Origin of the sequence: Anabaenopsis sp. FSS-46, assembly GCF_029891665.1 — a bacterium.
In the GTDB taxonomy this organism is placed as follows: Bacteria; Cyanobacteriota; Cyanobacteriia; order Cyanobacteriales; family Nostocaceae; genus Anabaenopsis; species Anabaenopsis arnoldii.
The window spans coordinates 1-81889 of the sequence record NZ_JANQDG010000119.1 but is presented as its reverse complement, the minus strand read 5'-3'; the positions used below and the strand labels follow the sequence as shown (position 1 = coordinate 81889).

Genomic DNA, 81889 nt, shown 5'->3' with positions numbered 1-81889 from the left:
AGACGCGATATTTCTCTTAAGATTTACAAGAAAGACTACCGCTATCATTGCTTGGTTTTCGCGTTGGCAATAGTCTTAATTCAATACTTGATATCGTAGGATTATATATCAAGTGGGCGATTTTCTTAACTCACTTATGTCAACGCTTGTCAATATAAGTATAGTTTTGTCAATAAAATAGTCAGCTTAGGACTAGCTCATGTCCGAACCGATTATTTCAGTCACTAATCAGGCTCAAAAGTTAATCCTGCAGAAACTCAACTAGCTGTTCTAATTTTTGCCAAGCAGCACCACTCTCAAGAATTGCCCTAGACACATTCACCCCTTGGGCATGGTCTAATAAAGGAATTACACCCGCCACTTGCAGGGCTAGGGAAGCATTTAAGGCCACAGCGTCCTGTTGTGCCACAGTTCCCTTACCTTGTAATACTGCTTTCAAAATCACTGCATTTTCTTGGACATCCCCACCCCGCAGCGCACTAATGGCAGCCGGAGTTACACCTACTTCCAGGGGATTTACAGTAGTTAATTCTACCTTACCTTCAGATAAAACCGCCAAGTCGGTTATATCTCCTAAGCCAGCCTCATCCAGTTTTTCCCTCCCATGTAGGACAATTGCTTTTTGTTTACCTAAGTTATGCAATGCTTGGGCAACAGTGGTTAAAAGCTTGGGAGTAAATAGCCCCACTACTTGACCCGTGGGATATAAGGGATTGACTAAGGGCCCTAGTAAATTAAATACGGTTCTGACTTTGAGAGTCCGTCGTAAACCAGCAACGGCTTTGAGTGCCGGATGCCACCCAGGGGCAAACAAGAAAGTGATTCCCACCTCTTTTACTGCCGCCTGCACCTTTTCACTAGCAGCTGTTAGATTTACCCCCAATGCTTCCAACACATCCGCACTACCAGTCAGACTGGAGGCGGAGCGATTGCCATGTTTAGCAACGGGTACACCATAGGCAGCAGCTACAAAAGCCACTGCTGTAGAAATATTAAAGGTTGATGAACCGTCCCCCCCAGTACCACAGGTATCTATGAGGTTCATCATCCCTTGGGTAGATTCTCCGTTAGTACCCTGTTTTGATTGAGACTGTAACACTTGAGCCATGCCTGTCAACTCTTCGGCGGAAATGCCTTTAAAGTTCAGCGCCGTTAAAATTGCCCCTGATAATTCAGGCGGGACGGTTTCAGTTAACCACCCTTGCATCAACTCAGCAGCTTGAATGCGGGTCAATGATTCACTGTCCATTAATTGTTGTAGCAGGAGATGCCAGTTAACAGAGGATTCTTGAGTCGGGATTGGGGAAGTTGCCATAGGATTACTTTGTTGTGACGTGTCCCTCACTAGTTGAGGATATGGGAGCTATCCTACCGAAAAATGGCAAAGCAGCCAATCATCAGGTATGGAAGTCAAAAAACCCATTCTGACTATATTGATGGCGGTTTTTTTCGGGGTGCTGGCAAGAGATAATGCATTATTTATGCCCATTTTGATTAAGATAAGGTTATAAAATGTGCAAGTTTTAGTTAAAATTAAATATTTTTGGGGTTTTACTTATATAATTTCATCCTGAAGTGTAGAATTTATAGGGGGAATCTTGTATACCTCACACAGTGTTAAAGTCGGGGATCAGGTTTTAATACTACTTCCAGCTTACGTAATGGGCAAAGTAGGCGTGGTTTGTGGAATGGAGTCAAGTTATGACAGTCAAGCCAACACCCGTTGGATTATCCAAATCGCATCAGAAAATATGGTGGTGTCACTCACCCGGGATGAGTTTGAGACACTTAGCCCGGGTTTTAAATAATTTAAGGTATGCTTGGGGGTTCCACCTTGTTACCAATGCTTAGTTCTTTTTTGCTGCGTTTTAACTGTTTCCAAAGAGTTTTAATTTGTTTATAAGCTTGTTGGGGTGTAAGTTTCCCTGATGTCTCTAAATTGGAGATATAGCCGACTTTTTGAGCAAATTCTTGAAGATTGGCGTTAAATATTAAGTTTTTTGGCTCAAATTGACCATAGTATCGGCTACGAGGGTAAATAAAATTCTTTTTATCGTCCTGATCAGGCTCTGCCATCAGTTGACCCCCTATAAATTAAAGATGAATAATTAACTAATGTAACAACTGGCATGATGAATTTTCTGCCACTTTGTCAAAAGTCTATCCCTAATGTGCATCGATGAACTGAAAAAGAGTAGAGACAAGAATACTCATATCTCTAACAGCCAAGGAGGGTAATATTTCTACCAGAGGTTTTCTGCATCATCAGAAGCTAATGCTACTATAACTTGCTGTGGTGTTAATTCACTTACCGGAGCTGGTTTCATATCCCGGTAGTCTAGCAATTGCACTAAAACAAGGTAGGCGATCGCTAAAATCACAGAAATAGCACCTGTAATAATTGCAACTATTTTCGACCATTCCATAAGTATTCACTCCAAAAATTTTTCTTATGCTCAAACTTTAGTTTTAGTATAGAAAATTAGTATGACACCAAATATCTCAAAATTGATATACACCACCAATTGGAAATTGGCTAACCTCAACCTATAAATATGGATAAACAATCAATACAAGTAATTGGAGGTGGACTAGCTGGGACAGAAGCAGCTTGGCAAATAGCCCAAGCAGGCGTACCGGTAATACTCCACGAAATGCGCCCAAAACGCTTTAGTCCAGCCCATCATACAGAAGATGTCGCCGAGTTAGTATGTAGTAATTCCTTTGGGGCTATGGCTAGCGATCGCGCCACAGGACTCTTACACGCCGAACTACGTCAACTCAATTCCATAGTCATCTCCAAAGCCGATGAACACGCCGTCCCTGCTGGGGGAGCCCTTGCGGTAGATAGGGGGAAATTTAGCCAAGACCTAACCGCCACCCTATGTCAACATCCCTTAATTGAATTTCGCCGGGGTGAGGTAACAGCCATTCCCGAAGGAATCGTAGTTTTAGCTACAGGTCCGTTAACCAGTCCCGACTTAGCCGCCGATTTACACCGGTTCACGGGGATGGAATACCTCAGCTTTTTCGATGCTGCTAGCCCCATTATTGTGGGAGAGTCCATAAATCATGATATCGCTTTTATGGCATCCCGCTATGACAAAGGGGAAGCAGCCTACCTCAACTGTCCCATGAATAAACAGCAGTATCTGCACTTTTGGTCAGAACTGCGCCAAGCAGAACAAACGGAATTAAAAGACTTTGAACGGGAAACAGCCAAATTTTTTGAAGCTTGTTTACCCATTGAAGAACAAGCCCTCCGGGGAGAAGACACCATGCGCTACGGTCCACTCAAACCCGTGGGACTCTCGGATAGTCGCACTGGGGAACGTCCCTACGCCGTGGTACAGCTACGCCAGGAAGATAAAGCCGGTCAACTGTGGAACATGGTAGGCTTTCAAACTAACTTGCGCTGGGGTGAACAAAAACGAGTTTTCCGCTTGATTCCTGGGTTAGAAAATGCCGAATTTGTGCGGTTGGGGGTCATGCACCGGAATACTTTTATTAATGCCCCCCAGTTAATCCACTCCACCTTACAATTTAAGCAGCGTCCTACTTTATTCGCGGCGGGACAGTTGATTGGTACTGAAGGTTATACCGCTGCTGCTGCTGATGGTTGGTTAGCGGGAACTAATGCGGCGCGGTTGGCTTTGGGTCAGGAACTCTTAACAGCACCACCCACTACTATGATGGGGGCGTTATTAGAATTTATCAGTTCAGCATCACCGAAGCACTTTCAACCCATCCCACCTAATTTTGGGATTTTGCCGGATTTGGGTGTCAAAATTAAAAGTAAGCCGGAGCGTTATGGGCGTTATCGCGATCGCTCTTTGGCTGATTTAGCCAGCTGGAAAAATCAGTTTTAAATTTTTCTCCCTCACTAAGGGAGGGTTGCTGATTTTTTCAGTACATGGGTAGGTTACCGGGTATTCTTTAATTCTGTTCACCACCCTACCAATTATTTTTTAACTTGTGCTATAATAGGAGAAAATTAGGGCGCGTGGCTCAGTGGATAGAGCAACAGATTCCGGTTCTGTGGGTCGGGGGTTCAAATCCCTCCGCGCTCGTTGTGTTAATTGCCAAATAATTTGACTGGGTTAACTTAACGTCGTTTATAAACCACTGTACCCAGTAGTTAGAAACAGTGGTGTAACTGGCTTTCTTTATATTACCCGTTCCCCATTCCCCAATTATTTACCTGTGGTAGTAAATGATAGTGAGGAAAGGGAACACACCGAACAGAAATTGTTCAGAAATCAAATAGGAGTCCTATATATCCTATTTGTGTTTAGCCCATTCTCCATTACTTAAATCTCTCAAAATAGGTAAATCTTTACTCGCTTTTTTAAATGTAGTCGTTTCTCCAAAAACATCCTCAAGGTTTAATAAATGAATCTTTGGTTGTATATTCAGTAGCTTACTTTGAGAAGCTTGCTCTAAACGAGAACGAAATCCATCTGTATAACCAATACCAGCCAACATTATTCCAATATCAGCTTCATGAACTATAAGATTTCCAACAAAATCCGCTGTAAAGGAAGCATCCAAGATATTCTGAGATAACTTAGATTGAAAATAAATCATTTCATTATTTACTGTTGCATAACCATCTATTCCACCATCACTACCAGATTTTCCTGGCGTCAAACCAAGATAAACAGCAAAACGCCTACCTAACTCTTGTTTAACTGCGTCATTGGAATAAATAATTCCATTTACTAATGCATCAATCTCTAAGTAATCCATTCTTAGTTTTCTGATTTTGCTGGTTTTATATCAATTAGTTGTTCATAAAGTAAATTAATTCCAGTAAATAAGCATTCATTTATCTTCCCTTTCATGTTTAACTCATCTAATTTTTGAGATGTTTCAGGTGATAACTTTATTTTTCCTTTAAGTCGATCACGTTCCTTTGGTGGTATATTATGTTCAATATCAATTTTTTTTAACTCATGCTGATACTGTGCTGTTTGATGATGTATAGTCTTTTGTGTATTTTCTTTATCGCTAGTAAAACGAAAATGTAAATAGCTAATTGCTGATTCCATAAACGCTTCTTTCGATAATGCAAGAATATCCGTTAATTTCTGAATTTTGTCTAATTCTGAATTTGTATATTTGATGACAGATTCTTCCTGTTCAGTTTCTTTTAATTTAATTCCATGATTAATAGCGTGTTCAGCTAAATAGTCGTCCTTTTTTTTATTGTCTGTGGACATCTTTAATCTCCTTTAACTTTCCAATAAATCGGCAAAGTAATCATATAAAAAATCTAAACCTTCATAATCCCAGATATATTTTCTATCTTGATAAATCGCAGTTTGCATCTCCTCTTGATAATCGGGCATTTCTGGCGCGATTCTATATTTTTGGGGCTTATCTTCTTTTTTAAGTTTAGTAACAACTTCAGATACAGAGTCTTTTGATATTCCTAGAGGCACAATAATTACTTGGGTCTGGTGACCAGTTTTACTTTCAAGTTGAGAAATAACTTTCAGTGTTCTGGGAAGATTACGCAATGCTTTAATTTTTTGAGATTTATTAACTGGGACTACAATTAAATCAGGATCATTACCTATAATTGTCTGAACTGTATTTTGAAGAGGACTATCAATATCTAAAATAATATGATCATATTGCCCTTTTTGCACTTGTTTCGTTAAAGAAGCCCGATCTTTATTCCAAATAACTGCACTATTTCCAAGCTTTTTTAAATCATTTAATTTGTTTGGAATACTACCAAGATGAAATTGCCAAAAATCTGCTTGGTCATCACAATCCACCAGGAGTGTCCTATCTTCTCTATTCAGCACAATGCCTGAAATATGAACAGCAAGTGTAGTTTTTCCTACACCCCCATCATTGTGGGTACAAAGAATTATCATTATGCACGGTTATTGCAATAAATTTTGTATAAATTATACTATTAAAATAATTCAATGTCAAATGGGTTCTATAAAGTCCGTAGTGGCGCGGCAAGGCTAAAATATTGCAATAGATTTTTGAGAAAATTGAGATAAATCAATGTTTTCTGCTTTTTCCTAACGGATGCCTTGATTAGTATACGTAACTACATAACAGTAGACTCAAACACTCTCCCCAATGGGTTTTTACCAATACATAAAAGTTAAGCCCCTGTAACAGAGGCTTAATTGTTCTACTAAAAATGATAGCCAACATAAATTCAGATTATAACCATCAACCGCGCTCGTTGAGCCAAGTCTTAACGGTCATTGAGCCAAGTCTTAACGGTCGTTGAGCGGAGTCGAAACGTCAATAGTATTAATTCGATTAATGTCCCCAGCGAGTGGGGACACTCTTTTAACAACATTTAGGGTTTAACAACAAAGATGTTTCCATTCAAATAATGTCCCCAGCGAGTGGGGACGTATGATTTAAGAAACGCGATCGCATGGATTAGCGGAAAGTTTCCATTCAAATAATGTCCCCAGCGAGTGGGGACGGGACTATACATAAGGTTAAGTAATCAACGAAATAAAATGATGTTTCCATTCAAATAATGTCCCCAGCGAGTGGGGACAGGCAATGTATGGTGGTAGGTACCATACCCCTCTTTACTGTTTCCATTCAAATAATGTCCCCAGCGAGTGGGGACTGGAATACATAGCCTACTACGTAAGCAACGCCAGCAATGGCTGTTTCCATTCAAATAATGTCCCCAGCGAGTGGGGACGATAATTATAGACTGGCCAACAGACGAAAGAGGAAAGTTTCCATTCAAATAATGTCCCCAGCGAGTGGGGACTGTGATGAGTACTTTCTAATAAACTTTTCCCTCTTATGGTTTCCATTCAAATAATGTCCCCAGCGAGTGGGGACATATAAAGCCCCTGATGACCATGGCTTGGTGGTTAGTTTCCATTCAAATAATGTCCCCAGCGAGTGGGGACAACTTTCAAAAGTGTTGTTGGGGCTTGGGTTAGACGGTTTCCATTCAAATAATGTCCCCAGCGAGTGGGGACTTTGAAATCCTCATAGTTGGTTACTCCGACCGCTACGGTTTCCATTCAAATAATGTCCCCAGCGAGTGGGGACTATGCTGAATCCTGATACACAACGCGCACACAAAATGTTTCCATTCAAATAATGTCCCCAGCGAGTGGGGACCCGCGTTGATGTTGAATATTGCAGAAGTGCCCAGTGTGAAGGAGGTTTCCATTCAAATAATGTCCCCAGCGAGTGGGGACTGAAGAGTTACCCGTCACCAGTCAAGAGTTACCAGTTAGTTTCCATTCAAATAATGTCCCCAGCGAGTGGGGACAGCACATATACCTCAATACTCCAAAACAGAGTATCTACGTTTCCATTCAAATAATGTCCCCAGCGAGTGGGGACCTGCAGCAAAATTAATAGGACTTCATTTTAAAGAGGGTTTCCATTCAAATAATGTCCCCAGCGAGTGGGGACGATAAGGCCATTGTTCGCCCCCCTTACTCAAAAGAAGGTTTCCATTCAAATAATGTCCCCAGCGAGTGGGGACAATCCAGGACGTACTGATAACACTTGGATGGGTTTGTTTCCATTCAAATAATGTCCCCAGCGAGTGGGGACCATAAAAGAAGGTGTATTTAGGGTACTCCTAGACGATGTTTCCATTCAAATAATGTCCCCAGCGAGTGGGGACCCTACTGTCCCTACTGTCCCTACTGTCCCTCCTGGTTTCCATTCAAATAATGTCCCCAGCGAGTGGGGACAAACTGGCACGAAGGTCAGTACGTCTTTTCATTTGGTGAGTTTCCATTCAAATAATGTCCCCAGCGAGTGGGGACGCAAAAGGCGCTGGTTGTCCGCAGCATGTTGTTAAAAGTTTCCATTCAAATAATGTCCCCAGCGAGTGGGGACACGTTTAGCCTGGCGGGGCAAAGCTGTAGACTAGAGTAAGTTTCCATTCAAATAATGTCCCCAGCGAGTGGGGACATAGGTTTGTAGACCGTGTTTACATTTATGAGAAACTGTTTCCATTCAAATAATGTCCCCAGCGAGTGGGGACGGACGTTAAAGACGACGGTGAAGCCTCATTCACAGTGAACGTTTCCATTCAAATAATGTCCCCAGCGAGTGGGGACCCCTGCATTTTAACCCCTTACCCTGTAAGAAGTCTAGAGGCACTTTCCGAGGTTCAGAAAACTTAACGGCTGAAATGGCATTTAGCATACTAACAAAACTCCTGAAACCCTTACCCAGCAAGCGACCGAGGTTCAATACATTAGAATCACTATTTCAGGTATTTTGATTGAACCTCCGTAATAGTTAACTGGTGCATTACAACAGTATTTAGGCAATCGCTCTGCTGTAAGCCATATACCCCATCCTTTTGTAAGGTGAGGGGTCAATACTACTCTAAAATTTTTATATCCTCAAAAATCTATCTAAAGATAGATGACAAGATTACCTAAATAGTATGACTGAGATTGAATAAAATAAATGTGTCATTTATTTTATTATGTCCAGAGCGTGGTATTATAAATTTCATCTATTTAAACTTTTGCTGTTTCTTCTTATAAGTACGCATACCGTTAAATATTTAACTAACCATCAAAGGTAAAACCCATGGAATTAATAGGACTAACTAGCGCTGTAGCCTTAACAACACTGACATTCACCCTCAGAGGATGTTTTAAAAGTCTCTCATGATGTATCGAATATTTTCAGATACCCCTAAATCACCCTTTTGTTAAAAATTTAGCCCCCCTTTTTAAGGGGGGTTGGGGGGATCAATCAGTGTCATTGATGACAATAAAAAACTTATCAAACATCCTCTTAGAGAAGTCCGGGATATTGTACTGACTCAAACCCTTACCCTGCAAGTAACAGCCATCACTTTTTCACTAAAAAGTATGTTGTGGCAAACTCAGGTAATTGTCTAATATGCTGGGTGAACTCTTGGCGATTCTTAAAGGTTCCCGCTAAAAAGTCTAGTTGATAAAGATTAGGTAAAAATGCTCCCCCGGTATCGGCAATCACGCCCATTTGTAAATGTTGCCGACCGCCTCTAGTATCTTCAATCACCACTATTCTACCTAAGCCCATATTCAAAACATCCCCAGCAAAAGTTACTCCTGGCTTGATAGATATTTTCGCATTTATATTATGTCCGTAACCTTTAATACCATCCACCTCTCTAAAATACCAGTAACGCTGTTGTGCTGTGGCTTTTAATCCCCGGACATAGGAAATACCATTATTTCTATCCACATTGAAAAATGCTTGAGTACCATCGGTAAAATTAATCAGGATTGTTCCTTGCATTAAAGCTTCTTCTAACCCATTGCGCGTCAAATAAGCCAGGGGTTGAACTCTGCCATATTCTTTACCACCCGGCTCATAAATCCCTGATAAAACATCCTGTTTTGTATATCTAGTATAGAATTTATCAGCAATTTGGTCATCTTTTAAACTATAAATTGGGATATTATAAGTAGAAGTTTTAGTACGGGACCCAGTATGCTCAAAAACAGCATATTTGGTAATTCTTACCTGCTTCTGTCCCCGGTCACTAGGATTATGGGGAGTCCATTTAATCACCCGAAAATTATCATTAATAAAATCAGGATTTTTTAACCTGGTAATGCGATTGTTGGCGATATCTTCCCTTAATATAGTAATCATAAAATCTAAAGTTCTGACAATATCCTGTACACTCACTCCCTGAGTACCCAGCAGACCCCGGCGAAAAATAGTTGGGTCTTTATCCGCATGGTTTTGAAAATAATTTCTGGTGTTAACTAGAACGGTTAATAAATCTCTTTGTTGAAAATTGATATTAGATGTGGGTAGTTTAGCAGGACTGAAAACCTGGCTACCTTGAATACTAAACTTGAACCTTTGCCACTCGTCAACCACAGGATAACTTACAGGTATTCCCCCTTGAGATATTGTAGATGTAGAGATATTTGGGGAGATAATATTTAAATCAGATATTTGGGGAATAATAACAGGATTTTGCCAAATTTGAGCTTGGGAAATCTGTGATTTAGTTAAAAAATAATTTTTATTCTCATGTTCTGAAATCCCTGGTTCACTGTTTGAGTGACTGAATAAAGTACTAGTGGCTGTACTGATGACCACAAAAGCACCAAAACCTAATGTAAAGCCGAGTTTTCGGGTTGAAAAGATACGCATAAGCTCAAACATGAATTACCGGTAATCAATAATAATGGCAATTTATCGATTACCCTAGGGTAGCCACTAGCCATTAATCTGTAAAGCACCATTGACACTCTGAGGTCTAAAGCCGCTGAGTTTCCCGCTTACCGCGATATTTTTATCAAAAAGCCTGATTATTGGTAGCCTCAACCGGTATAAGTTGAGCAACACACCATGATTAGACCAGGAGAAATTACTTAGTATAATGCTTATACATTCAGAAGGCGATCGCCATCCTCTAAGTGTAAATTGTATATTTTATATTTGCGTAACTCAACAACTGTAAGGATGTGTTGCTTGTAGCTGCAACAACCAGAGAATCAGGGATGAGAGGCAAAAAGAGCCTCCCAACCTCCTATCAACCAAGATTAACTATCGGTACTCCTAACCATCCTGCGCCATTCTCTGTTTGTAAGCTATCGGGATTAGCTACTGGCAAAATCTCAAATTTACCAGGGCGTGGTGTACCCAGGGTAACAGAATGGGTACGTAATTCATCTTGGTGAAAAACTGTTACTTCAATACTATCCTGTGGTTGGTAGTCTTGGAGGCGCTCATTAAGTTGACTAGCAGTTAAGCGTACACCCCCAATCGCCAACAACTCATCACCCGGATCAATTCCCGCTAGTTGTGCTGGTGAACCCACTTCTACGGATTTAATTACTTCCCGGCCATGTTCGGTTTTCACCTTGATACCTAAATAAGGTGCTTCTTCCCGTTCCGCTACCAGATGTAAACCGAAGGGTTGGAAGTAATGATTAAAAGGTAATTCATCAGTGCTGTTAATGTAGGATTCAAAGAAATTGGACAAATCCACACCCGCTACTGATTCAACTACCTCCTGTAACTGTTCCGGGGTGTAGCCAAGTTCCGGTTCTCCAAATTTCCGCCACATTTGCAGCATCACATCATCAAGCGATCGCTTATTGCCATGTCGCGCTCTAATCAACAAGTCTAGCAACAAAGAAACCATTTCCCCCTTAAGATAATAGGACATTTGGGAATTGCTGCTGTTGGCATCTGGACGATAAAGTTTAATCCAAGCATCAAAACTCGACTCCGCGAGTGTTTGCACCTTGCGCCCTGGCGTTGTCAGAAATCTAGTAATTTCCTTACTCAAATGATTTAAATAAGACTTAGCATCATAAATGCCAGCTCGCAAAGGAATCAGTAAGTCATAGTAACTTGTAGTTCCTTCACAGAACCACAAAGAAGGTGTATAATTTTCCTGCTCATAATCAAAGACTTCTAACCCTTTGGGGCGAATCCGCTTGACATTCCACAGGTGAAAAAATTCATGTGCCACTAATTGCACAAACCGCTCGTAATTCTCCTGATTGCGAAACCCAAAACGCTGGTAAATTAATGAACAACAGTTTTTATGCTCCAATCCTCCATAAGCTTGGGCGAATAAATGCAGGAGAAAAATATATCTGTCATAGGGTAAACCCCCAAACATCTCAGCTTCTACCTGAATAATTTTTTTGATATCAGTAATTACCCGTTCTGATGGTAAATTCCCTTCTCCCCAGATAGCCAGTTCATGGGGCTTGTCCAAAACCTCAAAGTAATATGATTGGTGGTTACCAATTTCAAAGGGGCTATCCACAAGGGTATCAAAATCCCCAGCACAGAAAGTATGGCTTTGCCCACCAACTGTGGGTAAAGAAGTAGTTACCCGCCAGTCTGGCTGTGGTGGTACGACAGTAATCTGAATTGGTAGACTTTCCCAAGTAGGGAGTCTAAAAAACAGTGCAGCACCATTGAAATAGGCGTGAGTCTTATCTAAATGATTCGTCCGTACCGATAGCTCATTGGCAAAGATTCGGTAACGCACACTTAACTGTGAAACACCACTTGTATTTACCTGCCAGTGGTTTTTACTAATTTTTCGCCAGTTTAAAGGCTTATCGCCGGCAAAAGCGGCAAAATCTTGGAGATTTTTGGCGTATTCTCGCACCAAGTATGACCCTGGTGTCCATACTGGCATTTTCAAGTCAAGAATTTGCGATGAATGGTTAGTTAGCTCCAATGTAACCTCAAACAGGTGAGTTTCTGGTTGAGGCATTGCCACAAGGTAATGAATTGCCGGTACTGTTTCCTGGATGCCAATCTCGATATGAGGTGCTGTTGCTTTAATCATGTGTAAAAAGAGTTATAAATCCTCACTTAATAGTTAATAGTCAAGAGTTAATGGTCAATAGTCAATAGTTAATAGTTAACAACTGTAGACTTAAGACTGATTGACACTCGCCATGCTCTGGTTCTCACGGTTGTTACTCGGATTTTGTGCGTAGTAGTTTATACTCTTGCAGCATATTTTCCGTATACCTTACCGCAGCACTAGATGCGGAATGAAAACGAATTGTCTATGTGGCACATTTCTATCTGTTCTATTGCCGCAATCTCAGCACATATAATTACAGTCAACTTTTGAACATATTTCACCAGTCTCAGATTGATTATATATAGGTAGTTTCCCACATTTAACCGGATCTGCGACATTCCCCATCTTTGGCCTAGATCCTGGGACAGTTCGTATTCCGAGTTCTTAAAGATTGGGCTGCGAGATAAACTTTTCTCCATTCGGCTAAGACTTGATGCTGGCTGAGGTTTAACTGTTTAGACGTTGCTTCTATAGAGTTACCTGCTTTACGCAAGTCTAGGATCTGTCGCTTCATAGGAGTTAAGATTTCGTACAGTCGCTGCCATTGGTTTTCAGTTAGCCCCAAATTATTTTCCGGGAGGGATATTGCCAACCAGTTATCAACCAGTTCTGGATTAACTTTGAGGGCAAAGATGCGCACAGCATGGTAGCTAATTTTTTCTCGCAGTCGGTAAATTTCCTTGGTAGACTTATGTAGTTTTTTCGCGATGTCATCTTGAGACTGCCCTTGCAGATACAAACTCAGCCACTCTACTGCCTCTTTTCCTAGGGTTTGTCGTAAATATTCGGCAAATTCTTTTTTTACCAGATGCCGCAGTATCTGCTGTTCTTCTAGTTCTTGTGTCTTTTGATATTGGGCGATCGCTCGATGATCAGCCCGGGTCAAGCCATTCTCACTGTTATCTGAGAGGGTGTGTACCGAAACCATCTTGACCAATTCAGTATTTGGCACTTGGGTTAAGCCACCACGCTGAATTCGCCGCAGGTAGTTGACAAATCTGTATAGCAGTAAGGGTTGATTACGTATTGGGCGCATAGAATACTCTTCTATACTGGCAAATAAAAGGGTATCCCGCAGACGTTGATCGATGGTAAATTCAGCTATACAAGCCATTTGCTGGTGCATATATCGATCATTTTGTAGTAAGTCTTGTAAGACCTCTTGTAACACATCGATGACAGTACGCTGGCGATCGCAACTCAAAGAAACCCAAGTCTGAATCTTATTGCGTAATGTCACCAAACCTGCTAAACGAATTAGTAGGTGACGATAGGCCACTTCTCTTCCGTAGCCCAGGTAGTGCTGATGTAAAATCCTCCAGCGATACTGAATACATTGTTGAGCAATGTTGAGTTGTTGGTGATTCAACTGATCCGAGCATTTTAAATCACTTCCCAAAAGCCAGAGAATAATACTTTCTCGGTTGGCTATACTTTGTTCTGGACAGTCCGCGGCTAGACGCTTACCCCAGTAATCAGCTAAATTTTCCCTATCCTTTGCCTTGCGTCCCTCAAGAACCTGTATTAAACTCGGCATCACAACCCCCATTTATCACCAGAACCTCCGTAACCTATCCCCGACCATGAATATAAATGCAAGGTACGGGCGCATAAATTCGCCACCCTAAAAGGCGTGCTTTTCAGTCAAGGAATAGTGCTAATCAATTTCCCTATTTACCAGGAACGCCGCCCTACTCTAGTCAAATTAGTTTTGACATCAGAACATCTGAGATGTTTTATTGTTATTACGTCTGGATTGACTAACTTTATGCACAATTGAGGAAAATTCTAGTTTTTTGTGTTGATGTATGCCAACGGAGGCTAAAAATAGACACACCTTAACTTTTAGTTGAGGTGTGTAAATTAAAGGTTTAGCTGAATTTTGGTCCCATACAAAACATGGGAAGGGGTCAAAACCTGTTAGATGAACGCACGATGGGGTTTTCTACAGAATCCCGATACTGTTGAACCTGATCTGTATAGGCGATTGGTAGAACAGCTTCCACGTTTTCATGGGGACGGGGAATAATCACCCAAGATTCCAAAGTACCACCATAAACATTTTCCGCAGCTTCAACACCAGCGGCCATAGCAGTTTTGACCTCGGAAACATCCCCGCGAATATTTACTGTAAAACGAGCGCTACCGACTCTGATATAACCAACAAGGGTGACGCGACCAGCTTTCACCATCGCATCTGCTGCTGCTAGTACAGCAGGAAAACCTTTTGTTTCAAGTGCGCCAACGGCCTGTAGTGACATTAGTAATCTCCTGTATGAATTAACGTATTTGGGGCGACAAATTTATTGTCCTGAGGAATTTACCTATTACATACGGAACGGATCAGATGTTTCGGTGAAGTGGATCGGTAAAATGGTCTCGACGTTTTCCGGGGGGTTAGGAACAATATAGTGGGTAATTACTTGACCACCATAAGCTTGTTCTCCGGCTAATATTCCTGCTTCGACAGCCCTTTGAACTTCAGCAACGTGTCCCCGAACAGCGACTAACAAGCGAGCGCTTTCGGCTTGACCATAATACACAATTGTGACTGCGGCAGATTTAACCATGGCATCTGCTGCTGCTAGTACAGCAGGAAAGCCCAAGGTTTCAATGACGCCAACCGCCATGGGCATGGCATTAGCTCCTGAGTCTAAAAAATCAAGTGATATTAATTGTACGAGGGTTTCGTACCAACTTTGACATTTAGCAAAATTTTCTCTTCGCCCCGGTGTAAACTAAAGAATTATGTTTCCTAATTTCTTACCTCCCACAGTTGGACAACTAACTGAACCTACCTCCATCGCCTTGGCTCAAATTATTCAGGCTCAAGCGATCGCCACTCCTTTAACTAATCAACCAATTACCACTACCTATGTGCAAAAGGGTAGTGGCGGTACACCTATTTTATTAATTCACGGATTCGACAGTTCTGTGTTTGAATTCCGTCGCCTTTTACCACTGCTACCAAGAGATAATGAAACTTGGGCTGTGGATTTATTAGGCTTTGGGTTCACAGACAGAATTACCGATGTGCAATTTAGTCCCCTGGCTATCAAAACTCATCTGTATTATTTCTGGAAAACTTTAATTAACCAACCTGTGATTTTAGTGGGTGCGTCTATGGGGGGTGCAGCTGCCATTGATTTTACCCTAACTTACCCAGAATTGGTGCAGAAACTCGTGTTAATCGATAGCGCTGGTTTGAAGGGGGGTTCACCCTCAAGCTTGATGTTTCCCCCATTGGATTCTTTAGCAGCTAATTTTTTGCGTAATCCTCATATACGCGATCGCATTTCCCGCGCTGCTTACAAAAATCAGTTACTCGCCTCGACTGATGCTCGAATATGTGCCTCATTACACCTAGAAATGCCTAACTGGACTCAAGCCTTAATAGCTTTTACTAAAAGTGGTGGGTATCGCGCTTTTAAACCACAGCAGCTTACCAGCATTGTCCAACCAACTCTCATCTTATGGGGAGATACGGATAAAATTTTAGGTACATCGGACGCTAAAAAGTTTACCCAAGCGATTCCTAGTAGTAACCTTGTTTGGATCAAAGATGCTGGTCATGTTCCCCACTTAGAACAGCCAGAAGTTACCGCCAAACAAATTTTAGCAATGATCAATTAGTCATACAACCAAGTTTTATCCGTAAAATCATCATTTTGTTTTTGACGTTCTGGCAGATTTTCAGGAGACCGATGTGATTTTTTATAGCCAACTGGATTATATTTCTCTTTGACTTGGATTGCACTTTCTTTCTTGGGAATTGCTGACTTATCCTGTTTTAGTGGGATGTGGGATTTACTTTGTTGTATTAATTGAGAGTTAGACTCTGCAAGCTGTAGGGCGGTTTGTTTAGCTTCGTGCAGTTCTTTAGTCAGCCTTTCTGTTAATACTTGCTTTTCATACAAATTTGATTGTAAATCAACAATTTGTTTTTGCAGAGTTTTTTCTTTATTTTGATATTCTTCCAGAGTTTGTTTTAATTTTTCCACAGTAGTTTCTAAATGTTTTGAACTAGACATAGCAGCATCATGGGGGTTAAGTAATTGCTCTGTTGCTAAAACATTCTGTTCGGTAACTTCCTGTGCTGTAACTTCAACCGCAGCTTCATTTTCAAGTAGTATCAATTTTTGTGCCTCTTGCTGTAGTGATTCGGATAGATTTTGCTTAACCATTATTTTCTCCAATAACGCTGTAATTCTTTTGCAGACCTGGTTTATCACTCCCCCTAGGGTGTATTTTTCTCTCGCCATTCAGCAATAGCGAGCGACTCTAGTTGTGATTTTGCTTTCCCTATGAACTGGCAAAAGCTTCAATATCTGCATCAATAATAAACTTATTATTTTACGTGAATTGTGCAGCTAAATTAACTACTGTAGTCGTTTGATCGACTTCTCCCTAACTCTTGAGGATATTTTTAACAATGCTGATTTCCCAGGCTGCCTTACATAAATATAGCCCTTTGTGTGGCATCCTATCACAAAAAAATAACGCCTGCTGGGAGACAATCATCCTCATACTATTATTGTTCGTGAAAATTTTGCAGCTTGCCGACAACAAAATTGACCATAAAAATTATTCCAGCTTATTCCAGCAAATCCAGGATTCACACACCACCTAAATTTAATCATAATCAGCGATCGACTGTCAGATTGAACCTATTATTGGTGGTGGTTTATTTACAGCTGCTGCACCACCTTTAATTGCTAGGTTTGGCCCCATACCAATTCTGCTACTAACCTCATCCCTGCTAGTATTCTGGCTGTTCTTTGGTTTTTATAACTGTGGGCAAATACGCAAGGAAAATGTATAAAATTCTCTAATATCTCAAATGTGGGAATAATTGACCACCTAGGGTAGTATCCCCGGAGGGACAATTGTTAAAGTTTAGGCTTTGTACACCCACGCAGTTGCCCTTACCACCGGCAGACTGCTAAGTATTTTCTAAATATATCCCCCAAGTATAGCCCCAATTATTGGTATGAATAAATACAGTAACTTTTACACTTTATCAACGTGAGTGTTACCGTAATCACCATTTTCCTCGACAAACTTTTTGGCGGACTCCAGTAAATACTCGTAATAAGTACGGGCGACAATAGATAATTGTTTACCAGATGGATAACCTATGAACCAAGTTCGCTTGATGGGGAAATGTTCTACATCCAAAATAGCGAACTCAGAAGAGTCTGGCATTAAGGTATGGCGAGATAAAACAGAAATTCCCAACCCCCCGGCGATCGCCTGTTTAATAGCCTCATTGCTGCCCAATTCCAGTTTAACTTTTACCTTCACACCATATTGATCAAAGAGTTTCTGCACGGCGCGGCGAGTCCCTGAACCAGGTTCGCGCATAATAAAAGGTTCATTTGTCAACCTTTTTATGGGGATATTTTTCTGTTTTGCCAAGGGATGATTAACGGGTGCAAATACTACTAAAGGGTTGTCTAAAAATGGCTCATAGTTGACATCGATATTTTCTGGAACTTGACTTAAAATGTACAGATCATCCATGTTATTCAGCATCCGTTCCAAAATGCGTTCATGGTTGGTTACTTGTAAGGAAATCTCAATTCCGGGATAAAGTTGACAAAACGGCCCTAATAAACGAGGAATAAAATACTTAGCCGTTGTAATCACTGCCAACCGTAATTGCCCCTGTTTAAGACCTTTTAAATCCGCCACAGTCATTTCAAACTTGGCCATGGTTTCAAAAATCTGCCGACAAGTGGTAAATAATTCCCTCCCTGCCTCTGTTAAGAATAGACGTTTTCCCACCTGCTCAAATAATGGCAACCCCACCGATTTCGTGAGTTGTTTAATTTGCATCGACACGGTAGGTTGAGTAAGAAATAATTCCTCAGCCGCACGAGTAAAGCTACTGTGCCGTGCCGCTGCCTCAAACACCTTCAACTGGTGTAGCGTTGCCTGCTTCAAGGGTGATTCTCCTCTAATAGAAATTTCATCTATAAATCTAGTATCACTGAACACTTGCCAATGCAACAGAACCACTCATACGAAGTTCTGAATTATCCTATAGATAAAAATCTATTAATCTTATTCAAAGAAAGTTGTTTTATTTATGGTATTCACAAGTTATTATCAAGACAACAAGCAAAGCGTAAGATGCCTTCCAGGGCAAGATGAATAGTTAAAATTATGTAATAATTTCAACCTTCATCTTGCCATATTTCTTCGGCAACCTCCTGGGGAATTTTGGACGGGATTTGGGATAAATCAGGCAACTGTAGGACTTCTATTTCCGCCACCTGCTCTTGGACATTGACAGGCATATGCAATGGTTCCCGGTGTTCAATCCAGCAGCTGGCTAAGGGTAAGGTTTTCTCCATCTCATCTAGTGGTCGAGGAATAACCATGACTGCGTTCAATTCGCCAATGCGTTCTGCCTCAAACATTCCAGCTTCTACCGCCACTGCCACATTAGCAACAGTGCCACGAATAATGGCAGTGCACAAACCGGCACCAATTTTCTCATAGGCTGCCAAATGAACATCAGCCGACTTAAGCATGGCATCACAAGCACCCACCATGGCCGGAAATCCCCTAGTCTCCACTAAACCAATGGCTAAGTTACTTAAACTGCTTTGATTCCCTTCCTCCATCAATTTACTCAGCCGGCTGGTGATGGGCAGCACTATATCCAAGTTAGGATAAGGCCGAGGAATCACCAAGCTAGAAACCAATTGACCAAACTGTTCAGCAGTTTGAACACCAGCTTCTACAGCCAGACGCACATCGGCAATTCCGCCTCTGACAATAGCGGTACACTGCCCACTACCAATTTTTTCATAACCGACTAGGTGAACACCGGCGGATTTGAGCATCATATCTGCCGTTCCCACTATGGCGGGAAAGCTGCTGGTAGAGACTAAACCCAAAGCAGTATTTTTCAGAGGATCTCGTCGGCGGGATTTCTGAATTGTGCTAATAGAGTGTTGGTTAGATGTTTCCATGTGAACTTTCCAGATTACTCATGAAACTGACAACTTACAATTAACACTTACTCAGACTGATCGTCAGAGATGGGGTCATTTAAGCTTTGCCGATGGGGAAATAATGTCACTAGTAACCTATTTATACTTCCTTGTCCATAAATTTGGTTCCCGAAATTATGATCTGATTTAGTGGGAGGCTGACTTGATTTTGGTTCCTGGGGTATGGATTTATTGGTGTCAGCGTTTTTTTCTCCAGCAGGGGGCTGGCTTTCCGATGTAGGCGAAGACACAGAAGAGGAAGTAGACTGGTATTTGAATTTCCAGTAAGCAGATGCACAAATGTTAGTCGAGGAAATGACTGTCTCCTCATCCGGCTCTAAACTATTTTCCGCTTCTGGCTGTTGTTCACTACTGGTATGAGCACCATTGTTAGGAGCTGCTGCCGGTTGTTGTGTATCCTCAATTTCCCGACTGGTGTCCCCTAAAATTGAGCCTGGCGGAATGACTGTTCCTGGCTCGATAGAACAGTTAAAAACTGTGGTTGCTGAACCAATACAAGCATTTGCGCCAATTTTGCCTTGACCCACCATCAAAAAACCGGCTCCCAAGTTTGCTCCTGCTTCTACCTCTAGAGTGCCTTCGCTAACTTGGAGAATTGACCCCATACCAATACACACCCCTGGTCCGATGATCATCTTGCTGTTTACAGCAGCTTGAAGTATGACTCCAGGTGCCAAGACCGCGCTGGGATGAATAGTCACCTCGCCACTTATATAGGACTCGAACTTGTTGCTCAGGTGCAGTGGCGGCACAGACATGGAAATTTTTACCTCGGAAGCCGGAGAGAGCATAGTGCTAAGTGCTGAATCCATTCTATAAGGTTGGCAATAGCTTGATGCCTGGAGTAATGACTAAAAATTTTACTCAGCAATGGCTACGCCCACGGATGCTAACAGCACTCTTAACTCAGCACTTTTAGGGACGTTGGATGATAGTTTCCAGGACTCGGCGTTTAGCTTTAGTGTCAATACCAACTAACCGCACGTATTCCCCTGGATATTCAGCGAGGTATCCCTCTAAAGCCTCAATCACCCCTCTGTCAGATTTGGCTTCAATTTGACCGCAGCTCGCCCAGGAACCTGTACGGAAGCGTCTTTGGTCTACGTGTTCAGCAGTAACTTTATATCCACCCGCCAAAATTTGTCGGATTTGGTCTACCACTTCAGAACTCAACCGGGTACTGGTGGCGGTGGCGGTAGCAGTGCCGGAACTATTGCTGCTAAAGGATTTCTTGCTAGCAGAAGGGGCAACTGGTCCGCCTGGTCTTTGGATAATGCTTTCTAAAACCCGCCGTTTAGCTTTGGTATCAATACCAATCACCCGTACATATTCCCCTTGGTGGGATTCTAAACATGCTTCTAATGCGGCTAGCACTTCATTGGTAGAAGTTGATTCAATGGGCTGGCAGCTGTTCCATGAACCAGTGCGGAAACGTCGCTCATCTACGTGTTCAGACCCAATTTTGTAACCACTTGATAGCAAATTACGAATTTGCTCTATGGTTTCGCTACTCAGTACACCACTGCTGGCAACGTGACCATTGCCATTACTACTATAGCGACCGTTACCATTATTAGCAGATGCCGGAAAACCACTAGAGGCGATGGTAGTGACTATGCCATCCGGGCGTTGAATAATCGTTTCTAGGACCCGCCGTTTACCATTGTCAATGCCAAACAGACGGACATATTCGCCGCTATGATCTTTCAGACAGCTTTCTAACGCTGCGATCGCTTCACCTATAGATCCAGGTTGAATGGGTTGGCAACTTTGCCAACAACCAGTGCGGAACCGTCTTTGATCTACGTGTTCCGTACCAATTTTATATCCTTGATCTAAAAGATAGCGCACCTGTTCTATGATTTCTGCACCCAAGCTGTTGCTCGACACTTCACTACTCCTTTCTAGCTCTAAAACAGTAATACCAGTATTTGTATAAGATTTAGCAATCTCATCCCGAATGGGTGCAATACACTTGCTATCCGCAGCACAGCGATAACCAGTTCTTAATGACTGATTTATCCCCACCACATGATGGGCGAACTGCTGATCCTGAACCTCAGCATCTGGCAACCGGTCAGCTTGCTGCTGAGTAGTAATTATCGCTCCCGAAGGTACATACTTACCAGGGGGAATTTCTACATCTTGAATTAAAGCGTGCATCATGACGATGCAACCCGCGCCTACTCTGGCGTTAAATACTGTGGAACGAAAACCAATGAAGGAATTATCTCCTACATAAGCCGGACCATGAACCAATGCCATGTGGGTAATAGAAACATTTTCTCCTACCCATACTGAGTATTGATTTTGGTCATCGCCAATGACTCGGCCTTGTTCGAGTCCATGAATTACTACACCATCTTGAATATTAGTATTTTCGCCAATAAAAAAAGGTGTACCTTCATCCGCTCTAATCGAGGTTCCTGGAGCAATGATGACATTAGCACCTATTCGCACATCTCCAATAATATTGGCTGCCGGATGTACAAAAGTGCTTTCATGGATTTTGGGCTCGGCTAAATTCCTCGACCACGGGGTTGGGGGTGCCGCCGTGCTGCGGACAACCATTACAAGATTCCTCCTCAATTAAGCTTTTTTTTCTTAAGTCTTTGCTGATTCAAAGACTATCGATACTGCTCTTTTTTGCTGTACATGAGACGACCTTCCAAGTGAATGGTATCAATGATCGCCACCACTGCTGCATCCAAGGGACGCTGTTCATTACCTAAAATCTGACGAGCGGCACTGCCACGAGTGACAAGCACCCACTCATCTACTCCCGCGCCTACGGTATCTGCTGCTACTTCGTATTTAGACAGGAGGTTTCCTTCTTCATCTACTAATTGCAACAACAGTAGTTTGACACCGCGAAGACTTGGATCTTTTTGCGTGCTGACTACTGTGCCACGAACTTTGGCAACTTGCATTACAGATTACGGTCTTCTACCGAAAAGGACGAATGGCGTTGACATTTTCCCGGAATTGTTCTACGTCTTCGGTATACCGAATTGGTAACACGTATTCCAAGTTTTCATGAGGACGAGCAATGATGTGGGTAGATAACACTTCTCCCCCATGGACTCGTTTAACTGATTCTACCCCAGCACCCACTGAAGCTTGAACTTCGGAAACATCACCCCGAACGATGACTGTGACTCGACCGCTGCCGATTTTTTCATAGCCTACCAAAGTAACACGCGCGGCTTTTACCATGGCATCAGCAGCTTCTACTACTGCGGGAAAGCCCAGCGTTTCTACCATTCCTACTGCGATTGACATTAGTTCTTATCCTGAATTAAAGTTTTTACCCTTGGGAAAAAGTGACGCTCAAGACAGCGACCCCGTTAATTACTTTACTTGCTTAAAATCAGTTTTTAAGTCCGGAACTGTTCTACAGCTTCGGTGTAACGTATGGGCAAAACGTACTCTAGGTTTTCGTGGGGACGGGCAATAATGTGAGTGGATAATACTTCGCCACCATTAACTCTTCTGGCTGCATCTACGCCCGCAGCAACAGAGGCTTGTACTTCCGACACGTCACCCCGGACAATCACGGTTACCCTAGCACTCCCAATTTTTTCATAGCCTACCAAAGTCACACGTGCGGCTTTCACCATCGCATCAGCAGCTTCTACTACCGCCGGAAACCCCTTAGTCTCAATCATTCCAACTGCAATTGGCATCGCAGAACTCCTAAAAATTTAATCCAATTAGTACTGTGTTTTGAAATGTTTAAGCGGAGGGCTGCATCTTGAGCCATAAAAACACTTCTAAATTAAGCATAGGAAAGCTTGGCCTCCCTGGCAATATAAATTAGTATAATAGTTTATGATAAAATAGTTTTAAAAAACTTAACAAAAGTTTATCCCTCATTCGGCTCAATGAAAGTTAATCAATTCCTAGAGTACCCACTTATGCTTTATAATTTCTTTATTACATTTACAAAAGGACATTCATAGCTACGGCGACTCCGCTCCGCAGTGGGGATATTAATCGCTGTATGTTTTGCTGTCTATAAGTTTTCCAACCTTGAGAGAAAAAGTAATCATTTTGTAAAAAACACATAATTTTTTTTAATGTATTTGGATAAATTTATTTACTGCAAGTACAAATATAAATCCATCATCACCGATGATTTAATAGACGTGAATGCTTGTAAATATGTAAAACTATATTCAAATATACCAAAATAAGATAACCTAAACAAAAAATACTCATTGAATAATTTAGGGAACAAATAGTTAAAAAAACCATAGATATAATCCAATAATTATATTTTTTAGTCAAAGATTGTTTTAAGGATATTTGAGAAAAAGTCACAGCGGAGTCGTCAAGGAAAATGTCAATGAATCAGTTTCTCTTTTCAACAAGTTGGTGGGTGCCATTCTACAGCCTACTTGGCGCACTGGTAACCTTACCGTGGGGAATGGGAATCATTCGGCGTACCGGTCCTAGACCCGCGGCATATTTCAACATATTCACAACCATTGTGGGTTTTCTTCATAGTCTGTTCGTATTTAAGCATATTTGGGATAAACAACCAGAAATTTTAGTGATCAACTGGTTGCAAGCTGCAGATTTTAACTTATCTTTTGCTTTGGAACTCTCCCCAACCAGCATTGGGGCGATGGTATTAATTAGCGGATTAAGTCTGTTAACACAAATTTATGCCCTAGGATACATGGAAAAGGACTGGTCCTTAGCACGGTTCTTTGCATTAATCGGATTCTTTGAAATGGCGCTGACTGGTTTAGCGATCAGTGATTCCTTGTTTCTCAGCTACGCTGTTTTAGAAGTACTCACCCTTTCTACCTATCTATTGGTGGGATTTTGGTATGCTCAACCACTAGTCGTGACAGCAGCGCGAGATGCCTTTTTGACCAAGCGGGTGGGAGACTTACTTTTATTAATGGGGGTGGTAACGCTTTCGACTTTATGTGGTAGTTTGAACTTTTCTGATTTGTATGAGTGGGCACAAACAGCTGATTTAAGTCCAGTTACTTCGACTTTGCTGTGTTTGGGATTAATTGCCGGACCTGCGGGTAAATGCGCTCAATTTCCCTTACACCTATGGTTAGATGAAGCCATGGAAGGCCCTAACCCCGCTTCGGTAATGCGGAATTCATTAGTTGTAGGTGGCGGTGCTTATGTATTATATAAAATTCAGCCAATATTAACCTTGTCTCCCATTGCTTTAAATACCCTAGTTGTGATAGGGGCATTGACCGCAGTGGGTGCAACATTAGTGTCACTAGCCCAAACAGATATTAAGCGAGCCTTATCTCATTCCACTAGTGCATACATGGGCTTAGTCTTTTTGGCAGTGGGGTTAGAGCAAGGTGGTGTGGCCCTAATGTTAATGTTAACCCATGCGATCGCTAAAGCTCTATTATTCATGAGTTCTGGTTCAGTAATCTATACCACTAGCACCCAAGACTTAACCGAAATGGGTGGATTATGGTCAAGGATGCCAGCCACTACCACAGCTTTTATCGTAGGTTCTGCTGGTATGGTAACACTGTTACCACTGGGAAGTTTCTGGGCAATGCTGGCATGGGCAGATGGCTTAGTTCATGCTAGTCCTTGGGTAATTGCCATCTTAGTATTAGTCAACGGCTTGACAGCCTTGAACCTGACACGAGTATTCAGATTAATATTTTGGGGTAAACCACAACAAAAAACCCGCCGCACCCCGGAAGTTGGCTGGCAAATGGCATTACCAATGGTGGCACTAACTGTAGTGAATTTACTCTTACCACTGATGCTACAGCAATGGTATTTGCTGCCTAATTGGGAAAACGTGGATTGGTACATACTATTAATCTTGGTTTCTTCTACGGTGATCGGGGTAGCTATAGGCTCTACAATGTCCCTCCATAAAGCATGGTCAAGATCCAGAATCCTGGTCTGGAGATTTGTACAAGACCTATTGGGTTATGATTTTTACATTGATAAAATTTATAAACTAACAATAGTTAATTTAGTCGCCCTGCTATCAAAATTTTCTGATTGGAGCGATCGCTATCTAGTTGATGGTTTTGTTAACTTGGTAGGATTTGCGACAATTCTAGGTGGACAAGGCTTAAAATATACCATTTCTGGTCAATCCCAGGGATATATGTTAACTATCCTGGTAGTGATCAGCGTCCTGGGTTTTTTCATTAGCTGGTCATTAGGTCTACTAGATAAATTACCGTTTTAACAGGGCAACAGACTTTTTACATCCCCTCTAACCATCCATATTTATACTTATGCTGAGTGTACTAATTGTACTGCCATTATTAGCCGCGGCTTTAATCGGTTTCTGGCCCGGTCACATCAGTGGCAAACTTTCCCGTCAAGTGGCTTTCCTCTTCGCCATTATCATCTTCTTGTGGACAGTTGTACTGGCAGTAAAATTCAATCCCGCCCAAGCCAATCAACAGTTTACTGAGTTTATCCCCTGGATAGAATCTTTAGGCTTGAATTATAATTTAGGAATAGATGGTTTATCTTTACCATTACTGGTTTTAAATGGACTGTTAACTTGTATTGCCATTTACAGCAGTAATGAATCCCTTCAGCGTCCTAGATTTTATTACTCCTTAATCTTACTGTTAAATGCTGGGGTGATTGGAGCATTTTTGGCACAAGATTTACTACTATTTTTCCTGTTTTATGAGCTGGAACTAATACCGCTATATCTGTTAATTGCCATTTGGGGAGGCGCTAGACGGGGTTACGCTGCCACAAAATTTTTGATTTACACCGCCATTTCCGGGATATTAATTTTGGCAAGTTTCCTGGGTATGGTTTGGCTGAGTGGTTCTGGTAGCTTTGCGCTCTTGGGTTTGAAAACCACAACTTTACCTTTGGTAACACAGCTGATACTACTAGGAGGCCTTCTAGTGGGTTTTGGGATTAAAATTCCCCTATTTCCCTTTCACACATGGTTACCAGATGCCCACGTTGAAGCTTCTACACCCATTTCTGTCCTGCTGGCGGGAGTGTTATTGAAGTTAGGAACCTATGGCCTACTACGTTTTGGTATGAACTTGTTACCAGAAGCTTGGACTTATTTAGCCCCATGGTTGGCAACTTGGGCTGTAGTCAGTGTACTATTTGGCTCTTCTTGTGCGATCGCCCAAACCGACATGAAAAAAATGGTAGCCTACAGCTCCATTGGACACATGGGCTACATCCTATTAGCAGCGGCGGCGGCTACACCGGTGAGTACCTTGGGGGCTGTGATGCAAATGATCAGCCACGGTTTGATTTCCCCACTGCTATTTTTACTCGTGGGGGTTGTTTATCAAAAAGCTGGAAGCCGCGATTTAAATGTAATTAAAGGATTACTTAACCCAGAACGAGGGTTACCCCTGATTGGTAGCTTAATGGTTTTGGGTGTGATGGCCAGCGCCGGTGTACCGGGAATGGTGGGTTTTATTTCCGAATTTATCGTTTTTCGGGGCAGTTTTGCCGTTTTTCCAGCGCAGACGCTCTTATCTATGATTGGTACAGGCTTAACTGCCGTTTACTTCTTAATTCTGATGAATCGCGCCTTTTTTGGGCGGTTGTCCCCACAAGTCAGCAACTTGCCCCGTGTATTGTGGAGCGATCGCATACCTTCAGTAATTCTAGCTATATTGATTGTAATTTTTGGTATACAACCAGCTTGGTTAGTGCGCTGGAGTGAACCCACAATCACAGCTATGGTTAATAGCGAAAATGTAGTACCTGCGGTGTCTTTAGATCAGGGTACTGGTAACTAAGGGCTGGGTAAGAGTATTTTCGATACCCGATACCCCATCTCTAAATCTCTGTAACTTTTGCAGAAATGGCAATGTTAAGCATGGAAAAAAAACCTTTCTCACATCCTTTATCTGAGTATATTCAAAGACTACTCACCGGAGGTACATTACTTCCTGATAGTCCAGATAATGTCATGGAAGTTGTGGGCATACTGAAAAGCTACGGCGTGGTTTTAGATGCCTATTCAAAAAACCTCATTTATATTGCTGAACATCAATTTCTAGTATTTTTTCCCTTTTTTAAATACTTTAACGGGGAAATTTCTTTCCCCAAGCTAATTCGCCATTGGTGGCATGACAGAATTAACTTTGAATATGCCGAATATTGCATGAAAGCCATGATGTGGCACGGTGGAGGTGGTCTAGATGCATATTTAGATACACCAGAGTTTGAAGAAAGAGCACAAGCAGTTATTCAAGCCAAATTCCCCAACAATCCCATCATCGGCGTTAACCAACTATTTCCGGATTTTTTAACGGAAATGTTGCGTGTGTCGGCTTACTATAGTGGCTTAGGCCAATTTTGGCGGGTAATGGCGGATATTTTCCTGAATTTATCAGACCGCTACGACCACAAAGAAATTAAAACCATTCCCCAAGTTGTAGACCACATTAAAGCGGGTTTGGTTGCAGATGCGTTAAAGCCTATTACTTACGCCGTCAAAATCCGAGGGGAAGTTTATGACATCATTCCTAAATCTGTGGGTTTAACCTTCCTAGCAGATACAGCCATCCCTTATGTAGAGGCAGTATTCTTTCGGGGAACTCCCTTTCATGGCACAGTGTCATATAATGCCCAAGCATATCAAATTCCCCTAGACCAAGCTCGATTTCAGTATGGCGCACTATATGCGGACCCTTTACCTATAGGTGGTTCTGGTATTCCTCCCACTTTGCTGATGCAGGATATGCGTCATTATCTCCCGGATTATTTACACACAATTTATCGTCACAGTCTTCGAGGGGAGGATGATTTGCGAGTCAAAATTTGTATCAGCTTCCAAAAGTCAATGTTTTGTGTAACCACAGCAGCGATTTTGGGACTAATGCCTTATTCTATGGATACTGAAGATACATCTGAACAAACTGCTAATCGCGTCTATTTAGAAAAATGGATGAACCGCTTAGAAACTTCTCAATTACAGGCAGTAAATAACAAATAATACAACTTAATTAATTTATTTTGCCCAAAAAATCAATCTCTAATCTAGTGCGATCGCTCACGATATTTGCTACGGTGGCACGATAAGATTCTAAAACAATAGTCTGACTATAAGGTCTAAATGGCAGAAACACTATTTTTTAACGCTCTGCGGGAAGCCATTGATGAAGAAATGGCCCGTGATTCCAGTGTATTCGTTCTTGGGGAAGATGTAGGACATTACGGCGGTTCCTACAAAGTCACTAAAGACCTATACAAAAAGTATGGCGAACTACGGATTCTCGATACTCCCATCGCCGAAAACAGTTTTACTGGTATGGCGGTCGGCGCAGCTATGACTGGGTTAAGACCGATAATTGAAGGTATGAATATGGGCTTTTTGCTCCTAGCCTTTAACCAGATATCCAACAACGCTGGAATGCTACGCTACACCTCCGGCGGTAACTTTAAAATCCCTATGGTAATTCGCGGTCCTGGCGGTGTAGGTAGACAGCTAGGGGCTGAACATTCCCAACGCCTAGAGGCTTACTTCCAAGCGGTTCCGGGCTTAAAAATTGTTACTTGCTCCACACCCTATAACGCTAAAGGACTACTAAAATCGGCTATTCGTGACGATAACCCGGTGTTGTTCTTTGAACACGTTCTACTTTACAACTTAAAAGAAGATTTACCAGAAGAAGAATATCTACTACCCCTGGATAAAGCAGAAGTTGTGCGTCGTGGCAAAGATGTCACAATACTGACTTACTCACGGATGCGCCATCATGTATTGCAAGCCGTGAAAACTTTAGAAAAACAAGGTTATGATCCAGAAGTAATAGACCTAATATCACTCAAGCCTTTGGATTTTGATACTATTGGGGCATCCATACGCAAAACCCATCGAGTTATTATCGTGGAAGAGTGTATGAGAACCGGGGGTATTGGTGCAGAATTAACCGCCTCCATCAATGACCGCTTGTTTGATGAATTGGATGCGCCGGTACTGCGGCTTTCTTCCCAAGATATACCCACACCCTATAACGGTAGTTTGGAACGGTTAACAATTGTGCAGCCAGAACAAATCGTCGAAGCTGTAGAAAAAATGGTCGCTATGCGAGTTTAAAAGCCCAAGACTGGGGAATGAGGAAAAATCTACCTCATCTCCCCACCACCCCCATCTACCCATTCAAAACTCGTTCAAAGAACGCTATTATAGCCTTTGTCAGTTGCGAGTTATTGTATGCAAAGACAGCGATCGCTATTAGCTTTGATTTTCGTGCTGCTCATGGCCGCTATTGCGGTGATAGTAAAAATTCCAGTACCTTTGGGGTTAGACTTACGGGGCGGTTCACAGTTAACCATTCAGGTGCAATCAGCACTCCTGATGAGAGAAATTACTGAACGAGATTTGGCTGGGGTTCAGAAAGTTGTGGAAGGTCGAGTTAATGGTCTTGGGGTTTCTGAGCCAGTAATTCAAACTGTAGGCACAGACAAAATCCTGGTACAATTACCAGGAGTCAATGACCCGCAGCAAGCAGAACGAGTGCTAGGTGGTACAGCACAGTTAGAATTTCGACAACAAAAGCCTGGTACAGAAACTCAACTTTTTGCTTTTCAAGCATCCAGAACTGAACTCAGAGCCAAGCAAGAAGAGTTAAGAAACCGCGGCGATGAGGCCGCAATTATTAATAATCAAGAAGAATTAGCCAAAAATAATCAAGCCATCAGAGAATTGTTTGACAGCACTGAACCACCACTAGACGGTAAATATCTCCAAGATGCCTATGGTGAACCAACTCAAGGTAGTAATTGGAATGTTGCCATTCGCTTTGATACTAAAGGTGGTGAACTGTTTGCCAATCTCACTAAAAACCTTGCCGGTACCGGGCGGAGCATTGGGATTTTTTTAGATAATGAATTAATCAGCGCTCCTGTAGTGGGGGTAGAATTTGCTGGTACAGGAATTACCGGCGGTGCTGCAGTGATTACAGGTACATTTACCCCCCAAGAAGCCAATGACTTGGGCGTGCAGTTGCGTGGCGGTGCTTTACCTGTACCCGTGGAAATCGCCGAAAGACGGACCGTAGGCGCTACCTTGGGTAAAGACAGTATTCAAAGCAGCATTTATGCTGGTATTGGCGGTCTAATCTTAGTATTAATATTTATGGTATTTTACTACCGCCTACCAGGATTGATTGCCGATATCTCATTAGTCATCTACTCTCTACTAACATGGGCGAGTTTTGCTCTGTTGGGGGTTACCCTGACTTTACCGGGAATTGCTGGTTTTATCCTCAGTATTGGCATGGCAGTTGATGCCAATGTGCTAATCTTTGAGCGTACACGGGAAGAATTGCGAGCGGGTAAATCTTTGTATCGTTCTGTAGAATCTGGTTTTTACCGAGCATTTTCCAGTATTTTAGACAGCAACGTCACTACATGGATTGCTTGTGCTGCTTTGTTTTGGTTTGGTTCCGGATTAGTCAGAGGCTTTGCTCTCACCTTAGCCTTGGGTGTAGCCATGAGTATGTTTACCGCAATCACTTGTAGCCGCACACTCATGTTTTTAGCAGTTACTAGTCCGGCTGTGAAAAATAAGCGAGAGCTTTTCTGTCCTAACCTACCAGCATTAAATAAGCCAGAGGTGGCTAAATGAAATTGAATATTAACAAATCGCGATCGCTATGGTGGAGCATTTCTAGTGCCTTTATTCTGATTAGTTTGATCTCAATGGCGATTTCGTGGCAAAACCCCCAAATTCGCGCGCCCCTACGCCCCGGCTTAGATTTCATCGGTGGTACGCGCTTACAGTTAGAACGTGACTGTACACAACTGGGTAACTGCGATCAACCAATAAATATAACCACAGTCCGAGAAGTAGCACAAGCCCAGGGTTTGGGCGATAGCAGCATCCAAATAGTGGGAGACAATGGCATATCAATTCGCACCAAGGACTTAGATGTTGATCAGCGCACCAATTTACAAACTGCTTTAAGTGATAAAATTGGTATCTTTGACCCGCAACAAAACCAAATTGACACTGTTGGCCCTACCTTGGGAGCAGAATTATTTCGCTCTGGTATCATCGCCCTCATAGTTTCTTTTATGGGCATTATTATTTACTTGACCTTCCGCTTCCAGTTGGACTACGCCTTATTTGCAATTGTGGCGCTTTTGCACGATGTCTTGATTACTGCAGGGCTTTTTTCAATTTTCGGCTTACTGCTCAACCTAGAAGTGGATAGTCTGTTTATTGTGGCACTGCTGACAATTATCGGTTTCTCTGTCAACGATACAGTAGTGATTTATGATCGCATTCGGGAAACTATTAAGGTCAATCCCCAGCAGCCAATTGTCGAGGTTGTGGATGATGCTGTCAACCAAACATTAGGAAGATCAATCAATACTACCTTAACAACCTTGCTGTCAGTCATCGCCATCTTTGTCTTTGGCGGAGAAACACTCAGATACTTCGCCCTAGCATTAATTATTGGCTTTGCTATAGGGTCTTATTCCAGTATTTTTGTCGCCAGTACTCTGTTGACTTGGTGGCGAGAACGCACACAGAAATATCCTATTTTAGTCAGTGCTGAGTCCATTGATACATCTACTCACTCCCAGGATGGTTAGAATGAGCTTAAGGGAATACCAGGCGGTGGGAAATATTGCTTATACAAACCAGAGCTTAATCAGGTTAAATTGAGTGTATATTAGCTTAAAATAACCAACATCAACACATTAAAATCAGTGGTTTATCGGTGGTTAATTATTCTTATTTGAACCATAGTAAATCCCAATCCGCCTGTGCATAATTCCTCATTACCCGAACAACAAGCCTTTGATTAATTTGGAACCGGTTGTTTATTCTCCCATGGATCAACTCGAAGAACCATCAATAAATAATAAAAATGCCAATGGTATTAACTCATCCTTTAACCAACAAGTAGAAAGGCTACATCAGGTGAATGTATACGGGAGATGGTTTTTTGTCGCCTGTTTATGGCTGACCATTGCACCTTTCACTCTGTGGAATTTACGGTCAGAAATAGTCATATTACAACAATACTTTACCTGGGTTTCTCTAAGATACGGGCTGTTTTATCATCCACTATCTAGCCTCGGTTTAGCCGTTTGTATCGGTACTACCGTTTCTACTATAGTTTGGCAAAGCCGAAGTATTCTCCTGGGATTACCAGAACGCGAAAAACAACGCCTAGAAAAACAAGTTTTGAAAATCAGACAGCAAGGACCCACTCATCCTCTGTGGAAGTGGATTTGTCATTAAATAATGATAATTAAACTTGAACATAGTTGCATATAGATGTACGTATCGGAAACTTTCTAGGACAATATGAGTTCATCCAAATAATGATACTGCCTTGGGGTGCAAAACATGAACTATCCTCAAATTCAATTTAGGGAATATCGCCAGTCAGAAATCAACCTTTACCAACTTCAAGAATTATTTAATCTTGCCGCTTTTTGGGCAAAAGGACGTACTATTGAGGATTTAAGTATAGCGATCGCTAATAGCGACCCGGTGATCAGTATTTGCGATGGAGAGCAGCTGATTGGCTTTGCCAGGGCGACTTCTGACGGTATCTATCGTGCTACTATCTGGGATGTGGTGATTCACCCAGATTATCGCGGTACTGGTCTGGGGCGTAAATTGGTAGAAACCGTTTTAAGTCATCCCCGGGTCAGAAGGGTTGAGCGAGTATACTTAATGACTACTCATCAACAGGAGTTTTACGAAAAAATTGGTTTTCAGTCCAATGTCAGCACCACAATGGTACTATATCACCAACCAAATATTGAAACTCTCCCGATCACTGAAGTTCAGCTTCAGGAATCACTGGGGGGATAGAAATTTGTAACCTAGTTAATTCTTGATTTGTTTCTGGAGTGCTTGGACAAGAAACAATTTCTAATTTTCCTCCCATCATCTCCAAGAGACTCTGGTTTAATAACATCTTCATTCCTGGGGAAAGAATTGTATGAGCTTGATTATTCTCAGCACTATCGACTCCTAATTTCATCAGTTCTATGGACTCACTGGTAGTGACAGCATGGCTCGGGATATCCAGGAAAATCTCCAGCCTATTATTAGTAGGCGAGAAACTACTAGAAAGACGGATACTACCAAATTCCATTTGATTAATCGCAGTGTCTACTAAATTGACCAATATTTGGCGGAGCCAGCGGTAATCTGCCAAAACATAAATTTCTGGGTCTGGAAGCACAACACGCAAGGATAAATTGCGATTTGCTGCCACCATATAAGTTAAATTATTAACTTCCTGTAAAATCCTAGCCAAGCAGTGGGGTTGAATATCTAATTTATTAGTCCCATGTTCTGTTCTGGCTATGTTCAGAATTTCATCAATTAGGTGTAGTAGTTTCAGCGCTCTTTCGTGGGCTTGAGCAATAAATTCTCGCTCCTCTTCTGGATTTTCACACAAATCGGACAAAATTAACTGATGTAAGCCAATTAAACCATTTAGGGGCGATCGCAATTCATGGGTAGTCCGGGCTAAAAATCCCCCTTTAAACAGGCTCATTTCCCGCGCCATTTGGTAAGCTAATTCTGTTTGCTTGATCTGTGCTGCTGTAATTTGCGCCTGCTGTGGAGAGATGACTGGCGATAACCGACTAAATACTTCCCGAATACCCAACCCCAGTAATACTCCTACACCTAAATATATCCAATTGACCATTATTTAACAATTATTCTCAAAACTTAATTTAACCGTACCTTGGCGTAAGATTTGCCAATTATTACCAGTCCACTTACACACAGTGGAAGGTACACCAATTCCAGAAACTTCAGCACGACCTTGAGTTGATTCCAGAGTCAGAACTTCAGGGAACTGATCAGCAATTTCTGCTAAGTCTTGTAAGGGTGGTTGACCTGAAAAATTAGCGCTGGTGGTGGCAAGGGGGCCTGTTTGCGCCAAAATGGTTTGAGCGATCGCACTATCAGGGACTCGAATACCAATTGTATTAGGGTCATGAGGATTCATCTGTTTTGGGACGCGATCGCTAGCTGGTAATACTAATGTTAATCCTCCCGGCCAATATCTACTTGCCACCTCTTGCCAAATTTTCCACTCATTTTCATTACCTTGGACATAAGGCCATAAATCCTTCGCACTAGCTCCCATCAAAATCAAAGGTTTATCTTGACTGCGCCGTTTCGCATCAAAAATCAATGGTGCTTGCTCTGGTAAAGTCGCCAGTGCGGGTACTGTATCTGTGGGAAAACTGACCAATAAGCCAGCACGTGCGCCGGTTATTAAGTCAACTAAAGAAACTTGAGTCATTTGTCAGATTGAACACAGTTGAATTAACAATTATTTCACGACTAGCCACTTATAGAAGCTACCGCAAATCTTTCAATACCTGCTAAGTCCTGGTAAATTTGAATATTGGAGTAGCTACCTTGTTGCTGTAAAAGTCTCTGTACAGTATCCGCTTGTCCCGCCATCATCTCAATTAGCCATACACCACCAGGGCGCAAATAGTCCGGAGAAATTTCTATTAACTGGCGAATACAATCTAAGCCATCAGTACCACCATCTAAAGCTAGATGTGGTTCATGGTTGACTACTTCTGGTTGCAAGGTAGCCACAGTAGTAGTGGGAATATAAGGTGGGTTGGATACCATACCGCTAAACTGTCCTTTGAGGGCTGTTAGCGGCTCCCACCAACAACCCTGATAAAATTTAATCCGGTAGTCAAAACCTAAATTACAAGCATTTGACTGGGCAATTTTTAATGCTTCCGGGCTGTAATCCACTGCATGAATTGTTGCTTTTGGTAAAGCATCTGCTAAACCTAAGGCGATCGCACCGCTACCAGTACCTAAGTCTGCCCAATGTCCGGAACTGAGCAATGGGGCGGCGCTACCGTTATTCCCAGCCGCCACAGCTAGATCAATTAAATATTCAGTTTCCGGTCTGGGAATTAAAACTGCATTTGACACGGCGATTTTAAAATTTCGCCAAGGGGTTACTCCGGCAATATACTGTACTGGCAGGTGTTCATTTAATCGCCTTTCCCATAACTGCTCTAAGTTTTCTAAAGGTAAGGACATGGGAATGTCAGCCCTCTGTTTAAAAGATTCTAAACGCAGCCCCAAGCGGTCTAAATCCCCTACTTCCAGAAGTAACCAATCTACTTCGGCGGGGGAAATGTCATGAGCGACGGCTTGGGCGATCGCTCTGTTACGCCACTCCCAAAGCCGTAAACCGGAAACTACCCCATCACATTTGTCTGTCATTCCTTAACGTTGCTGAGGTCTAGCTGTCCCTGAATTATTACTACCCTGTCTAGGCAAAGTGTTGATATATTCTCGAGATTCTTGAGATGGTACGAGAACAACTTGGTTAAGCCAAGGATCATCTTTATCCTGTAAAGTTTTAATTACCCCGTCTATATCTATGACCTGAATATCCGCTTGGGGAAACTTCGGCTTCACTTGATTTAATAAGCCTTGGGCATCTTGCTTGCTTAAAAACAAAGGAATCAATTCTTGATTATTATCAGATTTGAACTGAATGGGCACATAACCCTGATTTGGTGAAAATCTCACCGCAAAAATCGGCACGCTAGGAAACTGGGTTACTTTTTGACCACTTTGACGCAGTAATTCCATTGCTCCCTTAATTTCCCCCTCTACCGGTTTAAAGGCAAATATAAGGCGTTCTGACTGATTTTTACTTTGTTGCAATTCTTGATAAATCACACCTAGAGGCACTGCTGTTACTTGTAGGCTGTTCACCATTTTTTCCATTTTCGGATCTTTACCCGGTACGCCCTGTAGTTCCTTAATAAAAGTTTGAGCTTCCTGCCGACTCATATAAACACCAGTCACCGACGCACCAGTTGTTTCACTGTCCGATAACGGGCGACTCAGTGGAGCACCCTGATCATTAGTAATTAGATATACAGGTACAGCATCTAATTTCTCTTTTATTTGCTGTTCTGACAAAGCCAGTACGGGCAAATTACCCACAAAAACCGATCCCAGTAAAGTACTTCCCAGCAAGCCCAATGTTGCGCCCCAGCGAACTAATGCTTTCATAATATCTCCTCACATCAATAGTTAAATAAGACACAGAAATGCTGGTATGAGGACTAGAATAACTAGTTTTAGTTATATTCTCATCCGGCGGAAAATCTGAAAAATTTGTTTTTGCGGTTCAATCCTAACAATTAATTCTCAACAACCGCCATTTCCTCACCCAGAATAAGTTCTCTGGTAATAGGCGATCGCATGGTGTTTTTCTCCAGGTTGCCTGGGTATTTAATGCACAATTGTTGTTAATCTTGTTTAGTTTGCTCTTAAGACGGGGAAACCTCCCCCCCACAGTTGAAATGCTCAATGCCTTGTAATTGGCTTGCTTAAATCTACTTGACGACATGAGATGATTAATCGTTCCAGCCTAAGGCGCTTTTATCTCAACTTTTCACGCAAGACTTAGATAATCTGGATCCATGTCTATTAAATTCATACCCTGCCAATTATAAATTAAAATCGGGATGACAGGATTTGAACCTGCGACATCCTGCTCCCAAAGCAGGCGCGCTACCAAGCTGCGCTACATCCCGGATCGATTAGTGTCAATGCCTTCTATAATTTGTAAAACCAACATACACGCTGGTTTAATTATAGTTAAACAGGTTAAGTCTTTGGAACTGCGTCCCAAATGATAGTTTATCACCTCGACATTAACATTATATCATAATAGCACGTTTAACTGATTTTGGCTAACCAATTTCATCTTGATTTTAGCACCCGTAAAACTCCATCCCCTTTGACACTCCCCACGGCTAGAAGCCAGGGGATTCTTGCTTCACGGGGACTCCAATGAATTTACTCGCGCTAACGCGCCGCTCCGCTAACAGCAAGCATCTTGACCGTGTGCCCCACGGCTGCAAGTTATGCATATAGCTACCACAATTTATTATACATTAAAGCTAATATTTGTCAAATTTATTTTTAGGACTGCGACTGAAGTTCCTAGCGCACTACACCCCCATAGTTAGAAACTAGGGGCAATGTGCGCGTTTTTTGGGAGAAACTGCCTAACCTTGGCTGACAATCACTGCGGATACCAGAACATACCTTTAATGCCTTCTGGGTCTGACATAAAACCCATACCGCGATAAAAATCTAGAACATGAGGATCGGCAAATAGAGTAACATTGCTAATTTCTTCACTTCTGAGTTTTTTGAGTACGTATTTCATCAGGGCTTTACCCAGTCCTTTCCCTTGAAAGTCGGGGTGAACTACCACATCCCAAATAGTCGCATTAAAAGCATGGTCAGAGGTAGCACGAGCGAAACCAATGAGCCGTTTCTGGTTTCCTCGCACTTGCCACATAGACGCTACGAGAAAACTATGCTCAATGGCTTTTTTGACTTTTCTTAAAGGACGACGCGACCAACCAACTGCATCACAAAGTTCCTCTAGTTCATAGAGGTCAATATTTCGCTCCGTACTAAAAACAATACGAGTCTCCTTCTGATAAGCAACGCTCTCGCCATTGGGGCTAGATTCGCTCGCCACAGACAGTGTACGTTCCTCGAAAGAGTTAGTTTTACTTGTCGCTATAGACTCAGGACTATTAAACCAAGTTTTCCAAAAACCCATGCCAACGTGGTTCGGGTAGTGTAACTTAATTGGCTTCCACTTTCACAGGAGTGTTGATTCACGTTCTAGAAAGCTGAAACCCTAAATATCCCTCTCACTTAAATTTCTTTAGATGTTTCCGGGATTTTTGATGGCAACGGCTTTTTATAGCGTGTTTCACACCAATCATTTACCAGTTTAGCATTTTGTTTTGCAGTCCAGGAGTAATTTCCCAAAAACTGGGTAATCTCAGTTGAATTCTCTAAGATGGCTTAGGGATGGGAGATTGGTACATGATTACTACTGGTGGAACGCCGCGCTGATTGATGCGCGTAATATCCCCAACCGGCGGCATTTCTTGGGCTATTCAATGCTATAATAGACAAGTTTGTTACCAAAATGTACTAATCCCAAAGAAACATATACCGCGTTAGGTGTTATCCGGTGGTTGAGACCAGATCAGACAGGCTGTACCTGTTATTATTGCTGTTTAACCCCATAATACCCCGTTGTTAATACGGGCAAGTACGTCAATCGCACCCGTTGCTGGCGGTACGATATTAGGTATGGCAACCATTGAAATCTTGGGCGTTCCACACGCATACGAGCTCACGGCTCCTACTTCCTGTCCCCATGCTTTAGTCTTTATCCACGGTTGGCTCAATAGCCGTGGGTATTGGCAACCTGTCATTTCTCGCCTATCAGTTGGCTTGCAGTGCCTTTCTTATGATTTGCGAGGTTTTGGTGAATCTAAATCCCAGCCGGAACCAGATTTGACTCAAACACCAACTTCTGTAAACTTGACTTCTAACTCAATTGATGAGTCGAGTTTGTCCCTTGATTCTGTTTATACCCCTGCTGTTTATGCTCAGGATTTAGCTGCTCTTCTAGAACAGATGAATATTACTAGTGCTTGGCTAATTGGGCATTCCTTGGGAGGCACAATTGCCCTGTGGGCTGCTGCTCAAATGCCTGAATGTGTTAAAGGAGTTATATGTGTCAACGCCGGTGGTGGTATTTATCTCAAAGAGTCCTTTGAGCAGTTTCGTTCAGCAGGTCAAAGATTCTTGCAAGTCCGTCCGCGCTGGCTTTCTCATATCCCTTTAATTGATTTGTTATTTACTAGAGCAAGTGTCGCTCGTCCTTTAGACCGTTATTGGGCGCGTCAGCGTGTGGTAGATTTTGTCATGGCTGACCCAGAAGCTGCGCTAGGAGCATTACTAGACTTTACAACCGAGGAAGAAATTAACCGTTTACCTCAACTAGTGTCTCAGTTGCAGCAGCCAGTTTATTTCCTGGCTGGTACTGATGACAAAGTAATGGAACCCAAGTACGTTCGCCATTTAGCTAGTTTTCATCGGCTTTTTAAATATACTGGTGACAATGTGATTGAAATTCCCGATTGTGGTCACTTGGCAATGTTAGAACAGCCGGATGCAGTTGCTGATCATATCTGGTCAATAGTCAAACAATTTTCCATGGGACAATCCCACGGCTAGCAGTCCGTGGGATTTTTTCCATTGCTGCGCTACCCTATCTATCAACCAGACAAGTTATTGAGAGGATTTGCTCCCCCTAAGCACAGGTCTTTGTCGCAGATGATTTGATGAAGTTGTATAGCTGAATTATCAACTATACAACTTCATGACCTGGGTGAGTGGTAACCTGGACTGAACACCTAAAGTCAAGGGTGATGTATGACCAAGGGATAGGTGATGAGACCCAGCGCTGGCAATCATCGCAGCGTTATCGGTGCAGTATTTCAGGGGTGGGAACAGGACACGCAGGTTATGCTCGCCGGCAGCTACCTGTAAGGTTTTTCTCAGGCTGCTGTTAGCTGCTACCCCTCCACCAACGGCAATGGTATTGAGATTATAGTCGAGGGCGCAGGCGATCGCTCTTTTGGTCAGCGATCGCGCCACTGTCTCCTGAAAGCTAGCCGCTAAATCACTGACTGGTAATTGTTTTTCATCTTTCTCTAATTGCTGAACCAATCGCAGTACCGCCGTCTTTAACCCACTAAAACTGCTGTCATAGCGATGATATCCCCCACCTGGTAAAGAAACTTTACCTTCTGGCAAAGTAAAGGCGCGGGGATTTCCCGTTTGTGCTAATTTATCAATGAGAGGTCCACCAGGATAACCCAGTTGTAATAACCGTGCTACTTTATCAAAAGCTTCACCTGCGGCATCATCGCGAGTTTCACCCAGGGTTTCGTAAACACCACAATCCTTAACGTAAATCAAGCTTGTATGTCCACCAGAAACTAGTAAGCTAAGAAATGGGGGATCTAAACTAGGCTCACTCAAATAAGTTGCGTAAATGTGGCCTTCGAGGTGATGCACTCCCAAGAATGGCTTGTTATGTAACATTGCTAAAGTTTTAGCAGCAGTCAACCCTACCAAGAGTGCTCCTACAAGTCCAGGAGCACAGGTGGCGGCAATGCCATCTATTTGATCCCAGTCTAGTTGGGCTTGCTCTAAAGCCTGTGCGATCGCCTGATTGATTGTTTCTAGATGTTGACGGGATGCCACCTCTGGTACTACCCCACCATATTCACTGTGAACTAGAATTTGGGAAGCTACCACACTGCTATAAACTTGACGATTGTTTACAATTGCCACGGCAGTTTCATCGCAGCTGGTTTCTATTGCTAAAACAGTTGCCATTGTCAGGTTATGTTAAGTAACGATTTGTTGGAGAAGCTTTAACTTTTATTTACTTAAACTTTACTCTGTTCCCGCCCAAGAGTATGATGACTTGCTAGTTATGCAAATAAACAACTGTACAAGCCGCTTCGTTTTGTACAAGAACTTTTTGTTTTGTAATAAAAGGAAACAACTCATGAGACGATTGTTTGCTTTGATTTTAGCGATTTGTCTTTGGTCCAATTTTGCCCCTCCCGCCCAAGCGCTGGGGGCTAACCTGGTACCTTGTAAAGACTCTCCCGCATTTCAAGAGCTAGCAAAAAATGCCCGGAACACCACCGCAGATCCCGAATCAGGCAGAAAGCGCTTTGAGCGTTATTCTCAGGCACTCTGTGGACCTGAAGGTTACCCTCACTTGATTGTTGACGGTCGCCTCGATCGGGCTGGTGACTTCCTCATCCCCAGCATTCTCTTTTTGTATATTGCCGGTTGGATCGGCTGGGTAGGCCGTGCTTACCTCCAAGCCATCAAAAAGTTATCAGACACCGAAGCCAAAGAAATCCAAATTGATATGGGTTTAGCACTACCCATTATCACCACAGGCTTTGCTTGGCCCGCAGCAGCGATTAAAGAATTCCTATCGGGTGAGTTAACCGCTAAAGATTCAGAAATTACTGTTTCTCCCCGTTAATTATCCCTCACTCAATTCATCTCTTTTGGAGACTAAATTCATGGCAGACAAAGGCGAGCAATCCTCCTACTTCATCACTTTTCTTTCTACCGCTCCAGTAGCAGCTACCATCTGGCTAACCATTACCGCCGGAATTTTAATTGAATTTAACCGCTTTTTTCCTGACCTACTTTTCCACCCACTACCATAAGTAAAAAGTAGAGTTTTAGTCGTAATATTGTGTGGTGCAATTGCTCCACACAATATTAGGCTCAGGCATCACCCGAATTAACAGGAATATTGGCTCAGATCATCTGGCGATTATCTGATCTGAAGAACAGCAGATAAATTAATTTTTTTAAACTAAAGACCCAAAAAACATATTTACCCACAATTATTATTAATAATATAACAATGCCATCATTCTAATTTAAAGGCGAATACACAATATGGCGCAAGCAGTAAATTCATCGAAAAATCGCCCCAGCGATCCCAGAAATAGCGAGGTAGTGTCTCCCGCAGGACGTGATCCTCAGCAAGGAAACCTCGAAACACCGATTAATTCTTCTCCCTTGGTGAAGTGGTTCATTAATAATTTACCCGCCTATCGTCAAGGTCTCAATCCTTCAAGACGTGGTCTAGAAGTGGGCATGGCTCATGGTTACTTGCTATTTGGACCTTTCGCTAAATTGGGTCCTCTACGTGATGCATCTAATGCTAACTTAGCTGGATTACTGGGAGCTATTGGCTTGGTTGTGATTCTCACAGCCTGCCTATCTCTATATGCCAATACCAATCCTGCTAAGGCAATGGCCAGTGTCACTGTCCCCAACCCACCCGTAGATGCTTTCAACTCCAAAGAAAGCTGGAATAATTTTGCTAGTTCTTTCTTAATCGGTGGAATTGGCGGTGCAGTAGTCGCTTATTTCTTAACTAGCAATTTGGCACTTATTCAAGGTCTATTGGGTTAAGATTTTTTCATAATCAGGCATTGGGCATTGGTAATCGCTAATGATTAATTATGTTTTGCTATTACCCATGCCTGATGTCCCATTTTTAGCAAAAATCATCCAGGAGGGCAATAACCGTTCATAAAATACTAAATAAATCTAGTGTTTTGCGTTGGTAGCCTTAGTCCAAAGTTTTAAAACTATAGGCACTGGTAGTCCCTCTATCCCATCCAGAAAGTTTGGGATTACTTTCCTAGGTATATTTAAATTGCCATTGCTAACTGTAGATTTTTTCAGCTTAGGACGATCACTTCAATCAAATAACTTGACTTCTATGTCCTTAAGAGCATTTTCTAAATCGTCATTCACAATTTGAACGTCAAACTCCCCTGCGGCTTGAATTTCTTCTTCAGCCCGGCGCAGACGAAGCGCGATCGCCTCCTCAGAATCTTGGCCTCGACCACGTATCCGATTCTCCAACTCCTTCAAAGAAGGCGGTAAAACAAAAATGCTCAGGGCGCTGGGGAAGGAAGCACGGATTTGTCTTGCGCCTTTAAGTTCAATTTCCAGTACCACCAATTTACCAGAGTGAACTTGGTTCAGCACAGCTTCGCGAGGAGTACCGTAATAATTACCGGCAAATTCTGCCCACTCCAAGAATTCACCTTGGGAAACTAATTGTTCAAACTTAGTGCGGCTAATAAAGTAATAATTCTCACCGTTAATTTCTCCTAGACGGGGAGAACGAGTCGTCACGGATACAGAATAGTAAAGTTCCGGATGACGTTTTAAGAGCGCGTGCAGTAAAGTGCCTTTACCAACCCCACTTGGGCCAGTTAAAACAATTAGCCTGCCTAGAAAACGGCTTTCTTTGGTTTTAGAACCAGTCTGGATAGGTAAAACTTGCTTCATCCGTTCAAACTCTGAATTAATTATTAACGGTCTCACCGCGCATTTGTGTGGAATGTACGTTGCTATTATTATTTTATGTCTAGTTAACTACACTGCTATTCCTAGAGCTACCCTCAGTAAGAATTAGTAACTATTTTTCCCAACCTGACTCACGAGAGCAGACTTCAAGTAAATTCAACTCCTGCGGCAATTCGGCTCACTCTTAACTTGCGGGTTTAACGGAACTCCTGTGGGATCACTAAACAAAGACACTATTTATGGGTCATTAGCTGTGTTTTTGTGAGATGAGGAACTTGTGATCAACAAATTTGTAGCACATGAGTGACAGAAAACTTTTCTAATTAATATGGTACTGCGGATAGGGGGCAGATAGCTGTAGGGTTATTGACCTATATGAAATCAGTTATCTACAGCATGATGATCTCGAGAAATCACAAATCGATTCGCTACGGTTTCCGGTTGAATTGCCGAAAGAATCACGTGGCTGGAATCAGTAATAATTACAGCCCTGGTTCGACGACCATAAGTTGCATCTACTAGTTGACCTCTATCCCGTGCATCGGTAATGATCCGTTTAATCGGGGCAGACTCCGGACTAACAATGGCAACTACTCGGTTGGCAGACACGATGTTACCGAAACCAATGTTAATTAATTGTATTTCCATAAAAAAATTCACACCAAATGTGGTGTTACAAGCTGGTAAGGTAATTATCCCCATATTATCGTCAAAAAACACGAGTTACAACGCTTTATGTCTAGCCAGCCTGAGTTTTTAAATGACAAATCATTTTTTTGGCTAATAAATACCTAAATATACTAAAAATATTCCCCAGGAGATATGCAAAATCTCAACAAACAATCTAACTAAGTCGTTCACAAGAGTTCAGAGATGAAACACAAATGCATGAATTATTAAAATTTAACAACGGAAAACTTTTACGTCAGGCGTTAACTCACCGTTCCTATGTCAACGAAAATCCTGGTGAAAAGGATAATGAGCGCTTAGAGTTTTTAGGCGATGCTCTGCTGACTTTTCTCAGTGGAGAGTATCTCTATCTCGATACTCGCTATCGAGAGATGGCAGAAGATGAAATGACTCGCCGAAGATCGGCACTAGTGGACGAGAAGCAACTCGCTAAATTTGCCATTGAAGTTGGTTTAGAATCCTTAATGCGCCTGGGAAAAGGAGCGATTCAGGATGGAGGACTTAAAAGTCCCAATTTATTAAGTAGCACTTTTGAATCAGTTGTTGGAGCTTATTATTTAGATTGCGATGGCAATATTGAGAAAATCCGCCCGATTATTTTAGATTTATTTAAATCTGTGCCTGAAGAAATTATTCAAGTCCGTTCTAATGTCGATTCTAGGAACCGCTTCCAGGAATGGGTACAGGCTAACTTTGAGTCTATCCTACCCCATTATATCACGGAACGCATCGGAGGACAAGATCATGCTCCGGAATATTTTGCCCAGGTTTTTGTTGGTGAACAGCTTTACGGAGAAGGAAAAGCTCGTGGTAAAAAGGAGGCTAAAAAACGGTCTGCAGAAAATGCCTTAACTAAGCTCAAAAAACAGGGTTTAATTGCAGAATGAGCGTATTTAACGGTAATTAATTGCAAAAGTCCCTTATTCCTGGCATATCTAGCACGAAGTGCTGATTTGACTCAGCTTCAATATCTAAGATGCCTATTTGAGGTTTGAACAGATTACTTACACAACAAGGTTCTACAGCCACTCGTCATCTCAAGGAAATTATATTTTTTGCTGATGTTGACGTTGGTCTGTGGACATTTTGCCGCCAGTAACCGCCTATAGGTAGAAGCTAAACCGGGTTGCTAGTGGATAAGTTAAACATTGAGAATATCACTAAAGGAATACTACAAATGATGCTATAAAAACAATCTTTCGCACAGCAACTCACACCAAGCTCAGGAAAATGCCACAGACACAATCATGTGGAAAACCCGATTGAAACTGGCTTTTGTAATTACAAATTGGTATGACTACCTTGATTCTCCATGATGTTTTATGCCAGTTTGTGTTAAAAACAAAGGAACTCCCCCAAGGTAAGCTACATCCGTTTGCGGAGGTTAAACCTGTGTAGTTTTCAATGCAGTTTGCGTAAAGCAATTAATTACCACTGGTTAATAAAGTAGAAACCCTAATGATCGATTGTGACTAATTGTGACTGAAGGAGAAGTTTCAACAGAAAAGTAATATTTGATACGTGAATTACTAATTAGGTGACAACACTAGCATTGGTGATTTCAACTAAGTGCCCGAACCAATCACAAACATTAAAGGCTGCTGGTCTAGTTCTGGAAAATCAACTTCTAGCGTATAGCTTGTAACTAGTTGTTCAATGTGTAATTCTATGCTCAACTCTCCGGGAGTAGCAGCACTGGCTATTGCCTGCTTACCATTTCCTTGTAGTTTCAAAATTCCAGGAGCGGGTAAATCACAATTAACTCTCAATTTCACCAGATGATCCTGAGAATAGTATTCTACCCTCAAACTCAGGGTTCCGGCGCTGGTTAACCATTGTCTTTCTACCACTGGATTGGCTAAAGACACTGGTAAAGTCAAGTTATCTAGCAGTTGTTTAGCTGCAAGTAATGACAATGCCATCTGCTGACGAGGTTGTAAATCTGAGTAATTATTCTGGATCTGGGGAATTGTATCCAGAGTGTTCACAGACCGATAGGTGCTTCTGAGCACTAATCCAGCTAAATCATTAATCGTCTGTGACTCATGGGGGAAAAAGCTCTCAACTACCTGAACTAGTTTTGCCCCTAGAGGTAGCGAAGATGTAATCAACCCCTGACATCTTGCCAATAATTGTTGGAAAACTTTATCTGGTAGGGGTATAGGCAGATTCAGCTTTGACTGCTGTGGTATCCATCCCCAGTTAGAACTTAATGCGAGCGATCGCTCTTCCACAAAATCTGGGTAATCAACTAATTGAGACTCCCAGGGGAATAAAGGAGGCTGCTCTTGAGCTTGGATTTGTAGCCGACGCTTGAGGACAGATTGGAAACGTTCTTGCACAGTAGGAATTTCTCCCAATTGAAAGGTTTGGGGCATTCTTCCCAATTCTAGGTCACAGCTTGTGAAAGCAGCCACCTCATTGAGAAGGTCGTCTACCCCGTCAATTTCCTTACACTTTAACAGTTTAAGCCCGTTAGTGTTAGTTTTATTAGCCAACCACCAATGGAGTAAATCGGATTGTAAGGATTCTGAGTCACTATTCATGAGTAGATGCACTTGATCCGGATACTAGGGAGTTACGAATTTCCCATGCTTGTTCCAAAATTTTAAACCACCGTTTTTGTAGTTGGGCTGTTGACAAACCTAGAGTTTTAGCAATTTTCTCATCTGGCTGTCCAAGTTGTTTCAATTTCAGTAACGCTCTGTGTTTGTCATCCAATAATTCTGTATAGTTGTGCCATTGCTGGGGAGTTAAACCCAAATTAGTGTGGAGTGAGGCTTCTAACCACTCATGAACTAATTCCCAACGGTGTAATAAGGCAAACCGAATCAGATGATATTTAAAGCGTTGCTGTAAGTAGTCGCGTTGACGGGGAGTTAAACCCAAAATAGACTCAATTTCCTGAGTTGATAAATCCTGAAGACGAAGACAGAAGTAATCAGCACAATCAGATTGTTGTCGTTGTTCGAGATAATCCATTAATTCTGTAATCACAACCGAACGCAGAGTATCTTCTTCAGGTTCTGGTTCTGCTTGCATAGCCATTGCTGAACGTAATTGCTGTACTGCTGGTTCTTCCCAAGAACCATCGTTGTCATTGGAACTACCTTCTGCAGCTTGTTCGATATCTACATTGGTTTCCTGGGGTTGCTGTTGGGAAAACGTTTGAGCTCGCAGGATGATCAGCTGCTGCTGTCGTCCTGGTAAGGGAATTCGCCGCTTACCATAGCGTTCAATAAACGCCATGTATTCTGCCAATTCCAGGAGAGTTTGGGGACGATAAGTGGAGACCATCTGGTTTTCCCTGCGGAAAGCATTTAACGCTTCCAGATAAAAACCCTGCAGAAAATCTTCAATAATGGTCAGTCGTCCTTGATAGCTCAACTGTCTTTGAGGAGGATTGATGTAGCGATAAATAATTGCACTCAGAGTACTGTGTAACTCTACCCTACCCCGACTAGAACCCAAGAGATAGTATCTCAGACACTGTTGCAGGCGATGTCTGGCTAGGGAAATGGCCGAGCTTTGCACGTCGCCGGAAGCCTGGATACGTTTACTCTCTTGGCAAATCCGGTATACTTCGGTGGTAATTCTTGTGGCTACATCATGGCAATTCTGCGGGGAAGCTTTAGTTGATTCCTGAAGCTCCTGATATAGGACTTGGAATGTCCCTTCCACGCCGATAGAATTGTCTCCCTGAACGGTTGGGGTGGTAACTTTTTTGCTTGGAATTGTTGCAGTTGCGACTGAATTCATAGTCTCGGTTTTCGAAAGACCCTAAAATACTTAAGTAAAACATCTGATGACTGTGGGTGTTGGCTGTTTAAATTTTTCCCGTAATTAGGATGTGCTTATGTATGGCTTAAGCCAGCCGTAGCTATCGGAGTTCCCAACTGTGATGGGATAGTTCACAATTTGATAGATGCTTTTGCCATTACCCACCGAGCCGTTTACAAGTCATTATGGATTTAAAAACACAAGTTCAATTGCTGATTAATAATGCACCCCGCGATGGCATAACACCACATCTCGTTTCAGCAATTGCTCCTGCATTGATTGTGATCGCTAAGAAATTACGCCATTCCCAGTACTATATTCTCCAAAATGCTGAAGAGCGCTGGGTGTTAACTACATTGAGCAATCGTGCACATCCAGGACTGGAAAAGCGCGTTATCTACGCTTTCCCTACCATACAGGATGTTTCCCTAATTTCACCTGCTGGGCTTGACCCTCAAATGCTGGCCAAAATTGTTCCTGTTACCCATATTTTGTTCCAACTGCTAGCACTAGAACCCGTAGATAGTATAGTATTTTTAGAAACGCCTGGTCAGACCAATCATACAGTTGAAATCCAACGTTCAGAATTACAAAATGTCCTGCAAAACCAGATGAAGCAAGACGAAATGAGTGAACAAATCCCTCCCGATATTGCATAAATGAATTTTGCAGTGGGGAGTAATTAGATACATCTAATTACTCCCCACTGCAAAAAAAATAAAAATTTTTAAATTAAAAATTTGAAATTTGTTCAGGACTTACGCAACTGGCACAAATAGGGATCGGGGTTAGCCGCGCCACGCGACAATTTAAATTACACCAAGCACATAGGAATACTTGGGCGTTTGAGTTGCTGTATTAAAATTATGTAACCATTGGTATCTCGCTCAATTATGTCTTTCACATTTTTCCATAGTCACAGAGGTGTTAGCTTTTCTCTCTTCAAATAACAATTAATTGCATCATGGCTAATCTGCTCTAAATGCTCTGCTAAATTGGTAATCCTGTAATTAATTTGACTCCTTAATCAGCATTGGCAGTAATTAAGCTTTGTAAATCTCATGCTCATCACCAACATTATCTCTTAGAGGATGTTTGGAAAGTGTTAAACAGGTAATTTTTATATTAGGGAACAGGTAACAGGTAACACACCGAAGGATTGGGAAGGATTGGGAAGGATTGGGTAACACACAGAAAACAATAAAATCCAGTCCCCTCCCCTGACAAGGGGAGGGTTAGGGTGGGGTCAAACAATAGTTGATACACTAATCATGACTTATCAAACATCCTCTTACACCCTCTACCTATTTTCTCATGAATCGCTATCTGAATCTCGTTTTATTCATACCTTTCTACTATCAACTACACTAGGCATCCCCCTGTGCCATTGACATCACTTATATCTAATGTACTTTCATTTAGCCACCGCGAAGCGCTGCTGCAAGCAGAGCTTCGCGATCGCCTGTGCCAGTTGCGTAAGTCCTATTGTTAATAAAGCCGACCAAGTACATAGTCAGCGATGTTAATTAGTGCCTGGCGTGACTCGGAAGGTGGTAGTACCTCAAGATGATCAACTGCTAACTTGGCATGGTAAGAGGCTAATTCCCTAGCTTGTTGTATACCTTGGCTATCTTGAATCAGATCCAGTGCTTGCTCTAAATCCCCTTGTTGGTCAAACTTCCGTTCTATGAGGACTTCCAGATATGGTTTTTCCCCTAAAGCAAATAAAACGGGTGCAGTAAGATTGCCACTTTTGAGATCAGAACCAGCAGGTTTACCCAGAGTATCTGTTGTACTAGTGAAATCTAAAATGTCATCCACAATCTGAAATGCCAGACCCAGATGACGACCGTAGTTATATAGATGTTCGGCTGTTTCTTGGGAAACTTCACTAAGTAACCCAGCTGCTTTGGAACTGTTGGCAATTAACGAGGCTGTTTTGTAATAGCTCTTTTTGAGGTAAGTCTCTATTGAGATCCTATTATCAAAACAATTTATTCCTTGCTGGATTTCGCCGGTAGCCAGATCCATAATCACTTCTGAGAGTAGTTTCACCACCTCCAAATTGTCCAAGTTTGCTAAATACCAGGACGATTGGGCAAAGAGAAAATCTCCTGCTAGGACAGCAATGCGATTACCGAACAGACTATGAACAGTAGGCACACCACGTCGCATTTGTGATTCATCTACCACATCGTCATGCACTAAGCTTGCCGTGTGAATCATTTCCGTTATTTCTGCTAGGCGGCGGTGACGCAGCGTTATGTCTTTTTCTAACATTGTGGCCCGCGATATCAGCAAAACAATTGCTGGTCTGATACGCTTTCCCCCAGCTCCGAATAGATGTTCGGCGGCCATAAATAGAATGGGGTGGCGATTTCCAACTAGCTGCTTGAGGTTATCTGCTAGTAGTCGCAGGTCTGCTTCCACAGGGGTAAACAGGGAGGTGGCTGAGGTCATGGATGGGCGGACTCTGGCTTACGTTACGAAAGTTTACATATCCTACACTCATTTTAAGATAACCCTGTGCCGGCGCAAAGTTTTGATGAGAGAATACCTGCCTATTTACTCTCTATTCTGGATAAAAAACTCAGATTTGCAATAACTACAAGTTGGCTAGAACCCTTATGGAAACCGTCTATAGCCATGCTCCCTGCTCATAAAAATATTTTGTGCATCAGAGCAAATTTTTTTTGAGATCTGTTGCCTAAGTCCTCTCAAGTCTAAAAATATAGCAACCGCCAAGGTAATTAGGACATTCACTATTCCCTATCCCCTATCCCCTATTCCCTATTCCCTACTCACTATTCCCTACTCACTATTCCCTACTCACTATTCCCTGTTCCCTGTTCCCTGTTCCCTTAAAACCATAATGATGATGTCCTAACCAATATGTCCGTTGCTATAAATCTTACTGGATATTTTCTGTATATTCTTGAGGACACACTACCTGTAGTGTTTTATGCAAAAACTCCATAAGAACGATATTGCTGTTTTTGCCAGAAATTAATTTTTACCCATGAGTATAGTTAGTTATATATATTACATATATATGCATATAGTTGATCAACAAAAGTTTAACAATCTCCATTTATTGATCACATATCTAAAAATTTTCAAATTTTATCCCAATCTTGGGTGAAAACTCAGGAGCATTGTGTTAGGCTAAAATGTATGGATTTTAAATTTTTCAGAACTCATTTTCCAAAGGTAAGCAAGTTTTAAGTACTTTTACCTCCGTGGTACTGAGGATCTAAAATAATTGGTCGCTGTAAACCAAGAATAAAGAAATAATTCTCTTTATTCTTGTTCGTGCAGCAATTTAGCCTCCCCATCTGGAGTTTAGCGGTATCCTTATGGTTATTCGCTACAATATCTTAGCGTTTACTGAACGCTAAGGCTGCTCTGGTCATAGAGGTGCGCCCATAATGCAGACTCAGTAGACTGCTGAGGAGTGCAGTTAGCTTTGCCGTTGAGCAATTTAACTGTTGTGGTGTGTGGTCTGCAAAAAAACAAATTTCAATAGTTATTTAGCTAACCGTAGATAGTTATAAATTTACGGAAAATTTTAGTAGAGCAAACTACAGCCATCAAGGAACCCCTTGGTTGGTTGAATTTCTTCTTAAAAAATTACATATTCCATTCATAGGGGTGCTGCTAGAAAGATGATTTACGGGAAGATGCCTATGTTGACTTTTATTTTAGCCGCGGGATATTTGTTTACAGTTTACTTATTATTAGCGCTGGCCAAGAGAAGTGGTAAACAATCTGCTCCTAGAGATTTAGCCATCACTAACTCACAAAAAGACAAGCAAGATGTGTCAATAACTCATCAGGTGACTGAGGTGGTAAATAGTCAATAGGCTAGCTTTACCAGGCGTGATTATGAAGTCAAAATAATCATCAATCATTAATGACCGCTAAAATTGGAAACTGATGTGTCATTGAAATCAACAAGCTCAACAGTTGGAGTATGGCCTAGCCATGGGAGACTCGATTGAGCAAATTGTGGTGGAGAACCACTGACCCAGAAGCGAGTAGCTACTGGTGGGTATGTATTGCTTAATCCTAATAGTTCTAACTCTTGGCTACAAGCGGCGACAACGTGAACAGCAGGGTCCACCAGTTTGACTTGAGAGGGGAGGAGCGATCGCAGTACCGGTGCAAGATGTGGATAATGGGTACAACCGTAAACCAAGGTATCAATTTCTTGCTGTATTAACGGCTGTAAATATGACCGTGCCACTTCAGTAGTATAAGGGTCATGAATGCGATTTTGTTCAATCAGTGGCACGAACTCAGGGCAACTAACTTGCCAGACTTGGACATTGGCATCAATTTCCAGAATAGCATGGCGATAGGCATTACTTTTGGCTGTGGCAGGGGTAGCAATTACACCAATACGCTTCCCCTGCTGCACTGCTGCCTTAGCTCCTGGTAGGATAACTCCTAGAATAGGCATACTAAACTCCCTCCGTACTATTTCCAGAGCGAGGGCAGAACTAGTATTACAAGCCATAATCACCATTTTGACACGTTGCTGTTGCATCCAATTAAGGATTTGGCGCACATACTGTAAAATTTCAGCTTGTGAACGAATGCCATAAGGCAAGCGAGCTGTATCTCCAAAATAAATAATAGATTCATTGGGCAGGTGCCGATAAAGTTGTTGCAGGACTGTCAGACCACCCACACCACTGTCAAAAACCCCGATAGGGGCTCGTTGAGGCTCTTGATGGGCAAAATGGTCAGGATTATTTTCAAAGATGGAGGATGAATACACAGGTAGATATTAATTTCCGGTTGGGGTTATAAAATACCAAATGTAGCAGAAAATTTGTAATTCGTAATGGCTTCCAGCTATGGCTAGGCAAGACAGCCTCTCAGGTATAACTGTACCTAACGTGGTATCCCTCAATGACACACGAAGCCCCATCCGCCGCGGGGTGGGGTACTTCACTTATCTCCGTTGTAGATGTTGGAGAATACCACGAGCGATCGCATCCGCCATTTGATTTTGGTAAGCTGTGGTCCTGAGTCTAGCAGCATCCTCCGCACCTGTGACAAAACCCACCTCTACCAGAACCGAGGGCATGGTGTTTCTTCTGAGGACATAAAATCTAGCTCGGCGCACCTGTCTATCTCTGATAGTGACATTTTGAATAACGCTGTTATGAATCGAGCGAGCGAGACCCTGACCACTGTCGTGATAATATGTTTCCAAGCCATTGACATCTGGACGACTCATACTGATGGCATTGGCATGGATACTGACAAATAAATCAGCATTAGCTCGTTGTGCCAAATCCACTCGTCCTTGTAGGCTGACAAAATAGTCAGAATCACGAGTTAGTACTGCTTGGACGCCATTTTGCTCCAAAATCGCTGCTACCCTTTTGCTAATGGGCAAAACTACATCGCTTTCGCGCAGTCCGCCAACACCAATTGCTCCTGGGTCTCTACCACCGTGTCCGGGGTCAATCATCACGACAGATCTGGTTTTCCGTGCTGGAGTTGGCGTAGGCTGGCGTGTGGGTTGGGGCGCAGGAGTTGCAGTGGGTAGTTGCCCTTGGGTGGGTAGTGGTAGGGGTGATAATGCCACAGGGGGTGAAACCACCGTACCGGGACGAGAACCGTGTAATTGCAGAGAAAAAAGCTGGTTGCCGACTTGATTTAGTTCCCCAATGTGTACTCCCGCTGCAGGTTGTACCAATATCACCACTGAATTGTCTTCAGCTTGCAGGCGTACCCTGATGATGGGACTATTAGCACTAAAATTTGGCCCTGTGACGTTGGCAGCTAACTGAGCATTGGGAATAGTGATTCGGAACAAACCAGAGGATCTATCCCATCGACTATTGGCGTTGACTGTTTTATCTGATCTAATCAGTAACTGCGTATCATTATTACCCAGTTCTATAGCCTGAATTGTTGCTGGCGCTGCTGTAGTTACAGTCAGATTTACATTATTGGCAACTGGCCTGTTGGCTATTACCGCGGTTCCTGTCTGATGACTGCGGCTAACCTCAGCCGTAGTATTGCGCGAGTTGTGGGAATTATTATTAGCCGGTAATCTGACAACACGAGAGGGCAAAAGAACTAAACCCTTGGCGCTACTATTAATTGAGCGCCAATCGGGGCTATCTTTGTCTACCCGCAAGGTCATGCGGACACCAGGTGCTTGGCTGTTTAACGGAGCTAATTCGAGCCGACTAATACCATGTTTGTTAACTTCGTAATTTAGTTGTGTCAGACTGGGTGACAAACTGGCGTCGGCGATATCCATAAAAATGGTATTGCGATCGCGGCTCCGATTGATTTTGACTTCAGGACTGCCGCCGTTTGTCCGCACAAACAACCCATCTCCTGTTACCAGTAAGTTCTCAATTTGAATTTTCCCTGGTATGGCACTGGCAATTTGCTTTCCTAGGGACTCGGCACGCGGGGACAAGAACTCGGGCTTGATATCGCCATCAGAGTCAACAGTGACCACAGTATACATACTTCTGGTGGAAGATTCTGTCTTCTCTGGTGTTGGGGTTGGTAATTTTACCAGCCAGCGACTGCCACCAACGCTTTCAAATTTCACCTGCTGGGGGTCTAGACTATACCCAGGACTGAGTTCAACAACTAGGCGCGTTGTTTGTGGATCAAACTGCCCCACCCGGACAACACGAATGGCACCACCGACTTGTTGTGTGGACTGTGGTCGGCCGAAGGTCGTTCCGGGCAAATCAATGACCAGACGTGTAGGATTGAATATCAGTTGTGCTTGGGGTTGAACAGGGCTGTTCGTGTTAATCTCCAGACGATTTTGATTGGCATCAAAACGCCAAGATTCCAGTTTTGCTGCTACAGCCGGCGACGATAGTAAGACGATACTTCCTACTGTACTGGGTAGTAACCAGTGTAATTTCACAATCCTTTCTCCTGTGATTCGCGTTTATGGGAGCCATCAATATCTCAACATATTGGCTAATCGTCACACTGTTACAACCTAATCTTGATCTTTGTTAGTGCTGTGACTTTTGTGCTCGTATAAAGACACAATTAATGGCTCAAATTCCTAGTATCACCTCTAACTTTGCCATCCTATTAGGATATAATATTCAAGGAGGCAAATTATTTTAGATGCAACCAGATTACCACCACAATTAACCATACCTTTTTTGTCAATGCTTAGTTGTTAACACTTGACTGAGCCTTTTGATTGCAATTCAGTTTTGTCATGGCTAAAAACTTTTCCCGACTTGCTGAAACCAACATATTAATTAGGTGTAGAGACATTCTGTGGAAACTCCCTACAGTGGTTTTAATATCATCACCAATCGTGTTCATACCTCAAATCAGCCACAGTAAATTTCAACTAGTTTTAATTGTTGTTACCAAACTGGGAATCGTTGATGCTACTTGTTACCAAGTATATAAATTAACATTTATAGCAGTTTAAGACTCGCGAAGCATAGGATTTTGAATGCCGGGAGTAGTGAGACAAAAACTACAATTTACAGTCTCCAAAGACGAGGATTTAGAGATTATGTTTCCTGTAATTGGGGACTGCTTACCTGGTACTGGGGATTTGATATGAGAAACACTTTTTCCCAGACCCTAGACCCCACTCTTTAGTCCCTCAGGGGTATCACAACACCCCATTTAGGTTTTTGATGAATTGTCCCCAGATTCGGGTTTGCTTTCCTGATTCTTACCATCATTGACAGTAGACATGATCGATTGAGGTTTTTCGACAATTACCGGTGTTCGAGTAACATTGTCCAAAATCAGTTTGTCTGTATCTGCTAGCAAATTATCTGTTTCTGGAAATACTAACCGTAAAAGTGGGGGGGCGAAAAAGGTCGTCAGGATGACCATCATGATAATTGCCGCCCCCAGTGATTTAGAGAGAACACCGCTAGCAGCACCGACACCAGCAAAGACTAAACCGACCTCACCCCGAGGAATCATTCTTACACCAATTGCTAAACGATTTATTTGGGGTTGACCAAACACACTGAAACCTGTAATTACTTTACCGATAATGGCTACTGTGATCAGGAAAATGGCCATAATTAAACCTTCTCGATTACTGGGAATAGCTGGGTTTAAGACCCCCAAGTCTGTTTTTGCCCCCACTGTCACAAAGAAAATTGCCACTAGGATATCGGCAATAGGTATAACTTGCTTTTGCAATTCCTTGCGTTTATCAGTTTCCTCTAAGACTAACCCCGCAGCAAAAGCTCCCAGAATTGCTTATGCTGTGCAAAAATCCTTCTCTTCAGTTTTACTACTTTATGGCAATTAACATAAATGGAAAATATCTGCTCATAAATTATTTTGTGTCTTTAGTCAATGACATCAGGCGTTGCCAGTAAAATTCGGATACTGGGATAACTGAAAGTCTAGGAAGTCGCAGCAACTCAAAATGTTCAAATTCTGCATCTTGCTTGATCTGCCTCAGTTCCAGAGGTACAGAGACTTTTTTCAGTGCCTTGACATCTACAACTACCCGTTTGGGATCGTTTAATGTGGGATCGGCATAAGGCTGACTGACAACCTCTGCTATACCGATAATTTGTCTTTCTTTGCCTGTATGGTAAATTAAGGCTAAGTCGCCAATCAGCATATTCCGTATATGTTTGAGCGCTAGGGGATTGTTAACTCCATCCCAAACTGTATTACCATCCTGTTCTAAATTAAAGTAGGAGTATTTTTCCGGTTCAGTTTTCAGCAGCCAGTATGCCATCCAAGAGTCTCCAAAATTTATAATTATTTTTTTTGAGTTTCCAAAAATGTAACCGCTCCTAATTCTGAGTATGGCAGTGTCAAAGTCAGAAAATATAAAATGCTGAGTGGATCATAGTTCAGAGCAGAAATGTTGACTTAAGAGTGGACAGTTGACTGCGAACTAGTATATCGGTCTTGTTCCCAGCATCTGTAGAATCTGTTCATAGGAGTGCGAATTTTATGTATGGAGCCGCTTTATCTGCTTCTTGGTTTCCGGGTGCTAATTCTGCTAAAACACTGACATTGTTCTTAATAAGCTGTATAATTTATATTGAACCTGGTTTGGCTCAAGACAAGGAAAAATTTTTGCGAACTCTGACAGTGAGCGGCCGCGGTGTGGAAACAATTCCCACCACTTTGTCACAAGTCAGTATGTCTGTGGAGGTTCAGGCTGAAACTGCACAGTCAGCGCAACAGGAAGCGGCTCGCAGAGCATCAGCTGTGGTCGCTTTGCTCAAAACCCGAAATGTAGAAAAATTACAAACTAGTGGTATCCGCCTCAATCCAGTTTATAGTTACACCGATAATGTACAACGAATTACTGGATATACTGCCAATAATACTGTGATGTTTATTATGGCAACACAGGGCGTCGGTATGCTTTTAGATGAAGCTGTAAAAGTCGGTGCAACGCAAATTAATAGTGTCACTTTTATTGCTAGTGACCAGGCGATCGCCTCAGCTCAAAAACAAGCACTCAGACAAGCCACCCAAAATGCTCAAGAACAAGCTAATGCTGTTTTGAGTACCCTAGGTTTCCAGTCTCAGGAAGTGGTAAGCATTCAGATTAATGGTGCAACTGCGCCCCCTCCTCCCATGTTGGAGCGGGCTGAGGTTTTCAAGTTAGCTAATACAGATTTTTCTACCCCTGTAATTGGTGCTGAACAGCAGGTAGAAGCATCAGTGACACTGCAAATTAGTTACTAATTAAGCATGGGTAATAGGTGAGTATCTTTACCTATTCCCCATCTCAAGTTAGAACTGTTCTGAAGGCATATCTGCCATACCGCCTTCTATATCCCGCTTGGAACCTAACAAATCTAGTTGGTCAACGTGGATAAATGGTGTAGAACGGTTGACACCCGTTTGGCGATCTGTCCAATTATTAAATCTCAAGGAACCTTTAACAGCAATTTGCTTGCCCTTGCGGACGTAATTACCCGCCACCTCTGCTGTTTTCCCCCATAGTTCTAAAGTGAACCAGTCAGGTTCATCGCTATTACGGGTTCTGCGATCAACTGCTAATGTTAATCTACACTTAACCGTACCGGACTCGAAATATTTAATATCTGGATCGCTACCTACACGACCAACAAGGGTGACAACGTTAATGCTCATGAGTCTAACCTTTAGTTACAAAATTACTGATATATTTTGAGTTTGATCATAGCCAATTTTGAAGTTATGATAAATATGTAAAAATCATCGCATTTATACTACTCAGATACTTAGAGGCATTTCAGATTTAAATACCTCATAGCTAAACAGTATGAGTGAAATTAGCTTGCTTGCTGGACTCCGGTTGAAAAAAATAATAGAATCGGTAATGATTAACTGTAACAGTTTTTAGCAAATCAGTATCGCAAAGAAGGGGCATAGAGACGCGTGGGGCTTTTTAAGAACTTTCGCTCATCGTGGGGTATGGGTATCGACCTTGGTACAGCCAATACCCTAGTTTATGTATCAGGTAAAGGGATTGTACTCCAAGAACCTTCAGTAATTGCCCTGAATCAAAACGAAAAGGTAGCACGTGCGGTAGGAGAGGAAGCTAAAAAAATGATCGGACGTACACCTGAGAATATGATTGCAGTCCGCCCTTTACGTGATGGTGTAATTGCTGATTTTGATATGGCCGAGCTGATGTTAAAAAACTTTATCCAGCGTGTAAATGAGGGTCATTCTCTGATTTCGCCTCGAATTATCATTGGTATACCTAGTGGTATTACAGGGGTAGAAAGACGGGCTGTAATGGATGCAGCAGCCGAAGCTGGGGCGAGAGAGGTGCATTTAATAGATGAGCCAATGGCTGCAGCAATAGGAGCAGGGCTACCTGTTGCCGAAGCAACAGGTAATATGATTATTGATATTGGTGGCGGGACAACAGAAGTTGCAGTGCTCAGTCTCCAGGGTACTGTCATTAGTGAATCAGTGCGTATCGCTGGTGACGAACTAACTGAATGTATTATCGTATACCTAAAAAAGATTCATAACTTGGTAATCGGAGAACGAACTGCTGAAGAGATCAAAATCCGCATTGGTTCCGCCTATTCCACTAATGATAATAATGATGCCATGATGGAAGTTCGGGGCTTACATTTGCTTTCTGGGTTACCCAGAACTGTCACAGTCAAAGGGGCAGAAATTCGTGAATGTATGTTGGAACCGCTAGCAGTAATTATAGAAGCTGTAAAGCGAACACTCGAACGCACGCCGCCAGAATTAGCCTCAGACATTATTGACAGAGGAATTATGTTAGCTGGTGGTGGTGCTTTGCTTAAAGGGATAGATACCTTAATTAGCAATGAGACAGGAATTGTCACCCACATTGCCCCTGATCCTCTGTGTTGTGTTGTGCTAGGAACAGGTCGTGTGTTAGAAAACTTTAAACAGCTAGAACGTGTTCTTACTGCCCATTCGAGCCATATGTAGTCAGAAATATCAGATATTTAGTTTCTATTTAGCTACGAATTTATAATATATAGATGGTTACTGTACGTCGTTGGTGGAATAGTAAACTACTACAACTGGGTTTAGTAAGTTTAGTAGTTAGTAGTGCTTGGATGTTGAGACAGACTCAGGGTTATTTGCTGTTAGAAATGTATCAAATCATTGGGAGTCCATTAGAAATTTTACGGTATCACCCCAGTTCAGAGGAACGCCTGAATCAAGTCCGCTTGTTGGAGTTGGAAACGCGTATAGCTGATTTAGAAAGTCAAAATGAACAACTAAAAAATTTATTAGGTTATATTGAGAGGTCGCCATTCAAATCACGCCCCATTCCAGCCCGGGTAGTGGGACGTAGTGCTGACCACTGGTGGCAACAGGTGATCCTAAATCGCGGCTCTAATGCAGGCATTAGAGAAGGCTTTATTGTCAAAACTTATGGCGGCTTGGTGGGTTTGGTAGAGACTGTAACTCCTAATACTAGTCGTGTATTGTTAATTAGCGACCTTAAGAGTCAAGTGGGGGTCAAAATTAACCGCACTTCATCTCAAGGGATTTTGCGAGGCGATTCTTCCGCCGAAGCGGTGCTGGAGTTTTATGAAAAAGTGCCAAATGTTCAGGTAGGTGATTTAGTATCTACATCTCCCTATAGTCAGAAATTTCCGCCTGGTGTGCCAGTAGGACGAGTTAAGTCTCTAGATTTGCAGCAATCTGTAGCATCAGTGGCAAAAGTTGAGCTTTTTCCGCCGATAGCTTCATTAGATTGGGTAGCGGTCTATCCGTTCGTACAGCTGAACGATTAGGTATTTAGTTTAAATCCCAGAATTATATGCTAGGTGCTAGACTTTGGCATCCCGTAGCTAACAAAGCCAGAATTGACAACCAAAACTTGAGTTAGATTGAGTTAAAAAGATGCCTTCATTTAGCGGTAGCAGGCATAACAAGCCAAGAGTGCTACAACGAAAGTTAAAAATTTTATATAAGCCTCTTGCTCACTGCCATCCCTTTACACTTCAACTGCTAAATTGGGTAGTAACGGTTGCGTCTGTGCTGTTTTGTCTGCTGATGTTACCAACGCGGTTTGTGGGTATGGAATTATTGGGTATTGGGCCGAATTGGCTATTAATTTGGGTGGTTTCCTGGAGTGTCAAGCGATCATTCTGGGAAGGAATGTTAGCTGGTATAGTGCTGGGACTACTTCAAGATGCTATGACCTCACCTCACCCTACCCATGTGATTACTCTGGGTTGTGTGGGGGGGTTGACTAGTTTGCTACAAAAGCCGCGTTTTATCCAAGAAGATTTTATTTCTATTGCTTTAATTGTCTTTGTGATGGCAGTTGTGGCGGAAACTATCTTTGGACTACAGTTAACTTGGATGAACAATGCCGACGGCGGGCAAAGCCTACGCAAAGTGGAATATATTTGGTCATATTATCAACGTGTATCTCTGGCTTCTGCCATTCTCAGTAGTCTGTGGGCACCTGTATTTTATTATCCATTAAACCTTTGGTGGCAGAAGATAAAGTTATTAGAGCAGGGGTAGAAATTCCAGTTTGGGCAATGCCCGATTTTTCACGAATTCGGTTGACTTCTCCGTTAATTTAAGCATGAGATTCACCCCTCATGCTCGGCTTCAAAACCGTGCGTGATGTTTTCAGATCACACGGATCCTCCCCAAGTTAACTCTTGTCATGGGGACTAAACTGAGTTGAAAGTTTGCCGATACCACCGTGTATCTGGTCGTGACAGTGTAGGTGTACAGCAGTTACATTATCCAGACGGTTATCCCTGTGATTTCCGTTTTTATGGTGGATTTCAATAAGGTCATCAGGATGAAAGTTCAGCCCACATTCGGCACATTTTCCCTTTTATTTCTTGATGGTAATAGTTAGGTTGATTCACAATTAAGAGCGTTCAGAAGCTGAGACAGCAATTGACCAAACTTAACGAATTTCAGTACGATGATGTCACTTCTCCACCCTGAAAATTTTGTACCAATGCCGTTTCAAACCATTGTTTTACTTGATTATATGAGGTGGGATAATTAGCCTTGAGTGCCAAAACATAAGCTTTTTTAAAGATAATCTTGTGGGCAATCTCCGTTTGAGTTCCCATGGACTCAATGCTGATAATTGACCCTGCTATCTCCATTAACTCTAAATAATGCCGGAATTGCCGTGATTTCATTGGATTTATATTCCACATTTATCCGTACAACTAAAGCATCTTATCAGTGAACTTTAATATCATAAATGCAATAACATTGTATATACACTGATGAAAGAAAAAGTATTGACAATTAGACTCTCAGCACGTAGAAAGCATAAATTAGCTTTATATGCAGTGCAACAAGATAAAACAATTACCGCTTTAATTGAAGAATGGATAGATCGTCTAAAACTTGACAGCGGGAAAGCGGGCTAAAGCCTGCATCGTCGTTTTCATCCCCTGGCTAAAGCCGAGGGGCTTTGAACCTACATCTTTGTAACAACAGCTAGCGTACAAAATATTGAAATTACCGCCCAAAATTATGGATAATTCGCGTGAAACCTACCCTATTGTGTCTCTAGCCCCTAATCCTCAGGACAATGGGCTGATATTGCGAACTGAGAAGTCAGGCCTGGCGCTTTCGCCGGTTCAATCGAATTCACCAGAAAAACCCAGAATAGGCAGTGACTTTGACCGGGCTATGATGCAACGGTGTTTGGTACTGGCTGTCCGTGCTTTGGGAAGGACTTCACCTAATCCTCTAGTGGGGGCGGTTGTTGTCAAAAATGGAAATATTGTTGGGGAAGGATTTCATCCCGGAGCAGGTCAGCCCCATGCAGAAGTTTTTGCATTGAAAGCGGCGGGTTTTGGCGCGGACTCAACTCAAGAGAATCACGCTCGTGGTGCCACAGTTTACGTTAATCTGGAACCTTGTAATCATTACGGACGTACTCCCCCTTGTTCGGAGGCCTTAATCGCGGCTGGTGTGGCTAAAGTAGTTGTAGGTATAGTTGACCCCAATCCTTTGGTTGCTGGAGGAGGTATTGCTCGTTTACGTGCTGCTGGTGTACAGGTAGTTGTCGGGGTAGAAGCCGAAGCCTGTTATCAGATAAATGAAGCTTTTATCCATCGCATTTTATATAAACGACCTTTAGGGATTTTGAAATATGCCATGACTTTAGATGGTAAAATTGCTACTAGCTCTGGTCACAGTGCTTGGGTGACAAACCAAGATGCCCGTAGTCAAGTTCATCAACTACGGGCGGGTTGTGATGCCATAATTGTCGGTGGCAATACAGTCCGAAAAGATAATCCTTACTTAACCAGTCATCAAGTAGGATCCCATAATCCCCTGCGGGTGGTGATGAGTCGTCAGATCAACTTACCTCAAGATGCCCACCTGTGGGACACTGCTGACGCTAAAACTTTGGTGTTGACAGAGCCGGGAAGCTCGCCTGATTTCCAACATTTCTTACGCCAAAAAGGGGTTGAGGTTGTAGAGTTAGCATCCCTGACCCCACACCTTGTCATGAACCATTTATACGACCGCGGTTTTTGTAGCGTTTTATGGGAGTGTGGCGGTAGTTTGGCAGCCAGTGCGATCGCTCAAGGTGCGATACAAAAGATTCTGGCTTTTATTGCTCCTAAAATCATTGGTGGTAGTCATGCCCCCACACCTGTAGGTGACTTGGGTTTGACGATGATGAACACAGCTCTGAATTTAGAAAGGGTTAGTTGGCGGGTAGTCGGGTCTGATTGCCTAGTTGAAGGTTATTTACCCCAAAAAAACTCATAGTTAACAGTTCACAGTCAATAGTTAGGACTATTGGCTGTGTAATTTGTGAGAATGTCAACTCTAACACTGTCGCTCATAAGCAATATCCCGTATCAGATTCAGCCGAGATTGGATGTAATCACTGAGGTAATCGGCTTCTTGGGGATCTAATAAAGCTTGCTTTGTAGTTTGTTTTACCAGCCATTGCACCAAGCTAGCATCGTCCATCTGCAATAAGATCCTGGTTTGAGAATTTTCTACCACAGACCAAAGCTGACGCAGAATTTTAGGAGTCATTAAGACCTCAAGTTTATCATTAGCTTAGCTTTCCTTAGATTACACAATTTAGTCCGCAGATTACGGCTCAATATACAAGCTGAGACAAGTATTATTAAAAACTTAATACAAGAATTTATAACTTTATGAAGATTAATTATTCCTTGATGGAAAGATTTAACAAAAAGTTACTCAAACAGTGTTTTTATTATGCCATTTATGATGAATAGCTGTTGTCTCCAGTTTCTGGCTATTAGTTTATTATTAACCACTATAGCTGTTCTCTTCTAGGTGATGTATCTGAAATAGTTAATTGACTACAGATTTCTACAGATAAACACAGATGTTTTTCTCCCTGATGAAAGTGGGAAGACATATATAGCTAATTTGTGCAATTCTACTTGATTTTTAGAGATTTGCGAAGTATTTGGGTTCATTTGTTGATTCTTAAAAACCAAAAACCCCGGTGGTCAACCGGGGTGTTAGAGTCTGGAATATTTAACCAGAACTACCACAACTATAGCAGTTCCTACTTTTTTTACCTGCTAAATTCGAGCATCTTGGGGAGATTTATAGAGGATTTCGCCCAGATACGATGATAAAACCGACAGAATCAAGTCGAATCTGGGGCTGATGAATTCCCTCTAAAATGGCCGCACTCAATGCCATTTCTATTTTTAATTCTTCGGCCAGTGCTGAATCTTGGTTTTGCCGATTTAGTCGCAGTTGTAATTGCTGTACTTTTTTGTTTAATTTCTGCTTGGCGACTGGAGCAGATTGTTGGTATAATTTTATGAATTTACGATGCTGTAGCAATAATTCTCGAGAACGATGACGCGCTTCATAACAAAAATCCTTCCACTGGCTAGGCTCGACAAAAGTATCAATCACTCCTAAGCGTTCTTTTGCCAAATTATAATCCCGAGATTGATCATTTTTCCTATCTTTGTAAGGTCGTTGTAGGATATTTAAGAGTGATTGATCTTCAACCATACTGATGGAATGATTGCGACCATCTATAAAGATAGTTTCTAACAATGGGGGAAATAAAGCATCAACACGCCGTTTCAAAGTTTCGTATTGGTAATTATCGAGTTTGTTGGTTGTTAAAACCTGCTTGACAGCTTCTAAATTTGCTTCGACTACATAATTACATCGGAAGCCAAACCATTCCTTACCTGCTGTAGCATTCCAAGATTCATCCGTGCGCCATAGAGCAAAGGCTTTACCTCTATCATCCCAGTTTATATAGCTGACGAGTGCTTCTACTAATCCTTCCCCCGTCCGAAATAGTTTAATACCTGAATTCTGGTTGGCTACCCGGCGATTGTAACTACCAAATTGTTCTGTATTATGATTAGCGAAGTAAGTTTTCAACTCGTCTAGAGACACCAAAGTGCGAGTTGTCGGTTGATAACGCTTAATCTCTGCGGAATTGGGATTATTAACTAACTTGAATCCTAATGCATCACACATCCAGCCTTCAATTGCTTGTTTAATCCCTAGATGATTAGCATCGTAATCATCTAGGTCTTGAAAATACTTGCAAGTATTTTCATCGAGAATATCAATTTCATCGAGAGCAGTCTGCTCGCTAATTTTCAAGGTTTCGGCGGTGATTTGTTGCTGAATCTGGTCAATCATGGCTAATAATCCCGCAGCACTTGATTTGAACAAAGCTGTTTCTAATTCTGGGAGTTTCTCATCTACGTAAAATTGTAGACTAGCTATTGATTGACCAAAAACACCAAACCCATTTTTCAGAAGTTGATACCAAGCATTGTGTTGACTTTCTTCCAAGTATGGCCCAATCAATGCAAAAGATTGAACTCCAATTTTGCTGCCAATGCGGTCAAATCTGCCAATTCTTTGCTCTAATTGATTAGGTGACCAAGGCAGGTCAAAGTGAATGAAGCAGTCGGCAAATTGCAGGTTAAGTCCTTCTTCCCCAGAGCGATCGCACACTAAAATAAAACAGTCGGGGTTATTCTGGAATCGAGTTAAATTTTGGGCAACTTTTTCTCGTGGTTCACCAAATTGATAGCTGGCGACTGTTTGTGCACCAAAGCTATGAGATAAACGTTGGACAATTTGTCGGCAGGATTGTACAAAACTGGTAAATACAACGATTTTTGGTAAAACATCCCCAGGCATGGGGCGGCGAATTCTGTGCTGTATCCTGGTGATTAATTCTGCCTTGTTTCTGCGAACACTGCTGGGGATTTTGAAGTGTGTAGCTAGCTGATTGAGTAGCACGGTGTTTAAATTTTCTGTGCGTTCTCCTTCATCTAGAGGTTGACGCAGAATTTTTAAACAGGATTGTAAAATTTCTTCTTCGCCTGGGAATTTAGGGGTTGTAGTTAAGATGCGAAGATCATTTTCTGGAAACTCTGGGATAAGTTGAGGTGGGGTTTTACCTGTTAGGCGTGTGGTAACTACCTGTTCTAAAATCCCTAACCAAGTACCAGAAGCTAGGAATAACAATAGAAAAATTCGTTGATATTGCTGCTCGTGAGGGGCGACGGTACGCCATTGTTCCATCAGTTGGTGAATATCAAGGGATCGCTCGTCTAAATCATATTCTTCTTTTGGTGTCACATCCCGATCAAATATGACATCTTCCACCGCAGCGCGACGATTACGAAGTATACGACGATGCAGCCGATAGGTTTCGCTAACGTGGGTACGAATAGCTCGGATAATTTCATCTTTCTGAGCAGATTGAGCTTTTAAGCAATTTTCTAAATTGTTTAAAAGGTTGATGACATACTCATCCTCAGCCAACAGATTTCGTAGTTCCTGGAGGTGAGTTGTGAGAACATCGACATTATTTGCACCTCCTGTCAAGCGGAGGAGAACTCTACCAATTTCCCGACAATTTTGTACCCTGGCGCGAAAACCTGGTAAATCATTGAGTTTATAGGTAATTGGGTCAAGCAGGTGCAGCATGGCGAGAAAATTCTGCTCGTGGTTAAGCACAGGAGTAGCAGATAATAACAGCAAGCGATCGCTTTTATGAGCCAGATTTTTACAAGACTCAAAACGCTGACGCATGGCTGCATCCCTAGAAGTAGCCATAGCTGCAATATGGTGGGCTTCATCGAGAATTAAGCAGCCGATATTGGCTTTCTGGTTGATTCTATGGATATCTTCAACCGCCAGCACCACCACCCGTTTGCCAAAATGAGAGATGTAAAATTTATGTTCTAACTCAGTCTGCCATTGTGGGAGCAAATATTGGGGAACCAGTACCACTGCACCTTTTTTTGGTTCATCCAGAAGAAATTGACGGAGAATAGCACCTGCTTCGATAGTTTTTCCGAGTCCCACCTCATCTGCGAGTAAATAGCGTTGAATTGGGTCTTCCAGTACCCGGCGAACAACTTCGACTTGGTGGGGATAAAGTTCAATGTTGGCTGAAATCAGCCCTCTCATTCCATGGCTAACAGCCCGTTGCTGAATCAAAGATTTAACAAAAGTTAATCTTCTGTCATGAAAGTAGGGTGTTTCATGCCCTTTCATTGCCAGAGTTTCAATAGGGTCTGTAATGGGGATATTACAACGGACATAAATTTCTTGTTCCGTGGCAATTGTAGTTTTCTTGTCGGGTAAATCAATTTGATACATTTCTGTATCTTCATCCCAGTTACAAATGCGGCCAATTAACCATGTATCCTGGGTTGGTAAGCTAATGTAGCATCGAGTTTGAGGCTGAAGCCTAACTTGAGATAGAGAATCTAAAGGTAAAGTTTTTTGGAGGCGTTGACCTCCTGAGCAGAAATACTCAACCATCACATTAGGTTGAGATATCTCAGTCACTTTTCCTACTCCCAAATAGTTTTGTTGGGACTGCACCAATGAACCAACCTCAATCATATTTCCCGTTATCTGAAGATCCTAAGAAGCAATAGCAGCTCTCCACAGTAGCTTGATCAGCCAAATCTGGCAACTGAGAAAATTTTCTCTGGGATTTGTAGCTAGAAAGCCTTGTGCAACTGATTGATACTGATGGTCTGAGGCTATGATGAAGTCAGGAGAAAATCAGAGCAGGATGGTAAAGATAGTTGTCTTAATTAACACTCTTATGTCACTGTTACTACTCTACATAGCTTGGCGAGTGTGGAAACTAAAGCAGTGGATAGAGAGCATAGCTGATCAACTGAACGCCTATGAACAAAATACTCATGCATTACTGTATCAAGCACCTGAAAATATTGATATCACCCAGCAAAAAATTTATAGCCTGCGCCAGAGAAACCAAAAGCTACAGTTACAAATTCAACAGGTAAGTCAAATTATCAGTCTGTTATTGTTATTAAAGGGATTCTGGGGTCGTTCTTTTGGCGGCATAGGGTTAAGATTAAGCAACAAAAGCAAGATTTTCCACTGATATCCTGTCAGGTTCAATAAATTAGATAAAATCCTTTGAACTTACCACGGTAAAAATCACACCTAAGAAGGAGAGAAATAATCAGATGTCTGATAACCGTTCTGGACTATTTATTGGCGGTTTCATGCTCGGAGCTACTATTGGGGCTTTAACTGGGTTGCTAGTAGCCCCGCGCACAGGGCGTGAAACCCGGAAAATTTTGCAAAAATCTGCTAATGCTATCCCAGACTTAGCAGAAGATTTATCAACAAGTGTACAAATCCAAGCAGATCGTCTTTCTGCCAGCGCCATGAGAAATTGGGATGATACCCTGGAGAAACTACAAGAGGCGATCGCGGCCGGTGTAGATGCGAGTCAACGCGAAAGCCAAATCCTGAAGCAGCAACAAGCTGAAAAAGACTAACATTCTGTTTTCCCGCAATTGTAAAGCTTATATATGGCATCACCGTGATTGATCCCTTATTTTGGTTGGGACTGTCTTTATTATTAGTCGCCACCAGTTTGACTGCTGTTTTAGTAGCGGCCATACCGGCGTTGCAGGAGTTAGCACGTGCTGCGCGTAGTGCAGAAAAGTTATTTGATACTCTCTCACGGGAGTTACCACCTACCTTAATTGCCATCCGCAAAACTGGAATGGAACTCACAGATTTAACCGGCGATATCGGCGAAGGTGTACAAAGCGCGGGTAAAGTTGTGAAGCAAGTTGACCAAAGCCTCGACATTGCTAGAAAACAGGTGAAAAATATGCAAATTGGCACTCGTAGCCTGGTTGTAGGTGTGAAAACTGCTTGGAAAAGTTTTACACGCCCAAAACCAACCAGACGAGTTGAACGACTAGCAATTACTGAACAAGCACCGCAAACCTTGAGACAACGTGAAGCCCTCAAGCATAGAGACTAGGGAGTAGGGGGGAAAAGGAACTTCTCAATCCCAGTCCCCAGTCTCTAATTTCCATTTTCAAAACTGAGCTTTGCTTAAATACCTTAGATTAGAGTAAAGTAAACAAGTGTAAAGAAGTATTAGTTTTCCCATACTCTTTTAAAACAACTTGTTCACTTCTACTGTCTATATTTGTATAAGAACGTCCATGCAGTCTTGTTTTTGGCGAAGAACTCTGGTATGTATTGCTGCATTTTTACTAGCTGGGTCTATGTGGGTGATGCACTCGCCTCCGGCGCTAGCTTATGATAATCCTGACTTATTACCCAACTACCAAACTCCAGTTATAGATTTAGCTAAATCTCTCACAGATATCCAAGAAGCAGAACTGGTGACAGATTTAGAAAAATTTGAAGGTGAAACAGGGTGGAAATTGCGAGTATTAACCCAGTATGACCGCACCCCTGGTCGCGCAGTAATTAATTATTGGAATTTGGATGATAAAAGTATTTTGCTAGTTGCTGATTCTCGTGGCGGTAACATTCTCAGCTTTAGCGTGGGGGATGAGGTTTATGAACTTCTACCGCGGACTTTTTGGATAGAATTGCAAACGCGCTTTGGAAACTTGTATTTTGTGAGAGAAGAAGGCGAAGACCAAGCCATTTTACAAGCCTTAAATTCAGTTAAGGGCTGTTTAGTCAAGGGTGGTTGCTCGGTGGTTCCTGGACTCCCTAGAGAACAATGGATACTGACACTGATTACCTCTGTAGTGGGGGGGATAGTTTGTGGATTTGCAGCTCACCCCCAAAAAAAAGGACAGATTATTGCTTGGCAATGGGCTTTAATTTTTTCACCTTTGTGGGGAATTTTGTTTATTGCCTTTGGTATTGGACCAGTAGTGACTCGGACGAGCGATTGGTTACCTTTAGTTCGTAATATTTCTGGTTTTCTCATTGGGGCTTTAGTGGCTTACCTGTCTCCTGGTTTCACTCGCTCTTCTAATGCTGAGTCGTAAATTTATGGGTGCTGAGTAAAAATCAAAATACTCAGCACTTAAGGTTCTACTCTTGGGCGACGGCGCCGTGGTGTTTCTGGTTGTTTCTTGCGCAAACGGCGACTGACTTCATTAAAGAAATCCCTGCGGACATAAGGATAGTCATTCACCCACAAGTCATGACTGGGAATGTATACATCGCTGAACTCTTGAATAATGCTCAAATCAGAACTGTTGGACATGACAATCATTTCGGCGATTTGACCACGAGCAATAACTTTGTGTGCATTCCGCAGTGGCGCTTGTAACTCTACGGCAAATCCTGTATTATCACCGATTTCTAGGTTAATTCTTTTTTCTCGATTTTCAACAATTACTAATTCACCTTTATTGTTTACGGTTTCTTGTTTACCCATCAATTGGTCTGTAATCCACCAATCGATGATTCGACCCCGAAAAAAGCCGCTGTACTTATAACGGCGGCATTTTGCATTGCGGATACTGGCCTGAAATACTGGATACCACAGCCAAAAAAAAGCACCCATTACCCCAACTAAAAATGTAATGGGGCCAAATTCTAGCCTTAACAGGACTTCCCCTAGGAGAATTAGAGCCATGGCTATGACAGAAATTAACAGTCGCTGCAAAAAATTGGCAAATTTACCCGCGTAGTACTGGTACTGAGAGCCAGTAGCAATTAGGGGGATGAGTTGTTCAAATTTTTTCCGAGTCAGTGGGACTAACATAATTGCTGAGTTTGAAGGTTAGAGGATTTTTTCTAATCCATACACTAACGACTTTAGCTCGGAGACTTTGCGAATTGCTAACAGCACTCCTGGCATATAACAGGAGCGATCGCTTGTATCATGTCTTAATGTATAAATTTGACCAGGTGCGCCAAAAATCACTTCTTGATGGGCTATGAGTCCCGGCAGACGTACACTATGAATTCTAATTCCTTCTTGGGCTAAACTACCTCTAGCCCCCGGTAATTTTTCCGTCTCTTCTACAATAGCACTGTTAAAAGGTTTACCGATTTCTCCTAGTAACTGTGCTGTTTGAATTGCGGTACCACTGGGAGCATCAGCTTTTTGGTTATGGTGGAGTTCAATAATTTCTACATGGTCGAAATATTGGGAAGCTGTGACTGCGGCTTGTTGTAACAATACCATGCCAATGGAAAAGTTAGGAATAATCAGACAACCAGTACTAGCCTTTTCGGCAAAGTCGGCTAAGTCGTTGATTTGTTCTGGACTTAAGCCCGTAGTACCAACCACTGGACGAATACCATAGGCGATCGCACTGCGAATATTGTCATACACTCCATCAGGATGGGTAAAGTCTACCATCACCCCTGGAGGAGATTGTCTATCACCAGCTACATAACCTAGCATGGCTTCTAATTGGTTGGTAATGGGGACTTCCAAAGGTTCGCTTAAACCTAGCAATTCACCAGCATCTTGGTCTTGATGTTCTGGACTGGTGTCAATTGCAGCCACTAAGTTTAAGTCTGGCGCTTGTGCCACTGCCTTAATGACTTCGCGGCCCATTTTGCCCGCCGCACCGTTTACAATAACTGGAATAGGAGCTTGATTAGTCATGTTGAGAGAAATACTTTAATAAGGCAATTGTAGAGAATTTTTACGGTAAACTTCCATAGTTCCGGTTATAAGGTCAATTAAAATACCAATTTGACTACCAGACACATTAGTCCTCCTAAAACACCTAAGTCTTTGGCAAACAGCAAGGGGAAGCAATTTATACTCTCTATCATCCAGTGACGAATCATGTAGAGTTTAGAACTGTGTAAACGTTGCGTAGCATGGCTTAGGCCTGCGTAGCAACATCAGTTTAGAATCCCCTGTGTTTCAAGCAGGGGAGATGTCAATTACTCAAGTCACTTATATTGGTATTTCGGTGGCATTCCCAATAATTTCTGCCAGGGTGTTTAATAATTCTTCCTCTTGATAAGGTTTACGAAAATAAGCCTCAGCGCCTAATTGCATGGCTAATTCTCGATATTGACTCGTGCCGTGAGATGAAATCATCACAACTGGAATGTTTCTCATCTCAATATCTGTTTTGATGTAACCTAAAAAAGCATAACCATCAAGACGAGGCATTTCAATATCACAAATCACCGCCGCAACTTTTAAGCCACTTTGCAGTTTTTCCAATGCATCTTGACCATCTTGAGCTTGTTCCACTTGATAACCTCCTTTTTGCAAAGTCATGGTTAAGAAGCGACAAACATTAATTGAATCATCGACAATTAAAATTGTGCCTTTATGATCATCAATTCTCCCTGGTAGTTTATGGTGATTAAAGACAGGTAAGGCTGTTTTTAAACCGACTGATGATAATTGATTGTTTTTAGGAGTACCCTGGTGAGTGGCAACCCATGCCAGCAAATCGTTGGTATTAACTAATACTAATACTCGTCCATCACCTAAAATTGCACAGTTACTCAAGCCTTTTGGTAAAGGTATATTACCCTCAACTTGGCGAATAGCTACTTCCTGCTCACCCCAGCAACGCTCTACTTGGATAGCTACTGGCTGATGACTACCTTTGAGGATTAAGACGCTGTTAGCGTTAATCACTGGGGGTGTTTCCAGTTCAGGGTTATTGTAGCGTGGACAATTAAATTGAAAATAGCGACTCAAGTTAATCAATGGTAGGGTGTTTCCTTGCCAACTGAGAAAGGCGCTCCCTGCTATTGAGAATACTTGCTCTTTTTGCAGTAGAAATATTTCGGCAACGATTTCTGTGGGAAATGCCAATAAGATTTTATTGCTTTCTACCACGAGAACTCTGGCTACGGATAGTGCCAATGGTACTGTCAGAGTAAAGGTAGTACCTACTCCTAGGTTGGTATCAACTCTAATTTCTCCTCGCAGTGATTTAAGGTTATTACGTACTATATCCATGCCAACACCACGACCAGATAAGGCGGTGACTTGGTGGGAAGTGGTAAAGCCTGGTTCAAAAATTAGCGATAATATTTCCTCGTCGCTGGCATTAGCTAGCAAAGTAGCATCTAATCCCATTGCTACGGCGCGAGAGCGAAGGTTTTCTAAAGAAATACCCCGTCCATCATCACGCATGGTAACAATTATGCGATTACTGCGATGGCTAGCTGTAATTTCAATTAATCCTTGTTCTGGTTTACCTAAAGCCCGACGAGTTGCCGGATCTTCGATACCATGATCAAAGGCATTTCTTAATAAGTGCATAATTGGCTCATTTAAGGCCTCTAAAATGCTACGTTCAATTAATGTATCTCTACCTTCAATTTTTAGTTTGACATTTTTACCATACTCGACATTAAGAGCATGCAATGCTCTGGGAAAACGCTCCACTAAATCGGAGAAGGGACGCATCCGAATATGATTAATTTTTCTCCCTAATTGTTTGGATGTTTGGTTAAGTTTGCGAGAAATTTGATCTGTATCATCAACGCTTAATTGAATATCAGTTGTGACTTCTTGTAGCTCCACAATACTTTCTATAATTTCATGCGATCGCCGGTTAATCTCGTCTTGGCGATCCATTTCTAATGTAGGGAATTTTTTTATATATCCTAGCTGATATTCTCCGAGCGATCGCACTGGGTTTGTGTTCACAGATGGATGGGCGATTTTCTCATATGTTGTCCGCAGTTCATAGTTTTCTCGCTCTAGAGTTTGGACTCGCTGATGCAAACTTCCCACGAGTTTACGGAGTTTTTGGAGTTGGAAATTTAACCCATTACGCTGGACAGTCAGTTCCGCAAATAAATCATGAATTTGATCCAGTTGTTGAATAGGAACTCGCACAGTATTTTCTCTCGGTTCCCAGTCTTTGACTACACTATTTAGGTCCTCTGTATGGTTGATATATTTATCAGCTATGCTGGTAATTTCCGCGGAGGATATTTTATTTTCTGCTGTTGTCTGTACTTCTTCAGGTATATAAATATTTACCTCCTTCAGATATATCTCAGTGGGTAAAATCTCCGCTTGATTTGTGAATACCAAAGCTTGCGATCGCCGCCATGCTTGCAAAGCTAACTGGGCAACTTCGGGAATGCGCTCTCTGGTGACAGTGCTGATATGATGCGCTATCGATTCACAAAGACTCGTAAAGGCTGGCATTTGTAGCATTTCTCCCAAACCCCCCAATTCAGCCGCCATGATAGCCACTTCCTCTTGTAAGCAAGGCTGAGAGATGTCTGCCAATACAGACTCCAGACGCTGCAAACATCCTTCCACTTCAGTTTGAAACAGCATCGGGATAATATCCTGCCCATCTTCGGGTGATAACATGGTCGCAGCATCTTCAGGAGAGGGTTCGCCCAGGTGATCTCGCAGTTCCTTAAATACTGGATAACAAAAACTATCTAACCACTGCTGTTCTATCTCATTTCCTTGTGATAAGGATTCTATGATTTGCCTGAGCCAGTCAACTGCTGAGAGTAGTAAATTTTGGGCGTGAGGGTCAACATCACGGGAATTTTTACGGGTTTTTAAAACTTTAAAAGCATCCTCTAGACGGTGGGCTAAATCACTAAGAGTCCGATATCCCATCATTCCAGCCCCCCCTTTGATTGAATGGGCGGCTCGAAGTGCAGCGTTAATTCTCTCCAAGTTGATGCGCTTACTGGTGTCGATTTCCAGCAACACTGTTTCTAGGGTATTAAGATAATCTCTTGCTTCTTCGAGAAACTGCATCTGGATTTCCAGTTCTTTATCCTTTGACATCTTTTTTTATGCTCTGTTCCAATCTTGAAGACAAATATAGCCACTCTTATCTATAGGGAGCATCCCGAATATGCACAAGGCAGTTTTGATGTTCATCTCCCAAATCCTTCCATCTCGGCGGGAAACAGAGAGTTTTCAATTCTGTACTTTTGTAAGCAAAAAGATTGAAAAAAAATATCTCGCTTTCATATGTGACAAATTTACTATCAAAACAAAAAATAGTTTTATTTCCCATGACTGTGATCATGACCCATACCTTTTCGCTAACATTTGCTCACAAGTACACTCACGAACTGAGATTGCTTTCCAGTTGGCCTTAATAGTTGAATCTTGCAGCAGTTTAACCGTGGTACTTTGACACTCCCCACGGCTAGAAGCCTGGGGATTCTCATGAATTTACCCGCGCCAACGCGCCGCTCCGCTAACACCAAGCATCTTCACCGTATGCCCTAGGACTGCAAGCCCCCTAATAAGAACTACTTGAGCGGCTGCAACATCCCTATGAGTGGTATAACCACAAGTTGAACAGGCATGATTCTTTTGCCAGTTAGTGGTATTGTAAAACTATAGGTAACAGGGTTCCTTTCAAAAATTTATGGAATTACCCGAGACAAAATTCACAGCACCTTGAAAGTTGCCACTGCCTCTTGCAATTGCTGGGAAATCTCCACAGTTTTTTGCAAAGATTGGGAAACCACACCAGAAGAATCACGGGTACGTTGGGAAATAGAAGCGACTTGTTGCATTAACAGGCTGACCTCTTGGGAAGTTTGTAACTGAGATGTAGTAGCATTACAAATTGACTGTACCAAAGCATCTATTTGCCCCGATACATCCAAAATCTCACCCAGGTTTTCCTTGGCTTCCGCCACCATTTTTGTACTTTCCACTACTTGGGAAGTTCCTATTTCCATTGACTGCACCACTGCGGAGGTTTCCCGCTGGATATTCTCGATAATTTGCTCAATTTCTTGGGTGGCGCTGGCGCTACGGATGGCTAATTCTCCTATTTCTTCGGCTACTACAGCAAAACCTTGTCCTTCCTCACCCGCTCGGGCTGCTTCAATACCTGCATTGATGGCGAGTAAATTAGTTTGGGTGGCAATTTGGTTAATTAAGGACACCACGCGGGAAATTTGTTGCGAAGAATCCCCTAACCGTTGAACTTTCTTAGTAGTATCGCCAACTGTTTCCTTTAAACTCAGGATATTTTGTACTGTTAAATCCATTGCTTCTCCACTCTTGATGGCATTTTTAGCAGCATTGTGGGCGACAACAGCAGCTTGTTGAGCGTTTTCCGCTACGCTTTTCATCGAAACAGTCATTTGGTCAACAGCATCCAGGGCGCAGCTGATTTCGGCGGATTGGGTGAGTGCTGCTGCTGCAAGTTGGCGAATTGCTGCGTCGTTAGTACGAATGGACACATTAACTTGGGTGGCAGCTTCTTTTACCTGAGTAACAATGTCCCGGAGGTTTTCAATAATAGAGTTGAAAAAGTCGGCAATAGTCCCAATTGCTCCCGTTGTCACCTCGGCACGTACTGTCAGGTCACCGCCAGCGGCACTTTCTACTTGATTGATTAGTTCTAAAAGTTGCATTTGCAGTGTTTCGTTAGCACCTGTTTCTTCAGTCTTGCTGGTTTTTTGAATGGTCTTTTCTTTAGTTAAAACCTCCAATTGCAGGGCTAGTTGATGAATATTTGCATGGATGAGTCGTAAATCATCTTGACTGGCTCTGTCTCTAGGAGCTTCGATTTCCAGTTTACCAAGTTTTGATAATTCCCCAGATGCATTTAAAATTTGCCTTGTGGTATAGCTGGCTAACCAAACTATCATTACCACTGCTATTAATACTATGACTACTGTTAGTACTATGGGGCTGCCTATGATTTCTTGCAATTGTCTTGAAATACCATGCTCCGGCTGTTCGTCTTGGGATTGGCGAATCAAGTCACCTTGACCATTGACTATGGCAATTCTGTGATTATTTGCTATGGTATTTGTGAATAATGTCAGCATTTGAATATCTTCATATCTACCCTTTAAGCTGTTGACTTTGTGTGTTGACCTTGTGGTTGCCTGATCAATTTCATGCACCGATTGAAGAGCAAAATAAGCGATCACACCTACCCCTATTGTTTGTATACTGGTGATAGCGATGGCTAAAATCGTCTTTTTCATCAACAAAGTGCCTCGTTGTAAATGTCCCTGTAGAACTTGATTAACTGTTGCATGATGCCACTTTGAGTCTTTTACATGACCACCGGTAATTTCTGTGGGTGAAATCGAAGATCCTGGATTTTGAGTATTACTAATTTGACTCATAGCGGTTTTGTTAAAGATAGTTTTATTCGCTATAATGGGGGTGATAAATAAATATCCAATGTTTTTCTGTATTTACACATGATCACTGCAAAGAATTGGGGAATCCACAATACTCGATGCATCCAACACCAGCCACATTTCTGGCTGGTGAACAATGCCTCGCACATAAGGCTGTAAACTAGCCGCTACTTGTCCAGAGGGAGACTGAATTTCATCAGAGATCAAGTTACTTATACCTGTTATCTCTCGTACAACTAAACCTAAAACTACAGATTTTACATTAATTAGGATGACATTGTATTGCCGAAGCCTGATATTTATAGATTCTAAATTGAGCATTATTGGCAAGTCGATTACCCAAATTATGTGACTGCGCCAATTCATCAAGCCTAATACACAAGGGGGCATATTAGGCATTGCAGTGACAGATTCTACGGGTAATATAACTGCTTCTTGAGTGTGATTCATGCTCACAAGAGCAGTGGTTTGTTGATTTAATTTAAACTTAAGATACAAATCACCCTTGTTGCTCTCTTTATCTTTGGCAGAAAAAATACCGTTAAAATTATTCATTATTTGATTACATCGTCACTGATTTAATAGCACGCAGTAACTGTTCGCGTGTATATGGCTTAGTCACATAGGCATCAGCCCCTTGTTTCATTGCCCATAATCGGTCAATTTCTAGATTTTTGGAACTGCAAATAACTATTGGGAGTTTTCGAGTGGATGGATTTTTTTTCAAGGAACGGCATAACTCAAATCCACTCATTCCAGGCATGACTACATCAGTAACAATTGCGTCTAGCTGTTCTGAAGCAGCTTTGTCTAACGCTTCTTTGGCACTAGTCGCATGAATGAGATTGTAACCACTATCTTTGAGATAATGGCTCATTATTTCTAATTCGCTGGGTGAATCGTCTACAAGCAGTATTTTGCCCACTAGAATAATAGTCATACTAAAATTTTCTCAAGATGAAACTGATATTATCAGTATAATCATATCTACGTGTATATACTATTCCAGATGCTTAAACAACATTTTGAGTAAATCTTGCTGTGTAAAAGGCTTAGTTAAATACCCAGATGATCTGACCATTTTTGCCTTGGCTTTGTCAATAAATCCTTTTCTACTCGTCACCATAACAATGGGGATGTTCTTCAAATCTGAATGCCTCCTTAATAGGGAACACAATTCAAACCCTTGTAAATTCGGCATCTCTACATCTAGTAAAATTATGTCTGGTTTAGATCGTATAATTTTCATTAACGCCTTTAATGGATCATTGATTGCCACCACTGAAAATGTATCACCTTCCAGAAAAAGTTTTATAGAATCCAATATTGTTTGACTATCATCAATACAAACAACTGTATATACCTTTTCTCTCCCCTTCAGAGAATTGTCATGATTCTTGTTGTCAGCAGTTTCAGTATTGTTTACCCGAGAGAATTGTGGGCTATTGAGAAATTCCGACGGCGTTTTTTTAAGAGGTAAAGCTGGGAAACCTTGACTAGCCTTAACTGATGAGTCGATATTAAGCTGATTTCCTAACTGCTTGTGACAGTATTCAACTAGTAACCGCAAATCTAAATGGCAAAATTTTGGTAATTTTTCCCAGCCCTCCTCAATGGAAAATTGATAATTTCCTGCTTTTAAGGACAGAAATGTTGCTAGGGCTTCTTGGGATAATTGAGATATCAGAGTTTCTGCTTGGCTGGGGGTGATAGTTTCCTGACGTACCAACCAGCAAATTGCTTGATAATCTGCATATGGCATAGACTGACTTTCATTTTTGGGTTCAAACATCAGCCGGATTTGTACACGAGTGGCACTGTCTAGAGTGGGAACTCTCTGACTTAAGCGGTATAGGTGATGATCCAGACGCTCAAATAGTCTGTCTGAATAAGATGCGTAAGTGAGTTTACCCTCCTCTATATTAATTAACCAAGAAGCCATTTGAGTATATACGCGTAAGTTACCAGTAGTATGGCGGCCTGTGAGTTGTGCTAACAGAGATAAGGGATGTAGTTTTTGGGGTACCCGGTGGCTAGTTACAGAAGTCATTTTCATGTTACTTTTATTTCCTCACCTTTGTCTGAATCGAACTATATGTATAATGCCCTTGGGAGTAATATGTAAGATGAATGCCATGGGATGCAATGTCCACTGGCTCATCAGTTGTCATATTGGCACATTTTTCTCAAGCTGCGCTGGTATCCATATTGTTAATTTTGGTTTTCAAGAGCTAAATATAATAGCAGCATAATAACATGATCAAAGCTGCTATGATATTTCAGTATAAACAATGTAAAATGATATTTTTAACTGGCATAATTACTGTCAAACAGGGCACATTTTCATCACACACGGCTCTAGGCGGGAAACTATCCCCTGTTTCCACCCCATGAAAAATAGGCGCTACTGAGTGAAATTATCAGTTACTCAGGTTAGCTGCTGCCCAAGCCACCTAGGAGAAACAAAGAATAGATGGTGTTTCCCTTAGGAGCAAGGAGGAATTAGAACTATGTTGGCAATGCCAGAAATTAACTTAATGACCTTACCCTCAGACATTGATGGCTGGGGTTTAATTACTGCATTGAAAATGCGGATGAAAGGACTTGAACCTTCACTCCTCTCGGAACTAGAACCTAAATCTAGCGCGTCTGCCAATTCCGCCACATCCGCATCAGATTCTCATCGTAGCACAAAAAATCTCTTATGGACAGAGGAAATAAAAAAAATATTTTCCTCATGCCCAATTTTCCTACATGACCGCCACACGAGGCAAGCGATGCTTAAAGCCGCAAAGAATTTCCCAAGAAATAGTGTTTAATTTTTCCGCCCAATCGTTAGCTGAAATGGTTTCTTCTCCTTGTTCGCCGAGTAGGGTTACTATTTCCCCGGCTTGTAAATCTGGGATCGTGCTGACATCAAGCATCAACTGATCCATTGTAATCACCCCGATTTGCGGCACGCGCTGGCCGCGAATTAAAACCTGGATTTTTTGCGAAAGATTACGGGGGACTCCATCAGCGTAACCAATACCAACCACGGCCAACCGGAGTTCGTGGGGAGCGATAAAGTGTTGACCATAACTCACCCCAGTACCGGCGCTAATTGTTTTGACCTGAGTAACTCGCGCCTTCAGTTGCAGAACAGGCTGGAGGTTAATCGTATTTTTTAAATGAGGAGCTGGATAAAGTCCGTAGATGGCTAAACCGGCGCGGACAATGTCGTAATGTAGGGCAGGATTGGTTAGCGTGGCGGCTGAGTTAGCTAAATGCAAGCAATGTGGATTGATTCCCATGTTTTTGATTTGGGCGATCGCCTGCTCAAATCGTCTATGCTGCTCTTCCATGAAGGTGGTGTCAGCATGATCTGCCGTTGCCAAGTGGGAATAAATGCTGGCAATCTCAAGATGAGGTAAATTCTGTACTAACTGCACAAACTCAACGGCTTCTTTCCAGTCAGTTCCCAACCGAGACATTCCCGTATCTAACTTAATGTGTACCGGTAAAGGAGAAGTATCATTAATGGTTTCTAAAATATTGGAAAAAATCAGAGCGTGTTTGGGACTGCACAGAGTTGGCTGTAGTTTCCAGTGGGCGATGGCCCGAATTTGCTCTGGTGTGTGGGCTGCGCCCAAAATCAAAATCGGCGCTTTTATGCCACCTTCCCTGAGTTGAATACCTTCTGGAACTGTAGCGACTCCCAACCAACTGGCTCCTGATTGCAGTGCTGTTTGAGCCACTGTCACCGCTCCATGTCCATAAGCATCAGCCTTGACTACCGCCATCAACTGGGTACCTGGCAATATCAACTTTACTAACTGCCCCACATTGTGGGATAACGCCCCTAAATCAATTTCCACCCAAGCCCTTTGCGAGAACCAAGCATATGTATCACGCTCCTGACTATCCGCAAAACTAGGGGTTTCTCTGCGACTTAACATTGCACTTAACTCCTATCACAGCACTGCACACTGGCCAAGTTATCTGATTATCCTGGTTTCCCACCCTTAAGGCTATATCAATATGAATCAGTAAGCTTCACCCTTGTTCCGGGAGTTATTATCAGGTTATCAACAGCAATTTATTTAATTTATTTAAAAATAATTCTTCCTCATCATATTTATGATAACCCATATTGCATCTCAAGTCAACCCGCCAATATCTCTTTGATTGCCGTGGGTATTTCATGAATTGACTCTACCTCATTTACAGCCAGCAGTTATGAACGTATAAATTATTCTCATCTCCCAATAAGAGTATATTTGTGTTAATATACATGAAACTAATACCTCGAGCGTTAACCAATGGGGAAGGTTTTAGTCCTAAATGCCTCTTACGAACCGCTCAATATCACGAGCTGGCGTCGCGCTGTGATTCTGTTAATTAAAGGCAAGGCAGAACGCGTTGAGCATAACGGTAAATTTCTGTATACAGATTTTCCGTTGCCCACCGTAATTAGGCTGCGTCATTATGTGCGCGTGCCCTACAAGGAAATTCCTCTCACTCGTCGAAATATTTTGCACCGTGACAGCCACTCTTGTCAATACTGCGGCTATGTCGGCGATGATTTGACACTAGATCATGTCATACCGCGATCGCGCGGCGGAGGTGATACCTGGGAAAATATTGTTACTGCTTGTGTCCGTTGCAACGTCAAAAAAGGTAATCGTACACCCTACGAGGCCCATATGCCTTTGCGTCATCCCCCACGCCAGCCCTATAGTAGCCTTTATTTTGAGGTCACTAAACACCTCAACAGCGGACTGCATAATGAGTGGCAAAAATATGTGATTGGTCTTTGACGATCCAGCAATAATTCGTAACACCTAAAGGAATTATCACCTGTTGCGTGTGTAAAATTCTCCTGCGGCATCAGAGGGAGGTCTTCTGTCCCCATACGAGAGGATGTTTGGCGACATCTAATAGAACATGATGGCAAATATAATGTTCTATTGAGCGACCGGTTTCTAATCGGGGGAGATAGGCGCATTCCCAAATTTATTGGGTATGAAAATGCTAAAGTATTTTCATAGCGGTAAAGCGCACATATAAAAACCCTAGGAGCCGGTTTACTAATATGCCCGTTAATAATGAATCATATTTGTCATAGCTTGCGTGGTATACTCATACCCGGGCGTACTAAGTCAAGTGGAGAGATCCAACAGCCAGAACCCTGGTAGCAAAAATCATAAATCTTGTACAAATATGGGAGTCTCAGCAGGAGTTTCGTTAAATCTCCCCTAGGACTCCTTAGCACAGTCGTTGTCAGCTTGTGGAGCTATCCACACCCGGAGGCTTGGTGCTAGTATTTAGTCTGCTATATAAAACCTAGACAAAGCTAGACTTTACTTTCTACTTCAACGGGAGCATGGGAGCGGTTATCCCTTAGTAGACTTGCACGCCTTAGCCAGACGCGATATTTCTCTTAAGATTTACAAGAAAGACTACCGCTAT

72 protein-coding genes, 3 tRNA genes, 2 pseudogenes and 1 CRISPR repeat array are annotated in these 81889 nt (G+C 42.2%); of the genes and pseudogenes, 29 read left to right on the top strand and 48 right to left on the bottom strand.

Annotated elements, in window-relative coordinates; translation table 11 throughout:
- Window positions 1–241: 241 nt before the first annotated feature.
- From trpD to NWP21_RS15155, 3 genes are all read right to left on the bottom strand, one after another.
- Window positions 242–1315: an anthranilate phosphoribosyltransferase gene (gene trpD / locus NWP21_RS15165; protein ID WP_280793306.1), complete on the bottom strand. Its 1074-nt coding sequence runs from the start codon at window positions 1313–1315 to the stop codon at window positions 242–244.
- A 494-nt stretch (window positions 1316–1809) separates the two neighbouring features.
- The gene (locus NWP21_RS15160) at window positions 1810–2076 is read right to left on the bottom strand and encodes a hypothetical protein (protein WP_271733359.1); all 267 of its coding nucleotides are present in this window, start codon (window positions 2074–2076) and stop codon (window positions 1810–1812) included.
- Window positions 2077–2243: 167 nt separating this feature from the next.
- Window positions 2244–2426 carry a hypothetical protein gene (locus NWP21_RS15155; protein WP_280793305.1) on the bottom strand — a complete coding sequence of 61 codons (183 nt, stop codon included), beginning with the start codon at window positions 2424–2426 and terminating at the stop codon, window positions 2244–2246.
- Between the two features lie 129 nt (window positions 2427–2555).
- Between NWP21_RS15155 and trmFO the strand changes: the two genes are divergently transcribed.
- A complete protein-coding gene (gene trmFO / locus NWP21_RS15150; protein ID WP_280793304.1) occupies window positions 2556–3869 on the top strand; it encodes an FADH(2)-oxidizing methylenetetrahydrofolate--tRNA-(uracil(54)-C(5))-methyltransferase TrmFO in 1314 nt (437 codons plus the stop codon).
- Window positions 3870–3997: 128 nt separating this feature from the next.
- Window positions 3998–4070 (top strand) — tRNA-Arg (locus tag NWP21_RS15145).
- Window positions 4071–4281: 211 nt separating this feature from the next.
- Here NWP21_RS15145 and NWP21_RS15140 read toward each other — a convergent pair.
- The 8 genes from NWP21_RS15140 to NWP21_RS15105 form a co-directional block, all read right to left on the bottom strand.
- Window positions 4282–4749 (bottom strand): restriction endonuclease, encoded by a 468-nt coding sequence (locus NWP21_RS15140; protein WP_280793303.1) that lies wholly within the window; start codon window positions 4747–4749, stop codon window positions 4282–4284.
- 2 nt (window positions 4750–4751) lie between these two features.
- Window positions 4752–5222: a hypothetical protein gene (locus NWP21_RS15135; RefSeq protein WP_280793302.1), complete on the bottom strand. Its 471-nt coding sequence runs from the start codon at window positions 5220–5222 to the stop codon at window positions 4752–4754.
- Window positions 5223–5234: 12 nt separating this feature from the next.
- The gene (locus NWP21_RS15130; RefSeq protein ID WP_280793301.1) at window positions 5235–5888 is read right to left on the bottom strand and encodes a ParA family protein; all 654 of its coding nucleotides are present in this window, start codon (window positions 5886–5888) and stop codon (window positions 5235–5237) included.
- Window positions 5889–6282: 394 nt separating this feature from the next.
- A CRISPR array of direct repeats spans window positions 6283–8090; the repeat unit is 36 nt; unit sequence GTTTCCATTCAAATAATGTCCCCAGCGAGTGGGGAC.
- Window positions 8091–8841: 751 nt separating this feature from the next.
- On the bottom strand, window positions 8842–10146 hold the full coding sequence (locus tag NWP21_RS15125; protein WP_280793300.1) for a hypothetical protein: 1305 nt from the start codon (window positions 10144–10146) through the stop codon (window positions 8842–8844).
- A 382-nt stretch (window positions 10147–10528) separates the two neighbouring features.
- Window positions 10529–12313 (bottom strand): M61 family metallopeptidase, encoded by a 1785-nt coding sequence (locus tag NWP21_RS15120; RefSeq protein ID WP_280793299.1) that lies wholly within the window; start codon window positions 12311–12313, stop codon window positions 10529–10531.
- 376 nt (window positions 12314–12689) lie between these two features.
- On the bottom strand, window positions 12690–13886 hold the full coding sequence (locus tag NWP21_RS15115) for a HetZ-related protein 2 (RefSeq protein ID WP_280793297.1): 1197 nt from the start codon (window positions 13884–13886) through the stop codon (window positions 12690–12692).
- Window positions 13887–14247: 361 nt separating this feature from the next.
- Window positions 14248–14598, bottom strand: coding sequence for a BMC domain-containing protein (locus NWP21_RS15110; protein ID WP_271733371.1), 351 nt, complete (start codon window positions 14596–14598; stop codon window positions 14248–14250).
- Window positions 14599–14664: 66 nt separating this feature from the next.
- A complete protein-coding gene (locus NWP21_RS15105) occupies window positions 14665–14973 on the bottom strand; it encodes a carbon dioxide-concentrating mechanism protein CcmK (RefSeq protein WP_271733372.1) in 309 nt (102 codons plus the stop codon).
- A 112-nt stretch (window positions 14974–15085) separates the two neighbouring features.
- Between NWP21_RS15105 and NWP21_RS15100 the strand changes: the two genes are divergently transcribed.
- Window positions 15086–15970 carry an alpha/beta hydrolase gene (locus NWP21_RS15100; RefSeq protein ID WP_280793296.1) on the top strand — a complete coding sequence of 295 codons (885 nt, stop codon included), beginning with the start codon at window positions 15086–15088 and terminating at the stop codon, window positions 15968–15970.
- Here the strand turns inward: NWP21_RS15100 and NWP21_RS15095 are convergent.
- The 8 genes from NWP21_RS15095 to NWP21_RS15060 form a co-directional block, all read right to left on the bottom strand.
- Window positions 15967–16521 carry a hypothetical protein gene (locus NWP21_RS15095; protein WP_280793295.1) on the bottom strand — a complete coding sequence of 185 codons (555 nt, stop codon included), beginning with the start codon at window positions 16519–16521 and terminating at the stop codon, window positions 15967–15969. The two genes, NWP21_RS15100 and NWP21_RS15095, sit on opposite strands and share 4 nt — an antisense overlap.
- A gap of 826 nt (window positions 16522–17347) precedes the next feature.
- Entirely contained in the window at window positions 17348–18283 is a 936-nt protein-coding gene (locus NWP21_RS15090) for a LysR family transcriptional regulator (RefSeq protein ID WP_280793294.1), read from the bottom strand.
- 233 nt (window positions 18284–18516) lie between these two features.
- Window positions 18517–19320, bottom strand: coding sequence for a BMC domain-containing protein (locus NWP21_RS15085; RefSeq protein ID WP_271733376.1), 804 nt, complete (start codon window positions 19318–19320; stop codon window positions 18517–18519).
- A 47-nt stretch (window positions 19321–19367) separates the two neighbouring features.
- A complete protein-coding gene (locus NWP21_RS15080) occupies window positions 19368–20120 on the bottom strand; it encodes a transferase (RefSeq protein ID WP_271733393.1) in 753 nt (250 codons plus the stop codon).
- A 157-nt stretch (window positions 20121–20277) separates the two neighbouring features.
- Entirely contained in the window at window positions 20278–21933 is a 1656-nt protein-coding gene (locus tag NWP21_RS15075; RefSeq protein WP_271733377.1) for a ribulose bisphosphate carboxylase small subunit, read from the bottom strand.
- Window positions 21934–21989: 56 nt separating this feature from the next.
- On the bottom strand, window positions 21990–22292 hold the full coding sequence (locus NWP21_RS15070) for a EutN/CcmL family microcompartment protein (RefSeq protein WP_271733380.1): 303 nt from the start codon (window positions 22290–22292) through the stop codon (window positions 21990–21992).
- Window positions 22293–22308: 16 nt separating this feature from the next.
- The gene (locus tag NWP21_RS15065; protein ID WP_271764047.1) at window positions 22309–22644 is read right to left on the bottom strand and encodes a carbon dioxide-concentrating mechanism protein CcmK; all 336 of its coding nucleotides are present in this window, start codon (window positions 22642–22644) and stop codon (window positions 22309–22311) included.
- Between the two features lie 95 nt (window positions 22645–22739).
- Window positions 22740–23048 (bottom strand): carbon dioxide-concentrating mechanism protein CcmK, encoded by a 309-nt coding sequence (locus NWP21_RS15060; protein ID WP_015212739.1) that lies wholly within the window; start codon window positions 23046–23048, stop codon window positions 22740–22742.
- Between the two features lie 662 nt (window positions 23049–23710).
- Between NWP21_RS15060 and NWP21_RS15055 the strand changes: the two genes are divergently transcribed.
- The 8 genes from NWP21_RS15055 to NWP21_RS15020 all read left to right on the top strand — a co-directional run bounded on the left by NWP21_RS15055 (window position 23711) and on the right by NWP21_RS15020 (window position 33166).
- Entirely contained in the window at window positions 23711–25567 is a 1857-nt protein-coding gene (locus tag NWP21_RS15055) for an NAD(P)H-quinone oxidoreductase subunit F (RefSeq protein ID WP_271733386.1), read from the top strand.
- Window positions 25568–25616: 49 nt separating this feature from the next.
- Window positions 25617–27116 carry an NADH-quinone oxidoreductase subunit M gene (locus NWP21_RS15050; protein ID WP_280793293.1) on the top strand — a complete coding sequence of 500 codons (1500 nt, stop codon included), beginning with the start codon at window positions 25617–25619 and terminating at the stop codon, window positions 27114–27116.
- A gap of 71 nt (window positions 27117–27187) precedes the next feature.
- Window positions 27188–28318: a CO2 hydration protein gene (locus NWP21_RS15045; RefSeq protein ID WP_280793309.1), complete on the top strand. Its 1131-nt coding sequence runs from the start codon at window positions 27188–27190 to the stop codon at window positions 28316–28318.
- A gap of 120 nt (window positions 28319–28438) precedes the next feature.
- Window positions 28439–29422 carry an alpha-ketoacid dehydrogenase subunit beta gene (locus NWP21_RS15040; protein ID WP_271733389.1) on the top strand — a complete coding sequence of 328 codons (984 nt, stop codon included), beginning with the start codon at window positions 28439–28441 and terminating at the stop codon, window positions 29420–29422.
- A 117-nt stretch (window positions 29423–29539) separates the two neighbouring features.
- The gene (gene secD / locus NWP21_RS15035) at window positions 29540–30955 is read left to right on the top strand and encodes a protein translocase subunit SecD (RefSeq protein ID WP_271733394.1); all 1416 of its coding nucleotides are present in this window, start codon (window positions 29540–29542) and stop codon (window positions 30953–30955) included.
- On the top strand, window positions 30952–31929 hold the full coding sequence (gene secF, locus NWP21_RS15030; RefSeq protein WP_280793292.1) for a protein translocase subunit SecF: 978 nt from the start codon (window positions 30952–30954) through the stop codon (window positions 31927–31929). The genes secD and secF overlap by 4 nt, the downstream gene beginning before the upstream one ends.
- Before the next feature lie 241 nt (window positions 31930–32170).
- On the top strand, window positions 32171–32584 hold the full coding sequence (locus NWP21_RS15025; protein WP_280793308.1) for a hypothetical protein: 414 nt from the start codon (window positions 32171–32173) through the stop codon (window positions 32582–32584).
- A 108-nt stretch (window positions 32585–32692) separates the two neighbouring features.
- Window positions 32693–33166, top strand: a complete 474-nt coding sequence (locus NWP21_RS15020) for a GNAT family N-acetyltransferase (RefSeq protein ID WP_271733737.1) — start codon at window positions 32693–32695, stop codon at window positions 33164–33166.
- Here NWP21_RS15020 and NWP21_RS15015 read toward each other — a convergent pair.
- From NWP21_RS15015 to NWP21_RS14990, 6 genes are all read right to left on the bottom strand, one after another.
- Entirely contained in the window at window positions 33129–34016 is an 888-nt protein-coding gene (locus NWP21_RS15015; RefSeq protein WP_280793291.1) for a HAMP domain-containing sensor histidine kinase, read from the bottom strand. The two genes, NWP21_RS15020 and NWP21_RS15015, sit on opposite strands and share 38 nt — an antisense overlap.
- A gap of 3 nt (window positions 34017–34019) precedes the next feature.
- Window positions 34020–34622 carry an L-threonylcarbamoyladenylate synthase gene (locus tag NWP21_RS15010; RefSeq protein ID WP_280793290.1) on the bottom strand — a complete coding sequence of 201 codons (603 nt, stop codon included), beginning with the start codon at window positions 34620–34622 and terminating at the stop codon, window positions 34020–34022.
- A 41-nt stretch (window positions 34623–34663) separates the two neighbouring features.
- Window positions 34664–35581: a peptide chain release factor N(5)-glutamine methyltransferase gene (gene prmC / locus NWP21_RS15005; RefSeq protein ID WP_280793289.1), complete on the bottom strand. Its 918-nt coding sequence runs from the start codon at window positions 35579–35581 to the stop codon at window positions 34664–34666.
- Between the two features lie 3 nt (window positions 35582–35584).
- Complete coding sequence (locus NWP21_RS15000) at window positions 35585–36385, bottom strand: Tic22 family protein (protein ID WP_280793288.1); 801 nt, start codon at window positions 36383–36385, stop codon at window positions 35585–35587.
- Window positions 36386–36838: 453 nt separating this feature from the next.
- A tRNA-Pro gene (locus tag NWP21_RS14995) sits at window positions 36839–36912 on the bottom strand.
- Window positions 36913–37406: 494 nt separating this feature from the next.
- Window positions 37407–37958 (bottom strand): GNAT family N-acetyltransferase, encoded by a 552-nt coding sequence (locus tag NWP21_RS14990; RefSeq protein ID WP_271764036.1) that lies wholly within the window; start codon window positions 37956–37958, stop codon window positions 37407–37409.
- A gap of 545 nt (window positions 37959–38503) precedes the next feature.
- On the opposite strand from NWP21_RS14990, the gene NWP21_RS14985 reads away from it, so the two are divergent.
- Window positions 38504–39436, top strand: a complete 933-nt coding sequence (locus NWP21_RS14985) for an alpha/beta hydrolase (protein ID WP_280793287.1) — start codon at window positions 38504–38506, stop codon at window positions 39434–39436.
- A 129-nt stretch (window positions 39437–39565) separates the two neighbouring features.
- On the opposite strand, the gene tsaD is transcribed toward NWP21_RS14985, so the two are convergent.
- Entirely contained in the window at window positions 39566–40606 is a 1041-nt protein-coding gene (gene tsaD / locus NWP21_RS14980) for a tRNA (adenosine(37)-N6)-threonylcarbamoyltransferase complex transferase subunit TsaD (protein WP_280793286.1), read from the bottom strand.
- A 175-nt stretch (window positions 40607–40781) separates the two neighbouring features.
- Here tsaD and NWP21_RS14975 point away from each other — a divergent pair, with 175 nt between their 5' ends.
- From NWP21_RS14975 to NWP21_RS14965, 3 genes are all read left to right on the top strand, one after another.
- Window positions 40782–41276 (top strand): Photosystem I reaction center subunit III, encoded by a 495-nt coding sequence (locus NWP21_RS14975; protein WP_280793285.1) that lies wholly within the window; start codon window positions 40782–40784, stop codon window positions 41274–41276.
- Between the two features lie 40 nt (window positions 41277–41316).
- A complete protein-coding gene (psaJ, locus tag NWP21_RS14970; RefSeq protein WP_271733727.1) occupies window positions 41317–41466 on the top strand; it encodes a photosystem I reaction center subunit IX in 150 nt (49 codons plus the stop codon).
- A gap of 238 nt (window positions 41467–41704) precedes the next feature.
- On the top strand, window positions 41705–42226 hold the full coding sequence (locus NWP21_RS14965; protein ID WP_271733726.1) for a photosystem I reaction center protein subunit XI: 522 nt from the start codon (window positions 41705–41707) through the stop codon (window positions 42224–42226).
- A gap of 291 nt (window positions 42227–42517) precedes the next feature.
- Here NWP21_RS14965 and gmk read toward each other — a convergent pair whose 3' ends face one another.
- Window positions 42518–43117 carry a guanylate kinase gene (gene gmk, locus NWP21_RS14960; RefSeq protein WP_280793284.1) on the bottom strand — a complete coding sequence of 200 codons (600 nt, stop codon included), beginning with the start codon at window positions 43115–43117 and terminating at the stop codon, window positions 42518–42520.
- A gap of 399 nt (window positions 43118–43516) precedes the next feature.
- Entirely contained in the window at window positions 43517–43783 is a 267-nt protein-coding gene (locus NWP21_RS14955; RefSeq protein ID WP_280793307.1) for a DUF370 domain-containing protein, read from the bottom strand.
- A gap of 236 nt (window positions 43784–44019) precedes the next feature.
- Between NWP21_RS14955 and rnc the strand changes: the two genes are divergently transcribed.
- Window positions 44020–44712 (top strand): ribonuclease III, encoded by a 693-nt coding sequence (gene rnc / locus NWP21_RS14950; RefSeq protein ID WP_280793283.1) that lies wholly within the window; start codon window positions 44020–44022, stop codon window positions 44710–44712.
- Between the two features lie 678 nt (window positions 44713–45390).
- Here the strand turns inward: rnc and NWP21_RS14945 are convergent.
- Entirely contained in the window at window positions 45391–46371 is a 981-nt protein-coding gene (locus NWP21_RS14945) for a PatU (protein ID WP_280793282.1), read from the bottom strand.
- Entirely contained in the window at window positions 46364–47584 is a 1221-nt protein-coding gene (gene hetZ / locus NWP21_RS14940; RefSeq protein WP_280793281.1) for a heterocyst differentiation protein HetZ, read from the bottom strand. Before hetZ ends, NWP21_RS14945 begins: the two co-directional genes overlap by 8 nt.
- A 206-nt stretch (window positions 47585–47790) precedes the next feature.
- Between hetZ and NWP21_RS14935 the strand changes: the two genes are divergently transcribed.
- Window positions 47791–48264, top strand: coding sequence for a hypothetical protein (locus NWP21_RS14935; protein ID WP_271733720.1), 474 nt, complete (start codon window positions 47791–47793; stop codon window positions 48262–48264).
- Between the two features lie 829 nt (window positions 48265–49093).
- Here NWP21_RS14935 and sds read toward each other — a convergent pair.
- A complete protein-coding gene (gene sds / locus NWP21_RS14930; RefSeq protein ID WP_271733624.1) occupies window positions 49094–50065 on the bottom strand; it encodes a solanesyl diphosphate synthase in 972 nt (323 codons plus the stop codon).
- Between the two features lie 1226 nt (window positions 50066–51291).
- Here sds and NWP21_RS14925 point away from each other — a divergent pair.
- Entirely contained in the window at window positions 51292–51468 is a 177-nt protein-coding gene (locus NWP21_RS14925) for a hypothetical protein (RefSeq protein ID WP_271733622.1), read from the top strand.
- Between the two features lie 47 nt (window positions 51469–51515).
- On the opposite strand, the gene murI is transcribed toward NWP21_RS14925, so the two are convergent.
- The 4 genes and pseudogenes from murI to NWP21_RS14905 form a co-directional block, all read right to left on the bottom strand.
- Window positions 51516–52388 (bottom strand): glutamate racemase, encoded by an 873-nt coding sequence (murI, locus tag NWP21_RS14920; protein ID WP_271733621.1) that lies wholly within the window; start codon window positions 52386–52388, stop codon window positions 51516–51518.
- A gap of 177 nt (window positions 52389–52565) precedes the next feature.
- Window positions 52566–54524, bottom strand: a complete 1959-nt coding sequence (locus NWP21_RS14915; RefSeq protein ID WP_280793280.1) for an N-acetylmuramoyl-L-alanine amidase — start codon at window positions 54522–54524, stop codon at window positions 52566–52568.
- Between the two features lie 734 nt (window positions 54525–55258).
- A pseudogene (locus tag NWP21_RS14910) lies at window positions 55259–55852 on the bottom strand (cation:proton antiporter); the annotation flags it as partial.
- Between the two features lie 79 nt (window positions 55853–55931).
- Window positions 55932–56345 carry an EVE domain-containing protein gene (locus tag NWP21_RS14905; RefSeq protein ID WP_271733619.1) on the bottom strand — a complete coding sequence of 138 codons (414 nt, stop codon included), beginning with the start codon at window positions 56343–56345 and terminating at the stop codon, window positions 55932–55934.
- Between the two features lie 221 nt (window positions 56346–56566).
- On the opposite strand from NWP21_RS14905, the gene NWP21_RS14900 reads away from it, so the two are divergent.
- A complete protein-coding gene (locus tag NWP21_RS14900; RefSeq protein ID WP_271733618.1) occupies window positions 56567–57313 on the top strand; it encodes an SIMPL domain-containing protein in 747 nt (248 codons plus the stop codon).
- Between the two features lie 48 nt (window positions 57314–57361).
- Here the strand turns inward: NWP21_RS14900 and NWP21_RS14895 are convergent, their stop codons facing one another.
- A complete protein-coding gene (locus NWP21_RS14895; RefSeq protein WP_280793279.1) occupies window positions 57362–57724 on the bottom strand; it encodes a single-stranded DNA-binding protein in 363 nt (120 codons plus the stop codon).
- A gap of 303 nt (window positions 57725–58027) precedes the next feature.
- On the opposite strand from NWP21_RS14895, the gene NWP21_RS14890 reads away from it, so the two are divergent.
- From NWP21_RS14890 to mreD, 3 genes are all read left to right on the top strand, one after another.
- On the top strand, window positions 58028–59035 hold the full coding sequence (locus NWP21_RS14890) for a rod shape-determining protein (RefSeq protein WP_280793278.1): 1008 nt from the start codon (window positions 58028–58030) through the stop codon (window positions 59033–59035).
- A gap of 53 nt (window positions 59036–59088) precedes the next feature.
- Window positions 59089–59853, top strand: a complete 765-nt coding sequence (gene mreC, locus NWP21_RS14885; protein ID WP_280793277.1) for a rod shape-determining protein MreC — start codon at window positions 59089–59091, stop codon at window positions 59851–59853.
- A 109-nt stretch (window positions 59854–59962) separates the two neighbouring features.
- Window positions 59963–60595 carry a rod shape-determining protein MreD gene (gene mreD / locus NWP21_RS14880; RefSeq protein ID WP_280793276.1) on the top strand — a complete coding sequence of 211 codons (633 nt, stop codon included), beginning with the start codon at window positions 59963–59965 and terminating at the stop codon, window positions 60593–60595.
- Window positions 60596–61005: 410 nt separating this feature from the next.
- Here mreD and NWP21_RS14875 read toward each other — a convergent pair whose 3' ends face one another.
- Window positions 61006–61239, bottom strand: a complete 234-nt coding sequence (locus tag NWP21_RS14875; protein WP_280793275.1) for a hypothetical protein — start codon at window positions 61237–61239, stop codon at window positions 61006–61008.
- Window positions 61240–61329: 90 nt separating this feature from the next.
- On the opposite strand from NWP21_RS14875, the gene NWP21_RS14870 reads away from it, so the two are divergent.
- Window positions 61330–61476 (top strand): hypothetical protein, encoded by a 147-nt coding sequence (locus NWP21_RS14870; protein ID WP_271733503.1) that lies wholly within the window; start codon window positions 61330–61332, stop codon window positions 61474–61476.
- A gap of 106 nt (window positions 61477–61582) precedes the next feature.
- Complete coding sequence (gene ribD, locus NWP21_RS14865; RefSeq protein ID WP_280793274.1) at window positions 61583–62836, top strand: bifunctional diaminohydroxyphosphoribosylaminopyrimidine deaminase/5-amino-6-(5-phosphoribosylamino)uracil reductase RibD; 1254 nt, start codon at window positions 61583–61585, stop codon at window positions 62834–62836.
- Between the two features lie 60 nt (window positions 62837–62896).
- On the opposite strand, the gene NWP21_RS14860 is transcribed toward ribD, so the two are convergent.
- Window positions 62897–63112 (bottom strand): hypothetical protein, encoded by a 216-nt coding sequence (locus NWP21_RS14860; protein ID WP_271733501.1) that lies wholly within the window; start codon window positions 63110–63112, stop codon window positions 62897–62899.
- A 549-nt stretch (window positions 63113–63661) separates the two neighbouring features.
- Complete coding sequence (gene dpdE, locus NWP21_RS14855) at window positions 63662–66967, bottom strand: protein DpdE (RefSeq protein WP_280793273.1); 3306 nt, start codon at window positions 66965–66967, stop codon at window positions 63662–63664.
- A gap of 175 nt (window positions 66968–67142) precedes the next feature.
- Between dpdE and NWP21_RS14850 the strand changes: the two genes are divergently transcribed.
- From NWP21_RS14850 to NWP21_RS14835, 4 genes are all read left to right on the top strand, one after another.
- Complete coding sequence (locus NWP21_RS14850) at window positions 67143–67481, top strand: hypothetical protein (RefSeq protein ID WP_280793272.1); 339 nt, start codon at window positions 67143–67145, stop codon at window positions 67479–67481.
- A gap of 85 nt (window positions 67482–67566) precedes the next feature.
- On the top strand, window positions 67567–67884 hold the full coding sequence (locus NWP21_RS14845) for a YtxH domain-containing protein (RefSeq protein ID WP_280793271.1): 318 nt from the start codon (window positions 67567–67569) through the stop codon (window positions 67882–67884).
- Between the two features lie 44 nt (window positions 67885–67928).
- Window positions 67929–68381 (top strand): hypothetical protein, encoded by a 453-nt coding sequence (locus NWP21_RS14840; protein WP_280793270.1) that lies wholly within the window; start codon window positions 67929–67931, stop codon window positions 68379–68381.
- Window positions 68382–68568: 187 nt separating this feature from the next.
- A complete protein-coding gene (locus NWP21_RS14835) occupies window positions 68569–69375 on the top strand; it encodes a TPM domain-containing protein (RefSeq protein WP_280793269.1) in 807 nt (268 codons plus the stop codon).
- Window positions 69376–69413: 38 nt separating this feature from the next.
- Here NWP21_RS14835 and NWP21_RS14830 read toward each other — a convergent pair whose 3' ends face one another.
- The 9 genes and pseudogenes from NWP21_RS14830 to alr form a co-directional block, all read right to left on the bottom strand.
- Window positions 69414–70100: a phosphate ABC transporter permease gene (locus NWP21_RS14830; protein WP_280793268.1), complete on the bottom strand. Its 687-nt coding sequence runs from the start codon at window positions 70098–70100 to the stop codon at window positions 69414–69416.
- A gap of 18 nt (window positions 70101–70118) precedes the next feature.
- Window positions 70119–70955 carry a 4-hydroxy-tetrahydrodipicolinate reductase gene (dapB, locus tag NWP21_RS14825; protein ID WP_280793267.1) on the bottom strand — a complete coding sequence of 279 codons (837 nt, stop codon included), beginning with the start codon at window positions 70953–70955 and terminating at the stop codon, window positions 70119–70121.
- Window positions 70956–71255: 300 nt separating this feature from the next.
- On the bottom strand, window positions 71256–74096 hold the full coding sequence (locus NWP21_RS14820) for a hybrid sensor histidine kinase/response regulator (RefSeq protein WP_280793266.1): 2841 nt from the start codon (window positions 74094–74096) through the stop codon (window positions 71256–71258).
- 617 nt (window positions 74097–74713) lie between these two features.
- Window positions 74714–75706 (bottom strand): annotated as a pseudogene (locus tag NWP21_RS14815) (methyl-accepting chemotaxis protein); the annotation flags it as partial.
- A 786-nt stretch (window positions 75707–76492) separates the two neighbouring features.
- Window positions 76493–76993, bottom strand: coding sequence for a chemotaxis protein CheW (locus tag NWP21_RS14810; protein WP_280793265.1), 501 nt, complete (start codon window positions 76991–76993; stop codon window positions 76493–76495).
- A 7-nt stretch (window positions 76994–77000) separates the two neighbouring features.
- On the bottom strand, window positions 77001–77378 hold the full coding sequence (locus NWP21_RS14805) for a response regulator (RefSeq protein WP_280793264.1): 378 nt from the start codon (window positions 77376–77378) through the stop codon (window positions 77001–77003).
- 60 nt (window positions 77379–77438) lie between these two features.
- The gene (locus NWP21_RS14800; protein WP_280793263.1) at window positions 77439–78494 is read right to left on the bottom strand and encodes a response regulator; all 1056 of its coding nucleotides are present in this window, start codon (window positions 78492–78494) and stop codon (window positions 77439–77441) included.
- A gap of 533 nt (window positions 78495–79027) precedes the next feature.
- Window positions 79028–79109, bottom strand: a tRNA-Leu gene (locus tag NWP21_RS14795).
- Between the two features lie 79 nt (window positions 79110–79188).
- On the bottom strand, window positions 79189–80376 hold the full coding sequence (gene alr / locus NWP21_RS14790; RefSeq protein ID WP_280793262.1) for an alanine racemase: 1188 nt from the start codon (window positions 80374–80376) through the stop codon (window positions 79189–79191).
- Between the two features lie 363 nt (window positions 80377–80739).
- Between alr and NWP21_RS14785 the strand changes: the two genes are divergently transcribed.
- Window positions 80740–81237: an HNH endonuclease gene (locus NWP21_RS14785; RefSeq protein ID WP_271732407.1), complete on the top strand. Its 498-nt coding sequence runs from the start codon at window positions 80740–80742 to the stop codon at window positions 81235–81237.
- Window positions 81238–81889 lie beyond the last annotated feature (652 nt).

Bases quoted from the DNA above. Each gene is read 5' to 3' on its own strand.
- trpD (WP_280793306.1), bottom strand. From the start codon at position 1,315: ATGGCAACTTCCCCAATCCCGACTCAAGAATCCTCTGTTAACTGGCAT.
- NWP21_RS15160 (WP_271733359.1), bottom strand. From the start codon at position 2,076: ATGGCAGAGCCTGATCAGGACGATAAAAAGAATTTTATTTACCCTCGT.
- NWP21_RS15155 (WP_280793305.1), bottom strand. From the start codon at position 2,426: ATGGAATGGTCGAAAATAGTTGCAATTATTACAGGTGCTATTTCTGTG.
- trmFO (WP_280793304.1), top strand. From the start codon at position 2,556: ATGGATAAACAATCAATACAAGTAATTGGAGGTGGACTAGCTGGGACA.
- NWP21_RS15140 (WP_280793303.1), bottom strand. From the start codon at position 4,749: ATGGATTACTTAGAGATTGATGCATTAGTAAATGGAATTATTTATTCC.
- NWP21_RS15135 (WP_280793302.1), bottom strand. From the start codon at position 5,222: ATGTCCACAGACAATAAAAAAAAGGACGACTATTTAGCTGAACACGCT.
- NWP21_RS15130 (WP_280793301.1), bottom strand. From the start codon at position 5,888: ATGATAATTCTTTGTACCCACAATGATGGGGGTGTAGGAAAAACTACA.
- NWP21_RS15125 (WP_280793300.1), bottom strand. From the start codon at position 10,146: ATGCGTATCTTTTCAACCCGAAAACTCGGCTTTACATTAGGTTTTGGT.
- NWP21_RS15120 (WP_280793299.1), bottom strand. From the start codon at position 12,313: ATGATTAAAGCAACAGCACCTCATATCGAGATTGGCATCCAGGAAACA.
- NWP21_RS15115 (WP_280793297.1), bottom strand. From the start codon at position 13,886: ATGGGGGTTGTGATGCCGAGTTTAATACAGGTTCTTGAGGGACGCAAG.
- NWP21_RS15110 (WP_271733371.1), bottom strand. From the start codon at position 14,598: ATGTCACTACAGGCCGTTGGCGCACTTGAAACAAAAGGTTTTCCTGCT.
- NWP21_RS15105 (WP_271733372.1), bottom strand. From the start codon at position 14,973: ATGCCCATGGCGGTTGGCGTCATTGAAACCTTGGGCTTTCCTGCTGTA.
- NWP21_RS15100 (WP_280793296.1), top strand. From the start codon at position 15,086: ATGTTTCCTAATTTCTTACCTCCCACAGTTGGACAACTAACTGAACCT.
- NWP21_RS15095 (WP_280793295.1), bottom strand. From the start codon at position 16,521: ATGGTTAAGCAAAATCTATCCGAATCACTACAGCAAGAGGCACAAAAA.
- NWP21_RS15085 (WP_271733376.1), bottom strand. From the start codon at position 19,320: ATGGAAACATCTAACCAACACTCTATTAGCACAATTCAGAAATCCCGC.
- NWP21_RS15080 (WP_271733393.1), bottom strand. From the start codon at position 20,120: ATGTCTGTGCCGCCACTGCACCTGAGCAACAAGTTCGAGTCCTATATA.
- NWP21_RS15075 (WP_271733377.1), bottom strand. From the start codon at position 21,933: ATGGTTGTCCGCAGCACGGCGGCACCCCCAACCCCGTGGTCGAGGAAT.
- NWP21_RS15070 (WP_271733380.1), bottom strand. From the start codon at position 22,292: ATGCAAGTTGCCAAAGTTCGTGGCACAGTAGTCAGCACGCAAAAAGAT.
- NWP21_RS15065 (WP_271764047.1), bottom strand. From the start codon at position 22,644: ATGTCAATCGCAGTAGGAATGGTAGAAACGCTGGGCTTTCCCGCAGTA.
- NWP21_RS15060 (WP_015212739.1), bottom strand. From the start codon at position 23,048: ATGCCAATTGCAGTTGGAATGATTGAGACTAAGGGGTTTCCGGCGGTA.
- NWP21_RS15055 (WP_271733386.1), top strand. From the start codon at position 23,711: ATGAATCAGTTTCTCTTTTCAACAAGTTGGTGGGTGCCATTCTACAGC.
- NWP21_RS15050 (WP_280793293.1), top strand. From the start codon at position 25,617: ATGCTGAGTGTACTAATTGTACTGCCATTATTAGCCGCGGCTTTAATC.
- NWP21_RS15045 (WP_280793309.1), top strand. From the start codon at position 27,188: ATGTTAAGCATGGAAAAAAAACCTTTCTCACATCCTTTATCTGAGTAT.
- NWP21_RS15040 (WP_271733389.1), top strand. From the start codon at position 28,439: ATGGCAGAAACACTATTTTTTAACGCTCTGCGGGAAGCCATTGATGAA.
- secD (WP_271733394.1), top strand. From the start codon at position 29,540: ATGCAAAGACAGCGATCGCTATTAGCTTTGATTTTCGTGCTGCTCATG.
- secF (WP_280793292.1), top strand. From the start codon at position 30,952: ATGAAATTGAATATTAACAAATCGCGATCGCTATGGTGGAGCATTTCT.
- NWP21_RS15025 (WP_280793308.1), top strand. From the start codon at position 32,171: ATGGATCAACTCGAAGAACCATCAATAAATAATAAAAATGCCAATGGT.
- NWP21_RS15020 (WP_271733737.1), top strand. From the start codon at position 32,693: ATGAACTATCCTCAAATTCAATTTAGGGAATATCGCCAGTCAGAAATC.
- NWP21_RS15015 (WP_280793291.1), bottom strand. From the start codon at position 34,016: ATGGTCAATTGGATATATTTAGGTGTAGGAGTATTACTGGGGTTGGGT.
- NWP21_RS15010 (WP_280793290.1), bottom strand. From the start codon at position 34,622: ATGACTCAAGTTTCTTTAGTTGACTTAATAACCGGCGCACGTGCTGGC.
- prmC (WP_280793289.1), bottom strand. From the start codon at position 35,581: ATGACAGACAAATGTGATGGGGTAGTTTCCGGTTTACGGCTTTGGGAG.
- NWP21_RS15000 (WP_280793288.1), bottom strand. From the start codon at position 36,385: ATGAAAGCATTAGTTCGCTGGGGCGCAACATTGGGCTTGCTGGGAAGT.
- NWP21_RS14990 (WP_271764036.1), bottom strand. From the start codon at position 37,958: ATGGGTTTTTGGAAAACTTGGTTTAATAGTCCTGAGTCTATAGCGACA.
- NWP21_RS14985 (WP_280793287.1), top strand. From the start codon at position 38,504: ATGGCAACCATTGAAATCTTGGGCGTTCCACACGCATACGAGCTCACG.
- tsaD (WP_280793286.1), bottom strand. From the start codon at position 40,606: ATGGCAACTGTTTTAGCAATAGAAACCAGCTGCGATGAAACTGCCGTG.
- NWP21_RS14975 (WP_280793285.1), top strand. From the start codon at position 40,782: ATGAGACGATTGTTTGCTTTGATTTTAGCGATTTGTCTTTGGTCCAAT.
- psaJ (WP_271733727.1), top strand. From the start codon at position 41,317: ATGGCAGACAAAGGCGAGCAATCCTCCTACTTCATCACTTTTCTTTCT.
- NWP21_RS14965 (WP_271733726.1), top strand. From the start codon at position 41,705: ATGGCGCAAGCAGTAAATTCATCGAAAAATCGCCCCAGCGATCCCAGA.
- gmk (WP_280793284.1), bottom strand. From the start codon at position 43,117: ATGAAGCAAGTTTTACCTATCCAGACTGGTTCTAAAACCAAAGAAAGC.
- NWP21_RS14955 (WP_280793307.1), bottom strand. From the start codon at position 43,783: ATGGAAATACAATTAATTAACATTGGTTTCGGTAACATCGTGTCTGCC.
- rnc (WP_280793283.1), top strand. From the start codon at position 44,020: ATGCATGAATTATTAAAATTTAACAACGGAAAACTTTTACGTCAGGCG.
- NWP21_RS14945 (WP_280793282.1), bottom strand. From the start codon at position 46,371: ATGAATAGTGACTCAGAATCCTTACAATCCGATTTACTCCATTGGTGG.
- hetZ (WP_280793281.1), bottom strand. From the start codon at position 47,584: ATGAATTCAGTCGCAACTGCAACAATTCCAAGCAAAAAAGTTACCACC.
- NWP21_RS14935 (WP_271733720.1), top strand. From the start codon at position 47,791: ATGGATTTAAAAACACAAGTTCAATTGCTGATTAATAATGCACCCCGC.
- sds (WP_271733624.1), bottom strand. From the start codon at position 50,065: ATGACCTCAGCCACCTCCCTGTTTACCCCTGTGGAAGCAGACCTGCGA.
- NWP21_RS14925 (WP_271733622.1), top strand. From the start codon at position 51,292: ATGTTGACTTTTATTTTAGCCGCGGGATATTTGTTTACAGTTTACTTA.
- NWP21_RS14905 (WP_271733619.1), bottom strand. From the start codon at position 56,345: ATGGCATACTGGCTGCTGAAAACTGAACCGGAAAAATACTCCTACTTT.
- NWP21_RS14900 (WP_271733618.1), top strand. From the start codon at position 56,567: ATGTATGGAGCCGCTTTATCTGCTTCTTGGTTTCCGGGTGCTAATTCT.
- NWP21_RS14895 (WP_280793279.1), bottom strand. From the start codon at position 57,724: ATGAGCATTAACGTTGTCACCCTTGTTGGTCGTGTAGGTAGCGATCCA.
- NWP21_RS14890 (WP_280793278.1), top strand. From the start codon at position 58,028: ATGGGTATCGACCTTGGTACAGCCAATACCCTAGTTTATGTATCAGGT.
- mreC (WP_280793277.1), top strand. From the start codon at position 59,089: ATGGTTACTGTACGTCGTTGGTGGAATAGTAAACTACTACAACTGGGT.
- mreD (WP_280793276.1), top strand. From the start codon at position 59,963: ATGCCTTCATTTAGCGGTAGCAGGCATAACAAGCCAAGAGTGCTACAA.
- NWP21_RS14875 (WP_280793275.1), bottom strand. From the start codon at position 61,239: ATGAAATCACGGCAATTCCGGCATTATTTAGAGTTAATGGAGATAGCA.
- NWP21_RS14870 (WP_271733503.1), top strand. From the start codon at position 61,330: ATGAAAGAAAAAGTATTGACAATTAGACTCTCAGCACGTAGAAAGCAT.
- ribD (WP_280793274.1), top strand. From the start codon at position 61,583: ATGGATAATTCGCGTGAAACCTACCCTATTGTGTCTCTAGCCCCTAAT.
- NWP21_RS14860 (WP_271733501.1), bottom strand. From the start codon at position 63,112: ATGACTCCTAAAATTCTGCGTCAGCTTTGGTCTGTGGTAGAAAATTCT.
- dpdE (WP_280793273.1), bottom strand. From the start codon at position 66,967: ATGATTGAGGTTGGTTCATTGGTGCAGTCCCAACAAAACTATTTGGGA.
- NWP21_RS14850 (WP_280793272.1), top strand. From the start codon at position 67,143: ATGGTAAAGATAGTTGTCTTAATTAACACTCTTATGTCACTGTTACTA.
- NWP21_RS14845 (WP_280793271.1), top strand. From the start codon at position 67,567: ATGTCTGATAACCGTTCTGGACTATTTATTGGCGGTTTCATGCTCGGA.
- NWP21_RS14835 (WP_280793269.1), top strand. From the start codon at position 68,569: ATGCAGTCTTGTTTTTGGCGAAGAACTCTGGTATGTATTGCTGCATTT.
- NWP21_RS14830 (WP_280793268.1), bottom strand. From the start codon at position 70,100: ATGTTAGTCCCACTGACTCGGAAAAAATTTGAACAACTCATCCCCCTA.
- dapB (WP_280793267.1), bottom strand. From the start codon at position 70,955: ATGACTAATCAAGCTCCTATTCCAGTTATTGTAAACGGTGCGGCGGGC.
- NWP21_RS14820 (WP_280793266.1), bottom strand. From the start codon at position 74,096: ATGTCAAAGGATAAAGAACTGGAAATCCAGATGCAGTTTCTCGAAGAA.
- NWP21_RS14810 (WP_280793265.1), bottom strand. From the start codon at position 76,993: ATGAATAATTTTAACGGTATTTTTTCTGCCAAAGATAAAGAGAGCAAC.
- NWP21_RS14805 (WP_280793264.1), bottom strand. From the start codon at position 77,378: ATGACTATTATTCTAGTGGGCAAAATACTGCTTGTAGACGATTCACCC.
- NWP21_RS14800 (WP_280793263.1), bottom strand. From the start codon at position 78,494: ATGAAAATGACTTCTGTAACTAGCCACCGGGTACCCCAAAAACTACAT.
- alr (WP_280793262.1), bottom strand. From the start codon at position 80,376: ATGTTAAGTCGCAGAGAAACCCCTAGTTTTGCGGATAGTCAGGAGCGT.
- NWP21_RS14785 (WP_271732407.1), top strand. From the start codon at position 80,740: ATGGGGAAGGTTTTAGTCCTAAATGCCTCTTACGAACCGCTCAATATC.